At 69.1% G+C, this 113,259-nt stretch carries 114 protein-coding genes and 3 pseudogenes (2 of these 117 only partly in view); 63 read left to right on the plus strand and 54 right to left on the minus strand.

What is annotated here, in order from left to right; genetic code table 11:
• Positions 1 to 278, plus strand: the 3' end of a protein-coding gene (locus tag BLR21_RS18290; RefSeq protein ID WP_218130901.1) for an IucA/IucC family protein. 1,162 nt of this gene lie to the left of the window's left edge; the window shows 278 of its 1,440 coding nt (coding positions 1,163–1,440); the start codon falls outside the window, past its left edge; the stop codon is at positions 276 to 278.
• 241 nt (positions 279 to 519) lie between these two features.
• Positions 520 to 804 carry a hypothetical protein gene (locus tag BLR21_RS18295; protein ID WP_143027758.1) on the plus strand — a complete coding sequence of 95 codons (285 nt, stop codon included), beginning with the start codon at positions 520 to 522 and terminating at the stop codon, positions 802 to 804.
• 53 nt (positions 805 to 857) lie between these two features.
• On the opposite strand, the gene BLR21_RS18300 is transcribed toward BLR21_RS18295, so the two are convergent.
• Both BLR21_RS18300 and BLR21_RS18305 read right to left on the minus strand, forming a co-directional pair.
• Complete coding sequence (locus BLR21_RS18300; RefSeq protein ID WP_090007021.1) at positions 858 to 2,291, minus strand: WGR domain-containing protein; 1,434 nt, start codon at positions 2,289 to 2,291, stop codon at positions 858 to 860.
• 62 nt (positions 2,292 to 2,353) lie between these two features.
• Positions 2,354 to 2,791 (minus strand): hypothetical protein, encoded by a 438-nt coding sequence (locus BLR21_RS18305; RefSeq protein ID WP_090007022.1) that lies wholly within the window; start codon positions 2,789 to 2,791, stop codon positions 2,354 to 2,356.
• Positions 2,792 to 3,078: 287 nt separating this feature from the next.
• Here BLR21_RS18305 and BLR21_RS18310 point away from each other — a divergent pair, with 287 nt between their 5' ends.
• The 3 genes from BLR21_RS18310 (at position 3,079) to ligD (ending at position 5,587) form a co-directional block, all read left to right on the plus strand.
• Positions 3,079 to 3,771 carry a GAF and ANTAR domain-containing protein gene (locus BLR21_RS18310; protein WP_256334760.1) on the plus strand — a complete coding sequence of 231 codons (693 nt, stop codon included), beginning with the start codon at positions 3,079 to 3,081 and terminating at the stop codon, positions 3,769 to 3,771.
• A 21-nt stretch (positions 3,772 to 3,792) separates the two neighbouring features.
• A complete protein-coding gene (locus tag BLR21_RS18315) occupies positions 3,793 to 4,509 on the plus strand; it encodes a GAF domain-containing protein (RefSeq protein ID WP_176929687.1) in 717 nt (238 codons plus the stop codon).
• An 82-nt stretch (positions 4,510 to 4,591) separates the two neighbouring features.
• Positions 4,592 to 5,587: a non-homologous end-joining DNA ligase gene (gene ligD, locus BLR21_RS18320; RefSeq protein WP_256334761.1), complete on the plus strand. Its 996-nt coding sequence runs from the start codon at positions 4,592 to 4,594 to the stop codon at positions 5,585 to 5,587.
• 11 nt (positions 5,588 to 5,598) lie between these two features.
• Here the strand turns inward: ligD and BLR21_RS18325 are convergent, their stop codons facing one another.
• Positions 5,599 to 7,056 carry an aminotransferase class I/II-fold pyridoxal phosphate-dependent enzyme gene (locus BLR21_RS18325; RefSeq protein ID WP_090007025.1) on the minus strand — a complete coding sequence of 486 codons (1,458 nt, stop codon included), beginning with the start codon at positions 7,054 to 7,056 and terminating at the stop codon, positions 5,599 to 5,601.
• A gap of 41 nt (positions 7,057 to 7,097) precedes the next feature.
• A complete protein-coding gene (locus BLR21_RS18330; RefSeq protein ID WP_256334762.1) occupies positions 7,098 to 9,269 on the minus strand; it encodes a transglycosylase domain-containing protein in 2,172 nt (723 codons plus the stop codon).
• 283 nt (positions 9,270 to 9,552) lie between these two features.
• On the opposite strand from BLR21_RS18330, the gene BLR21_RS18335 reads away from it, so the two are divergent.
• On the plus strand, positions 9,553 to 10,293 hold the full coding sequence (locus BLR21_RS18335; RefSeq protein WP_256334763.1) for a lysozyme: 741 nt from the start codon (positions 9,553 to 9,555) through the stop codon (positions 10,291 to 10,293).
• Positions 10,294 to 10,296: 3 nt separating this feature from the next.
• Positions 10,297 to 10,695, plus strand: a complete 399-nt coding sequence (locus BLR21_RS18340; RefSeq protein WP_090007027.1) for a hypothetical protein — start codon at positions 10,297 to 10,299, stop codon at positions 10,693 to 10,695.
• Positions 10,696 to 10,708: 13 nt separating this feature from the next.
• Here BLR21_RS18340 and BLR21_RS18345 read toward each other — a convergent pair whose 3' ends face one another.
• Complete coding sequence (locus BLR21_RS18345; RefSeq protein WP_090007028.1) at positions 10,709 to 11,077, minus strand: hypothetical protein; 369 nt, start codon at positions 11,075 to 11,077, stop codon at positions 10,709 to 10,711.
• A 164-nt stretch (positions 11,078 to 11,241) separates the two neighbouring features.
• Between BLR21_RS18345 and BLR21_RS18350 the strand changes: the two genes are divergently transcribed.
• From BLR21_RS18350 to BLR21_RS18375, 6 genes are all read left to right on the plus strand, one after another.
• Positions 11,242 to 11,841 (plus strand): hypothetical protein, encoded by a 600-nt coding sequence (locus BLR21_RS18350; RefSeq protein ID WP_090007029.1) that lies wholly within the window; start codon positions 11,242 to 11,244, stop codon positions 11,839 to 11,841.
• A complete protein-coding gene (locus BLR21_RS18355) occupies positions 11,838 to 12,548 on the plus strand; it encodes a hypothetical protein (RefSeq protein WP_090007030.1) in 711 nt (236 codons plus the stop codon). The genes BLR21_RS18350 and BLR21_RS18355 overlap by 4 nt, the downstream gene beginning before the upstream one ends.
• A 16-nt stretch (positions 12,549 to 12,564) precedes the next feature.
• Entirely contained in the window at positions 12,565 to 13,446 is an 882-nt protein-coding gene (locus BLR21_RS18360; RefSeq protein WP_256334764.1) for a DUF3152 domain-containing protein, read from the plus strand.
• On the plus strand, positions 13,443 to 14,603 hold the full coding sequence (locus tag BLR21_RS18365; protein ID WP_090007148.1) for a glycosyltransferase: 1,161 nt from the start codon (positions 13,443 to 13,445) through the stop codon (positions 14,601 to 14,603). Before BLR21_RS18360 ends, BLR21_RS18365 begins: the two co-directional genes overlap by 4 nt.
• A 42-nt stretch (positions 14,604 to 14,645) precedes the next feature.
• Positions 14,646 to 15,110, plus strand: coding sequence for an acyltransferase family protein (locus BLR21_RS18370; RefSeq protein ID WP_176929688.1), 465 nt, complete (start codon positions 14,646 to 14,648; stop codon positions 15,108 to 15,110).
• 137 nt (positions 15,111 to 15,247) lie between these two features.
• Positions 15,248 to 17,233 (plus strand): APC family permease, encoded by a 1,986-nt coding sequence (locus BLR21_RS18375; protein WP_090007031.1) that lies wholly within the window; start codon positions 15,248 to 15,250, stop codon positions 17,231 to 17,233.
• On the opposite strand, the gene BLR21_RS18380 is transcribed toward BLR21_RS18375, so the two are convergent.
• Positions 17,128 to 17,712 carry an NAD(P)-binding protein gene (locus tag BLR21_RS18380; RefSeq protein WP_143027759.1) on the minus strand — a complete coding sequence of 195 codons (585 nt, stop codon included), beginning with the start codon at positions 17,710 to 17,712 and terminating at the stop codon, positions 17,128 to 17,130. The two genes, BLR21_RS18375 and BLR21_RS18380, sit on opposite strands and share 106 nt — an antisense overlap.
• 340 nt (positions 17,713 to 18,052) lie before the next feature.
• On the opposite strand from BLR21_RS18380, the gene BLR21_RS42545 reads away from it, so the two are divergent.
• From BLR21_RS42545 to BLR21_RS43805, 9 genes are read left to right on the plus strand one after another with little or no spacing between them, the layout of a single operon-like run.
• Positions 18,053 to 18,202 carry a hypothetical protein gene (locus BLR21_RS42545; protein WP_176929669.1) on the plus strand — a complete coding sequence of 50 codons (150 nt, stop codon included), beginning with the start codon at positions 18,053 to 18,055 and terminating at the stop codon, positions 18,200 to 18,202.
• Positions 18,199 to 18,300 carry a K(+)-transporting ATPase subunit F gene (gene kdpF, locus BLR21_RS18385; RefSeq protein ID WP_090007033.1) on the plus strand — a complete coding sequence of 34 codons (102 nt, stop codon included), beginning with the start codon at positions 18,199 to 18,201 and terminating at the stop codon, positions 18,298 to 18,300. Before BLR21_RS42545 ends, kdpF begins: the two co-directional genes overlap by 4 nt.
• Positions 18,300 to 19,922: a potassium-transporting ATPase subunit KdpA gene (gene kdpA / locus BLR21_RS18390; protein ID WP_090007034.1), complete on the plus strand. Its 1,623-nt coding sequence runs from the start codon at positions 18,300 to 18,302 to the stop codon at positions 19,920 to 19,922. Before kdpF ends, kdpA begins: the two co-directional genes overlap by 1 nt.
• Positions 19,919 to 21,976, plus strand: coding sequence for a potassium-transporting ATPase subunit KdpB (gene kdpB, locus BLR21_RS18395; RefSeq protein ID WP_090007035.1), 2,058 nt, complete (start codon positions 19,919 to 19,921; stop codon positions 21,974 to 21,976). Before kdpA ends, kdpB begins: the two co-directional genes overlap by 4 nt.
• A 5-nt stretch (positions 21,977 to 21,981) precedes the next feature.
• Entirely contained in the window at positions 21,982 to 22,509 is a 528-nt protein-coding gene (locus tag BLR21_RS18400; RefSeq protein ID WP_218130902.1) for a potassium-transporting ATPase subunit C, read from the plus strand.
• Complete coding sequence (locus tag BLR21_RS18405; protein WP_090007037.1) at positions 22,487 to 25,060, plus strand: sensor histidine kinase; 2,574 nt, start codon at positions 22,487 to 22,489, stop codon at positions 25,058 to 25,060. The genes BLR21_RS18400 and BLR21_RS18405 overlap by 23 nt, the downstream gene beginning before the upstream one ends.
• Complete coding sequence (locus BLR21_RS18410; protein WP_090007038.1) at positions 25,057 to 25,734, plus strand: response regulator; 678 nt, start codon at positions 25,057 to 25,059, stop codon at positions 25,732 to 25,734. Before BLR21_RS18405 ends, BLR21_RS18410 begins: the two co-directional genes overlap by 4 nt.
• A 49-nt stretch (positions 25,735 to 25,783) precedes the next feature.
• Entirely contained in the window at positions 25,784 to 26,161 is a 378-nt protein-coding gene (locus BLR21_RS18415) for an ArsR/SmtB family transcription factor (protein WP_090007149.1), read from the plus strand.
• Positions 26,162 to 26,163: 2 nt separating this feature from the next.
• Positions 26,164 to 28,170, plus strand: a complete 2,007-nt coding sequence (locus BLR21_RS43805) for a heavy metal translocating P-type ATPase (RefSeq protein WP_090007039.1) — start codon at positions 26,164 to 26,166, stop codon at positions 28,168 to 28,170.
• 803 nt (positions 28,171 to 28,973) lie between these two features.
• Here BLR21_RS43805 and BLR21_RS43810 read toward each other — a convergent pair.
• The 4 genes and pseudogenes from BLR21_RS43810 to BLR21_RS18440 form a co-directional block, all read right to left on the minus strand.
• Positions 28,974 to 30,413 (minus strand): annotated as a pseudogene (locus BLR21_RS43810) (non-ribosomal peptide synthetase); the annotation flags it as partial.
• Entirely contained in the window at positions 30,410 to 31,411 is a 1,002-nt protein-coding gene (locus tag BLR21_RS18430) for an ABC transporter ATP-binding protein (protein WP_090007040.1), read from the minus strand. The pseudogene BLR21_RS43810 and the gene BLR21_RS18430, both read right to left, overlap by 4 nt.
• A gap of 3 nt (positions 31,412 to 31,414) precedes the next feature.
• Positions 31,415 to 32,863, minus strand: a complete 1,449-nt coding sequence (locus BLR21_RS18435) for an ABC transporter permease (RefSeq protein ID WP_090007041.1) — start codon at positions 32,861 to 32,863, stop codon at positions 31,415 to 31,417.
• Positions 32,864 to 32,925: 62 nt separating this feature from the next.
• Positions 32,926 to 33,903, minus strand: coding sequence for an iron ABC transporter substrate-binding protein (locus BLR21_RS18440; RefSeq protein WP_256334765.1), 978 nt, complete (start codon positions 33,901 to 33,903; stop codon positions 32,926 to 32,928).
• Between the two features lie 450 nt (positions 33,904 to 34,353).
• Here BLR21_RS18440 and BLR21_RS18445 point away from each other — a divergent pair, with 450 nt between their 5' ends.
• From BLR21_RS18445 to BLR21_RS18470, 6 genes are all read left to right on the plus strand, one after another.
• Positions 34,354 to 35,874: a DUF4331 domain-containing protein gene (locus BLR21_RS18445; RefSeq protein ID WP_256334766.1), complete on the plus strand. Its 1,521-nt coding sequence runs from the start codon at positions 34,354 to 34,356 to the stop codon at positions 35,872 to 35,874.
• A gap of 79 nt (positions 35,875 to 35,953) precedes the next feature.
• A complete protein-coding gene (locus BLR21_RS18450) occupies positions 35,954 to 37,249 on the plus strand; it encodes a tetratricopeptide repeat protein (RefSeq protein ID WP_090007044.1) in 1,296 nt (431 codons plus the stop codon).
• A complete protein-coding gene (locus BLR21_RS18455; protein WP_256334767.1) occupies positions 37,246 to 38,598 on the plus strand; it encodes a nickel/cobalt transporter in 1,353 nt (450 codons plus the stop codon). The genes BLR21_RS18450 and BLR21_RS18455 overlap by 4 nt, the downstream gene beginning before the upstream one ends.
• Before the next feature lie 8 nt (positions 38,599 to 38,606).
• Positions 38,607 to 38,930, plus strand: a complete 324-nt coding sequence (locus tag BLR21_RS18460) for a hypothetical protein (RefSeq protein WP_090007045.1) — start codon at positions 38,607 to 38,609, stop codon at positions 38,928 to 38,930.
• Positions 38,931 to 39,018: 88 nt separating this feature from the next.
• Entirely contained in the window at positions 39,019 to 39,624 is a 606-nt protein-coding gene (locus BLR21_RS18465; protein ID WP_090007046.1) for a sigma-70 family RNA polymerase sigma factor, read from the plus strand.
• Positions 39,621 to 40,358, plus strand: coding sequence for an anti-sigma factor (locus BLR21_RS18470; protein ID WP_090007047.1), 738 nt, complete (start codon positions 39,621 to 39,623; stop codon positions 40,356 to 40,358). The genes BLR21_RS18465 and BLR21_RS18470 overlap by 4 nt, the downstream gene beginning before the upstream one ends.
• 276 nt (positions 40,359 to 40,634) lie before the next feature.
• Here BLR21_RS18470 and BLR21_RS18475 read toward each other — a convergent pair whose 3' ends face one another.
• Entirely contained in the window at positions 40,635 to 41,024 is a 390-nt protein-coding gene (locus BLR21_RS18475; protein WP_176929689.1) for an NAD(P)-binding protein, read from the minus strand.
• A 42-nt stretch (positions 41,025 to 41,066) separates the two neighbouring features.
• The gene (locus BLR21_RS18480; RefSeq protein ID WP_090007049.1) at positions 41,067 to 41,786 is read right to left on the minus strand and encodes an anti-sigma factor; all 720 of its coding nucleotides are present in this window, start codon (positions 41,784 to 41,786) and stop codon (positions 41,067 to 41,069) included.
• A 144-nt stretch (positions 41,787 to 41,930) separates the two neighbouring features.
• On the opposite strand from BLR21_RS18480, the gene BLR21_RS18485 reads away from it, so the two are divergent.
• The 6 genes from BLR21_RS18485 (at position 41,931) to BLR21_RS18510 (ending at position 46,044) form a co-directional block, all read left to right on the plus strand.
• Positions 41,931 to 42,287, plus strand: a complete 357-nt coding sequence (locus BLR21_RS18485) for an STAS domain-containing protein (RefSeq protein ID WP_176929690.1) — start codon at positions 41,931 to 41,933, stop codon at positions 42,285 to 42,287.
• Positions 42,288 to 42,376: 89 nt separating this feature from the next.
• Positions 42,377 to 43,105, plus strand: a complete 729-nt coding sequence (locus BLR21_RS18490) for a hypothetical protein (RefSeq protein WP_090007051.1) — start codon at positions 42,377 to 42,379, stop codon at positions 43,103 to 43,105.
• A gap of 42 nt (positions 43,106 to 43,147) precedes the next feature.
• The gene (locus BLR21_RS18495) at positions 43,148 to 43,492 is read left to right on the plus strand and encodes a hypothetical protein (RefSeq protein ID WP_143027761.1); all 345 of its coding nucleotides are present in this window, start codon (positions 43,148 to 43,150) and stop codon (positions 43,490 to 43,492) included.
• Positions 43,493 to 43,547: 55 nt separating this feature from the next.
• Positions 43,548 to 44,045: a DUF1360 domain-containing protein gene (locus BLR21_RS18500; RefSeq protein WP_090007053.1), complete on the plus strand. Its 498-nt coding sequence runs from the start codon at positions 43,548 to 43,550 to the stop codon at positions 44,043 to 44,045.
• Positions 44,046 to 44,083: 38 nt separating this feature from the next.
• Positions 44,084 to 45,220: a GTP-binding protein gene (locus BLR21_RS18505; protein ID WP_090007054.1), complete on the plus strand. Its 1,137-nt coding sequence runs from the start codon at positions 44,084 to 44,086 to the stop codon at positions 45,218 to 45,220.
• Positions 45,220 to 46,044, plus strand: coding sequence for a class I SAM-dependent methyltransferase (locus BLR21_RS18510; RefSeq protein WP_090007055.1), 825 nt, complete (start codon positions 45,220 to 45,222; stop codon positions 46,042 to 46,044). The genes BLR21_RS18505 and BLR21_RS18510 overlap by 1 nt, the downstream gene beginning before the upstream one ends.
• A 27-nt stretch (positions 46,045 to 46,071) precedes the next feature.
• Here BLR21_RS18510 and BLR21_RS18515 read toward each other — a convergent pair whose 3' ends face one another.
• From BLR21_RS18515 to BLR21_RS18540, 6 genes are all read right to left on the minus strand, one after another.
• The gene (locus tag BLR21_RS18515) at positions 46,072 to 46,944 is read right to left on the minus strand and encodes an anchored repeat-type ABC transporter permease subunit (protein WP_090007056.1); all 873 of its coding nucleotides are present in this window, start codon (positions 46,942 to 46,944) and stop codon (positions 46,072 to 46,074) included.
• A complete protein-coding gene (locus tag BLR21_RS18520) occupies positions 46,945 to 47,688 on the minus strand; it encodes an anchored repeat-type ABC transporter ATP-binding subunit (RefSeq protein WP_090007057.1) in 744 nt (247 codons plus the stop codon).
• Complete coding sequence (locus BLR21_RS18525) at positions 47,685 to 48,581, minus strand: choice-of-anchor M domain-containing protein (protein WP_090007151.1); 897 nt, start codon at positions 48,579 to 48,581, stop codon at positions 47,685 to 47,687. Before BLR21_RS18525 ends, BLR21_RS18520 begins: the two co-directional genes overlap by 4 nt.
• Before the next feature lie 14 nt (positions 48,582 to 48,595).
• The gene (locus BLR21_RS18530) at positions 48,596 to 50,140 is read right to left on the minus strand and encodes an anchored repeat ABC transporter, substrate-binding protein (protein ID WP_256334769.1); all 1,545 of its coding nucleotides are present in this window, start codon (positions 50,138 to 50,140) and stop codon (positions 48,596 to 48,598) included.
• A 63-nt stretch (positions 50,141 to 50,203) separates the two neighbouring features.
• Positions 50,204 to 50,839 carry a choice-of-anchor M domain-containing protein gene (locus BLR21_RS18535; protein ID WP_090007058.1) on the minus strand — a complete coding sequence of 212 codons (636 nt, stop codon included), beginning with the start codon at positions 50,837 to 50,839 and terminating at the stop codon, positions 50,204 to 50,206.
• Positions 50,836 to 51,483, minus strand: a complete 648-nt coding sequence (locus tag BLR21_RS18540) for a choice-of-anchor M domain-containing protein (RefSeq protein ID WP_218130903.1) — start codon at positions 51,481 to 51,483, stop codon at positions 50,836 to 50,838. The genes BLR21_RS18535 and BLR21_RS18540 overlap by 4 nt, the downstream gene beginning before the upstream one ends.
• Before the next feature lie 181 nt (positions 51,484 to 51,664).
• On the opposite strand from BLR21_RS18540, the gene BLR21_RS18545 reads away from it, so the two are divergent.
• Together BLR21_RS18545 and BLR21_RS18550 are read left to right on the plus strand one after the other, a co-directional pair.
• Entirely contained in the window at positions 51,665 to 52,960 is a 1,296-nt protein-coding gene (locus BLR21_RS18545) for a choice-of-anchor M domain-containing protein (protein ID WP_176929691.1), read from the plus strand.
• Positions 52,957 to 54,543, plus strand: a complete 1,587-nt coding sequence (locus BLR21_RS18550; protein WP_176929692.1) for a choice-of-anchor M domain-containing protein — start codon at positions 52,957 to 52,959, stop codon at positions 54,541 to 54,543. The genes BLR21_RS18545 and BLR21_RS18550 overlap by 4 nt, the downstream gene beginning before the upstream one ends.
• Here the strand turns inward: BLR21_RS18550 and BLR21_RS18555 are convergent.
• From BLR21_RS18555 to BLR21_RS18565, 3 genes are all read right to left on the minus strand, one after another.
• Complete coding sequence (locus BLR21_RS18555; RefSeq protein WP_090007061.1) at positions 54,521 to 55,999, minus strand: carboxylesterase/lipase family protein; 1,479 nt, start codon at positions 55,997 to 55,999, stop codon at positions 54,521 to 54,523. The two genes, BLR21_RS18550 and BLR21_RS18555, sit on opposite strands and share 23 nt — an antisense overlap.
• A 71-nt stretch (positions 56,000 to 56,070) precedes the next feature.
• Positions 56,071 to 56,967, minus strand: a complete 897-nt coding sequence (locus BLR21_RS18560; protein ID WP_090007062.1) for an MBL fold metallo-hydrolase — start codon at positions 56,965 to 56,967, stop codon at positions 56,071 to 56,073.
• A gap of 35 nt (positions 56,968 to 57,002) precedes the next feature.
• Positions 57,003 to 57,965 carry an SMP-30/gluconolactonase/LRE family protein gene (locus BLR21_RS18565; protein ID WP_090007154.1) on the minus strand — a complete coding sequence of 321 codons (963 nt, stop codon included), beginning with the start codon at positions 57,963 to 57,965 and terminating at the stop codon, positions 57,003 to 57,005.
• Positions 57,966 to 58,332: 367 nt separating this feature from the next.
• Here BLR21_RS18565 and BLR21_RS18570 point away from each other — a divergent pair, with 367 nt between their 5' ends.
• Positions 58,333 to 58,875, plus strand: a complete 543-nt coding sequence (locus tag BLR21_RS18570) for an ABC transporter permease (RefSeq protein WP_338061056.1) — start codon at positions 58,333 to 58,335, stop codon at positions 58,873 to 58,875.
• Here BLR21_RS18570 and BLR21_RS18575 read toward each other — a convergent pair.
• Genes BLR21_RS18575 through BLR21_RS18585 form a run of 3 tightly spaced genes read right to left on the minus strand, consistent with a single transcriptional unit; the run spans position 58,863 to position 61,178 of the window.
• Positions 58,863 to 59,345 carry a DUF6653 family protein gene (locus BLR21_RS18575; protein ID WP_090007064.1) on the minus strand — a complete coding sequence of 161 codons (483 nt, stop codon included), beginning with the start codon at positions 59,343 to 59,345 and terminating at the stop codon, positions 58,863 to 58,865. The genes BLR21_RS18570 and BLR21_RS18575 overlap by 13 nt on opposite strands.
• Entirely contained in the window at positions 59,332 to 60,573 is a 1,242-nt protein-coding gene (locus BLR21_RS18580; RefSeq protein ID WP_090007065.1) for a glycosyltransferase, read from the minus strand. The genes BLR21_RS18575 and BLR21_RS18580 overlap by 14 nt, the downstream gene beginning before the upstream one ends.
• Complete coding sequence (locus BLR21_RS18585) at positions 60,570 to 61,178, minus strand: TetR/AcrR family transcriptional regulator (protein ID WP_090007066.1); 609 nt, start codon at positions 61,176 to 61,178, stop codon at positions 60,570 to 60,572. The genes BLR21_RS18580 and BLR21_RS18585 overlap by 4 nt, the downstream gene beginning before the upstream one ends.
• Positions 61,179 to 61,338: 160 nt before the next feature.
• Between BLR21_RS18585 and BLR21_RS18590 the strand changes: the two genes are divergently transcribed.
• Positions 61,339 to 62,547: a cation:proton antiporter gene (locus BLR21_RS18590; protein WP_030481112.1), complete on the plus strand. Its 1,209-nt coding sequence runs from the start codon at positions 61,339 to 61,341 to the stop codon at positions 62,545 to 62,547.
• Between the two features lie 16 nt (positions 62,548 to 62,563).
• Here BLR21_RS18590 and nhaA read toward each other — a convergent pair whose 3' ends face one another.
• The 9 genes from nhaA to BLR21_RS18635 all read right to left on the minus strand — a co-directional run bounded on the left by nhaA (position 62,564) and on the right by BLR21_RS18635 (position 69,811).
• Positions 62,564 to 63,868 carry a Na+/H+ antiporter NhaA gene (nhaA, locus tag BLR21_RS18595; protein WP_090007067.1) on the minus strand — a complete coding sequence of 435 codons (1,305 nt, stop codon included), beginning with the start codon at positions 63,866 to 63,868 and terminating at the stop codon, positions 62,564 to 62,566.
• A 137-nt stretch (positions 63,869 to 64,005) separates the two neighbouring features.
• A complete protein-coding gene (locus BLR21_RS18600) occupies positions 64,006 to 64,311 on the minus strand; it encodes a DUF3040 domain-containing protein (RefSeq protein ID WP_176929693.1) in 306 nt (101 codons plus the stop codon).
• Between the two features lie 43 nt (positions 64,312 to 64,354).
• A complete protein-coding gene (locus tag BLR21_RS18605) occupies positions 64,355 to 65,389 on the minus strand; it encodes an SPFH domain-containing protein (RefSeq protein WP_030481109.1) in 1,035 nt (344 codons plus the stop codon).
• Positions 65,390 to 65,392: 3 nt separating this feature from the next.
• Positions 65,393 to 65,824 (minus strand): NfeD family protein, encoded by a 432-nt coding sequence (locus BLR21_RS18610; protein ID WP_090007069.1) that lies wholly within the window; start codon positions 65,822 to 65,824, stop codon positions 65,393 to 65,395.
• 132 nt (positions 65,825 to 65,956) lie between these two features.
• Positions 65,957 to 67,063, minus strand: coding sequence for a PucR family transcriptional regulator (locus BLR21_RS18615; protein WP_090007070.1), 1,107 nt, complete (start codon positions 67,061 to 67,063; stop codon positions 65,957 to 65,959).
• A 78-nt stretch (positions 67,064 to 67,141) separates the two neighbouring features.
• Complete coding sequence (locus BLR21_RS18620) at positions 67,142 to 68,044, minus strand: acyl-CoA desaturase (protein WP_090007071.1); 903 nt, start codon at positions 68,042 to 68,044, stop codon at positions 67,142 to 67,144.
• 218 nt (positions 68,045 to 68,262) lie between these two features.
• Complete coding sequence (locus tag BLR21_RS18625) at positions 68,263 to 68,463, minus strand: cold-shock protein (protein ID WP_030481105.1); 201 nt, start codon at positions 68,461 to 68,463, stop codon at positions 68,263 to 68,265.
• A 264-nt stretch (positions 68,464 to 68,727) separates the two neighbouring features.
• Positions 68,728 to 68,958: a hypothetical protein gene (locus BLR21_RS18630; RefSeq protein WP_256334770.1), complete on the minus strand. Its 231-nt coding sequence runs from the start codon at positions 68,956 to 68,958 to the stop codon at positions 68,728 to 68,730.
• 25 nt (positions 68,959 to 68,983) lie between these two features.
• A complete protein-coding gene (locus BLR21_RS18635; RefSeq protein ID WP_090007072.1) occupies positions 68,984 to 69,811 on the minus strand; it encodes a helix-turn-helix domain-containing GNAT family N-acetyltransferase in 828 nt (275 codons plus the stop codon).
• Between the two features lie 98 nt (positions 69,812 to 69,909).
• Between BLR21_RS18635 and BLR21_RS18640 the strand changes: the two genes are divergently transcribed.
• On the plus strand, positions 69,910 to 71,241 hold the full coding sequence (locus BLR21_RS18640) for an FAD-dependent oxidoreductase (RefSeq protein WP_090007073.1): 1,332 nt from the start codon (positions 69,910 to 69,912) through the stop codon (positions 71,239 to 71,241).
• Between the two features lie 95 nt (positions 71,242 to 71,336).
• On the opposite strand, the gene BLR21_RS18645 is transcribed toward BLR21_RS18640, so the two are convergent.
• Positions 71,337 to 71,738: an arsenate-mycothiol transferase ArsC gene (locus tag BLR21_RS18645; protein WP_090007155.1), complete on the minus strand. Its 402-nt coding sequence runs from the start codon at positions 71,736 to 71,738 to the stop codon at positions 71,337 to 71,339.
• 58 nt (positions 71,739 to 71,796) lie between these two features.
• The gene (locus tag BLR21_RS18650) at positions 71,797 to 72,438 is read right to left on the minus strand and encodes an arsenate reductase/protein-tyrosine-phosphatase family protein (RefSeq protein ID WP_090007074.1); all 642 of its coding nucleotides are present in this window, start codon (positions 72,436 to 72,438) and stop codon (positions 71,797 to 71,799) included.
• 85 nt (positions 72,439 to 72,523) lie between these two features.
• Between BLR21_RS18650 and BLR21_RS18655 the strand changes: the two genes are divergently transcribed.
• Genes BLR21_RS18655 through BLR21_RS18665 form a run of 3 tightly spaced genes read left to right on the plus strand, consistent with a single transcriptional unit; the run spans position 72,524 to position 74,904 of the window.
• Positions 72,524 to 72,853, plus strand: coding sequence for an ArsR/SmtB family transcription factor (locus BLR21_RS18655; RefSeq protein ID WP_256334771.1), 330 nt, complete (start codon positions 72,524 to 72,526; stop codon positions 72,851 to 72,853).
• 16 nt (positions 72,854 to 72,869) lie between these two features.
• Entirely contained in the window at positions 72,870 to 73,943 is a 1,074-nt protein-coding gene (gene arsB / locus BLR21_RS18660; protein ID WP_090007076.1) for an ACR3 family arsenite efflux transporter, read from the plus strand.
• On the plus strand, positions 73,930 to 74,904 hold the full coding sequence (locus BLR21_RS18665; protein WP_090007077.1) for an ArsO family NAD(P)H-dependent flavin-containing monooxygenase: 975 nt from the start codon (positions 73,930 to 73,932) through the stop codon (positions 74,902 to 74,904). Before arsB ends, BLR21_RS18665 begins: the two co-directional genes overlap by 14 nt.
• Here BLR21_RS18665 and BLR21_RS18670 read toward each other — a convergent pair.
• Positions 74,894 to 75,241 carry an ArsR/SmtB family transcription factor gene (locus tag BLR21_RS18670; RefSeq protein WP_090007078.1) on the minus strand — a complete coding sequence of 116 codons (348 nt, stop codon included), beginning with the start codon at positions 75,239 to 75,241 and terminating at the stop codon, positions 74,894 to 74,896. The two genes, BLR21_RS18665 and BLR21_RS18670, sit on opposite strands and share 11 nt — an antisense overlap.
• Before the next feature lie 77 nt (positions 75,242 to 75,318).
• Here BLR21_RS18670 and arsM point away from each other — a divergent pair, with 77 nt between their 5' ends.
• Positions 75,319 to 76,215 carry an arsenite methyltransferase gene (gene arsM / locus BLR21_RS18675; RefSeq protein WP_090007079.1) on the plus strand — a complete coding sequence of 299 codons (897 nt, stop codon included), beginning with the start codon at positions 75,319 to 75,321 and terminating at the stop codon, positions 76,213 to 76,215.
• A gap of 20 nt (positions 76,216 to 76,235) precedes the next feature.
• Here the strand turns inward: arsM and BLR21_RS18680 are convergent, their stop codons facing one another.
• Positions 76,236 to 76,580, minus strand: coding sequence for an MmcQ/YjbR family DNA-binding protein (locus BLR21_RS18680; protein WP_090007080.1), 345 nt, complete (start codon positions 76,578 to 76,580; stop codon positions 76,236 to 76,238).
• 119 nt (positions 76,581 to 76,699) lie between these two features.
• On the opposite strand from BLR21_RS18680, the gene BLR21_RS18685 reads away from it, so the two are divergent.
• Together BLR21_RS18685 and BLR21_RS44695 are read left to right on the plus strand one after the other, a co-directional pair.
• Positions 76,700 to 77,035, plus strand: coding sequence for a hypothetical protein (locus BLR21_RS18685; protein ID WP_090007081.1), 336 nt, complete (start codon positions 76,700 to 76,702; stop codon positions 77,033 to 77,035).
• Positions 77,032 to 77,346 (plus strand): annotated as a pseudogene (locus tag BLR21_RS44695) (MerR family transcriptional regulator); the annotation flags it as partial. The gene BLR21_RS18685 and the pseudogene BLR21_RS44695, both read left to right, overlap by 4 nt.
• Positions 77,347 to 77,457: 111 nt before the next feature.
• Here BLR21_RS44695 and BLR21_RS18695 read toward each other — a convergent pair.
• Together BLR21_RS18695 and BLR21_RS18700 are read right to left on the minus strand one after the other, a co-directional pair.
• A complete protein-coding gene (locus BLR21_RS18695; protein WP_090007082.1) occupies positions 77,458 to 79,005 on the minus strand; it encodes an AbgT family transporter in 1,548 nt (515 codons plus the stop codon).
• 126 nt (positions 79,006 to 79,131) lie between these two features.
• Complete coding sequence (locus BLR21_RS18700) at positions 79,132 to 80,484, minus strand: amidohydrolase (protein WP_256334772.1); 1,353 nt, start codon at positions 80,482 to 80,484, stop codon at positions 79,132 to 79,134.
• A gap of 92 nt (positions 80,485 to 80,576) precedes the next feature.
• Here BLR21_RS18700 and BLR21_RS18705 point away from each other — a divergent pair, with 92 nt between their 5' ends.
• Positions 80,577 to 81,617, plus strand: a complete 1,041-nt coding sequence (locus BLR21_RS18705; protein ID WP_256334773.1) for an Lrp/AsnC family transcriptional regulator — start codon at positions 80,577 to 80,579, stop codon at positions 81,615 to 81,617.
• A gap of 369 nt (positions 81,618 to 81,986) precedes the next feature.
• On the opposite strand, the gene BLR21_RS18710 is transcribed toward BLR21_RS18705, so the two are convergent.
• From BLR21_RS18710 to BLR21_RS18730, 5 genes are read right to left on the minus strand one after another with little or no spacing between them, the layout of a single operon-like run.
• Entirely contained in the window at positions 81,987 to 83,906 is a 1,920-nt protein-coding gene (locus BLR21_RS18710; RefSeq protein ID WP_090007084.1) for a DUF2264 domain-containing protein, read from the minus strand.
• Entirely contained in the window at positions 83,903 to 84,886 is a 984-nt protein-coding gene (locus BLR21_RS18715; RefSeq protein ID WP_176929694.1) for a hydroxyacid dehydrogenase, read from the minus strand. The genes BLR21_RS18710 and BLR21_RS18715 overlap by 4 nt, the downstream gene beginning before the upstream one ends.
• A 29-nt stretch (positions 84,887 to 84,915) precedes the next feature.
• The gene (locus BLR21_RS18720) at positions 84,916 to 85,776 is read right to left on the minus strand and encodes a carbohydrate ABC transporter permease (protein ID WP_176929695.1); all 861 of its coding nucleotides are present in this window, start codon (positions 85,774 to 85,776) and stop codon (positions 84,916 to 84,918) included.
• Complete coding sequence (locus BLR21_RS18725; protein WP_090007085.1) at positions 85,773 to 86,702, minus strand: carbohydrate ABC transporter permease; 930 nt, start codon at positions 86,700 to 86,702, stop codon at positions 85,773 to 85,775. Before BLR21_RS18725 ends, BLR21_RS18720 begins: the two co-directional genes overlap by 4 nt.
• The gene (locus BLR21_RS18730; RefSeq protein WP_090007086.1) at positions 86,699 to 88,024 is read right to left on the minus strand and encodes an extracellular solute-binding protein; all 1,326 of its coding nucleotides are present in this window, start codon (positions 88,022 to 88,024) and stop codon (positions 86,699 to 86,701) included. The genes BLR21_RS18725 and BLR21_RS18730 overlap by 4 nt, the downstream gene beginning before the upstream one ends.
• Positions 88,025 to 88,126: 102 nt before the next feature.
• On the opposite strand from BLR21_RS18730, the gene BLR21_RS18735 reads away from it, so the two are divergent.
• Positions 88,127 to 89,230, plus strand: a complete 1,104-nt coding sequence (locus BLR21_RS18735; protein ID WP_090007087.1) for a substrate-binding domain-containing protein — start codon at positions 88,127 to 88,129, stop codon at positions 89,228 to 89,230.
• Here BLR21_RS18735 and BLR21_RS18740 read toward each other — a convergent pair.
• Positions 89,201 to 89,662, minus strand: coding sequence for a hypothetical protein (locus BLR21_RS18740; protein ID WP_090007088.1), 462 nt, complete (start codon positions 89,660 to 89,662; stop codon positions 89,201 to 89,203). The two genes, BLR21_RS18735 and BLR21_RS18740, sit on opposite strands and share 30 nt — an antisense overlap.
• A 167-nt stretch (positions 89,663 to 89,829) precedes the next feature.
• On the opposite strand from BLR21_RS18740, the gene BLR21_RS44410 reads away from it, so the two are divergent.
• A complete protein-coding gene (locus BLR21_RS44410; RefSeq protein WP_090007089.1) occupies positions 89,830 to 91,725 on the plus strand; it encodes a phosphatase PAP2 family protein in 1,896 nt (631 codons plus the stop codon).
• A 119-nt stretch (positions 91,726 to 91,844) separates the two neighbouring features.
• On the plus strand, positions 91,845 to 93,218 hold the full coding sequence (locus BLR21_RS18750) for a DUF4241 domain-containing protein (protein ID WP_090007090.1): 1,374 nt from the start codon (positions 91,845 to 91,847) through the stop codon (positions 93,216 to 93,218).
• 472 nt (positions 93,219 to 93,690) lie between these two features.
• Here BLR21_RS18750 and BLR21_RS18755 read toward each other — a convergent pair whose 3' ends face one another.
• Entirely contained in the window at positions 93,691 to 94,200 is a 510-nt protein-coding gene (locus BLR21_RS18755; RefSeq protein ID WP_143027762.1) for an ArsR/SmtB family transcription factor, read from the minus strand.
• A gap of 234 nt (positions 94,201 to 94,434) precedes the next feature.
• Positions 94,435 to 95,214: an NAD(P)H-dependent oxidoreductase gene (locus BLR21_RS18760; RefSeq protein ID WP_090007092.1), complete on the minus strand. Its 780-nt coding sequence runs from the start codon at positions 95,212 to 95,214 to the stop codon at positions 94,435 to 94,437.
• Positions 95,215 to 95,352: 138 nt separating this feature from the next.
• On the opposite strand from BLR21_RS18760, the gene BLR21_RS18765 reads away from it, so the two are divergent.
• Both BLR21_RS18765 and BLR21_RS18770 read left to right on the plus strand, forming a co-directional pair.
• Positions 95,353 to 96,228 carry a helix-turn-helix transcriptional regulator gene (locus BLR21_RS18765; RefSeq protein WP_090007093.1) on the plus strand — a complete coding sequence of 292 codons (876 nt, stop codon included), beginning with the start codon at positions 95,353 to 95,355 and terminating at the stop codon, positions 96,226 to 96,228.
• An 808-nt stretch (positions 96,229 to 97,036) separates the two neighbouring features.
• A complete protein-coding gene (locus BLR21_RS18770; protein ID WP_143027763.1) occupies positions 97,037 to 98,272 on the plus strand; it encodes a S1 family peptidase in 1,236 nt (411 codons plus the stop codon).
• Positions 98,273 to 98,321: 49 nt separating this feature from the next.
• Here BLR21_RS18770 and BLR21_RS18775 read toward each other — a convergent pair whose 3' ends face one another.
• A complete protein-coding gene (locus BLR21_RS18775) occupies positions 98,322 to 98,618 on the minus strand; it encodes a hypothetical protein (protein WP_143027764.1) in 297 nt (98 codons plus the stop codon).
• 84 nt (positions 98,619 to 98,702) lie between these two features.
• On the opposite strand from BLR21_RS18775, the gene BLR21_RS18780 reads away from it, so the two are divergent.
• The 3 genes from BLR21_RS18780 to BLR21_RS18790 all read left to right on the plus strand — a co-directional run bounded on the left by BLR21_RS18780 (position 98,703) and on the right by BLR21_RS18790 (position 100,103).
• Positions 98,703 to 98,870, plus strand: coding sequence for a universal stress protein (locus tag BLR21_RS18780; RefSeq protein WP_276526496.1), 168 nt, complete (start codon positions 98,703 to 98,705; stop codon positions 98,868 to 98,870).
• A complete protein-coding gene (locus BLR21_RS18785) occupies positions 98,840 to 99,550 on the plus strand; it encodes an exonuclease/endonuclease/phosphatase family protein (RefSeq protein WP_256334774.1) in 711 nt (236 codons plus the stop codon). The genes BLR21_RS18780 and BLR21_RS18785 overlap by 31 nt, the downstream gene beginning before the upstream one ends.
• 64 nt (positions 99,551 to 99,614) lie before the next feature.
• Positions 99,615 to 100,103: an NUDIX hydrolase gene (locus BLR21_RS18790; protein ID WP_090007097.1), complete on the plus strand. Its 489-nt coding sequence runs from the start codon at positions 99,615 to 99,617 to the stop codon at positions 100,101 to 100,103.
• A gap of 20 nt (positions 100,104 to 100,123) precedes the next feature.
• Here the strand turns inward: BLR21_RS18790 and BLR21_RS18795 are convergent, their stop codons facing one another.
• From BLR21_RS18795 to BLR21_RS18800, 3 genes are read right to left on the minus strand one after another with little or no spacing between them, the layout of a single operon-like run.
• Positions 100,124 to 100,768, minus strand: coding sequence for a phosphotransferase family protein (locus BLR21_RS18795; RefSeq protein ID WP_256334775.1), 645 nt, complete (start codon positions 100,766 to 100,768; stop codon positions 100,124 to 100,126).
• Positions 100,769 to 100,790: 22 nt separating this feature from the next.
• Positions 100,791 to 101,027, minus strand: a complete 237-nt coding sequence (locus BLR21_RS43825; protein WP_256334776.1) for a hypothetical protein — start codon at positions 101,025 to 101,027, stop codon at positions 100,791 to 100,793.
• A 5-nt stretch (positions 101,028 to 101,032) separates the two neighbouring features.
• Positions 101,033 to 101,371 (minus strand): hypothetical protein, encoded by a 339-nt coding sequence (locus BLR21_RS18800; RefSeq protein WP_143027765.1) that lies wholly within the window; start codon positions 101,369 to 101,371, stop codon positions 101,033 to 101,035.
• 308 nt (positions 101,372 to 101,679) lie between these two features.
• On the opposite strand from BLR21_RS18800, the gene BLR21_RS18805 reads away from it, so the two are divergent.
• Positions 101,680 to 102,417, plus strand: coding sequence for a hypothetical protein (locus tag BLR21_RS18805; RefSeq protein ID WP_090007100.1), 738 nt, complete (start codon positions 101,680 to 101,682; stop codon positions 102,415 to 102,417).
• Positions 102,418 to 103,855: 1,438 nt separating this feature from the next.
• A complete protein-coding gene (locus BLR21_RS18810; RefSeq protein ID WP_143027766.1) occupies positions 103,856 to 104,326 on the plus strand; it encodes a hypothetical protein in 471 nt (156 codons plus the stop codon).
• Positions 104,327 to 104,383: 57 nt separating this feature from the next.
• Here the strand turns inward: BLR21_RS18810 and BLR21_RS18815 are convergent, their stop codons facing one another.
• On the minus strand, positions 104,384 to 106,963 hold the full coding sequence (locus BLR21_RS18815) for an ATP-binding protein (RefSeq protein ID WP_090007102.1): 2,580 nt from the start codon (positions 106,961 to 106,963) through the stop codon (positions 104,384 to 104,386).
• An 11-nt stretch (positions 106,964 to 106,974) separates the two neighbouring features.
• Positions 106,975 to 107,367, minus strand: a complete 393-nt coding sequence (locus BLR21_RS18820; RefSeq protein ID WP_256334777.1) for a cation:proton antiporter domain-containing protein — start codon at positions 107,365 to 107,367, stop codon at positions 106,975 to 106,977.
• Between the two features lie 392 nt (positions 107,368 to 107,759).
• Here BLR21_RS18820 and BLR21_RS18825 point away from each other — a divergent pair, with 392 nt between their 5' ends.
• The 6 genes from BLR21_RS18825 to BLR21_RS18850 all read left to right on the plus strand — a co-directional run bounded on the left by BLR21_RS18825 (position 107,760) and on the right by BLR21_RS18850 (position 112,286).
• Positions 107,760 to 108,818, plus strand: a complete 1,059-nt coding sequence (locus BLR21_RS18825) for a hypothetical protein (protein WP_143027767.1) — start codon at positions 107,760 to 107,762, stop codon at positions 108,816 to 108,818.
• 28 nt (positions 108,819 to 108,846) lie between these two features.
• Positions 108,847 to 109,125 carry a type VII secretion target gene (locus tag BLR21_RS18830; RefSeq protein ID WP_090007104.1) on the plus strand — a complete coding sequence of 93 codons (279 nt, stop codon included), beginning with the start codon at positions 108,847 to 108,849 and terminating at the stop codon, positions 109,123 to 109,125.
• Positions 109,125 to 110,276 carry a DUF6973 domain-containing protein gene (locus BLR21_RS18835; RefSeq protein ID WP_090007105.1) on the plus strand — a complete coding sequence of 384 codons (1,152 nt, stop codon included), beginning with the start codon at positions 109,125 to 109,127 and terminating at the stop codon, positions 110,274 to 110,276. Before BLR21_RS18830 ends, BLR21_RS18835 begins: the two co-directional genes overlap by 1 nt.
• A 394-nt stretch (positions 110,277 to 110,670) precedes the next feature.
• Complete coding sequence (locus BLR21_RS18840; protein WP_090007106.1) at positions 110,671 to 111,204, plus strand: hypothetical protein; 534 nt, start codon at positions 110,671 to 110,673, stop codon at positions 111,202 to 111,204.
• Between the two features lie 69 nt (positions 111,205 to 111,273).
• Positions 111,274 to 111,969: a hypothetical protein gene (locus BLR21_RS18845; protein WP_090007107.1), complete on the plus strand. Its 696-nt coding sequence runs from the start codon at positions 111,274 to 111,276 to the stop codon at positions 111,967 to 111,969.
• Positions 111,970 to 112,061: 92 nt separating this feature from the next.
• Positions 112,062 to 112,286, plus strand: coding sequence for a hypothetical protein (locus BLR21_RS18850; protein ID WP_090007108.1), 225 nt, complete (start codon positions 112,062 to 112,064; stop codon positions 112,284 to 112,286).
• A 318-nt stretch (positions 112,287 to 112,604) separates the two neighbouring features.
• Here BLR21_RS18850 and BLR21_RS18855 read toward each other — a convergent pair.
• Positions 112,605 to 113,036 (minus strand): annotated as a pseudogene (locus BLR21_RS18855) (C40 family peptidase); the annotation flags it as partial.
• 162 nt (positions 113,037 to 113,198) lie between these two features.
• Between BLR21_RS18855 and BLR21_RS18860 the strand changes: the two are divergent.
• Positions 113,199 to 113,259: the start of a hypothetical protein gene (locus BLR21_RS18860; RefSeq protein ID WP_090007109.1), read on the plus strand. The gene runs 431 nt beyond the window's last position; only the first 61 of its 492 coding nucleotides appear in the window; the start codon lies at positions 113,199 to 113,201; the stop codon falls past the right edge of the window.

Below are 113,259 nucleotides of genomic sequence, written 5' to 3' on the forward strand. Positions count from 1 at the left end.
AGGCGAAGGGATGGGAGCGGCTGCAGTACTGCCTCGTCGTCAACCACCTGGTCGAGATCGCGGGTGCCGTGCTGGACCGGCACCCCGGCCTGGACGTGTGGGCGCAGGCACGGTCCGTGTTCGTCGCCTATGCGCGAGACCACGGATGTGACCAGGTCATGTCGTTGCTGGACAACCGGTTCGTGCCCGCGAAGGCGAACCTGCTGTTGCGCTGGACGCGTGCGGAGGGCGCGGCGAGCCGGTACGTCGACTGCCCGAACCCGCTGTACCGGAATTAGCTCACACGGCAACCTGGACGCCCGCTGCCGCGTGAAGGTTCCGTGCTGTGTCTTCTGGGAGAAGTGAGTGCGGGAGCGGTGGACCTGGGCGCGCCCAGGCAGCGGTGCGCGCTCGCCGTCAACGCCGGCAAGGTCGTGCCGGTCGACCGGGTCCGGGGTGCCGACGCGGCGCCGCGGGCGCGCACGACCCTGCACCGCTACGTGTCCCGGCTGCGCCGGGCGGTGGCGGCGATCGGCGGGCTTGCCATCCGCCCGGCTCGCGATGGGGCGGATCGCCGCCGAAGCCGCCACGCACCTGCGGAACGCGGCCGTCCTCGCGAGCACCGAACACATGACCGGCGCCGCCCACGTCGTCTTGGGGCACCACGAGACCGCCGCCGACCACCGCGCGCTCGCCATGCATCGCGACCAGGGGTACCGCACGGGGGAGGCCGCCGGGCGGGAGGCGCTCGGCATCTACCTCCAGCGTGGCATGGAGGCGGAAACCGAACGCGTACAACGACTTCTCGCCCGAACACGAAGGTGACCCGCGTGGCCCTTACGGGGCGAACCAGGACACGCCGCGAACTTCCCGGCCACTCAGAGGAGGCGCTTGATCTCTCCTCTCGCCCGGTAGAAGCCGCCGCTCGCCGAGGTGTGGATCTCGGTCACCAGGTACCGCGCACCGGGCACCCGGATGTCCTTCGGGAACTGCACGGCGCGGGAGCGGTCGTAGCCGTCGGAGATCACGTGGACGCGCATGCGGCCGCCTTCCTGCACGCACTCCACCACGACGCCGCCGGACGGGATCGCGCTGGCCACAACGGTTTCCACCTCGGCCGTCGCCTCGACGCGCTGCCAGTGGTCGGCCTTGATGTCGCTGCGCTGCGGCAGTTCGCCCTGCTCCGCCGCGTGGATCGCCGCCGGGCTGGCGTCGATGCACGCCAGCGAGCCGTCGGTCGTGACGATGTAGAGGCGCTCGTCGCGGTACTGCATGGAGAACGCGGAACCGCAGCCCGTGCCCAGCTTCCACAGGCGCGTGCCGTCGGCCGCGAAGCAGTACACCGACGAGTGGTTGTCGCCGGCGAACACGTAGTCGCCGCCCGGCGAGGTGGCGCACGAGAAAACCGCCGCGTCGCAACGGTAGCGCGCGGTCTCGGCGCCGGTGGCACGCGACAGCCGGTGCACCCAGCCGCGGCTGGTGCCCGCGAACACCTCGGTGGGCTCCTGCCAGCCGAACAGCACCGCACCCGTCGTCTCGGCGTGCCACAGGGGATCGCCGGTGCGCGCCGCGTAGTGCGTGACGCCTCGCGAGTGCCCGTGGAACGCGCCCTCCGGCGCACACCGCACCATCCACGCGCTGTCGCCCGCGCTGCGGCGCGACCACTGGAACTCGTCCTCGTGGTCGACGATCGTGATGCCGCCCTGACGATCGGACACGCCGAGCACGCCGTCGTCGATGTCGAGCCAGTAGATGTCGACGTCGGCGGCGATCTCGTACGCGACGCGTGGCACCTTGCCGCCCAGGTCGTACACGCGCCCGTCGTCACAGCCCGCGTAGATCCAGAAATCGTCGGCGACGATGCACTTCACGCCGTCCGGTAAGCCATAGCGCCCGGTGACCTGGCCGTCGTGCGTGAGCGTGAAGACGTCGCCGCGCTCGTTGCCGACCCAGGCCTCGTCCTCGCCGATGAAGATGCCGAACGCGGGCGCACCGGAATGGAACCGCCACAGCACAGGGGCCTGCCGCGCACTGGACCGCACGCTGGTGATCTCGCGCCGGGTGATCGCCCGCCGCTGCCGCCCGCCCTTGACCGCGGGCGCGTAGCCCTTGCGGACCTTCTCGCCGATCTTCTTCTCGGCCGCGCTCACCGCCTTGGCCTCGTCGGCGAACGTGGACTCGCGCGTCGAGCCCCGCTCGCCGATGCGGCCGAACGTGATGCTCACCCTTGTGCCGTCGACGACGACCTCGTAGAACTTGTGCGCGCTCCCGCTCGCCTCGGACAACTCCAGGTACGTGGTGGCAGCAGCCACGGTCTCCCCCTCGCGTTGATCAGCTGGAATGACCGTAGCAAGGGGGTCTGACAATTCCGGTGTCAGGCGTTCGCGAGCCCGTTGCGGAACCAGTCCGGCATCTGCTCGTCGTTGCGCGGGAACCACTTCTGCTCGGTGGCGAAGTTCGCCGGGGACGGCGCGGCGTCGAACTTCGGTGCCTCGTCGCGGTTGTAGCGGATGGAGAACGTGCCGGGAGGGTCCAGGATGTACTCGAACTCGATCCACGAACCGAGCCCATTGGCGTACATGCCCTTGCGCAGCTGCTGGAACCTCCGCCACACCTCCGGCGGGAACGACCAGCCGCGCACCGAACCGTCCGTCATCTTCACACCCGTGTCGGCCTCGCTGTGCGGGCCGATCATCTTGGCGCGCAGTACCAGGCGCGACCACCCCTGCGGCAGGGTCGGCAGGATCTCCTGGGTGATCTCCGCGAGCTTCTCCTGCTGCTCGATCGGGCTGAGCGCCGGCCAGTTCGCCATGGTTGTTCGCCTTCTCCTAGATCATGGTCGGGCCCGGCCAGCCTACGAGGTGGTCGAGCGCATCGGTGACTACCTCGGGTTCGGCGTCGTGAACGCACCCGTCCGCATGGCCGCCCACCACGCTGTCCGGAACAGGCCGGATCCGCTGCGACAACGTTGACAGCCGGCCGTCGCGGCGCCGGACCGGCCGCACCTCGCGGCGGACGCTGCCCGCCCGCGAGGTGCGCGCGGGTGGCAGGGGTTCGTATTCTGGTGCTTCACAACAGCGTCGGTGCGAGGGGCCGAGAGTGGACGGGCAGCGTCGGGACCGGCTCGAGCGGATGATCGCGGAACGCGCCGCAGGTTCGGAGTGGCCGCCGGCGCTGTGCACGGTGTGCGTGCAGGTGCTGCCCGGGGTGGACGCCGCGGCGCTGGTGCTGCGCGGCGACGCGCGGGCGCAGGAGATGGTCAGCGCCAGCGACGGGTGGGCGGCGGTGATCGAGGAACTCCAGTACACGCTGGGCGAGGGGCCCGCGGTGGAGGCCTGGCGCGGTGGCGGTCCGGTGCTGGTCGGGGACGTGAGCGCCGAGCAGGGCAGGTGGCCCGGGTTCGCCGACGCGGCCGCGGAGGAGGGCCTCGCCGCGATGTTCGCGTTTCCCCTGCAGGTCGGCGGCATCCGGCTCGGCACCCTGGACCTGTACCGGCGCCGTCCCGGCGGGCTGTCCGCGGAGGCGGTCACGGACGCCGCCCTGCTGGCCGACCTGGCGACGCTCGCGTTGCTGGAGAACGAGCTCGCGGCCGACGAGGACAAGCTGCGGATGGAAGTGTCCTATCAGGACGTCCACATGGCGACCGGTGTGCTGGCGGCGAAGCTGCGCATCAGCCTCGAGGACGCCTTCGCCCGGTTGCGGGCGCACGCGTTCGCCGAGCGGCGGTCGGTGCTGGAGGTCTCGCGCGACGTGCTCGACCAGCGGATTTCCCTTGATCGGCTGGCGGACTGAACGGGGTCGTATGCTGTGAACGTGTCCGATGTCCGAGACGAGGTTGTTCCCGCGCTGAGCGAGCTCACCGCGAGTCTCATCGATCACCACGACCCGGACACCGTGTTGCGCCTGGTCACTGCCGCGTGCACGAGGTTGCTCGGTGCGTCCGCCACGGGCGTGCTGCTGAGCGACCCGCGGGGCGGCATGAGCGTCGTGTCCGCCTCCGACGAGCGGTCGCGGTTCGTGGAGCTCCTGCAGACCCAGGCCGACGAAGGTCCCTGTGTCGACTGCATCAGGGACGGGGTGGCCGTGACCACCACCGATCTTGCCGCCGAGGACCGGTGGCCCACGTTCCGGCCGGCCGCACTCGCCGCCGGTTGCCGTGCGGTGCACGCCGCCCCCATGCGACTGGCCGGCCAGGTGCTCGGTGGCCTGAACCTGCTCTACCTCGAGCCCGTCACCCTGGAATCCTGGCAGCAGCGGCTGGCTCAGGTGCTCGCCGACCTGGCAGTGCTCGGACTGTCCCAGGAAACCGGACCAGCGCGCGTGCACCGGCTGACCGAGCGCACGCTCACCACGCTGAACGACCGCGTGCAACTCGCGCACGCCGTCGGCCTGGTCGCGGGCACGCTCGACGTCGGTGTCGACGTCGCGCGGACCCTGATCCTCGACCACGCCCGCGAGGCCGGCAGGTCGGTGCGCGATGTCGCCAGGGCCCTCACGAACGGCGAGATCGAGCCTGCCGCGGTCCGTTAGCAGCCGGGTGGGTTCCGTGTCGCGACCTCGCCGATTCTCCCTGACCATGACTTGAGAGGGGTGCACGGAGGAGGGCTGCCAGGTGGAAAGCGCGGCACCAGCGGGTCGTCCACTCGACCTCGTCCGGCCCATGCTCGCCACCCCCGGCAGCGCGCCGCAGGACGACGGCTGGGCCGTCGAGTTCAAATGGGACGGTTACCGGGGCGTCGCGCACTGCCAGGGCGGCACCGTGCAGCTGATCAGCCGCAACGACCTCGACTTCATGCAGCGCTTCCCCGAGCTGAACGTCCTGCCCGACCTGCTGCACCACCGGACCGCCGTGCTCGACGGCGAGATCGTGGCCCTGGACCAGGAAGGACGGCCGAACTTCGGACTGCTGCAGCAACGCGACAAGCTCGTCCCCGGCGTGCGGGAGCTGCGGCCGAGCCGGCCGCGCATCGCCTACTTCGTGTTCGACCTGCTGCACCTGGACGGGCGGTCGCTGTTGTCGACGCCCTACGACGCGCGGCGGGCGATGCTCGTCGAGCTGGGCCTGCCCGGTGACCACGCGGTGCAGGTGCCTCCGACGTTCCTGAGCACCGATCCGGCGGACGTCCTGCACGTGGCGAGCCAGTACGGGTTCGAGGGGATCGTCTCGAAGCGCGCCAAGTCCCGCTACGAGCCGGGCCGCCGGTCACCCGCCTGGGTGAAAACGCCGTTCCGGCACACCCAGGAGGTCGTGATCGGGGGATGGCGCGTCGGGCAGGGCAACCGCGCGGGCAGGCTCGGCTCCCTGCTCCTCGGTGCCCACGACGGCCAGGGCGGCCTGGTGTACGTCGGCCACGTCGGCACGGGCTTCAGCCGGACCGTGCTCGCCGACCTCCAGCGGGAGCTGGAAAGGCTGGAGCGGCCCACCAGTCCGTTCGCCGTCGAGGTGCCGCGCGAGCACGCCCGCAACGCCCGCTGGGTCGAGCCGGAACTGGTGGGCGAGGTCGAGTATCGACAGTGGACATCGGACGGCCGGTTGCGGCATCCGGCCTGGCGTGGCATGCGTCCCGACCGCGAGCCGTCCAGCGTGGTACTTCCTCCAGCGCCGTGAAGGACGGCGGTTCAGCGTGCGGCGACCACCCGGACCGTCTCCAGATCGGAGTCCGTCGGGTCGGGCAGGTACATCCCGGCCTTCTTGCCGCTGCGCAGGTAGTCGACCACCGGCTGGGTGATCACCTCACCCGGCAGCGCGGCCGGCACGCCCGGCGGATAGGGGCTGATGGTCTCCGCGCAGATCCGGCCTGCCGCGTCCTTCAGCGGCACGTGTTCGGCGGCGGCGAAGAACGCGTCCCTGGGCGGCATGACCTGGTCCAGTTCGAGCTCACCCGGATCGGGGACCTCGACCGGTTTCGCGGTGGGCAGGTCCGCGCCCAGCATGGCTTTGAGGGCGTCGACGAGTCGTGCGACGGTGCCGGCGTCGTCGGCGACGGTGATCTGCGCGGCGATCCGCCGGTGGTCGGAGAGCCCGACGTCCACGTGGCAGTTTGCGCGCAACCACTCCGCGGCGGAGTAACCCGAGATGCCCAGGTCCCGCAGGTCCATGACGATCTTCAGCGGGTCGTGCTCGAACGCTTTGCCGGTGCCGACGACATCCTCGGCCGACACGATCCGCAGGCCCAGCGCCGCCAGCCGCTCGCGGGTGCTCGCACACAGTTCGAGGGCGCGACCGAGGAGTTGCTCGCCGTGCTGCGCCATCTGCCTGCGCCAGCCGTCCAGACATCCGTAGACCAACGACGACGGACTCGTCGTGTCGAGCAGGTCCGCTCGCATGGCCAGCACGCTCGGGTCGACCCGGTCGCCTCGCAGGTGGTAGACGGAGCTCTGTTCCAGACCGGCGCCCATCTTGTGCACGGACGTCACGCATAGGTCCGCGCCCGCGTTCATCGCCCACGCCGGCAGATCGGGGTGGAACGGCAGGTGCGCGCCCCACGCCTCGTCCACGATCAACGTCTTGTCGTGCGCGTGGCAGACCTCGGCGACACCGCGGATGTCCGCGCAGGTGCCGTAGTCCGTGGGGGTGATCAGCAGCATGCCCTTGGTGTCCGGGGCCTTGCGGCAGGCGTCCTCGACCTCGTCCGGTCCCGGCGGGTAGGCCCACTCCCACACCGGGTCCCAGCGCGGGTGCACCCACACCGGCTGCACACCGCTGATGATCAGGCCGGCCACGACGGACTTGTGCGCGTTGCGCGACACCAGCAAACGCTCGCCTGGCGCGGCCACGGTGATGATGCACGTCTTCACCGACAACGAACTGCCGCACGTGGAGAAGTACGCCCTGTCGGCGCTCACCGCGTCGGCCATCAGGTCCTCGGCGTCGGAGATGACGTTGCCGCTCATCTCCCGGTCGTCGAGCCCGTTGAGCTTGATCAGGTCCGCGCTGAACACGTCGGGCCCGAGCACCTGCAGGACCCTCGGGTCCACGCCCCGTCCCTGCTTGTGCCCTGGCGGTACGAAGCCGATGTGGTTCTCGTGCCGGTAGCGCTCGATCGCGTCGAGCACCGGCGCCCTGCTGTGGTCCATCGCCCTGCCCCCTCCGGTCGGGATGGTCGCTGTGTTCCCGGTCAGCCGGGCGGCAGAACCTTCGCCTGGGCGGGGTCACCGCGCAGGTAGCGTTCCTCGACCTGCGGCAGGGGCTTCTCCGGCAGGTCGGCGTGCACCTTCGTCATCGTGTCGAACCAGGTCGTCGCCGGCACGGTGCCGCCGTAGATGTTGCCCTCGGGGCACAGCCGCGGTGGTCCCGAGCCGACGCAGATGCCCTTCGGTGACGTGCTGTCGTTGAACACCTGGACGGCGGCGGCGTAGTCGGGGGTGGCTCCCATGTACGCCGCGGACTTGTACTCCTCGGTCGTCCCGGTCTTGCCCATCATCGGACGCTTCCAGCCCGCCTTGCGCGCGGTGAACGCGGCGGTGCCCATGCCCTTGCTGTCCTCGCTGAGACCGACGGCGAGCGCGTTGGCGAGAGGTTCGGGCACCGCCTGCTCGCACGGGGGCTTGATCAGCTCGACGTCCTGGCCGTTCCGGTCGACGACCCGCCGGATCGGGGTGGGTTTGCACCACGTGCCGCCGCTCATGATCGTCGCGGCCACGTTCGCGAGTTCGAGGGTGCTCGACGGCGCGGGGCCGAGGGTGAAGGAGGCGTTGCCGTTGCCCGCGTAGAACTCCGCCTGGCTGACGCGCAGGTCCTTGGGGCCCTTCGGATCCGGCGGCACGCCGGCGATGTTCGTGGCCATCGTCCTGCGCATGCCGAGCCGGGACGCCATGTTCACCACGGCCTGCAGGCCCGTCCTCTCCTCCAGGATGACGAACGCCGTGTTGGGAGAGGTCGAGAGCGCCTGTCGCAGCGGCATCTGCGGTGGGTAGCGGTCGTTGTGGTTGGAGAGGCAGTACCAGTAGGTGTTCGGTTCACCCGTGGCAGGACAGGAGGCGGCGCCGCCCTTGAAGACCTTCGAGGTGTAGGAGTTGGGGGAGGGAATCACCGTTTCGATGCCGATTCCCTTCTCCAGCGCGGCGGCCGCGGTGAAGACCTTGTAGACCGAGCCCGTGCCGAACTTGTTCTCCACGCCGCTCGGCAGGTCGAACTGTGTCTCGAACTTCTCCTTGTCCAGGCCGTAGTCGCGGTTGGCCACCAGCGCCACGACCTCGTGTGCGTCCTTTCCCGGTCGCACGACGGCCATGGTGTTCGCCACCCCGGGGGTGTTCTTCGGCGCCTGCGCCTCGACCGACTGCTTCGCGAACCCGGTGATCTTCGGGTCCAGTGTGGTCTCCACGCGGTAGCCGCCGATCTTCAGCTCCTCCAGGTTGAAGCCGGCCTCGGTGAGATACTCGACCAGGAACGAGCAGAAGAACCCGTACGACGGCCCTGCGCCGACGCAGCCCGTCTGCAGCGGGCGGACCGGCTCGCTGAGGCCGAGCGGACCGGCCTTGTGGCGTTCTGCCTCGTCCTTGGCCAGCTTCCGGTCGACCACCATCGCGTCGATCACGAGGTTCCTGCGCTCCAGCGCCGCGTCGGGCCGTGCTTCCGGATCCAGTGCGGTCGGGCTGTTCACCATGCCCGCGAGCGTCGCGGCCTGGGGGATGGTCAGCTTGTCCGGTGTGGTCTCGAAGTAGGCCTGTGCGGCGGCGGCGACACCGAAGATCGTCGAACCGAACGGCACGACGTCGAGGTACCGCGCGAGGATCTCGTCCTTGCTCAGCGCCGTCTCCAGGCCCACCGCGATGCGCGCCTCCCGCAGCTTGCGGGTGACGCTTTGTTCCTGGGCCTCGCGCTGCGCGTTCTTGTCCGTACGCGCCAGCACGTGCACGAGGTAGTTCTTCACGTACTGCTGGGTGATCGTGGACGCGCCCTGCTGCACCGATCCGCTGGCGTTGTTGCGGGCGGCGGCGCGGAGGCTGGCCAGCCAGTCGACACCGTTGTGGTCGTAGAAGCGCTGGTCCTCGATCGCGAGCAACGCGGTCTTCATGTTCGGGGAGATCCGGTCCGGCGGAGTGCGCACCCGGTACTGGTCGTACAGGTACGCGATCGCCGTCCCGTCCTTGTCCGTCACCGTCGTCATCAGCGGCGGGTCGGTGTTCAGCATCTGGGCCAGGGTGGACTTCACCTGGTCGCTGATCCTGTTGGACAACGCTCCCAGCGTCGCGGTGGCGGGGAAGAGCAGCCCGGCGACCAGCGCACCGGCGAGCAGGCAGAGTCCGGCGAGTTTGCCGACACAGAACGCGATCGACTTGCGTTTCACGGTCGAACTCCCCTCGCTGAATGCGGCTTTCGACGGTTACCCGGCGCACCGTTGAACAGGCGCCCACATCGAATGAACCAGGGCCGGGAATTCGTCACGCAGCGTGCCGAAAGGGGGTTTGGCTCACCCTCTCGTGCCAACAAACGCGTGTCCGGTTTTTCCGTTCCTGGCACGGGTAGCTGGCCATCAGGAACATTCACGCACGGGGAGGAATCCAATGCCGTCGCAACAACGTGCAGGCTCTCATGTTGTTCGCACCGCTGCGATCGCGTTGGTCGCGAGCATGCTGAGTCCCGTCAACGTCCATGCGTCCGAAGGCTCGGAAGACCACTCGGCCGGCTCGCAGATCGCCAAGCACGAAGGTACCGCCGAGATGCTCACGACACCGCCCGATCTCGGCGTGGGCCGGGTGGACGGCATCGACGTCAGCAGCCACCAGGGCGACGTCGACTGGGGACACTGGTGGCGTTCGGGCAAGCGCTTCGTCTACGTCAAGGCGACCGAGGGCACCGCCTACCTCAACCCCAAGTTCACCCAGCAGTACAACGGTTCCGCGGCCGTGGGCATGATCAGGGGCTCCTATCACTTCGCGCTGCCGAACCGTTCCGACGGCGCGACGCAGGCCCGGTTCTTCGTCAAGAACGGCGGCGGCTGGTCGCGGGACGGGCGAACGCTGCCCGGAACGCTCGACATCGAGTACAACCCCTACGGCGGCGACACCTGCTACGGCCTGAGCCATGCCGCGATGGTGAACTGGATTCGCAGCTTCAGCGACACCTACCACGCACTGACCAAGCGTTGGCCGGTGATCTACACGTCCACGCAGTGGTGGGACAAGTGCACGGGACGCACCGGCGACTTCAGTTCCACCAACCCGTTGTGGCTCGCCAGGTACGCGGCGTCGGTCGGCCCCATGCCCTTCAAGTGGCCGGTCCACACCATCTGGCAGTACACCTCGTCGCCGATCGACCAGAACGTCTTCAACGGGGGTGCCGACCGGCTCGCCGCCCTGGCGACGGGATGAGTCGTGCGCGCCCCGGTTCGCAGGTCCGAACTCCTCCTGCTGGTCTTCCTCGGCATGGTGTTCGCGGTGTCGTCGACCCTCGTCGTGGCCTCCGTGACGCACATGGAGAAGATCGGCCTGAGCATCGTCGGTCTCGAGGACGGCGCGGTGCTGAGGGCTGCGGCTTTTCGCGACGTCCGCATCAGCACGGGTGATCCGGCCACCTTGGGAAGGGTCGAGGTTCTCGTGGACGACACCGTGATCGCGACGAGCCGTGACGGAGACCGGCTGGCCCTGGAGAGCTTCACGCCGGCCGAGGGGAACCACGCGCTGACAGCTCGCGTCCGCAGCACCACGCCGTTGGTCATGGACGCCGTCGTGGATCACGAGTTCACCGTGGACAACACCGCGCCGTCCCGGTGACCGCGGAGCCGGCCTACACGTCGTTCAGGTCACCGGCGACCGCCCGCGCGAGCTCCGCCGCGCGTTGCATGGCTTCGGCGCACAACGCCATGTGCCCCAACGACTCCACCTCGTCCGACAGGTCGTCCGCGCCGGTCACGGGTGCCAGCCGCGTATCCGCGATCGCGCGCACGATCGACGCCGTCGCCGTGGCCATCCGCCGCGTGAGAGCGGCCATCGCGAGCATGACGTTCTCGGCCTGACCGGAGCTGATCGGTGTGCGCTGCCCGCCGCTCGGAGATCGCCCGGGGCCTGCGTCCCAGGTGGAGGCTGCCGCACACAGCGCGTCGACGAACGGTTGCCAGGCCTCGTCCATCTCGGTAGCGGGTTCGTGTTCGTTCACGGGACACCTCCGGTCAGGTCCCTCACCGGATACCCGCGGCGATGACGGTCCGTGAGGAATTCACTAGACAGGGTGTTTACGAGACCACGGATGTCTGGCAGGCGGGACCACGGGTACCTGCCACTTACCACCAGAACCACCCCCGTTCAGGAAAGGACACGGGCATGGCTATTGACGATCTCCTGAACGAGGGGCCCAAGAACTTCCGCACCCGATGGCTCGGTTACGACCGGATCCAGGTCGACGAGGAGTACGCCCGGCTGGAGGCGCAACTCGATCTGGCGTGCACGGACCGTGACGCTGCCCTCGAGACGGCCGAGGACCTCGCCCGTCATCTGGAGGAAGCACGGTCGGAGCTCGCCGAGTACCGGACGCTCCACGCCGGGCACAACAAGGACAACGCCGTTTCCGGGTGCATCCGCTACCTGCTGCACGTGGCCAGGCGCAAGGCGGACGAGATAGAGGACGAGGCCCGCGCCCGCGCCGAAGACGCCGTGCAGCGCGCCGAGGAATCCGCCGGACGCCATGCCGTCCTGCTGGACGAGGCCGAGCAGGAGAGCCAGCGCAGGCTGGCCGAGGCGAGCAGGCGTGCCCAGGAGATCGTCGGTGAGGCGTTGGAGCGGTCCCGCGCCATGCTCGCCGAGCTCGCCGAGCGGCAGCGGCTGCTGGACCAGTGGTACGCCGAGGTCACCACCGCGCCGAACATGCCGTCGCAGCGAAGCCCCGAGCCGGCATCGGCCGAGACGACGAGCGTGACGCGATGACCACGCTCGCGAACGAGTCCGTGCGCATCACGGCGACCTGCGTGCTGGTGGACGTTCGCGACTCGGGTACCACCGGCGTTCGATGGGCTGCCGCGTGCGCCGAGGCACTGGGCGTCGGCCTGGTCGTGCATGCGGGCCCGAAGAACGACCCCGCGCACGCCGATGTCGCGGCACTGCTCGCCGAGCACCCGGATCTCACCGTCCACGTCGAACACTCCGAGTGCACCCCCGGCCGCTGGGAAGGTGGTCTCGTGGTCATCTCCCGCGCTCGTGCCTGCGCCGCGCCACCACTCGCGGGCCGCGACCTCCGTGATGTCGTCGTCGTGGGAGGCTCTCCCGCCGCGCTCGCCTGCCGCTTCGGCGTGGTGACTGCTGTCCTCGACGCGGTGGGGAGCGAGGGCGTGCTGCGGCGTGCGACGGCTTTCTGCCGTGCGCGAGGAGCGACCCGCCTGCGCGTGCTGATGCGTCCGTACATCGATGCCGCCGACTCGCTGGACGCCGCCGCGGATCGCGTCCACGCCGCCTGCCCCGACGTCATCGTCGAACTGGTGCGCGAAGTCAGGTCGGTCCAGGAGGAGACGCGGCTGTTCCCGAGCGACCTGCTCGTGGTGTCCGGCCGTGAGCGTGGTCCCGCGGAAGGCCTGCAGCCGGCCGCGAGGGCGGCGTTGCACCACGCGCCGTGCCCAGTGCTGTTCAGCTGTTCGTGATGGGGGGAGGGACCTCGTGACCGTCGGAAGAATCGTCATGTACGTCTTCGCCGCGATGCTGGCCGGGGTGACGATCGGCCTGCTGAGGAGCCTGCCGCCGGACGCGCCCGCGCAGCACGGGGCGCAGCCGCGGATCCCGGTCGTGGGCACGAGCATCTCGGTGAGGCCCGCACCTTCGTCCCCCACGTCCTCGCCCGCGGAGCCGTCCTCGTCCACCGCGGCGACGTCGCCACTCGCGCTGGCCGGCCAGGACGTGGTTCGCCCGGGACCTGAGCTTCCGCCGGGGGTTCCGGTGCGACAGCGGGGCGAAGGATGGTGGCGCACCGTCCCCGGCACGACCGCGCAGGTCGGTACCGGAAGGGTGCGCACCTACTCCGTCGAGGTCGAACAGGGCGCTGTGGTGCCGCAGGCCCAGCTCCCGTTCGCCGCCGCCGTGGACCAGGCCCTCGCTGACCCGCGGGGCTGGACCGCGTCGGGCGACGTCGCCTTCCGCCGCGTCGACGTCGCCCAGCCGGACGTGCGAATCCGGCTCACCGCAACGGAAACCGCCCGAGCCATCTGCGGCTTCGACCTTCCCTACGACACTTCCTGCTACGTCAACGGCGTGGTGTACGTGAGTGCGCCGCGCTGGTTCCGGGGCGCCCAGTCGTTCAGGGGCGACCTGGAGGGGTACCGGAAGTACCTCGTCAACCACGAGATCGGGCACTTCCTCGGACACGGGCACGAGGCCTGTCCCGCGGACGGCGCCCCCGCGCCCGTGATGATGCAGCAGACCTTCTCGGTGTCGAACGACAGGCTCGCCGAGATCACCGCCGCCGCACCTCAGGGGCCGGCGGTGGCCAGGGACGGGAAGACCTGCGTGGCGAACCCGTGGCCCAACCCGGGGGTGGCCAGGTGAAGATCGCGATGGTCTCGATGCGGGCGAACCCGCTGGCCGCACTGCGCGACCAGGACGTGACCGGGCAGAGCCTGCACGTCGCCAAGCTCTCCGAAGCGTTGCACCTGCAGGGACACGACCTGACGATCTATACCCGCCGGACCGACGCGCGGCTGCCGGACAGGACGCGGATCGCGGACGGGTTCGAGGTGGTGCACGTGCCCGCCGGGCCCGCTCGGGAGCTCGACGTCACCCGGCACGTCGGCGAGTTCGCGCGGTCACTTCAGGATCTGTGGAGCAACGATGTTCCGGATCTGATCCACGCACACCACTGGACCTCCGGCTTGGCGGCGGTGCTCAGCGCACGCCACCGTGGAATCCCTGTTGTGCAGAGCTACCACACGCTCCAGGGAGGCGACTCCGCCGCGCACGAGCGGTTGGTCGGCCGGGCGGCGACGTGCGTGATCGCCACGTCGGGCCACGAGACGAACGAACTCGCCAGGCTGGGGGTGCGCCGGTCCAAGATCTCGGCCGTGCCATGGGGAGTGGACCTGCGAACGTTCACACCGAACGGCCCGAGCGCACCGCGCAACGGGATGCCGCGCATCCTCACGGTGGGAGGTCTCGCACCGCACGACGGAGTCGACGACCTGATCGGCGCCCTCACCGCGGTGAGCTGGACCGAGCTCGTGATCGCCGGTGGCAAGAGCAGCTCTCGGCCGGACGCGAACCTGGTGCGGCTGCGGGAGTTGGCGGACCGGTGCGGCGTAGCGCACCGCGTCACGTTCCTCGGACGTGTGCCGCACGCGGACATACCCCCTCTCATCCGTTCCGCGGACGTGGTGGCATGCCCGCAGCGGCACGAACCGTTCGGAATCGTGCCGATCGAGGCCATGGCGTGCGGGGTGCCGGTGGTGGCGACGGCGGTGGGCGGCCTCGCCGAGACCGTGGTGCACGGCGTGACCGGCCTGCACGTTCCACCTCGGGAACCCGCCGCGCTGGGGCGGGCGCTGCGATCACTGCTGGCGAACGACGTCCGGCGCCAGGAGATGAGCTGCGCCGCGGAGGACCGCGCGCGCGTCCGGTACGACTGGCAACGGATCGCGCTCGAAATGGGCCTGGCCTACCAGCGCGTGGGTGCACCGGTCGCCTCGGCCGTGATCGCCTCGGTGCGGTGACGCCGTTGCCTCCAGCGCGTCGCGCCGTCGTTGCCGCCCTGGGTGGCCTGCGCTCTTCTGGCCGTCTACCTCATCGCGAACTTCGCTCCGCTCCTGGAGCCGGCCGCGAGGTTCGTGCTGCCCCTGGCCGCCGGTTACGGCGCGGTCACCTGGGCGTACCACTGGCCGCGGCGGCTCGCCGGGTACGACGAGTGGGTTTACGGCAGCTATGGGCTCTACATCTGGGGCATGCCGTTGCAGCAGCTCGTGGTGCTGGCAGGGGTGCGCGACCCGTGGCTGCTGATGGCGCTGGCGGTGCCGTTGTCCTATGTCGCCGGGTTCCTGTCGTGGCAGCTGGTGGAGATGCCGACGCAGTCGCTGCGGCGCTACCTGAGGCCGCCTGCGAAGCCGCGCCCCGTTTCCGGGCATCGGACGATGCGGCCGGTGGCTGTCGAACGCATGCCGGAGCAGCAGATGTGGCAGCGCTGGCGGTTCAGCGGTGATCTGAGGGACACCGAAATCCGATAAGCGGCGGAGTCCACCTGAATGCCCAGATCATTTTTACGGGATCCTTACGCCTAAGGCCCCGTGTCTTTACATCGGCAGGACTTCACGGGCAGTTGACTCGCCCCCAAATGACTGATCACCACCACGGGGGAACCGGCATGACCGACACGTCGCCCTACGCGATACCTGAACGTGTGGACAGCCCGGTCCCGCCGTCGCCGCCCGCGACCAGGACGGGGCGCTGGTTCTTACAGCATCGAGTGCAGCCGGTGGTGGGTCCGGAGAGCAGCGAGGCGCATGCCACGCCGCAGTCCTGGTGGAAGGTGATGTGCCTGACCGGCGTGGACTACTTCTCCACGCTGTCCTACCTCCCGGCCATCGCCGCGCTGGCCGCGGGAGCCGTGTCACCGCTGGCGACGTTGCTGATCGTGGCCCTGACCTTGCTGGGAATGCTGCCGATGTACCGGCGCGTGGCGAGGGAAAGCCCGCACGGGCAGGGCTCGGTGGCCATGTTGGAGAAGCTGCTGCCGTTCTGGCGGGGCAAGCTGTTCGTCCTGATGTTGCTGGGGTTCGTGGCCACGTCGTGGATCATCACCATCACGCTGTCCTCGGCGGATGCCACGGTGCACCTGCTGGAGAACCCGTTGACCCCGGAGTTCCTGCACGGCCACGAGGTGACGGTGACCGTCGTGCTGCTGCTCGTGCTGGGCGGGGTGTTCCTGCTCGGGTTCAGCGAGGCCGTCGGTGTCGCCATTCCGCTGGTGGCGGTGTTCCTGCTGCTGAACGCCGTGGTCGTGGTCGCCGGCGTGGCGCAGGTGCTGGCCGAGCCGGTGGTGCTGGACCGGTGGGTGGAGGCCCTGACCTCCGGCGGTGACGGACTGACCGGTGTGGTCGGCCCGGCGGTGCTGGCGTTCCCGTTGCTGGTGCTGGGCCTGTCCGGCTTCGAGACCGGCGTGAGCATGATGCCCCTGGTGGCGGCCAAGGGGCGCACCGCGGAGGAACGGCTGCGGGACCGCGTGCGCAACACCCGCAAGCTGCTCACGGCCGCGGCGCTGATCATGTCGGTGTACCTGATCGCCACCAGCTTCGTCACGACCGTGCTGATTCCCGCGCGGGAGTTCCAGCCGGGCGGCGAGGCGAACGGCCGTGCGCTGGCCTACCTCGCCCACGAACTGCTCGGAGAGGGCGTCGGCACCGCCTACGACATCAGCAGCATCCTCATCCTGTGGTTCGCGGGCGCCTCGGCGATGGCGGGCCTGATCAACATCGTGCCGCGGTACCTGCCGTCCTACGGCATGGCGCCGGAATGGTCGCGTGCCGTGCGGCCGGTCGTGCTCGTCTACACCGCGATCTGCATCCTGGTCACGATCGTCTTCAAGGCCGACGTCAACGCGCAGGCCGGTGCCTATGCCACCGGCATCCTGGCCATGATGGTCTCCGCGTCAGTCGCCGTGACCATCTCCGCGGCCAGGCGCCGGCAGCGGGGCGCCGCGGTCGCGTTCACCGTGCTGACGCTCATTTTGTTGTACGCCCTGGTCGAGAACGTGATCGAGAAGCCGGACGGCATCACCATCTCGATCTTCTTCATCCTCGGCATCATCGCCATCTCACTGGTCTCCCGCGTCACCCGCACCACGGAACTGCGGGTCGAGCACATCGAGCTCGACGAGGCGGCCCGCCGGTTCGTCACCGAATCGCTCGCCCACGACGGCGCCCTGACGCTCATCGCGAACCGCCGTCAGGCGGGTGACGCCGCCGAGTACGCCGAGAAGGAGGCCGAGCAACGCGGCACCAACCCCGTGCCCGGCACCGCCGACGTGCTCTTCCTGGAGATCGACGTGGTCGACCCCTCCGACTTCAGCGACGTGCTGCAGGTGCGGGGTGTGGAGGTCGGCGGGCACCGGATCCTGCGGGCCGGCAGTCCTGCCGCGCCCAACGCCATCGCCGCCATCCTGCTGGCCCTGCGCGACGCGACCGGGGTCCGGCCGCACTGCCACTTCGCGTGGAGCGAGGGCAACCCGCTGGGGCACCTGTTCCGTTACCTGCTCCTCGGCCGCGGTGACACCGCTCCGGTCGTGCGGGAGATCATCCGCGCCAGTGAGCCCGACCCGGCCTGCCGGCCCGGTATCCACGTCGGCGACTGACCGGGACCGGCAAGGCTTTCGACCAGCTCTCCCGTGAACGGCCGCAGGGTTTCTTCCCACCAGCGCAACGCCTCGTCGGTGTCACGGAAGATGTCCAGCGCGTCGCCGAGCATCTCGGCGGCGACGAGGGCGAGCGACGAGTCGAAGTCAGGGTCGGGTTCGGTGACGAGGTCGAACCACTCGTCGTCGCCGTTCGAGAAGGTCACCGTGGCACCGCAGTCGTCGGGGCGCAGAGTGCCTACCTCGTCGCTGCGGTAGGTCACCGCGTTGCCGAGGCTGCGCCGCAGCACGGCCGCGACGTCCGGGTCGAGCCGCAGCCCAAGGCGGCGTGCGGCGTCGAGGCCGGCGGCGGTGCGGGTGAAGGCGCATCGGGTGGGTTCGCCCACCAGTACGACGTCCCAGTCGCTGCGACGCAGGCGGTACGCGGTGGCCAGACCGGCGAGGCCGGTGCCGATGACGAGTGCTCTCCTGGTGAGCATGACCGGTCTCTTTTCCCACGGCGGATACGTCACGCCGACCAGGCTTCCCGGCACACCAGTCCACGAAGGGTAGGCCCTTCCGGTGCCGCGCGGAAGGCCGTTGAGGCCACCATCGGGTCACGACCGGCCGGAGCGCGACCCGACGCCCGGTGGTGAGCACGCCAGACAGAATGCGCCCGAATCAGGTGAAAACAAACGGTCCGAATGACATCTTGACGTCTCGCGGATCACATTTAGTCACTCCCGGATGGCACGTTGGGGTGAGACGCAGTTCTCACGGCATCAAGGATGCGTAAAGGAACCCGCCAAGGGTGTCAAATTGCCGTCAGACACTCCTGACGTGCGGGTTTTCGCCATGCACGCTTCTCCCGTCAAGACCACCTCGTTGTCGGGAAGGGAGCGCGTCATGGCCGATTTGGCCTACGCGTTGCTGCTGATCGGAAGTTTCCTCGTGCTGGGTCTCACCGTGCGTGGACTGGAGAAGTTGTGAGCGGCACCGGTCTGCTCGCGAACGCCGTCGGCGGCGTGCTCGCGTTGCTGTTGATCGTCTACCTGTTCATCGCTCTCGTCAGGCCGGAGAAGTTCTGATGTCACCCACTGTGGCCGGCCTGCTCCAGGTCGGCATCCTCGTCGTGGCTTTGGCTACGGCCTACCGGCCGCTCGGCGACTACATGGCGCGTGTGTACAGCGCCACCAGGCACTCCAAGGTGGAGCTGGCGATCTACCGGCTCGGCCGGATCAACCCGGACAGCGAGCAGAAGTGGAGCACCTACGCCTACGGCGTGCTCGGCTTCTCGTTCGTCGGCGTCGTGCTTCTCTATGTGCTGCAACGCATCCAGGGCTGGTTACCGTTCGACTTCGACCGCGGCGACGTGCCGTCCGGCATGGCGTTCAACACGGCGGTCAGCTTCGTGACGAACACGAACTGGCAGTCGTACGTGCCGGAGACCGTCATGGGCCACTCGGTCCAGATGGCCGGCCTGACCGTGCAGAACTTCGTGTCCGCCGCGGTCGGCATGGCCGTCGCGATGGCGCTGGTGCGCGGGTTCGTGCGGCACCGGACCGACCGGCTCGGCAACTTCTGGGTCGACCTGGTGCGCGGCACCGTCCGGATCCTGCTGCCGATCGCGTTCGTGTTCGCGATCGTGCTGATCGCGCTCGGTGTCACGATGTCGCTCAAGTCCGGTGTGGACGTTGACGGCCAGGTCGTCGCCAACGCGCCCGTCGCCGCCCAGGAAGCCATCAAGGAACTCGGCACCAACGGCGGCGGCGTTCTCAACGCGAACTCCGCGCACCCGTTCGAGAACCCGAACTCGTGGACGAACCTCATCGAGATCTTCCTGATCCTGGTGATCCCGGTCGCGCTGACCCGGACGTTCGGTCAGCTGGTGGGCAACAGGAAGCAGGGCCACGTCCTGCTCGGCGTGATGGGCCTGATCTGGTCCGCGATGCTCACCGTCATCTGGGTCGCGGAAGCCACCGGCCTGCGTCCGTTGGAGGGCAAGGAACTCCGCTTCGGCGTTCCCGCGAGCGCCCTGTTCGCGAACTCGACCACGAGCACGTCGACCGGCGCGGTGAACTCGATGCACGACAGTTTCACCGGGCTCGGCGGTGGCGGCGCGATGCTGAACATGCTGTTCGGCGAGATGACGCCGGGCGGTGTCGGCACCGGTCTGTACAGCATCCTGGTGATGGCGATCATCGCGATGTTCCTGGCCGGTCTGATGGTCGGCCGCACGCCGGAGTACCTGGGCAAGAAGCTGGGCCGCAAGGAAGTCACGGCCGCGGCGGTGTCGATCCTCGCGATGCCGACGGTGCTGCTGATCGGTGCCGGTATCGCGGCGATCCTGCCGAGCACGCAGGGAGCACTCAACAACCCCGGGGAGCACGGTCTTTCGGAGATCCTCTACGCCTACGCGTCGGCGTCGAACAACAACGGCTCCGCGTTCGCCGGCATCACGGTGACCAACGACTGGTTCCAGGCCTCGCTGGGTGTCTGCATGGCTTTCGGCCGGTTCATCCCGATCATCGCCGTGCTGGCGCTGGCCGGTTCCCTTGCGGCGCAGCGGAAGGTACCGGTCACGGCGGGCACGTTGCCGACGACCGGGCCGCTGTTCGCCACCCTGCTCGGTGGCAGCATCGTGCTGGTCGCCGCGCTCACGTTCGTTCCCGCCCTTGCCCTTGGTCCCATCGCGGAGGCTCTGCTGTGACCAGCACACTTCAGCGGACTCCCGAGGAGATCCGCGACCGGCACGCGGAGAACCTGGGTCGCCAGGTCGGCGCGGGCATCTTCAACCCCAGGCAGCTGCTGACGTCGTTTCCGGACGCGCTGCGCAAGTTCGACCCGCGGTACCAGTTGCGCAACCCGGTCATGTTCGTGGTCTGGGCCGGTTCGCTCCTGGTCACGGTGTTCGCCGTCAGCGACCCGAGCGTGTTCACCGTCGCGGTGGCGGTGTGGCTGTGGTTCACCGTGCTGTTCGCGAACCTCGCCGAGGCCGTCGCGGAAGGGCGCGGCAAGGCGCAGGCCGACTCGTTGCGCAGGACCAAGAAGGACGCGGTAGCGCGCAGGCTGACCGAGGACGGTTCCGAAGAGCGCGTGCCCGGCACCGATCTCCGGATCGGCGACCTGGTCGTCGTCGAGGCGGGCGAGGTCGTCCCCGGCGACGGTGACGTCGTCGAGGGCATTGCCACCGTGGACGAGTCGGCCATCACCGGTGAGTCCGCGCCGGTGATCCGTGAGTCCGGCGGTGACAGGTCCGCGGTGACCGGTGGCACGACGGTGTTGTCCGACCGGATCGTCGTGCAGATCACGACGAAGCCGGGGGAGACGTTCGTCGACCGGATGATCGCGCTCGTCGAGGGTGCGGAACGGCAGAAGACCCCGAACGAGATCGCGCTGACGATCCTGCTGTCCACGCTGACGATCATCTTCCTGCTCGCGGTCATGGCGTTGCAGCCGTTCGCGATCTACTCCGGCGGCGAGCAGTCGGTGGTCGTGCTGACGGCGTTGCTGGTCTGCCTGATCCCGACGACCATCGGCGCGTTGCTGTCCGCGATCGGCATCGCGGGCATGGACCGGCTGGTGCAGCGCAACGTCCTCGCCACCTCCGGCAAGGCCGTCGAGGCCGCTGGTGACATCGACACGTTGCTGCTGGACAAGACCGGCACCATCACGTGGGGCAACCGCCGCGCGACCGAGTTCATCGCCGCCAACGGCAGCGACGAACGCCGGCTCGTCGAGGCTGTCCGGCTGTCGAGCCTGGCGGACGGCACACCTGAGGGTCGGAGCATCATCGAGCTCTGCGCGGAGAAGTACGGGCTGCCGGCCGAGCCGACCGAGCACGAGAAGACCGGTGAGTTCGCGCCGTTCACCGCACAGACGCGCATGAGTGGCATCGACCTGGGCGGCCGCAGCATCCGCAAGGGCGCCGCCGGCGGGTTCCAGACGTCGGACGAGGTCCGCGCGATCGTCGACAGGATCAGCGAGGACGGCGGCACGCCGCTCGTCGTCGCCGAGAACGACGAGGTGCTCGGCGTCATCCGGCTGTCCGACGTGGTGAAGCCCGGCATGAAGGAACGGTTCGCCGAACTGCGGGCGATGGGCATCCGGACGGTCATGGTCACGGGTGACAACCCGTTGACGGCCAAGGCGATCGCGTCCGAGGCCGGAGTGGACGACTTCCTCGCGGAGGCCAAGCCCGAGGACAAGATGGCGCTGATCCGCAAGGAGCAGGAGGGTGGCCGGCTGGTCGCGATGACCGGTGACGGCACGAACGACGCGCCCGCCCTGGCGCAGGCCGACGTGGGCGTCGCGATGAACACCGGTACGTCGGCCGCGAAGGAGGCCGGCAACATGGTCGACCTCGACTCGGACCCGACGAAGCTCATCGAGATCGTGGAGATCGGCAAGCAGTTGCTGATCACGCGCGGTGCGCTGACGACGTTCTCCGTGGCGAACGACCTGGCGAAGTACTTCGCGATCCTGCCCGCCATGTTCGCGGCGATCTACCCGGCGCTGGACCAGCTCAACATCATGCACCTGGCCACGCCCCAGTCCGCGATCCTGTCGGCGGTGATCTTCAACGCGCTGGTCATCGTGGCGCTGATCCCGTTGGCGCTCAAGGGTGTGCGGTACCGGCCGTCCAGCGCGTCGGCGTTGCTGCGGCGCAACCTGCTGATCTACGGCCTGGGTGGCGTCGTGACGCCGTTCGCCGGGATCTGGCTGATCGACCTGCTCGTCCGTTTGATTCCTGGAATCGGGTGACCTCGGTGGAGAACTTCTTCAAGCAGGCGTGGGCAGGGTTGCGAATCCTGCTCGTTCTGACGGTGGTCTGCGGGGTGCTGTACCCGATGGCGGTGTGGGGCGTCTCCCGGATTCCCGGTCTGCACGCCAACGCCGAGGCCACGGACACCACGCTGGTCGCGGTCGCCCGTGAGGGTGACCAGTACTTCGTGCCGCGGCCGTCCGCCGCGACGCTGCCCGCGTCCGGTGGCTCGAACAAGGGAGAGCTGAACGAGGACTACGACAAGGTGATCGCCGAGCGGCGCACGGAGATCGCGCGGCGCGAAGGCGTTGCCGAGGACCAGGTGCCGCAGGACGCCGTCACCGCGTCGGCGTCCGGTCTGGACCCGCACATCAGCCCGGAGTACGCGGCGATCCAGGTACCACGGGTGGCTCGGGCCAGCGGCCTGTCCGAGGAGAAGGTGCGTGAACTCGTGTCGGCGAGCACCGGCGGCACCTTCACCACCACGGTCAACGTGACGGCGCTCAACCGTGCCATCGACGCAGCGAGCTGAGAAGCGCCGCGGCGAGCTGAGGATCTACCTCGGTGCCGCTCCCGGTGTCGGCAAGACCTTCGCCATGCTCGGCGAAGCTCACCGGCGCCGGGAGCGCGGCACCGACGTGGTCGTCGGCCTAGTCGAGACGCACGGGCGGCAGAAGACCCAGCACCTGCTCGACGGCCTGGAGATCCTGCCCCGCAAGGAGATCCACCACCGCGGCGTCGACTTCAGCGAGATGGACGTCGACGCGTTGCTCGCCCGCACGCCCGAGGTCGCGGTGGTCGACGAGCTCGCGCACACCAACGTGCCCGGCTCGCGCAACGAGAAGCGCTGGCAGGACGTCGAGGAACTGCTCGACGCGGGCATCGACGTCCTGTCCACCGTCAACGTCCAGCACCTGGAGTCGCTCAACGACGTGGTCGAGCGGATCACCGGTGTCCAGCAACGGGAAACCGTGCCGGACGAGGTCGTCCGCCGCGCCGAACAGGTCGAGCTCGTCGACATCACGCCGGAGGCGCTGCGACGGCGCCTGGCACACGGCAACGTCTACGCCGCCCACAAGATCGACGCGGCGCTCGGCAACTACTTCCGCGTCGGCAACCTGACCGCACTGCGCGAGCTGGCGCTGCTGTGGGTGGCCGACCAGGTCGACGTCGCGCTGCAGCGTTACCGCCACGACCGGCAGATCACCGACACCTGGGAGACCCGCGAACGCGTGGTCGCCGCGATCACCGGCGGGCCGGAGAGCGAGACGCTCATCCGCCGCGCCCGCCGGATCGCACTGCGCGCGGGCGCGGAACTCCTTGTCGTGCACGTGATGCGCGGCGACGGGCTCACCGGTGCGTCCCCCGCGGTCGTGGCGAAGTGCCGCAAGATCGCCGAGGACCTCGGCGCCACGTTCCACTCGGTGGTCGGCGACGACGTGCCGACCGCGTTGCTGGAGTTCGCCCGCGGCGTCAACGCCACCCAGCTCGTGCTGGGGACGTCACGGCGATCCCGGCTCGCGCGGGCGGTCGACGAGGGCATCGGCGCCGCCGTGATCCACGACTCCGGTCCGATCGACGTGCACATGGTCACGCACGACGCGGCACGCCGTGGCCTGCGCTGGAAGATCGGCCGCAACGCCCTGAGCCGCGGCCGGCAACTCGCGGGCTGGCTGGGGTCCGTCGTGCTGCCGGGCCTGACCACCGTGCTGGGCCTGTTCTGGCGCGACGGCATCGACTACTCCACCGACCTGGTCGGCTTCCTGCTCGCCACCTGCGTGGTGGCCCTGATCGGCGGACTGGGGCCGGCGCTCGTCAGCGCGTTCCTCGGAGCGGGCCTGCTCAACTTCTTCTTCACCGAGCCGTACCACAGCCTCGCCGTGAACTCGCCCGAGAACGTGATCACGTTGGTGGCCATGGTGATCGTGGCGACGATCGTCGCCCTGGTCGTGGACCGCGCCGCACGGCTGGGCGAGCAGGGCGCGCGGGCCCGGACGGAGGCCGCGCTGCTCGCCTCCTACTCCCGCACGGTGCTGACCAACCCGTACCCGTTGTCGCGGTTGCTGGAGAAGATCCGCGAGAACTTCGGCCTCGATTCGGTCGCCCTGCTGGAACGTCACAACGGCGGGTGGGAACGCGTTGCGTGCGTGGGCCCGCGGCCGTGCGACGAGCCGGACGACGCCGACGCCGACATCGCGGTCACCTCCGACATCCACCTCGCGTTGCGGGGCAGGACGTTGCCGGCGAGCGACCAGCGGGTGCTGGAAGCCGCGGCGGGCCAGGCGTTGATGGCACTGCGCCAGCAACGCATGGCGGCGGAGACGGCGGACGCGCAACGTAAGGTGGAGACGACGGGGTTGCGCACCGCTCTGCTGTCCGCGGTCGGGCACGACCTGCGCACGCCGCTGACGTCGATCAAGGCCGCGATCGGCAGCCTCCGCGACCGCGAGCTTCGACTGTCCGATGAGGACACCGGTGAGCTGATGGCCACTGTGGAGGAGTCGGCGGACCGGCTCAACGCTCTGGTGGACAACCTGCTCGACTCCTCCCGGCTCGCCACCGGATCGGTGGCTCCGCTGCTTCGTCCGGTCGGCTACTACGAGGTGGTCGCGAGGGCGTTGTCCGGCATCGACGAACGCAACACGATCTCGGTGAGCGTCGACGAGCACCTGCCACCGGTGCGAGCGGACATCGGACTGCTGGAGCGGGTGGTGGCCAACGTCATCGACAACGCGCTGCGGCACGGCCGGATGTCCCCGCGCCGGCCGGTCGACGTCGACGGTGACGGACAGGTCGACGCCGACGAGCCGGAGATCGCGGTGCGGGCCAGCACCCACGGTGACCATGTCGAGCTGCGGGTCGTGGACCACGGCCCCGGCCTGCACAAGAAGGTCGTGGACCGGATCTTCACGCCGTTCCAGCGGCTCGGCGACCGCGACGCGACACCCGGAGTCGGGCTGGGTCTGAGCGTGGCCAAGGGATTCACCGACGCCATGGACGGTCAGATCAGTGCGGAGGACACACCGGGCGGCGGACTCACGATCGTGATCGCGCTCCCCGTGCACAAGGAGATGCCGGAATGACGTCAGTGCTTGTAGTCGATGACGAGCCGCAGATCGTGAAGGCGCTGCGGATCAACCTCAGTGCTCGCGGGTACCACGTCCTGACGGCGTATGACGGGAAGACCGCGCTCAGCGTCGCGGTGGAAGGCAAACCGGACGTCGTGGTGCTGGACCTCGGACTGCCCGACATCGACGGCGTGGAGGTCATCGCGGGACTGCGGGGCTGGTCGACGATCCCGATCATCGTGCTGTCCGCGCGCACCGACTCGGCGGCCAAGGTCGAGGCGCTGGACGCCGGCGCGGACGACTACGTCACCAAACCGTTCGGAATGGACGAACTGCTGGCGCGCCTGCGAGCCGCCGTCCGCCGGAAGACCGCGCTGGTGGCGGACGAGCCGATCGTGCGGACGTCGACCTTCACCGTCGACCTCATGGTCAAGAAGGTGCACCGCGACGACCGTGAGGTGCACCTGACGCCGACCGAGTGGGGCCTGCTGGAGATCCTCGCCCGCAACCCCGACCGCCTGGTGTCGCAGAAGCAACTGCTGTCCGAGGTGTGGGGGCCTATGTCGGTCGGTGAGTCGCAGTACCTGCGGGTGTACATGGCGCAGCTGCGGCGCAAGCTGGAGCGCGACCCCGCACATCCCCAGCACCTGATCACGGAGCCCGGCATGGGCTACCGGTTCCAGCTTTGAGCCTCCTGCGGGCATGTTCCAACGTATCAACGTACGTTAGGATGTGCAGGTGACTGACGAGCGCCGGGACACCTGTGACCTGTTGTGCCTGGACCTGCCCCACGCCGAGGAGATCCGGACGGGTCTGCCGGAGCTGTCCGCGGTGGAGTCGGCCGCGGCGGCGGCGCGGGCGTTGGGCGATCCGACCCGGTTGCGGATCGCCGCGGCGTTGCTGACCGGCGGAGAGTTGTGCGTGTGCGACGCCTCGTGGGTCGCCGGCGCGGCGCAGAACCTGACGTCGCACCACCTGCGGCAGCTCAAGATCGGCGGGCTGGTGTCCTCGCGGCGTGACGGCCGGTTGGTGATGTACGCGCTGACCGGTCGTGGGCGGGCGTTGGTCGCCGCGGTCCTGGACGAGTCCGCGGTCGCGGGCGCACTGGAGGGGTAGCAGTGGCTGACGAGTGCTGCGGGCCGCAGGAACCGACCCAAACCGATCAGGGGCCGGGTAGCTGGTGGCAGGTTCGCGAGCTGCAGCTGGCGGCCGTCGCGGCCGTCCTGCTGGCGGTGGGCTGGTGGCTTGGTTCCACGGGCGCCGAGGGGGTGGGCAACGGGCTGATGCTGGCCTCGGCGGTGGTGGGCGCGGCCTCGTTCGTGCCGGGCGCGATACGCAGCCTGCTGCGGCGTCGAGTCGGCGTGGCCACCCTGATGACCATCGCGGCCATCGGCGCGGTCGCGTTGGGGCAGATCACCGAGGCCGCCATGCTCGGCGTGCTGTTCTCGATCGCCGAAGGCCTGGAGCACTACGCCATCGCCCGCACCCGCCGTGGCCTGCGCGCACTGCTTGGCCTCGTGCCACCCACCGCCTCCGTGCTGCGCGACGGGACCGAACTGCGGATCGCGCCGGACGAGCTCGTGGTCGGCGACCGGATGGTGCTGCGACCCGGCGAACGCGCCGCGACCGACGGGATCATCCGCACCGGCCACACGAACCTGGACCTGTCCGCGATCACCGGTGAGTCGGTGCCGGTCGAGGCCGGGCCTGGGGACGCGGTGCACGCCGGCGCGATCAACGGCGGTGGCGCGATCGAGGTCGAGGTCACGGCACGAGCCTCGGACTCCTCGCTGGCCCGCATCGTGCACATCGTCGAGGAGGCCCAGGACCGCAAGGGCGTCGGCCAGCGCCTCGCCGACCGCATCGCCCGCCCGCTCGTTCCCGCGATCATGATCCTGGCCGCGCTCGTCGCCGGGCTCGGGGCGTTGCTGGGCGACCCGATGGTGTGGCTGGAACGCGCGCTGGTCGTGCTGGTGGCCGCCTCCCCGTGTGCGCTGGCGATCTCCATCCCGCTCACCGTCGTCGCCGCGGTCGGAGCGGCGAGCAGGCAGGGCGCACTGGTCAAAGGTGGTGCCGCGCTGGAAGAACTCGGCCGCATCGGCATCGTCGCACTGGACAAGACCGGCACGCTGACCCGCAACGCCCCGCGCGTCGTGGAGGTCCTGGCCGCCGGAGATGCCACGCGTGATCAGGTGCTGACCACCGCCGCCGCGCTCGAAGCACGCAGCGAGCACCCGCTGGCCCGCGCGATCCTGGAGGCTGCGGAGAACGCGCCCGTCGCCGACGACGTGACGGCCGTGCCGGGCCACGGGCTGACCGGAAGTCTGGACGGCGCCTGGGTGCGGCTGGGCAAGCCGAGCTGGGTCGATCCTGGCTCCCTGCGTGGCGAGGTCGACCGTCTGCAACGGGCGGGCGCCACCGTCGTGCTCGTCGAACGGGACGGAACGCTGCTCGGCGCCGTCGCGGTCCGCGACGAACTGCGCGACGAGGCACCAGAGGTGATCAGCAGGCTGCGTGGCCTGAACATCGACACCGCGATGCTCACCGGCGACAACACCGCCACCGCAACGGCTTTGGCCGGCCAGGCGGGCATCACGACCGTCCACGCCGAACTCCTGCCCGAGGACAAGGCCGCGCTGGTCGGCAAGCTGCGCAACGGCCGCAGGATCGCGATGGTCGGCGACGGCGTCAACGACGCCCCGGCGCTGGCCACCGCCGACGTCGGCATCGCCATGGGCGCCATGGGCACCGACGTGGCGATCGAGACCGCCGACGTGGCGCTGATGGGGGAGGACCTCCGTCACCTGCCCCAGGTCCTGGCGCACGCCCGGCACGCCCGCCGGGTGATGTTGCAGAACGTCGGCCTGTCGCTGGCGATCATCGGCGTGCTGATCCCGTTGGCGGCCTTCGGTGTCATGGGTCTGGCGACCGTCGTGTTCGTGCACGAGACGGCCGAGGTCCTGGTCATCCTCAACGCCATCCGCGCGGCCAGGAGCACCCCGCGTCAGCGCGCCATTTTGACCGCCCGGTCGACTCCCAGCCACACCACGCACCCCACCACGATGCACACGGCCCACACGATCGGCGACGGCACCTGTGGTTGCAGGTGCGGGAACACGGCGTAGTGCGTGAGGTAGATGGCGAGTGACGCGCTGGCCAGCAGGCTTACCGGGGTGAGCAGTCCGCGTGGTACCGGCACGCGGGCCAGCGACAGCAGCAGGATCACGCCGGCGATCACGATGATCTCGCGCGAGAGGTCCTCCATCCGGCCGGGAACCATCGTGGCCATCACCACCACGACGAGACACTTCTGCCACAGCGCGGGGGAGCGCTGGGCGAGCCAGCCGAGGGCGACGAACCAGGCCGCGCCGAGCGTGGTCATGTTGCGAGCGAAGAAGTCGCCGTCGACGGTGAACCTCAGCGCGAGCGTCAGGCCGAGCAACGCCAGTGCGAACGCGTAGCGGTGCCGTTGTTCCCAGCGGCGGATCACCGGTACGGCGAAGACCAGGGTGCACAGGACAAGGACGTGCACGACGACCTCGACGAACCAGTACCCGGCCGCGCCGACGCGGGTGAAGTTGTTGACCAGCAACACGTTGTCGATCGTGACGTCGTCGGTGGCCGCGGCGCGGTAGACGAGCCAGAGCGAGGTGGGCACGGCGATGAACGCCGCCGCCCGCAGGATCCGCAGTGGATCGGCGGGCAGCAGGAAGCGGGCGAGGTTCCAGCCCGCGACCACGAGCAGCAGGTGCGCGCCGCCGAGCAGTTTGAAGAAGCCGACGTGCGAGCCCACGATGAGCAGGATCGCCAACGCCCGCAGCACGATCGTGGTGTCGATCAGCGGGACCCGGCGGTGCCTGACGCGGAGCTCTTCCAGTGACGACACCGGCATCGTCGGCCAGCAGGACGGCAGATCGCCGAGCAACCGTTGCAGCTGAACGGTCATCTGGACATAGCGCAGCGAGTCGCCGCCGAGCGAGTTGAAGGTCGCGTCGGACGGCACCGACCGCAGACCGAGAACCGACCTGAACACCTCGCGCACGGAGTTCGAGTCGCTCCTGGACGGTGCCGCGACGGCCCGGTAGTCGACTTTGCCGTTGGACAGCAACGGAATGGAGGTCGCGGCGTAGGCGCGAACGGCGGTCGCGGGCAGGCCGGTCTGGGCGCGGATCAGCCTCGCCGCGCGGTCCGCGTCGCCGAGTACCGCGACAACCAGGCCGCTGTCGTCACCCGTACAGGCCGTGCGGAGGCCGTCGGCGGCGAGCGAGCGTTCGACCTGGTCCAGATCGACGCGCAGCCCGAACGGCTTCACGAACCGGTTCTTGCGGCCGGTCACCGAGAACAGGCCGTGGGACTCGACTCCCAGATCACCGGTTCGCAGCTCGAAGGTCGTACGCCCCAGTGCCAGGTCTTCAGGCGCGTGGGCGTAGCCGAGCATGACGTTGGGGCCGCTGTAGACGAGTTCACCGTCGTCGACGCGCAGCTTTCCGCCCGGGATCGCGACACCGATGGCGGACGGGTGAGAGGCGGCGAGTTCAGGCGGCAGGTAGGCCATGCGCGCGGTTGCCTCGGTCTGGCCGTACATCACGAAGAACCGCCAGCCGCGCGCGGCGCCGAGTTCGGCGTACCGGACCACGTCCGCGGGGGCCAGCCGGCCGCCGGCCTGCGTCACGTAGCGCAGACTCGGAAGGTCCATGGACTCGAAGCCGATGCCGTCCAGCAGCCCGAACGTGTGCGGCACTCCGTGCAGGCTCGTCACGCCCTGGGAACGCACGAGATCCCAGAACTCCGGCTCGATCACCGATCGTCCGGTGAGCACCAGCCCGGCGCCGCGCGCGAGGTTGCTGTTCACGACCGACAGGCCGTAGCAGTAGTGCAACGGCAAGGACGTGACGGCGCGGTCCGTCTCCCGGATGTCGAGGTACGAGCCGATCGAGGCGGCGTTCGCGGCGAGGTTGTCCGCGCTCAGCCGCACCAGCTTCGGTGACCCGGTCGTGCCGGACGTCGACAGCAGCAGCGCCAGCTCGGGGTGCAGCGCGTGCACGGTGCCCACATGCCGTTCCGTCCACGAGCCCGAGATCACCACATCCGGGTCGTAGGCGGAGGTCAGAGCGGGAATCTGCGCGGTGGACGCGAGCACGACCGGGTGCCTGCCGCGCAACGCGGCCAGGTAGGCCACGACCGAGTCGATGTCGTTCTCCGCGGCGAGCAGCACCAGCCGCCGCGTCGTGCCGAGCCGCTCCGCCGCCGAGGTCACCCGCTGGTCCAGCTCGTGATAGGTCAGCGCGCCGTCGGGTGTCACCAGGGCGAGCCGGTCACCGTGCTCCGCGAGACGATCAGCGAACCCGAGGTCCGCCGTGGCCGTCACGGCGTGCCCTCGAAGAACAGGGCGGACCCGTCGACCGACACGGAGACCGCGTCTCCGGCCCGCACCGAGATCCGGCCCTGCACGCGTGACCGAACCCGCGTCCCGTCGGCGAGCCGCAACAGAACCGTCGCGTCGTGCCCGTGGAACAGCACGTCGTCCACAATGGACGGAACACCGGTGCTGCCGAGGATCAGCTGCTCGGGCCGCAACAACACCGTGCCGGGACCGTCGCCGGACGTCGGCAAGGTCCCGAGCGGTGTCTCCACCAGGCCGGCGCGGGCGTCGCCGGCGAACGTCACCGCCTCGCCCACGAACAACGCCACCCCGAGATCGGCGGGCGAGGTGTAGATCGTCTGCGGTCGGGCGAACTGCGCCACGACGCCGTCTCGCAGCACCACCACGTGGTCCGCGATACCCAGTGCTTCTTCCTGGTCGTGCGTCACGAGCAACGCCGTAGCGCCAGCCGCCTTCAACGTCGCGCGCACGTCAGCCCTCAGCTCCTCGCGCAGACCGGCGTCCAACGCCGAGAACGGCTCGTCGAGCAGCACGACCTCAGGACGCGGTGCCAAAGCGCGGGCCAGCGCCACCCGCTGTGCCTGTCCACCGGAGAGCTGTGCGGGCATCCGCGAGCCGAATCCGCCCAGGCCCACCAGGTCGAGCAGCTCCTCGACCCGGTCACCGCGCTCACCCCGGCCGATCCCGAACCCGACGTTCCCCGCCACGCTCAGGTGCGGGAACAACGCGCCCTCCTGCGGCACGATCCCGATCCCGCGCCGCTCCGGCGGCACGTCGGAGGTCAGCTGCCGCTCGCCCAGCCACACCTCGCCCGAGGCGATCGGGTGGAAGCCGGCGAGGACCCGCAGCAGCGTCGTCTTGCCGCACCCGGAAGGCCCGAGCACGGCGAGCAACCCGCCTTCCGGCACCTCGAAGTCGACCTCGCGCAGCACGGGTTCTCCGCCGTAGCCCGCGACCAGTCGCTTCACCGTCAAGCCGCTCATCGCTCACCTCACCGAATCGTCTTGGCGCAGAAACCGGTCCAGCACCACCGCGGGAATCGCCGCCACCACGAGCAGCACCGCCGCATAGGGCGCTGCCGCGGCATAAGCGGCGACCTCGGTGCGGGTCCACAGCTCGGTCGCCAGGGTGTCGACGCCGGTCGGCCGCAGCAGCAACGTCGCCGGCAACTCCTTGGCACACGTCAGGAACACCAGCGCGGTGCCGGCCAGGATGCCCGGCGCGGACAGCGGCACGGTGACCCGCGACGCTGTCCGCCACCGCCCGTGACCGAGCGATCGCGAGACGTCCTCCAGCACCGGTGGTGCGTGCGCGACGCCGGTGCGCACGGCTCCCACGGCCAAGGGCAGGAACAGCACCGCGTACGCGAACGCCAGCATGGGGATGGTCTGGTACAGCGCCGGAGCGAACCTGATGCCGAAGAACACCAGCGCCAGCCCGACGGTGATGCCGGGCAGCGCGTGCCCCGCGAAGCTGGCGAGCTCGACCCCTCTGGCGAGCCGGCCCTGGTGCCGCGCCGCGAGGACTCCCACCGGCAGCGCCAGCAGCAGTGTCAGCACCGCGCCGAACGCCGACACCGCGACGGTGTTCCCGGTGGTCACCAGCAGGTCGGTCACCTCGAACGTCGAGGTGCCCGCCACCAGCCACCACACCAGGCTGACGACCGGCACCCCGAGCGTCAGCACGAGCAACGCCACGGTTCCGGCCAGCGCGGGCACCCGAGCCCGCCCCAGCGGCACGGTCAGCGGCTGACGACGCCCGCGCAGCGCGACCACCCCGCGCGCCCGGCGTTCGCCGATGGTCAACGCGACCGCCAGCACCACCAGGACCAGCCCGAGGATCGCGGCCGGCGTGCGGTCGAACGTCGCCCGGTAGCTCGTGTAGATGCCGAGCGTGAACGCCTCGTACCGCATCAGCGACACCGCGCCGAAGTCGCTCAGCACGTACAACGCCACCAGCAACCCGCCGGCGAGCGCGGCGGGCCGGACCTGCCTCAGCGTCACGGAGAGGAACACCTGACGACCGGTCCTGCCGAGCGACCTCGCGACCTCCTCCACCGCCGGATCGGCCGTGCGCAACGCGGCCGCGACCGGCAGCAGCACGTACGGGTACGACACCAGCGTCAGCACCACGAACGCACCCGCGAACCCGGTGAGCTGGGGCGCCACGGAGATCCAGGTGAACCCGGCGACGTACGACGGCACCGCGAGTGGCAGCACGAGCAGCACACCGAAAGCCCGTCGCCCGAACAGATCCGAGCGTGTCACGAGCCACGCGCTGAGCACGCCCAGCACGATGCACGCGGCCGTCACCGCCACCGCGAGCGAGAGGCTGCGCAGTGCCAGTTCCGCGGTCCGGGTCCGGGCCAGCACGTCCCACACGACACCACCGCCGCGTTCGAACGAACGCACGGCCAGGTACGCCAGTGGCAGCACGGCCGCCGCGGCGACGAGGAGCGAAAGCGTGGTGAGAGCTGGAGCGGCCCGGTGTCCGGGCCTCAGGACAACCCCGCTTCCTGCAACAGCTTCACCGTCTCCTGCAGCGACGACAGCTGGGAGAGGTCGATGTCGGGCGCCTGCAGGTCCGTGATCGGCGGCAACCGGTGCCTGCCCGGCTGCACGCCCGGATTGGCCGGGTACTCGGCGGTCACGTCGGCGAAGTGCCGCTGTGCCTGCTCGGACAGCAGGAACCGCACGGCCTTCTGCGCGGCCTCGCTCTGGTTGGACCCCTGGATCACCGCGACACCGGCCACGTTGACCAGTGAGAGCGGATCACCACCGCCGGACCGGTGCAGCCTGGCCTTGACGCCTGCCTCGCTCTTCTCCGCGACCATGGCGTACCAGTAGTAGTGGTTGATCAGTCCGAAGGGGAGCCGGCCGTCGTCGACCGCCTTGAGGATGCTGATGTTGTTGTCGAAGCGCTTCGGTTCGTTGGCGGCGAACTTCCTCAGCCAGTCCCTGGCGAAGTCCTCACCCTTGAGCACGCGCACCGACGTCACGAACGCCTGCCAGGACGCGTTGGTGGGCGCGTAGCCGACCTTGCCCTTCCACTTCGGGTCGACGACCTCCTCGATCGACCCGGGCAGCTCGTCCTCGTCGACCACCCGGGGGTCGAAGGCGATCACGCGGGCTCGTGCGCTCGTCGCCACCCAACGCCTGTCCCGCGCCCGGTAGTTCTCCGGCACCATGCCGAGCACGTCCGCTGGCAACTCGGCCAGCCTGCCCTGCGCCCCGACCGCGCCGAGCGCGCCGGCGTCCTGCGAGAAGAACAGGTCCGCCTCGGTGCCCTGGCCTTCTTCCAGCAGCTGCGCGGCCATTTCCCCGCTGCCGCCGTAGCGGACCTCGACGTCGATTCCGACGGCGTCCTCGAGCTGGTCCAGGAGGGCTCCGACCAATTGTTCGTTGCGGCCGGAGTAAATGATCAGGTCGTTTGCTGAACTGCAGGCGGTCAACGTCGACGCCAACAGTGCTGCCACCAGCGTCACGGTGCGTGCACGACACCTCACCAGCGGTCCTCCTCAGCTCACCCCCAGGTCAGAACGGGCGTCGACAAGGTAAAGCTAACCTAAGGCGCCAATCAAGACGTGGATGCCATTACGTGATGCGACGACGGACACATCACCTGTTCGGCCCGATATCTCGGAGAGTTCTTCCACGGCGCCGAATTGTGGTTGCGCATTCGACCACCTGTCCGCCAGGCGCTCGCTCACATCCCGCTGCCGCCCGCTTGATGCCTGCAATGTGCAAGAGGGCAATCGGGTGATACCGGCAAGCCTCCGCAGCCTTCGCGCCGAATAAACGCGGTCCTGTCCGTGTGGCGGCTGTCGCTCCGGACGGACGTTGAACCGAAGGGATGGAGCATGTCAGCACCCCCTCCCGCGCGTCGTCGACGACGCGCGGCGGTAAGTCTGATAGCAGTCGGGAGCATGGTGCTCGCGGCCGGTCTGATCGGCGGGTCCGGTCCGGCCGGGGCGTCGAGCCACCGTGAAGCGCCGTTGATCGCGGGTGATCCGGCGGTGGACAACACCGACGTCTACGCGTTCGTCAGTCCTGACCAGCCGGACACGGTGACGCTCGTGGCGAGCTGGTCGCCGTTCCAGGAACCGCACGGCGGGCCGAACTTCTACCCGTGGGCCACCGATGCCCGCTACGACATCAACATCGACAACGACGGTGATGCCAAGGCGGACCTGACCTACCGGTGGACCTTCCGCACCGAGGACCGCCGTGGCAAGTCGACGTTCCTGTACAACAACGGGCCGGTCACGTCGCTGGACGACGAGAACCTGCTGTTCCGGCAGACCTACAGGCTGGAACTGATCGACCGCGACGGCCGTGATCGCAAGCTGATCCGCTCGGGCAAGGTCGCGCCGTCCAACACCGGCCCGGCGTCGATGCCGGACTACGGCGCGCTGGTCGCCCAGGCGATCACCGACGTGCCCGGTGGCGGCAAGAGCTACGTCGGGCAGTCCGACGACCCGTTCTTCCTCGACCTGCGGGTGTTCGACCTGCTCTACGGCGGCAACCTGTCCGAGGTCGGCCAGGACACGCTGGGCGGCTACAACGTCAACACCATCGCGTTGCAGGTGCCCAAGTCGCAGCTGGCGCTCAAGGGTGACGCGACCCGCAACCCGGTCATCGGGGTGTGGAGCGACACCGAGCGGCAGTCGATGATCCTCACTCCGGGTGAGTCGCGGGCCGTCGGCCCGTTCGTGCAGGTCTCCCGTCTGGGCAACCCGCTGGTCAACGAGGTCGTCGTGCCGGCGGGCCTGAAGGACAAGTTCAACGCCCTGACGCCCGACCGCGACGGCAGGACGCCCGAGCTGGTCAACCGGGTCACCGACCCCGAGGTGCCCAAGCTGATCGAGGCGATCTACGGCCTGCCCGCCCCGGCGACGCCGCGCGACGACCTGGTGGAGATCTTCCTGACCGGCATCACCACCAAGCTGGGCGGGCCGATCAAGGCCGACCTGAACTCGCAGCTCAACAACGCCGACGTGAACCCGAAGCGGTTCACGCCGTCGGAACAGTTGCGGCTCAACACTTCCGTGCCGCCGGCGGCGTCGCCGAACCGGCTGGGTGTGCTCGGCGGTGACCTGCAGGGCTTCCCGAACGGGCGCCGGCTCACCGATGACGTGCTCGACATCGGTGTGCAGGCACTGCAAGGCGCCGCGGTGAGCGGCATCGTGCCCGCGCTCGCGGCCGGGGACAAGGTCAACGCCAACGACAGGGCGTTCGGCACCTCGTTCCCGTACGTGGCGCTGCCCAACAACACGGCGGTCAACTCCGGCGCCGCCGGTGCGGTGGCACCTGCCGCCGGTGGCGGTGGCGGTGGTCTGCCGGACGGGCTGATCCTCAACGGCGTCCTCGCGGCGTTGCTGATCGGCTCGGGCGTGTGGCTGCTGAATCGCCGTCCACTGCGGACCGCGGTCCCCGCGGTCGCATGACAGCGTGCCGGGGGACGGATGCATCCGTCCCCCGGCACGGTCCCGTGATCTGACACCGCAGCAACCCACGGAGCGCGCCATGAACCGCCGCAAGATCATCGCAACGCTGGCGATCACCGCCGGCGTCGCGTTGCTCGCCACGACCGCGACCGCGCTGAGCCGCGGTGACGACCCGCCGCCTGCCGGCCAGGGTGCCGCTGTCGTGCGCAGCGACGTGCAGCGCACCATCACCGCCGCCCAGGACCGGCTGCGGCGTGTCCCCGGCGACGCCGGCACGTGGGCACTGCTCGGCTCCGCCTACGTCGAGCAGGCTCGGATCACCGGCGACCCGGCCTACTACGGCAAGGCCCAGGGAGCGCTGGAGACGTCCCTGCGTCACCAGCCGGACGGAAACGGCCCTGCCCACCTGGGCCTCGGCGCCCTGGCCAACGCCCGGCACGACTTCGCCGCCGCCCGCGCACAGGCCGACCTCGCCCGGACCGCGTTGCCCGACACCGCCGAGGTCTACGGCGTGCTCGCCGACGCCCTCACCCAGCTCGGTGCGGCCGACGAGGCGCGAGCCGCCGTGCAGCGGATGCTCGACCTCGAACCCGGCGTGCCCGCGTTCACCCGCGCCGCCTACGACTTCGAACAACGCGGTGACGTCGACTCCGCCCGCCAGGCCCTCACCCGCGCACTCGACGCCTCCTCCTCGCCGGCCGGCACGGTGTTCTGCCGCTACCACCTCGGCGAACTGGCCTTCGACAACGGCGACCTCGACGAAGCCTCCGCCCAGTACGAGCGGGGCCTGCTGGTCGACCCACTCGACCCCGCCCTGCTGCAAGGACGCGCCAAGATCGCCGCCGCGCGAGGCAACCTGGACGACGCTCTCACCGGCTACGCCGATCTGGTGGCACGCGTGCCCTCACCGCAGTACCTGCACGAGCACGCCGTTCTCCTGCGGGCAGCGGGCCGCACCGAGGACGCCGCCCGCCAGTTCGACCTCCTCGCCCAGCAGGAGCGGCTGCTCGCCGCCGCGGGCAGCACCGACGACCTGGCCGCCTCCGTCGCCGCCGCCGACCGCGGCGATCCCGCGACCGCACTGGCCGCGGCCGAACGCGAATGGAACCGCCGGCAGCACCCGCTCGTGGCGGACGCACTGGCGTGGGCGCTGCACCTCGCCGGACGTGACGCCGAGGCTCTCCCTTACGCCGACCGCGCCGCCGCCACCGGCTGGCGCAACGCGACGTTCGCCTACCACCGAGGCATGATCCTGCGCGCACTCGGCCGCACCGCGGACGCAGCCGACGCGCTCGGCACGGCGCTGCGGACCAACCCGCACTTCTCACCCGTGGACGCCCCTGCCGCCCGAGCCGCGCTGGACGGCCTGAGGTGAAAGCACTGGCCGTGTTCGTCCTCGCCGCGCTGGCCATGCTGGCGCTCCCCGCGAGTGCGGGAGCCCACCCGCTGGGCAACTTCACCATCAACCACCACCACGCGATCACCGTCCACCCCGACCGCGTCGACCTCGTCTCGGTCATCGACCTCGCCGAGATCCCGACCCTGCAGGAACAGCCCGCTCGCCAGAACGACTACGCCGGCCGTGAGTGCGACAGCGTGCTCGACGCCGTTGATGTGACCGTCAACGGCACGCGCACGGCCGTGGCCCTCCGGTCGGCGTCGATCGAGTTCCCGCCCGGTGAAGCCGGACTGGCCACCACCCGCCTCACCTGCCGCCTCACCGCGCCCGCGGACCTCAGCTCCGCCGCCACCATCGACGTGCGCGACACCTACCGGCCAGGCCGCGTGGGCTGGCACGAGATGACCGCCACCGGCGACGGCATCGCGCTGCTCGACCCGCCCGTGCCGGCGACGAGCGCCAGTGACGAGCTCCGCGCCTATCCCGACGACCTGCTGTCCGATCCCCTCGACATCCGCGCGGTCAGCCTGCGCGTCGAACCCGGCGCCACTACAGCCTCGGACACCGCCGCGGCCCAGGGCGGCAGCACGTTGCTCGGTACGGCCACCCGCGCCTTCACCGACTTCGCCGGCAAGCAGGACCTCACTCCGTTGATCGGCGTGCTCGCGGTGCTGCTGTCGCTGCTGCTCGGTGCGTCCCACGCCGCGTTGCCCGGACACGGCAAGACCGTCATCGCCGCCTACCTCGCGGGCCGTGACGGCACTGCACGTGACGCTGTCGTCGTCGGCGCCACCGTCACCCTCACCCACACCCTCGGCGTGCTGCTCATAGGCCTGGCGATCAGCGTCTCCAGCGCCTTTGCCGGCGAGTCCCTGCTGCAGGTCCTCGGCGTCGCCAGCGGCGTACTCGTCACCGCCATCGGGGCGTTCCTGCTGCGCTCCGCGCTGCAGCGGCAACCCGTCGCCGTAGGGCATGGGCACGGCCACGGACATGGACATGGCCACGGGCATGGGCACCGTGTGGGTCGTGGCGGTCTGATCGGTATGGGCGTGGCGGGCGGCCTGGTGCCCAGCCCGTCGGCACTGGTCGTGTTGCTCGGTGCGATCGCCCTGGGCCGCACCTGGTTCGGTGTCCTGCTCGTCGTCGGCTATGGCCTCGGCATGGCCGCCACGCTCACCGCCGTCGGCCTGCTCCTGGTCCGCCTGCGCGACCGGCTGGCCGCCGTCGAACGCTTCCGAGACCGCTTCACCGCCCTGCCCGCGATCACCGCTGGGCTCGTCCTCGTCGTCGGCCTCGGACTCACCGCCCGAGCCCTGTTCGAATAGGAGGCGCGATGCGCGTCCCGATCCTGCTCCTGTGCGCCGCCACCGTTCTGGTCGCCTGCACCGGCACTCCCGACCCCGGACCGGTCTTCGACAACGAGAACGGCTCCGACCTCACCTGCCTGCGCCACCAAACCCAGCCGCCGGGCCCTCGCTACACCGACGAAGCGATGCGCAGCACCGGCGAAACCCTGTCGCTGTTGCGCTACTACACCGCGCACGGCCGCAAGCCCTTCTGCGACGGCCAGGCGTCCACCGACGTCGACAAACAGTGGGCCCAGCTCTACGTGACACTCGGCGCCGACCGCGCCAACGTGACCGCGTTGCTCGGCTGAGTACCTCGTCGATGTGACGCGCGCCTCACCCATCCGAGTGGGCCTCGGCTCCGAATAACCGTTCGGTCAGGTGACGAAGAGGAGCGCGATGCGGGAACGAGATCAGGCGCAGTCGACCCTCCCGCGTGGTTCGGCGGACCACGGGGAGCCGGTGGGCGTGGAGGACCTGTTGCTGCGGGTGGCACGTGGTGACGAGACGGCGTTCGAGCAGCTGTACGACCAGGTGTCGGGCATGGTCTTCGGGCTCGCGCGCCGGGTGCTGCGTGATCAGGCGCAGTCCGAGGAGGTGTTCCAGGAGGTCATGCTCGAGGTGTGGCGGACCGCCAGCCGGTTCGATCCGGACCGCGGCAAGGCCACGACCTGGATCCTCACCATGACGCACCGGCGTGCGGTCGACCGGGTGCGGTCCGCGCAGGCGGCGGCCAACCGGGACGAACGGGTCGCTCAGATGGGCGTGACGACTCCGTTCGACGAGGTCGTCGAACAGGTCACGGAACGCCTGGAACAGCGCAAGGTCCGGCGGTGCCTGTCGTCGCTGACCGATCTGCAGCGCGAGTCCGTGCTGCTGGCCTACTACCAGGGCTACAGCTATCCGGAGGTGTCCAGCCTGCTCGGCGTTCCGCTGGGCACGGTGAAGACCCGGATGCGCGACGGCCTGATCAGACTCAGGGACTGCTTGGGGGTGACGGTATGAGCTCGTCGTCAGATCTGCACACGCTGACTGGCGTTTATGCGATGAACGCCTTGTCCGACTCCGAACGCGCGGAGTTCGAAGCACACCTGCCGCGCTGTCCGTCGTGCGCCCAGGAAGTCGCCGAGCTGCAGGCCACCGCGGCCTCCCTCGGCACGGCGGCGGAGGTCGCCCCGCCGGCGCGACTGCGGGCACAGGTGCTGACGGGCGTCCAGGCCACGCGTCAGTTGCCGCCGGAGGCCACTGCTCCGGAAGCGGCTGTGTTCGTGCTCCCCACGCGGAACCGGTGGCTGGTCCGCACAAGCGTGCTCGCCGCTGCCGCCAGTGTGCTCGTCGCCGTCGTGGTCGGCGTTCAGGCCGTGCAGGCCCGCAGTGAGCTCGACGCGTTGGGTCAGTCGGCGGCCGGGAACAGCCAGGTTCTGGATCTGCTGAGAGCTCCCGACGCGAAGCTGCTGAGCGACTCGGGAACCGACGGCGGCCACGGAACCGTCGTGATGTCGCCGAGCCGCGGCAAGGCGGCGTTCCTCGCCGACGGGTTGCCGTCGCTGCCCGCGGACCGCGCGTACCAGCTGTGGGTCGTCGGACCGGATGGGCCGCGCTCGGCCGGGCTGCTGCAGGACAAGCCCGTGCTGGCCGACGACTTGGCTGATGCGCGGGCGTTCGCGTTGACCGTAGAACCGGACGGTGGCTCACGCGCCCCTACGACGACCCCGGTCGTCGCGATCTCCATGGCCTGACCCGCACACGACGCGACCCTGGCGGCCTGGTGGCTGCCGGGGTCGCGTCGTCTCCGCCGGTGTTCCTGATCATCCGAAGGTGAAGGAGAAGGCCTGGACGCCGGGCCGAGGGTTGCGGTGAGCGAGCCGCCCTGGATCGTCGGTGTGGCGAGGAGCCGGTAGGAGTTCGGGGTGCCGCCGACCTCGACGGTCCTGGTCTGCCCGTTGTCCTGGATCGTGACGGTTCCCTTGCCGGACAACACCATCCGGACTTCCCTGGCGCGGTTTCCGGAGTTCTCACGTCTGCCGGTCGTCCAGTTGCCGCAGGTGGATGCTCACGATCCCGTCAGAGGTGAAGATCGTGTGGTTCTCCGGCTCGCGGATGATGGCCACGATCACGGTGTCGGGGTTCAGCGGCCGTACCGCTCTCGTGATCAGGAAGGCGTTGAGGTCGTCCGGGACCGCGATGATGACGCGGTCGGCGATGTCTGCGGCGGCTTCGTCCAGCGCGCATCGGTCCCGCCCGTCCCCCAGGACCGCGGTGGCGCCGTTGGCCGAGGCCTCGGCGACGGCGAGGTAGTCGGTGTCGAGGACGGTCAGCCTTGCGTCCGGCTGCGATGCCAGCACCGAGTTCAGCGCGCGGCGTCCGGCATCGCCATATCCGATGACGAGGATGTGATCGGTCACGACCGGGATTCGGTGTGCCGCTCGAGCTGGATTGCGTCCGATTCAGCGAAGAACGATGGTGAGGACCGGAGACCCGGTCGGGCTCGGTGATCCACCAATAGGCTCCACCGTGAGAACGGCCTCGCCGATTCCGTTGATCCCGCTCACGAGCAGCGACGTCACGTCGCCCGCCGGACGCATGGTGCCCGCGGATCGTGGACCTTGGCCGTCCACCAGCCACAGCTGGTAGACCCGGTCACGCGGCAACGTGCGCAGGCCGTCTGCCAGGAAGAGCATCTCGTTGCGGCTAGGCGAGATCGCGGCGGTACCCGCCTGACCTTCCGCGCTGACGAGTCGCAGATCCGGCGCCGCCAGCAGATCACCGACGTGAGTACGCGCGGACACGGCCATCGGGGTCAGCGTCGAGGTGGTCAGTGCGCCGTGCACACCGGCCACCGCCGCGGCGGCCACACAGGCAGCGGAGATGAGGGCCGCCGCGCGCCGGAAACCTTGACGCCGTGAGAAAACCGCGACGTTCTCCGAGGCCGGCGGCACCTGCCGCACGTGCCGGATCGCGGCCAGTACCTGTGGCCGCAGGGAGTTCGGCTGCACGTGGTCGACGGCGTTGCCGAGGCGGGCCGCGGTCTCCCTCAGTTCGGCCGCTTCGTCCGCACAACCCCGGCACCTGTCCAGGTGTGCTTCGAACTCGGCTCGCTCGGCGTCGAGCAGCGCGCCGAGTGCGTGGGCACCGGTCAGCAGGTGCGGGTTGATCGCACGCGTCATTCCCGGTTTCACACCTGTACTTCGAAGCCGGTCGATGGACGGATTGCTGCATGCCGCGAGTGCCCGCACACGAGGTTTGACGCCTGGACCGGACGGGTATCAGCCATGACGCGGTTACACCCCACTGCAGGAAAGAGCGACGGCATGTCGAAGCTCGATCCGAACCTGATCGCCACCGTGACGACCGTCGACACCGGCCATGCGACGGTGGTGTCGATCGCGGGCGAGGTCGACATGACCACCGAGCTGTTGGTCTGGACTGAGATCCAGGCTCAGCTCGCCACCCCTCGCCGGTTGCTCATCCTCGACCTCACCGGTGTCGCCTTCATGGCATCGGCAGGGCTGCGCATGCTCCTCCAGTCACAGAACGCCGCCGCCCGACTGGGGACGCGGCTGGCGATCGTCCCGAGTGCGCCCGTACGCCGGCCGCTCGCGGTCGCGGGGATCGACCGCGTGCTCGACCTGTACCCGGATGTGCCGAGCGTGCCGCGGACCGCGTGAGTAGGCCTTGTCGCCCGGAACGGCGAACTTGCGCACTCGCTTGGGTGTCGTTCGTTCGTGCCGGCGGGGACATTCGTATCGTGCGGTGAGTGGGCAGTGAACGGGCGGCCGGCCAGGAGCCGACAGGGCTGGGCATCGAGATGCTCCCTGTCGCGATGGCGGGCTTGCGCGCCGAGCTCAGCGAGGCTCGCGGGCTGGCCCGCGAGCTGGCCGGGATGACACCGGCACAGGCAGACAGCGCATGGTGCGATCAGCTCGAGGACGAGTACCAGGACGTCGGTGCCGCGCACGCGGAGATGGTGCGTCAGCTGGCGCGGTGGCGCCTCGATCACCCGCATGCTCCGGGCCTGGACGAGCTGGCCGAACTCGTCGCCGACGTGGAGCCCGTCCGTCATGCTTTGCTGCGACAGCTCGCGCTGCTGCGTTGCGCGCGGGGCACGAGCGGAACCCGTGTCCTGCCGGGCAGGCCGCCGGCGACACTGATCCGGGACGAGCCGCAGTGGACGTACTCTCCTGACTGCGCGCCACGTGCGCTGCACGTCTGGCGTGAGGGCGACACACACCTCGTGGCCATCGTTGCCACCGAATCACCCGAGGGCGGCGTACCCGTCGACGCTGTCGCCGCACGGCTGCGGGCCGAGTATCCGGACAGCGAGATCGAGCTGTTCGCGTGGACGCCGAGTGCTGTTCCCGGCGGCGGCGACCGCTTCGACCGCTTCGACCGGGAGAACCCGCCCACCGCCGAGCAGGTGTGCACCCATGACGTGATCGACCGGCTCGGTGCCGGTCACCGGTATCGCTGTCGCTGCCAGAGCTGACCCACGATGTTTGGTCGTGCTGCCGACGGGTACGGCTGTGGCATGACCAGAACTCGCTGCCACGCCGAGGGTGCCGAAGTGACGCTGCGCTCCAAGAAGATGGTGCTCGACTTCACCGGCGACTGCGACGGCGCGGGATCCGCCGGGATCCGCTTGGCCGCCGAGCTTCCGGACGCGGGTGGTGCCGAGGACGGCGGAACGGTTGTGCTGGAACAGAATGCCGCGACGATCACCCAGCCAGGTGGTGAGATCCGCTTGACCGCACGGGAACCGCTGCGCTGGGACGACGGGCCGGTCGACGTCGAGTTCGTTCTGCCGGAGAGTCCTGAGTCCACGGTGCTCACCGTCCGCGGGCTCGTGGTCCGGCTGGAGCCTGCCGGCAGTTGAGCGCCGGAGGTGGGCACTCCGGTTTGGCCACCCGCGCAGCGGCAACACCTTTGCCATGTCGATCGCGGAGTCCTTCGAACGTACCCAGCTCGCCTACGCGGACGGCGAACGACGCCCGCTGTTCGGTTACCTGGCATCGTTGTGCTCGTACGGCGCTCTGGTGGGTGTCGCCACGGCGGTCGGCCGGCACCGGGGGACACGGCTGCCGCAGCGGTTCACTCCCGACGACATCATCCTGCTGGCTTTGGCCACCCACAAGTCGAGCATGCTGCTCACCAAGTCATCGATCACCAGTGTGCTGCGAGCGCCGTTCACCCGCTTTGAGGAGCCCGCCGGTGCGTCCGAGGTCAAGGAGACCGTGCGCGGCCACGGCGTCCGCCACGCCGTCGGCGAGCTGGTGACCTGTCCGTTCTGCTCCGGCGTCTGGATCGCGGGCGCTCTCACCGCGGGTCTGGTGCTCGCGCCGAGGGCCACCCGCCTGGTCACGACCGCCCTGTCCGCCGTCGCCGTCTCGGACTGGTTGCACCTCGCCTACGACGCCGCCAGGAAGTAGCCGTCACGTTCGACCCTGAATATGATTATCATGTCCATATGTTCAGGCGCACCCCGGTCACCGTGCTGTCCGGCTTCCTCGGCTCGGGCAAGACGACGTTGCTCAACCACGTGCTCGCCAACCGGGAAGGGCGGCGCGTGGCGGTGATCGTCAACGACATGAGCGAGATCAACATCGACGCCGCGCTGGTGGCGGGTCAGGGCACCCTGGACCGCACCACCGAGCGGCTGGTCGAGCTGACCAACGGCTGCATCTGCTGCACGTTGCGGGAGGACCTGCTCGACAGCGTCGGCGAGCTGGCGCGCTCGGGCCGGTTCGACACGATCCTCATCGAGTCCACCGGCATCTCGGAGCCGATGCCGGTGGCCGCGACCTTCGACTGGACCTTCGAGGACGGCACGAGCCTGTCCGACCACGCACAGCTGGACACGATGGTGACGCTGGTGGACGCGGCGGGCTTCCTGCGCGAGCTGACCACCGGTGACCACCTGGCCGAGCGTGACCTGGCCGCCGCGGAGGAGGACGAGCGCACGATCTCGGACCTGCTGGTCGACCAGGTCGAGTTCGCGGACCTGCTGGTGGTCAACAAGACCGACCTCGTGACCGGCGAACAGCTCGCGACGCTCGACGCCGTGCTGCGCAGGATGAACCCTGCCGCCCGCCTGCTGCACACGCGGCACGGCGTCGTCGAACTGGCCGAGGTGCTCGACACCGGTCGCTACGACCCGATCACCGCCGCGCAGGCGCCCGGCTGGGCCCAGGAGCTGGCGGGCACCGGCCACGTCCCGGAGACCGAGGAGTACGGCATCCGCTCGGTCGCGTTCCGCGCGTCGCGGCCCTTCCACCCCGCCCGGCTGATGGCGGCGCTGGCCGACTGGGACGGCGTGTTGCGCAGCAAGGGCTTCTGCCACATCGCCAGCCGCCCCGAGGTGCTCGCGGTGTGGTCACAGGCGGGCCCGAACCTCACCCTGGAACCGGGGCAGCTGCTGGACACCCCGCAGGGCCGCCAGGAGCTGGTCTTCATCGGGGTCGGCCTCGACCTCGACGAACCGCGCCGCCGCCTGGAACCGGCGTTGCTGACCGACGAGGAGTTCGCGGCCGGTCCGGTGCACTGGCGCGCGCTGGAGGACCCGCTGCCGGAGTGGGACCTCGCCGACCTGCACGAGCACGCCTGATGACCGGCCCGTCGACCGCGGACCCCGCCGCGGCGGAAGCGGTGTTCGCACAAACCGAGCTGGCACTCCTGGAGGCTCTGCCGGTCGCCGGCGTGGTGGCCGACGTCGGACCCGGATCCGGCACCGGCACGCTGCGGCTGGCCGAACGTGCCGGACTTGTCTACGCCGTGGACAACGACGAGGCGATGCTCGCTCTGGTGCGCGAGCGTGCTGAGCAGGCAGGGCTGGGCGACCGTGTGCGCACGGTCCTGCACGACCTCGACGACGGTCCCATCCCGCTGCCGGAACCTGTGTCGCTGATCTGGTCCGGGGCCTGCGTGCACCACGCGTTGTCCTGGCAGGGCGCGGTGTCCGGGCTGGCCGGCCTGCTCGCTCCCGGCGGCCTGCTCGCACTCGGAGAGGGCGGCCTGCCCGCGCGCTGCCTGCCCTGGGACGTCGGTGTGGGCAGACCTGGACTGGAGGCCCGGCTCGACGCCGCGCACAACGAGTGGTTCACGGCGTGGTTCGAGAGCAGACCCACGGCCGTGCGCGAGGCCCGCGGCTGGCCGGGCCTGTTGCGGTCCGCCGGACTCGAGCAGGTCACCAGCCGCAGCGTGCTGCTGGACCTGCCCGCCCCGCTCACCGAGGCGGTGCGAGAGGTGGTGCTCGCGGAGCTCGCCGCACGAGTCGGACGAGCCCAGGCGTACCTGGCCCAGGACGATCGCGTCGCGTGGAACGGTTTGCTCGACCGCGCCTCGCCGGTGTGGCTGGGCAACCGTGACGACGTGGCGCTGCTCACGGCCAGGACCATCCACATGGGACAGAGGCGGGGAGAGCATGGCTGACCGGGTGCGCTCTTGTAGTGGACGGGGCTAACTCGCGATGCTCTCGGCCCGGCGTCGTGGGGCGCGGGCGAGCAGACCGTGCTTGGGCGCCAGAACCCAGGCCGTGAGGAACACCGCGGTGAGGACGAGGACGATCGTTCCCCCGGTCGGGAAGTCCCACGACCACGACACGTACAGACCGGCCAGCGCACACAAGCCGCCGATCACCGGCGCCAGCAGCATCATCACGGCGAGCCGGTCGGTCAGCAGGCGCGCGGTCGCCGCGGGCGTCACCAGGAGCGCGAGCACCAGGATGTTGCCGATGGTCTGCACCGAGATCACCACCGCGAGGGTGACGAGCACGTAGAGCACGATGTCGAGCCAGAACACCCGCAGCCCCGTCGCCCGCGCCATCTCCCGGTCGAGGGTGACCGCGACGAACTCCTTGTGCAGCAGGAACACCGCGCCCAGCACGAGGATGCCGGTCACCGCGACCGTGTACAGGTCCTCGTCCGGGATGCCGGTGATGGAGCCGAAAAGGAACTGCTGCAACGATCCCGCGTAGCCCGGTGCCCGGGAGATCACCACGATGCCCAGCGCGAACGCGGCCACGAAGAAGATCCCGATGACGGAGTCCTCGCGCAGCCGCCGGTTCTGCGAGAACACGGCGACCAGCACGGCGGTCGCCACACCGGCGATGGTGCCGCCGAGGATCAGGTTGCCCGACACCGCGAACGCGATGGCCAGTCCGGGGAACACGGCATGTGCGACCGCGTCGCCGATGAACGCCATTCCCCGCAGGACGACGTAACAGCCCACGACGCCGCAGACGATCGAGGACATCACCGCGACCAGCAACGCCTTGGGCAGGAACGCGAGGTCGGGGTTGACCAGGTCGCGGAGGAAGTCGATGGGGGACATTCAGACCGCCTTGAGGATCTTGAGCAACGGGCTGCCCTCGCTGACGCCGAAGGTGTCCATCCACGGTTTCTCGTCGCGCAGCTGATCCGGCGGCCCCGCGGCGACGACCGTGCGGTTGAGCAGGATGAGCCTGTCGCAGGTGTAGAGCGCGCCCGGCAGGTCGTGGGTGGTGGTCAGCACGGCGTTGGAGTCCCTGGCCAGTGACAGCAGCAGGTCGGAGAGCAGTTCCTGAGTGGGCATGTCCAGGCCCGTGAAGGGCTCGTCGAGCAACAGCGCCGACGGCTGGAGCGCCAACGCCCTCGCCAGCAGCACGCGCTGACGCTGCCCTCCGGACAGTTCGCCGACCGGCCGGGTCCGCAGATCGGCCATGCGCACCCGGTCGAGCGCCTCGACCACCGCGCGCCAGTCCGCCGCCCGCGGCCTGCGGAACAGGCCGAGCCGTCCGGTGCGGCCGGTCATCACCACGCCCTCCACCGAGAGCGGGAAGTCCCAGGCGAACTCGTGCCGCTGAGGCACGTAACCCAGGCCGGTGCCCGCGCGGCGCACCGGCTCCCCGTCCACCTCGACCTGACCCGCCTTGGGTTTCAGCAGGCCCATCAGGCTGCGCAGCAACGTGGTCTTGCCCGCCCCGTTCGGCCCGACCAGCCCGACCAGTTCGCCTCGGTCGACGGTGAGGCCGACGTCGGTGAGTACCCGGCGTCCGCCCAGATCCACGGCCAGCCCGCTCACCCGCAGCGCGTTCACCCGGATGTCCCCTGCCGCTTCGCCGCGCGGCCGCGCACGATCACAACGACGACGAGCACAGCCAGCACGGCGACGGCGGCGATCAGTGCGATGACACCCCAGGGCGGTCCCGAACCGCCGGCAGTGTCCTTTTCGGACACGGCGGAAGGTGTTGCGCTCGCTGACGTTCGCGACGCAGCCGACAAGGCCGATCTGGCATCGGTCGCGTCACCGACGGCGAAGCGCAGCGTCGCGGTGTCGCGAGCCTCCTTGCCGTCTATCAGTTTCGCGTGCGCCTCCACCTGGACGAGGTAGACGCCGGGAGTGGTGAAGACCCAGTTGGCGTGCGTGTGCGTGTTGGTGTCGACCCAGATGTCCTGGCGTCCGGCCTTGGTGGAGTTCCAGAGCACGTCGGCGGCGCCGAAGTTGCCGGCCTGCAGGTAGACGAACAACTCGCCGGGACCGTCGACGCCGGTGAGGGTCAGGGTGACGCCGCGGTCGACGACCTCCATCACCTCGGGGTCCTGGGTGTTCCAGCCGACCCAGGTCACCTCGGGGTTCTGCACCTGCGGCAGCACGTGCACCCGCGCACCCGGTTTGCCGATGAAGGCGTACGCGGGGTTGTCCGGCACCGTGAGCAGAGCCTTGTCCGAGACCTGGAACGCCGTGCGATCCAGGTTCCGCCACACGGACTGTTCGCCGGTGTCGTCATGCACCATCAGCTTCCACGCGCCGTCGACGTAACGAGGGCCGATGTCCACGTGGCCGCGCGCCAGCACGGCCTCCTCCAACGCGATCCGCTGGTCGGGCGCGATCGTCTGGTCCGGCCCGTCGCCGGGTGGCTGCGCCAGGGCCGCGGCGGGCGCCAGCAGCGCCGCCACGACCAGCAGGGCGCTCGGCAGGGACCGTCTCATGTACTCCTCTTTCATCAGCGCAGGCAGTCGCGCAGCGAGTCGGCGTTGAACCGCATCATCCGGACGTAGGTCGTGACCTCGCCGTCGAAGGTGTCGCCGTAGATCGGGCAGACCCGGATTCCCTGCTCGCCGGCGACCTGGGTGAGCGTCGACGAACGGGCGGCCAGGTTGGGTTCGAGGAACACCGCGGGCACCGCGAGGTTGCGGATCGTCTCGGTGAGCTTGCGGCGGTCGGCCAGGGAGGGCTCGGTGGCGGGGTTGGGCGTGACGAACCCGGCCACGCTCATGCCGTACGCCTGGGCGAGATAGCCGAACGCGTCGTGCGTCGTGATCAGATGACGGCGCGCCGCCGGGATCTCGCCGATCTGCGCGCGCACGTACCGGTCGAGTGTGTCGAGCTCAGCGAGGTAGGTCTCCGTGTTGCGCCGGTACTCCCGCGCGCCCCCAGGATCCTTCTCGATCAGCGTGTCCCGGATGACCTTTGTGTAGGCCATGGCGTTGCGCACGTTCTGCCACAGGTGCGGATCGATCTCGCCGTGCACGTGCTTGCCGAGCACGGCCTGGGCGAGCTGGTAGACCCGCTCACCGGGCCGGCCCAGGAACCCGAACCCGGCGGGGATCTCGCTGAGCGCCTTGCTCGGCACCACGACGACGGCATCGGCCGCCGGCACGACCTGCTGCGCCTTCTCCCCGCCTCCCTGCGGATCGAAGAGGGCGTAGACCTGCTCGCGGTCCAGATCGACGGTGAGGTCGGCGTGCCCGCGGTCGACCTGCACAGGCCGGTTCGGGGGCTGTACACCGACCGCGAAGGTGAACCTCGACTCGCCGAGCGGGACCGGTCGGGACCGCTGGTCCACCCGCAGTTGTGCGGACAGGGTCACCTCGTAGACACCAGGCCGGGTGAACGCCCAGGACATGTGGGTGTGGGCGTCGGCGGGCAGGATCGCGGTGTCGTCGCCGTACCCGTCGCCGGGGTCGAAACCGTTGCTGGAGTCGAAGTAGATGTCGGCGTCGCCGAACGACCCGGTGAGGTAGCCGTAGACGTTCCCGGGACCGCTGGCGGCGGTCATGCTCAGCAGGACCTCCGACGCGCGGTTCGCGCCGTGAGCTTTCCCGTCGCCCCTGGCCCGCAGTCCGAGCCACACGGTGTCCAGCGTGACGTCCTCGACCAGCGGGATGATCTCGGCGGCGTACTTGACGGCGTCCTCGGCCAGCGAGACGTTCGCCGCCTCCGGGCGGAGGTTGGCATCCAGGGCTCTGATGACGGAGTGCTCCTCCAGCATCACGTAGTTGCTGAACGCCACGTCCGCGTACACCACGTTCCGCACGTCACGCAGGCTCGGTTCGTAGGAGTGCGGGTCTGCTCCGTCGGGCACCAGCGAGGTGACGTTGACCCTCGGCCCGCCGACGTTGCGCACGAGGTCCTGCAGCAGTCCGGTCGTGGTGACCACCTGCAACCGGCCGTCGCGATCGCTCAGCGAGGCGGGAGCGGCGCAGCCCGAAGCCCCCACCATGACGATCAACCCGGCCAGCAGGGGCCGGCGCAAGCCAAGGAGCACGTCGTCACGCCAATCTGTCGCGCGAGATGCGGAGGCCGGGGCGAACGCCGGCCTCCGCACGGATCACGGTTGAACGGTGAAGGTGTAGGCCTTCTGGCCCGTGGTGACCGCGCCGCCGGCGGCCTGGGTCGCCGTGACCTCGAAGACCGCGGTGTAGGTACCGGCCGCTTCGAACGCCCAGTTGGCGTGGGCGTGGGTGTTCACGGCGAACGAGCGGCTGTCGGGCAGGCCGTTGCCGCTGTCGAACCACACGGTCGGCGTGCCGAAGGAGCCCGTGGTGAAGACGCTGAAGCCCGCGGGTCCGGTGACGGACACCAGCTTCACGGTGAGCGCGTTGCCCTGCAGTACGCCCGTCGGCACGCCCTCGGTGCTGAAGCCCGCCCACAGCACGCCGTTCGCCTGGCTCTGCGGCAGGATCCACACCGGCGAGCCGGGGGAGCCGAGGAACGCGTAGGAGGGGTTCGACGGCACCGTGGTGCGGCTCGCCGGCACGGCGTTCAGCGTCACGGTGGACGGGTCGCGGTCCGCGCCGGGAACGACGGTGTCGTCGCGGACGTCGAGCGTGAGGGCACTGCCGGTCCAGTCGACGTCGATGGCGTCGGCGTGGCCGGACGAGAGGGTCACCGCGGCGTGTGCGGTACCCGAAGTCACCAGGGCGAGCCCGGCGGCCAGTGCGACGGCGGTGAGGCGGCGGATCATCGGTTCACCTTGAGACGGTAGGTGGCGGACTCGGAAACGACCTTCTGCCCGGTCGCGGCGAGGACGCCCGCGGCGCGCACGGTCACCGTGTAGGTGCCGGCGGCCTCGAACGCCCAGTTGGCGTGCTGGTGCCCTCCGGCGGTGAGTTCGATCCGGTCGGGCAGGCCGTCGCCGCTGTCCACCAGGACGGTCGGCGCACCCACGGCGTCGGTGGTGAAGATGCTGAAGTCGCCGGGACCGCGGACGCACTCGACCTTCAGCTTCAGCGTGCCCTCCGTGAAGATCCCCGGCTCGATCTCCTCGGCGGCGATCCCGGGCCACAGCAGGTCCGGGTCCTGCACCTGGGGCAGGACCCAGACCGGCGCGCCGGGCGTGCCGAGGAATCCGTACGCGGGGTCGGCGGGCACGGATGTCCTGGCGGCGGACTTCGCGACCAGCAGCACCTCCGAGGGCTCGTACTCGGCCGCGGCGGCTTCGTCGTGGACGTGCAGGTGGAAGGCGCCGTCCTCGAAGGCGACACCGAAGACGTCGACGTGACCGCTGTCGATCGTGGTGATCGTTTCGGCGGTGGCGGGCGCGGCGGTGAGGGTGGTCAACCCGGTCGCTGCCGCGAAGAGCAGGGCGATGTGTGCAGTGGTGCGCACGGACGTGGACTCCAATCGTGCGGTGGTGCGGCCCGAGCGGGCCGCGGCACACATCGCAGTCTTGTCAATGAAAATCGTTGTCAACAGGGCTGAATGGCCTATTGGAAATGATTTTCGTTTGTATTACGGTCGGGTCGCGCCGCCGATCGGGCGGTGCTGGTGCCTGGAGGTTCGAAAACACATGCGCGTGCGTGCGTCCACACGCGTCACGGCGGGGCTGTTCGCCGTTGTCGCCGCACTGCTGCTGAGTGCGCCCGCCGTGCTCGCCGAACCTGTTGACCCCGTTGCGGACGCCGTCCTGGACGTCGCCGGAGATCGTCTCGAAATCGAGGTCGCACGACAGCGGGTCGAGGCGGCCGATCCGGCCAGGCCCGTCGAGCTGACCTGGGACACCGGTTCCATCAAGCCCGGCACCGTCTTCGGCGACAGGGTCACCCTGCGAGCGTCCGTTGTGGACAGCGGGCAACCGGCGGCGGAGCCCGTCGCGGTACCCGTCGCGTCCACCGGAACGCTCCAGGTCGATCCGCCGGGACCGGGCGGGCACGAGCTCCGCCTCGAAGCCACCGCGCACGCTCTCGACGGCCGGCCGCTGGCCGTCGAGAGCGTCTACGCCCTGTCGGTCGCCGAGGCGGCTCGCCCCGCAGTGGCGCCTCAGGTCGTCCCGCCGGCTCCTCGGCCCGAGGTGGCCACGCCGAGCCCGCAGGTTCGTGTCGCCGCGCAACAACCACCGACGGCCACCGGTCGCGTCGTCATCGACAGGGGACACGTCGACGCCGTCGCGCCCCGGTTGCTGCCGGACGGACTGCACATCCAGGTCAAGGACGGCACAGTCGCCGGCACCACGACGTGGCGCGAGCCGGCCGACGTGGAACTGAAGGCCACTACCGCTTCGCGGACCGCATTGCCCGCGAGCCCGGAACTCGCGTTCCTCGGCGCGGCGGGCAAGCAGGTCTTCCTGCTGCCGCAGACCCAGCGGGCCGACCTCCTCTGGGCGGGCTGGTCCACCGAGGAACTGCGTCCGGCCGACGTGTCCGGACCGGTGACGTGGTCGCTGACCGCCGTCGAGGGTCCCGGTGCGTTCGGCCTGTTCACCACCGGCTCGTTCGGCGAGCCGTCGGTCCTCTTCAACAGCACCGACGGTCTCCCGGACGTGCAGTCCGTGCCACTGGGCACGCACGCCCACGCCAACTGGGTGTTCGCCGAACCTGGCCGCTACCGCCTCACGTTCACCGCCACCGCACCCGGTGCCGGCGGACCGCTGACCGACACCGAGACCTACACCTTCACGATCGGCGACGGCACCTCGTCACCGACGCAGCAGCAGCCCGGCACCGCCAACCGCAATCCCACCACCGCTCTCGCGTCGACCGGCCCCGCCGGCCTGCCCGCCGTCACCGGCCTGGGCCTGGCTCTGCTCGCCTCGGGTGTGGCCGTGCTCGTCATCACCCGCCGCCGCGTCCAGGAGAAGACCTCGTGAGCACCTTGAACCGCGGCTTGGCCGCGCTCGCCACCGTGACGGTGGCCGCGCTCACCTCGCTGTCCCTCGCCACGGCCTTCGCCCAGGACACCACGACCGTCATCGACCAGGGCCACGTCGACCTGCTCGCACCGGTCGTGACCGAGGGCGTCCTGGACGTGCGTTACAAGGACGGCAACACCACACCGCCGACGTGGCACGACCCCGAGCAGGTCGTCACGCACGTGCGGCCGGAGTCCCGCCTCCAGGTGCCCGACCTGCCCGAGTACGCGTTCCTCGGCCCGGCCGGCAGCGATCTCTGGCTCATCCCCGAGGTGCAGGACCCCAACGTCGTCTGGGCGGGCTGGAACACCGAGTCCCTCACCGCGGCCCAGGTGGATCCGAACTCCGTGCGCTGGACGCTCGACTCCGTCTCCGGTGACCAGCGGGACGCCCCCGCACCGGGCAGGCTGACGGTCTTCCAGTCCGGTCCGTTCGGCGAGCCGCTGCCCCGCATCTTCGACACCGCTCAACCCCTGCCACAACACCACCCACTGACGCTGGGCACACACGCCCACGCGAACTGGACGTTCTCCGCGCAGGGCGTCTACCGGCTCGCGTTCACCGTCGAAGCCACGACGCCCGCGGGCGCACCGCTGCGCGACACCACGACCTACACGATCGCCGTCGGCGACATCGATCCCGGCACTGTCCGACCAGGCGTACCCACCACCACCACCACAACGACGACCACCACAACGACGACCACGACGACCACCACCGCCGCCACCACGACGACCGCCTCGACGACAACCACCGTGCCCCCGGCATCGTGCGTCGTGCTGAACGATGGCCATGTCGACCTCATCGCCCCACGTCTCCGCGAGGGCGCGTTGCGCACCGAGGTCAAGGACGGCACCACTGGGCCGGACGCGGCGGTGTGGCGCGATCCTTCCGACGTGGTGCTGCACCTCGTTCCCGCGGCCCGCAACACCGTGCCGGACGACCCGGCCTACGGCTTCCTCGGCTCACCCGGCGCACCTGTGTGGCTCATCCCGCAAACCCAGATCCCCGGCATCGTCTGGGCGGGCTGGAACACCGAGTCCCTGCACCCGCAGGACATCTCCGGCGACGTCAGCGTTCGAATGTCCGCTGTGGACGGTCCAGGTCGCATGGCCGTGTTCCTCACCGGCCTCACCCCGACCGTCCTGGTCGACTCGGCCGACGGCCTCCCGGACGTGATCACCGTTCCGCTGGGCACGCACGCCCACGCCAACTGGGCCTTCAGCGCCGAGGGGACCTACCGCGTCACCGTGGACGTCACCGCGACCCTCGCCGATGGCCGCACTGCCACTGACAGCGACGTCTTCACGATCGCCGTGGGCGACGTGGATCCGACGGCCGGCCGCTCGTGCGCACCTCCGGCCACGACGACCACCAAGGCGCCCAGCACCCCACCGACCACCACATCCGCACCCGCGCCCGTCCGCGGCGGTCTGGCCTCGACCGGCGTCGGCGGCCTTGGCACAGCGGTTCTCCTGGCTTCCCTGCTCACCATCGGTGGAATCGCCGTCCTGCTGCTCAGCCGCCGACGTCGTCACTGAGTGCCGAGGCGGTCGTGGTCGCTCCGATCGAATGGACGTAGCCGTCGACCGGATCGTGGCTGCGCCAGCCGGGGTTGCCCGTCTCCGCGAACCTGACCCACGTCTGGTGCATCGAGGACGCGAGTCCGGCGGGTGCCTCGGCCTTGCCCAGTAGCGCGTTCGGTCCGTGCAACGTGGTCAGGGAGAGCCTGTCGAATACGAACGGGAGTTCCATGACGTGACTCGCGCCCAGCTGACCGCCGATCGCGTCGGAGCGCCAGCCGAACTCGTAGTGGTAGGTGCGGCCTGGCGTGGCGGTGGCATGTGCGGTGGCCAGGGCGCGGGTGCCGGAGCGGAACAGCCCGTCGCCGAGGATGACGACACGGAGTTCTGCGGGGCCGGCCGAAGGGTGTTGTTGCCGGTACGCGCGCACCGCGGCATCAGGGTCGGGGTGGAAGCGTGCTGCCGCGGCGTGGACGTCGGCGTCGGTGGTGGCCTCGAGCAGGCCTAGTGGTGCCAGGTAGAGGCTGCCCTCGTCGAGGTTCGACCCGATCAGCAGGTCGACGTCCGCACCGTGCCCGGCGGCCACCGCGGCGGCGGGTTGGTCCTGGGTGACGAGGCCGAAGCGGGTGATGCCGCCGAGTGGGTCGTGGTGGGAGGAGGTCCGTAGATCCAGATCGTTGAGGCGCGGCAGGAGCGCGACGAGGCGTTCGTCGGGAACGTCGGCCAGGCTCGCCGCCGTGGGAGCGAATCCCAGCTCGTGTCCGACTGCCGCGGTGACGATGCTCGCCTGCTCGGGGGTGAAGGTGGCGGTACCGCTTCCACTTTGGACGATTGCGCGCTGGAACAGGCCTGATGACAGCGGATCGGCGAGGAGGCCGCCGACGATGATGGCTCCGGCGGACTGGCCGAACAGGGTGACGTTGCCCGTGTCACCGCCGAAGTTGTGGATGTTGTCCCGCACCCAGCCCAGTGCGGCCCGCACGTCGAGCAGGCCGCGGTTGTCCGGAGCGTCGGGCAGGTGCAGGAAGCCGGAAGCGCCCAGGCGATAGTTGACGGAGACCAGGACGACCCCGTCGCGTGCGAAGGCCGACCCGTCGTAGAGCGGTGCGTGGCTGGAGCCCGCGATGAAGCCGCCGCCGTGGACGAAGACCATGACGGGATGCGGCCCGTCCTGTCTCGGGGCCCAGACGTTGACGGTCAGGTAGTCGTCGCCACGCAGCCAGCCGGGGCCGAAGAAGGGGGACATGTCGAGGACTCCGAAGCGGTCCCGGACAGGCTGCGGCGCGGTGGCTCCTCGCTGTGTCGCCTCCCGGACCTCGGTCCACCCGGGATGAGGACCCGGCTCGGTGAACCGGGCGCCGGCGACCGGAGGAGCGGCGTAGGGCACCGAGAGGTAGACGGTGCCGTGCTCGTGGGCGCGGCCGCGGATCGGGCCGGAGGTGGTGGTGACGATGGCGGCATCGGTTGATGGCATGGGACTTCCTCGACGATGTGCGGAAGCCGGAGGCCGTCACCACAGCTGGGTGACGGCCTCCGACCGTGCTGTCAGTACCGGGTGAACGGGGCCCAGTTCTTGATCTCGAACGCGTCGCCCCGGCTCGCCACCTCCAGTGCTCCGTGGCCGCTGAAGTGCGCGGGCAGTACGAGAGCGTTGGTGTCCGCGGCCCAGCCGAGCAGCCTGCGCCGGGTGGAGCGAGCGCGGACAGGGTCTTCGCAGAAGCAGCTGTTGTGGTCGGGGTGCATGATCTGCAACGGGGTGTGCAGGAGATCACCCGCGAAGAGGGCCCGGTCGCCTGCGGAGTCCAGCAGGACGACACTCGAACCGGGGGTGTGGCCGGAGGCCTCTTCCAGCCGCAGGTTCGCGTCGATCGTGTGGCCACCTTCCCACAGCTGGACCTGGCCGGCCTCGTGGACGGGAGCGACGCTGTCGGTGAAGACGTTCTCGTTGACGCCGCCCGCGATGCCGGAGTTGTTGGCGGGGTTCCAGAACTCGAAGTCCGCCTTGGGCATCAGGTAGGCGGCGTTGGGGAACGTGGGCACCCAGGCGCCGCCGACCAGCCGGGTGTTCCAGCCGACGTGGTCGACGTGCAGGTGGGTGTTGATCACGAGGTCGACTTCCTCCGGCGACACACCGGCCGAGGCGAGGTTGTCGAGGTAGTTCGACTGCAGGTGGTCCCACGCGTCGACCGCGGGCCGTGACTTGTCGTTGCCGACACCGGTGTCGATCAGAACGACCTTGCCTTCGCTGCGCAGCAGCCAGGTCTGCATGGCGACGTGGACCATGTCGTCCTGCTCGCCGAGGTGATCGGGCACCAGCACCGCGCGGTTGTCCTGCCAGGCCAACGTGGGCAGGTCGGGGAAGAACTGGCCGGCCGGCATGATCGGGCCGTGCATCTCCTCGACCCTGGTGACCGTGACATCACCGAGTTTGAGCTCGTTCATCGTGTTACCTCACTGGTTTCCGGTGATGCGGACTGTCAGCGCGCCAGGTGGGCCCGCAGCAGGTTGGGGTCCTTCGCGGTGAGGTAGGCGGCGCTGGGCACGTAGACGGCGCGGCCGCGCAGTGCGATCGCGGTCGGGCCCTGGAGTCCGTCGGCGGCGGTCAGCACCACGTGGTGGGTGCCGTCGGGCTTGACGAGCGCGACCTGGTTGGTGGTGTTCAGGGCGGCGATGATCTCGTTGCCCTTGCCGGTGAAGGCGAAGTCGTCGATTCCGGTCAGGCCGGTGGCGGTGACCTGTGCGAAACCCGCTTTTCCGTTGGTGTGCAACGGAATGCGCACGATGGTGCCCTGGTCGAGGTTCGTCACCCATGCGGCTCCGGCGCGGAGCTTGATCCCGTTCGCGCCGAGGAAGCCGGCCGGTGCGAGCTCCCTGTCAGACGACCAGACCGTCGCGGCACCATCCTTAGTGGACACCCGCCAGACGGCACCGGTGGAGTCCGCGACGTAGAGGCTACGAGTCCTCTGGTCGAGTGCGAGGCCGTTCGGCAGGCTGGTGGCGGGCAACGCCGCGATGCGCTGCGGCGTGCCGCCGGGACGCAGGCGCCACACGCCGGTGAGGTCGGCGGTTCCGGTGGCGTACAGGAAGTACAGGGTGCCGTCGGAAGCGCGGTCGATACCGACCGTCAGGGGGAAACCCATGGCGGGGGTGTTGACTCCGCCGTCCGCGGGCGCGGGCAGCGTGGCCAGGATCCGGACTGCGCCCCTGGGCGAGATCTCGGCGATCTGCCGGGCCTTGGCGAAGGCCACGTAGGCCGTGCCGTTCGGGGAGAGCACGATGCTTTCGGGAGTCTGCCCCTTGTCCAGGTCGAAGTGCTGGACGACGCGCGCCGCGCACAGCGGGAAGGAGGCGGCCGACGCCGGAGCGGCGCCGAGCGCGAACAGCGAACTCGCGGCCAGGACAGCGGCTACGAGTGACTGCTTGGCAAGTTTCGCGGACATGCTTTCCTCACTGTTTTCAGGCATGCGGCAGCGCCGCGCCTTTCAGGGGGTGATCACCGCCAGGGCGTGCTTCGCCCAGGTGGAGGACTGCAGCGGCCGTCAGCGGCCGTGAGGTGGCGGTGACGCCGCGCTGACCCGGTTCACGAGAACATCCGGACGAAGCTGCGAGCGCCGCGCCTTGAGGAAGTCACCGAGCCGTGTAGTTCCGCTCATGGATCCGAGTATGTGCCGGCTTTGAGCGTGTTGCCTGTCCCAGCCAGGGATACGCAGCGATGGGCTGATCGGCACCAAGGCCGCACTGGTCGGCGGCGACGCGGACTGGCCGTCGTACCTGGGTTTCCTCGCGCAGACGACGGCAGTCGGCGGGATGCTGGTGTTCGGCATGGTGTCGGTGTGGTTGTTCGGCCGCGAGTTCAGCCAGAACACCGTGAAGGATCTGCTGGCGTTGCCGAGTGCGCGGACCACGATCGTGCTGGCGAAGTTCGTCGTGGCGGGCGCGTGGTGCCTTGCCCTGACTGTGCAACTGGTCGTGCTCGGACTGGCGATCGGCACGATGCTCGGGCTACCGGGATGGTCCGCCGACCTGGCGGTGTCCGGCGTGGCGACGATGGCTGTGACCGCGGTGATGGCGGTCCTGCTCACGACGCCGATCGCTCTCGCGGCCAGTGCCGGCCGCGGCTACCTGCCCGGTGTCGGTGTGCTGATGGCCGCGATCTTCAGTGCACAGGTCGTTGCCGCGCTGGGATATGGCCAGTACTTCCCGTGGTCGATACCGGCACTGTTCAGCGGACTGGCTGGACCGGACGCTGGGTCGCCCGGCTTGCTCGGCGTGGCCCTGGTGGTTCTCGTCGGAGTGGTGGGAGTGGCGGCGACGGCGCTGTGGTGGCGCAACGCAGATCAGGACCGGTGAGCCCGATGGCGCTCCCACAGCCAGCCGAAGCGGTCGATCCGCCACAGCTGCGCCACCACGACCAGCGTCGTGCCGAAGACCGTCGGCCACACCGAGAGCATGACCAGACCCCACACCATCAGGCCGAAGCCGATGATGCCCAGCGCGACCAGCAGACGCAGGACCCGCCGATGATCCGGTGGCACGAGGTCGCGATCCTCCAGCCAGGCGCGTTCGCCGTAGATGCCGCGCGCGGCCCAGCTACGTGGTTCACGCACCGGCGGAAACGCTCTCGGGTTGACGAACAGCCAGACGATCACAGCCGCGACCGGCACGAGGCTCCACCACGCGATCCACGTGCGGCTCCAGATCGCCAGCAGCATCAGGGGAATCGCGGCGAACCGCGTCCACACACTCCACGGGTTGGCGTGCCGCTGCCACGCCTCGTCGGACATGCGGAACGTCTTGGCGACGCGGTCAGCCACGTCCATTGTGGATCCTCTCCAGCTCGCGCACCGTGGCATTGACGCCGTTCTCGGCCCGTATCTGCTCGCCGACCTCTCCTGCACGCTTCCGCAGTGCCAGGGCCTGGGTGATCGCGCCGGACAGTGTGTCGACAGCGAGCTTCCTGTACGGCACGGGTTGTGGTGCGACACCGACTGCATGCATCCGCTGAGCCCAGTGCGGCTGGTCCGCGACGAACGGGCACACGACCTGCGGCACGCCCGCGGCGAGTGCTGCCGCTGTCGTCCCTCCGCCACCGTGGTGCACCACCGCGCGCACCTGGCCGAAAAGCCAGTCGTGGGGCACCTGGTCGATCACCAGAAGATCGTCCGACGAGCGCGCGGCGAGCCCACCCCACCCTGTCGCGACGATCGCGCGCACTCCGGCCGCCCGCGCCGCCTCGGCGACGATGTCACCGGTGCGCTGCGCGTCACGTCCCGCCATGCTGCCGAACCCGATGTAGACCGGTGCCGGGCCGGCATCCAGGAACTCCTGCAGGGTCGCGTCCGGCTCCCAGTTCGCTTCCCGCGGCAGGTACCAGAACCCGATGGTGCGCACCGAATCCGGCCACGCGGGATCAACGGGCGTGACGAGGGCGCTGAACGCTTGCAGAACGTGGGCCTGACGTGGGCCCTGGCCGCGTGGCAGGCCGAGGTCGTTGGTGCGCCACGTGTTGACGATGCCGGAGTAGGCGCGCAGGGTCGCCCACACCGTGAGGTAGGTCGCCCGGTTGAGGAACCGGGGCAGCCGGGGCAGCGGCACCATCGGGCACGGGAACTCCGACGTCGGCACCCAGCCGGGTTGCAGCGCGGCGAGCACCGCGGGCACGCCGAGCATCTCCGCCGCGTGTTGTGCGGGCACGCTCGGCGTGTGCACCACGAGATCCGCGCCGCTGGACCGCGCGACCGCACCGGCATCGCGCAGCACGTCGGCCATCAACGGCTTGATGCGCCTGATGGCCGACAGGGCGGTGATCTTGCCGCGAAGGCCGCGATACCCGCCCTCGATCGCCTCGGCCATCAGCGGATCTTCGAGCAACCTGTTGGGGCCGTTGTCCAACGGCGCGAACTCGACGTCCTGCGTCAGTGCGCTGGAAGCGAACGATTCCGGTGCGGCCAGCAGCGCCTCGTGACCCGCCTTCCTGAGCGCCACCGCCAACGCCAGCAACGGTTGCACGTCTCCGCGTGTGCCGTGGGTGACCAGCAGGACCTTCACGGCCTCGTCCTCTTCTCGATGTCGGTGAACGCCGTCAGCCAGCGGTCGTCGGCGAACAGGCCGTGGGTCAGCATCTCCAGACCGGCACGGGCTCCGCGTACTGCCGTCGCGGTCTCGGCCGGATCACCGCCCAGTAGGCGACCCACCTGATTGCCGAGCACCAGTGGTGCGAGCAACCACGACACGTAGGTGACCGCCCGCGCCTTGGCGTCCGCTGAAGCACGCACCCAACCCTCGTCCTCGCCGGCCGCGAGCCACGCCTCGGTGCGTTCGACGATCTCGGCGAACAAAGCACCGGCCGCGGGCGTGTCATCGAGCAACGCTCTCGCCAGGTAACGCCGGACCGGCGTCGCTGCTCGCAGGATCTCGCCCAACGCCTCGGTCGCGGCCTCGCCGCCGTTGCGGATCGAGTCGAGGACGTAGTCGTCGCAAGCCTGCCGCAGTTCGTCCTTGGAACCGAAGTGGTGCATGACCAGAGCCGGCGAGACCCCGGCATCCGCGGCCACCGCGCGGACCGACGTTCCGGCGATGCCGTCGGTGCCGAACCGGGCCAGCGCCGCGTCGCGGATACGAGCCCGCGCCGTCAGATCAGAGGCTGAACGCATGTTCAGAACACTAAACGTTTGTTCAGCTCGTGTCGAGACCTACCGGTTTGCTTCGAGCAGACCTTTACGGCATGTTTGCGCGCGGTGCGCCGGGAAGTCTGGTCGGCAACGCCCGTCGCGAAACCGCGGTGGGCTTGGTTGACGTGGACGGGGTTCGTCGATGGCGCTGGTGCTCGCATTCGGTCTGGTCCTGCTGATCAGCGTCTCGCTGTCCGGTCTCGCCGCTCGCACGATCCTGTCGACCGCGTTGATGTTCCTGGTCGCCGGAGCGTTGATCGGGCAGGGCGGTCTCGGGCTCGTCGACATTCCGTCCAACAGCGCGTTCGTCACCGTTCTGGCTGATCTCGCGCTGTTCACGGTCCTGTTCACCGATGGCCAGCGCGCGGGACTGCCCGACCTGAAGCAGGGGTGGCGGCTCTCGGGCAGGGCGCTGGGCCTGGCCATGCCGCTGACCATGGTCGGCATCGCCGTGCCGACGCACTTCCTCACCGGCCTGGACTGGACGACCTCGTTCCTGATCGGCGCGATCCTCTCGCCGACCGACCCGGTGTTCGCGTCCGCCATCGTCGGCCGCACCGACGTGCCGATGCGGTTGCGGCGGCTGCTCAACGTCGAGTCCGGGCTCAACGACGGTCTCGCGCTGCCGTTCGTGCTGATCTTCCTGGCGACCGCGGCGAACAGGGACACCGACTTCCTCACCATCGGCATCGAACTGGCTGCCGGGCTAGCGCTGGGCGTCGTGATTCCCGCGGTCGTGGTGCTGGCGTGGCGGTTGCGGATCTTCACCGCCGAACCGCGGCTGCAGGCGCTCGGCCCGTTGGCGATCGCGGTGATGCTGTACGCGACCTGCCACCTCACCCACGCCAACCCCTATCTCGCCGCGTTCGCCGCGGGGTCGACGATCGCGACGCTGGATCGCGTTGCGGCAGAACACTTCGAGCACTTCGGTGACCTGCTGTCCGAGATCACCAAGTTCGCGGCACTGCTCGTCTTCGGCGCGCTGATCACGCCCGAGCGCATCTCGCACCTGAGCGTGGGGGACTGGGCGGTCGCGGTCATCGCGATCCTGCTCGTGCGGCCGGCGGCGATGATGCTGTCGCTGCTGCGCACGCCGCTGCCCGCACGCGAGCGGTCCGTCGCCGCGTGGTTCGGCCCCAAGGGTTTCGCGTCCGTGGTCTACGGGCTGCTCGTGCTGCAAGCGGGGATACCCGCCGGCGAGCACGTGTTCGACCTGGTCGCGATCACCATCGCGTTGTCGATCGTCCTGCACTCGTCGACGGACGTGCCCGTGGCGAAGGCGTTGAGTGTCGAGCCCCCGGACGGCCTGCCCACCGGGCAGCCTGAGCGGCCTGCTCGGGAGCAGCAGTGATGGAGTCGCTGAACGATCAGCCCGACCGGTCCCCACGCCCCTGATCGACCTGGTGCACGTCCGGGATGCCGTCGTTGTCCGCGTCGCGGTTCTCTTCCTCGAAGATGCGCCGATACACCCTGTTGCGCACACGCAGGACCACCGTCGCGATCAACGCCGACAGCACGGAACCCAGCAGCACGGCCACCTTCGCGTTGCTGTAGTCCGCGCTGCCCTCACCGAACGACAGCTCGCTGACCAGCAGCGAGACGGTGAACCCGATACCGGCGAGGATCGACAGGCCGACCACGTCGATCCACGCGAGGTCGTCGTCCAGATCAGCCTTGGTGAACCGCGCGACCAGCCAGGTGGCCGCGGTGATGCCGATCGGTTTGCCCACCAGCAGACCGAGCACGATGCCAAGCGTGACGCTGTCGGTGAGCGAGGTGACGAAACCGCTCAGGCCTCCGATCGAGACGCCGGCGGCGAAGAAGGCGAAGATCGGCACAGCGACACCGGCGGACAGAGGTTGCCACCGGTGCTGGAACGTTTCGGCCAGGCCAGGGCCTTCGCCGGACCGGCGGATCACCGGCACCGCGAACCCGAGCAACACGCCTGCCACGGTCGCGTGCACACCGGAGGCGTGCATGAGTGCCCACGTCGCCACCGCCAAGGGGATCAGCAGCCACCATGACCGGATACGTCGCTGGACGAGCACCGTGAACAAGGCCAGCGGGACGAACATCAGCAGCAACGGCAGCACCGACAGGTCATCGGTGTAGAACAGGGCGATGATGACGATCGCGATCAGGTCGTCCACGACCGCGAGGGTCAGCAGGAACGTCCGCAGCGCCGACGGGAGGCACCGGCCGATCACCGCGAGCACCGCGAGTGCGAACGCGATGTCGGTGGCGGTGGGGATGGCCCAGCCGGACAGCGCGGGCCCACCGCCCAGGTTGACCGCGGTGTAGATCAACGCCGGCACGAGGACGCCGCCGAACGCCGCCGCGATCGGAACGGCGGCACGACGAGGATCGCGCAGGTCGCCCGCGACAAACTCGCGTTTGAGCTCCAGGCCCGCGACGAAGAAGAAGATCACCAGCAGGCCGTCGGACGCCCATTCGGCGAGACTGAGCCGCAGGTGCAGTGACTCGGGGCTGATCTCGATGGAGCGCAGGGTCTCGTAGATCGACGCCCATGGCGAGTTCGCCCAGACCAGGCCGACCACCGCCGCGATCAGCATGATGACGCCGCCGACGGTCTCGAGGCGGAGCAGGTCGGCGATGCGCTTGGCCTCGGGCCAGGACGCGCGGCTGAACAGCCGGGTCTTCACGGGTTCCAAAACTCACTCCGGGTGTCGTCGGCCGCATCGCCGACCAGACTTCCCGGCACACCATGCCGCTCAACACGGCAACAGCCCGACCGTACCCCACGATCACGTCTTGAGCCGTGTTCATGTGATCTTGGCAGGAACGCGGATCAGCCCGATGGCTCGTCGTTTCGGCGGGTGCGCCAGGTCTGGACGACGATGATCACCGGGCTGACCGCGGTCACAGCCGCACCGAGCGCGATCAGCACGATCGACGACAGCGACACGCCCGTGATGACCACCACCAGCCCGACCACGTAGATCAGCAGCAGGCTGATCAACTTCAGCGCGCGCGGCGGCAACCGGTGATGCGGTGGCGGCGTCCTGACGAGTTTGGAGGCGAACTTGGGATCGTCCTCGGCGAGACGTCGCTCGATGGCGTCCAGTTCGCGCTGCTCGTCCTCTGGTAACCCCACCGCCACGCACCTCCCGAGCTCGCCACCGACTATCCCTGTCCTCTCAGCGACCTGCCAGTTCCGGGCGCAGCGCGTTCACCGGCGTGGCGGCGTCCGCGGCGTCCGAGACCGCTTCGGCGGCTGCCTCGCTCGCCTGCGCGACGTCCTTCTCCGCCTGCGCGGTGGCGGCTTCGACGGCGTCGTCGGTCCTGGCGGCGGCCGATCGCGGCAGCGTCTCGGAGAACGCCTTCGAGACGTCGCGCAGCGCGGTGGTGACCTCGCTCGGAATCACCCAGAACGTGTTGCCCTCTCCCTGCGCGAGCTTCGGCAGGACCTGGAGGTACTGGTAGGCGAGCAGCTTGGGGTCCGGGTCGTTGCGGTGGATCGCCTGGAAGACCTGGTCGATCGCGCGGGACTGGCCCTCCGCCTCGAGGATGGTGGCGGCTCGATGCCCTTCGGCGCGCAACACGGCGGCCTGCTTGTCACCCTCGGCCGTGAGGATCTGCGACTGCCGCTGTCCCTCGGCGGTCAGGATCGCGGCCCGCTTGTCGCGTTCGGCGCGCATCTGCTTCTCCATCGCCTCCTTGATGCTCTGCGGCGGATCGATGGCCTTGATCTCCACGCGGTTGACCCGCAGACCCCACTTGCCCGTCGCGTCGTCGAGCACGCCGCGCAACTGGTTGTTGATCGTGTCGCGTGAGGTGAGGGTCTTCTCGAGATCCATGGATCCCACGACGTTGCGCAGGGTGGTGACGGTGAGCTGTTCGACCGCCTGCAGGAAGCTCGCGATCTCGTAGGCGGCGGAACGAGGATCGGTGACCTGGAAGTACAGCACCGTGTCGATCTGCACGACCAGGTTGTCCTCGGTGATCACCGGTTGTGGCTGGAACGAGACCACCTGCTCACGCAGGTCGATCGGCGGGTAGACGCGGTCGATGTAGGGGATGACGAAGTTGAGACCGGGCGTGAGGGTGCGCTGGTACCGGCCCAGGCGTTCGACGTTGCGCGCGCGGGCCTGTGGCACGATGCGCACGGCGCGCAGGACGGTGAACGCCGCGAAAATCGCGAGCACGAGTCCGGCGACGAGCAGTGTGGACATGGCTCACTCCCGTGGGTAGACGACGGCGGTGCTGCCGTCGATGTGCAGTACGTCGACCGTGCGCCCGGCGGGGATGACGAGGGACTCGTCGTAGGGACGAGCCGTCCAGTCCTCACCGCGGAGACGCACCAGACCTTCGTGGTTGTTCACCTCGCGCAGCACGTAGCCGGACGCACCGACCAACGCGTCGACACCGAACTGTTCGAGCCGGGGCTGCAGCATCATTCGCCGCGCCCACGGCCTGACCAGCAGCACGCCCGCGGCAGACACGACGCTGAACACCATCAACTGGCCGGGAACCGGCAGGCCGATCGCCGCCGTCCCCGCCGTGACGACCCCCGCGACCGCGAGCATGCCGAGTGCCGCGGTGAGCGTGAAGATCTCGGCGATGGCCAGCCCCAGCGCGATGATCAGCCAGATGAGCCAGGGATCCATGGTGCGACCCTCCCTAGATGGAGGTACGCCTCAAACGTACGACGTCTCCCCACCATCGTCGGCCCGATACGGCCCGGCGGACAGGCGTCCGCCCGGCCAGTTGGACCGCCGTTGTCTGCCGGTGCCCGGCAATCAGGGCCAGCCGAGCAGGCGCGCCCCGAGCACCGCCACCTGAAGCGTGAACGCCTGGGCGGGATCGTCGGCGCGGTAGCCGGTCAGCTCGCGGACGCGGTCGAGGCGATAGGTGACCGTGCGTACGCCGATGCCGAGCGTGAGCGCGGTGGCGGTCGTGACTCGTCCGGAAGCGAAATACGCATCCAGCGTGTTCATCAGACGCTCAGCTCCTCCACGCGCCCCGTGCAACGGCTCGAGGACAGCGGTGACGAGCTCGCCGAGTGCCGCGCTGTCACGCAGAAGCACTTGGTAGACCAGGAGATCCGCGGCTTTGACGAACCGTTCGCCCAGATCGAGGCGGTCGGCGATGTCGAGGGCGTTGCGGGCCTGCTCGAAGGAACGGACCGCTCCGCCAGGACCGGACTGCGGCTGGCCGAGACCGACCCGCCACCGGGAGCTCCGTCCCACGACCTCGCTGACCTGACGCGCGAACTCCTCGGGTGCGCCGGCGAGGTCGTGCGGGACCACGCACACCAGGAGGCCCTCGCGCGCGGCCACGAGCACGTGGCGGGAGCTGAACCGCAGGCTCATCGCGGCCTGGACGCTAGACGTCGCCGCGCCCGAGTCGAGGAACGGCTGTGACGCGGACGCCGCCGCGACGACGTTCGTGCCGGCGAGCTGCAGCCCGTACCGCTCGGCACGTTCCGCGAGCTGGCCGAGATCGCGTCCGGTGAGCAGGTCGTCGATGAACTCGCGACGCAGCGACTCGTCCCTGCGCACGGTCCAGCGCTGGGTCTCCTCGTATCCCTTCGTCAGTTCGCCGACGGCGTCCTCCGCTGCCCGGAACACGGCTTCACCGATTCGTTTCAGGGCATCGGTGTTCTGGGCGGCGGCCACGCCCGGCAGGGTCGCCCATGATCGCCACATCTCCGCGAGATGCCCCTTGATCAGCTCGCGCAGCGGCACACCACGTTCCGCCGCGTCGGCACCCGCGCCGTGCAGGTCGTGGCGTTCCTTGGCCGAAAGAGTCCTCCCCGCCAGGCTGATCTCCCGGAGTGCCTGGACGAACGCCGCCACATCCGCGGGCACGTCGCCCGGTGCGGGTCCGGTCGATCGCCTGGCCATGTGTCCTCCGCGGAGTCAGGCGCGAGTGAGGGGCAGCGAACCTTTGCGTCCGCTGACAGCCCAACTGTTCCACTGATGTCAGGACGGGGTGGTCTTGAGCTTGCGGGCGAGACGTTCCGGCCTCGGCCAGCGGACGTGGGTGGCCCAGCCGAGCTTCTCGAAGACCCAGATCAGGCGTGCGGAGATGTCGAGCTGACCTCGGCGGACGCCGTGGCGGGCGCAGGTGGGGTCGGCGTGGTGGGAGTTGTGCCAGGACTCGCCCATCGACAGGATCGCCAGTGGCCAGAAGTTGGCGGACTTGTCACGCGCCTCGAACGGCCGGTCGCCGATCATGTGGCAGATCGAGTTGACCGACCAGGTGACGTGGTGCAGCACGGCGACGCGGACGAGACTCGCCCAGAAGAACGCGGTGAGCGCACCCCACCAGCTCCAGGTGATCAGACCTCCGGCGAGTGCGGGTGCGAGCAGTGTCGCGGCGGTCAGCGCGGGGAACCAGCGGTTGACGCGCTGGATGTCGGCGTCGGCCAGCAGGTCGGGCGCGAAGCGCGCGGCGTTGGTCAGTTGCCGCCGGAACATCCAGCCCATGTGGGCGTGCAGGAAGCCCTTTGCCAGCGCGAGGGCCGAGGTGCCGAAGAGCCATGGCGAGTGCGGGTCGCCTTCGCGGTCGGCGTAGGCGTGGTGGCGGCGGTGGTCGGCGACCCAGCCGATGATCGGGCCCTGCATGGCCATGCTGCCGGTGATCGCGAGCGCGATCCGCAGCGCGCGGTTGGCTTTGAAGGCTCCATGGGTGAAATAGCGGTGGAATCCGATCGTCACGCCGAGAGAGGTGAGGGTGTAGAAGAACACGGCGAGGCCGACGTCGACCCAGCCGAGGCCCCAGCCCCAGGCCAGTGGAATCGCTGCGGCGAGTGCCAGCGCCGGTATCACGACGAACATTTTGACCAGGAACATTTCGGTCGGGGACTTCTCGCCGGCCAGCATGGGCTGCGGCGCGGCATCTGTTCGGGGGACGATCGATTCGACTTTCGCACTCACGTTGTTACCTCCGGAAACAGCGACGTTCTCCGTCGTGCGGATACCCGTCGGCAACGGTGGTAATCGGTGTGAAAGGCCGGTGCCCCTCGGTCGGGGGATCGTCGAGGGGCACCGGGTCGGTGTCTCCGCCGGCATGCGTCAGCAGGCAGGAGCACGGTATGAGGTCAGATGGCGCGGACGGCGGTGGCCTGCGGGCCCTTGGGGCCCTGGGTGACCTCGAACTCGACGCGCTGGGCGTCCTCGAGGCTGCGGTAGCCGTCGCCGTCGATCTCCGAGTAGTGCACGAAGACGTCCGGTCCGCTCTCACGGGAGAGGAAGCCGAAGCCCTTCTCCGCGTTGAACCACTTCACGGTTCCCTGAGTCATTGTCTTTCTCCTTGCTGGTGCTGGGTGTGGGCGCCGCAGGATGCGGTTCCCAGGCCGGGTTCAGACGGCGACTTCTCCAGCTTGTCCTGCAAGAAAAAGAAAGAAGCGCCCGCAACATCGTTTCCGCGAGCGTGATGAACCACGAACACAAAACTCTACGACCACTCCGTACAACACCGCCGAGGCCGAATTAGTTCCCGTGGTGACACCGGGTGCCGTACGTCACCGGCAGCGGAGCGGTCGGCCAGTACGGCGGCGTGCAGCTCAGCCGCGGGCATGCGGGTACTCCAATGATCGATGCTGGAACGAGAGGATGCGCGGGTTCACGATGGTTCCCTCGCGGATCTCGACGGCACGCTGGATGATCTCGCTGGAGTCCCAGTCGCCGGTGAGCACCGAACGCAGGTGCGGCAGCAGCGCTTCGCTGATCTCCCAGGTCGCCGAGTTCCACAGGTAGGACGGGCTGTGGTCCACGCCGTAGTCGTCGCCGAGCACGGCGCCGGACAGGTGGTCAGATGTGTCAGTTGGCGGTTCGGCGTTCGAGGAAGACGGTGTCGCGCCACACGCCGTGGTGTTGCGCGATGCGTTCGCGGACGCCGAGGGTGCGGAAGCCCGCGGAGTGGTGCAGGGCAAGGCTTGCGCGGTTCTCGGGGAAGATCGAGGTCTGCAACGTCCAGAGGCCCGCGTCGTCGGCGGCATTGACCTGCTTGTGCACCAGGGCTTTGCCGACACGGCGGCCGCGGAAGTCCGTGCCTACGTAGACGGATGTCTCGGCGACGCCGGCGTAACAGTCCCGTGTGGACACGGCCGTGAGGGCGGCCCAGCCCGCGACCTTGCCGTCGATCTCGGCGATCCAGCGGTGCTCCGGTAGCCACTTGGCGTCGAGCGTCCTGCGCAGGGGTACTTCGGTTTCGAAGGTGGCGTCGCCGGTGGCGATGCCTTCGCCGTAGATGCGGCGCACGGCATTCCAGTCGGAGATCTCCAGCGGGCGCACCAGGACGTCTGCCGGAAGATTGTCGGGGCAGCACGGGCGCGGTGCGAGCACGCCCATGACGACGTCGGCGGCGTGAGGTAGACCGGTGCAGCACGACGGGTTCACGCTGACGTGGGTGGCGGTACCTTCCTTGTGCTGGCGCAGGAAGCCGACCTCGACCAGCTTGCGCACGTGGTGGGAGCAGGTGGACTGGCTGATGCCGAGCAGTTCGGTCAGCTCGCCGACGGTCATCGAGCGTGCCGCCGTGGCGACGGCGTGCAGGAGTCGTACGCGGGTCGGTTCGGCGAGGCACGCGAACCAGTCCGCGTAGGTCGCGGCGTCGTCGGTCGGCAGCACGGCCGCTGTGGTCGTCATGGCTGAAGTATCGACGCAAATCGATGGTTGCGTCAATCGATCCCGGTCGATAGAGTCCCTGGTGTTGATTCGAGATATGTCGATACAAGGGGTATGTCGTGAGCGAGTTGCCAGTCGTCGTGGTGGGTGCCGGGCCTGCGGGTTTGTCCGCGGCGGCGAACTTGGTCGAACGGGGCGAGCAGGTGCTCGTGCTGGAGGCGGGCGATCGCGCCGGTGCAGCCGTGTCGCAGTGGAACTACGTCCGGCTGTTCTCGCAGTGGAGCGAACTCGTCGACCCGGCGGCCGAGCGACTGCTGAAGGAGGCCGGCTGGGTGCGTCCGGACGGGGACGCGTACCCGAGCGGCGGGGAGTGGGTGGAAAGCTACCTCCGGCCGTTGGCCGAAGTACTGGGTGACAGGGTGCGGTTCGGTGCCCGAGTGGTGGGTGTGGCACGGCGCGGACGCGACCGGATCGTGGACTCCGGGCGCGAGGACGAGCCTTTGACCGTGCATGTGCAGACCGCCGAGGGGGAAGAGCGGATCACTGCGCGTGCGGTGATCGACGCTTCGGGCACCTGGGGCTCGCCGAACCCGCTGGGCGGAGACGGGCTTCCCGCGGTGGGGGAGAAGGCTGCGGCCGAGAAGATCACCTACCGGGTGCCGGACCTCGTGGCCGAACGCTCTCGTTACGCGGGCAAGCGGATCGCGGTCGCGGGCAGCGGGCACTCCGCGCTCACCGCGTTGGTCGTGCTGGCGGAACTCGCGGAGCAGGAGCCCGGCACGAAGATCGTGTGGCTGCTGCGCCGCGGTGCGGTCGGCAACGCGTTCGGTGGTGGGGAGGCCGACCAGTTGCCGGCGCGCGGTGCGTTGGGTCTGCGGGCGAGGAAGGCGGCTGAGGCCGGGTACGTCGAGACCGCCACGGGGTTCCGCACCGCTGCGATCGAACGTGCGGCGGACGGCAGTCTCACCCTGGAGTCGTTCGACGGCCACCAGGTCGAAGGCATCGACGAGATCGTTGTGCTGACCGGGTTCCGGCCTGATCTGTCGTGGCTGTCGGAAGTCCGGCTCGACCTGGACCCGGTGCTGCAGGCGCCGTCGAAGCTCGCGCCGCTCATCGACCCCAACGTGCACTCGTGCGGCACCGTCTACCCACACGGCGAGGCTGAGCTGCGCCACCCCGAGCCGAACGTCTACCTGGTCGGCATCAAGAGCTACGGCCGCGCGCCGACGTTCCTGTCGCTGACCGGCTACGAGCAGTCGAGGTCCGTGGTGGCCGCGATCGCCGGCGATCACGAGGCCGCCGGACGTGTTGAGCTCGTGCTGCCGGAGACCGGGGTGTGCGGTGGCGCGGGCGTGTTCGACGCACCGGAGGAGCCGAAGAACGAGGGTGGTTGCTGTGGCTCGCCGGAGCAGGGGGAACTGACGGTCGGCCTCGCGTCCAGTGCACGCTGACACGACGGCGCGGCCGGCTCGGTACCGGCGGTGTTCGTCGTGCTGGGTGTGACCGGGGTGCCGGCGGCCGTGTTGCCGACCGCCGGCGTTCCGCGTCAGTCGAGCAGCTCGGCGACCAGGCCGCGCACGCGGCGGTCGATGTCGTCGCGGATCGGACGGACCGAGTCGATGCCCTGGCCCGCCGGGTCGTCGAGCTGCCAGTCGAGGTAGCGCTTGCCGGGGAACACCGGGCAGGTGTCGCCGCAGCCCATGGTGATCACGACGTCGGAGGCTTCGACGTCCTCGGTCGTGAGCTTCGAGGGGACCTCGGCGGTGATGTCGAGCCCCCACTCGGCCACGGCGGCCGCGGCCGCCGGGTTGACCTTCTCCGCGGGCTCGGATCCGGCCGAACGCACGCTGATCCGCCCCATGCCGTAGTGCTGCAGCAGTGCCGCGGCCATCTGGGAGCGGCCCGCGTTGTGCACGCAGACGAACAGCACCTCGGGGGTCTTGGACACGGTCATCTCCTCGTTGCGGTGGTTCTCATGATGCGTGATCCAGGTGAACAGCGGTGTCTCAGTCCTGGAGAAGTTCGGACAGCAGGCCGCGGATGCGGCGGTCGATGTCGTCGCGGATCTCCCGCACGGTGTTCAGCGGCGCGCCCGCCGGGTCGGCGACGTCCCAGTCGAGGTAGCGCTTGCCGGTGTGGACCGGGCAGGTGTCGCCACATCCCATGGTGACCACGACGTCGGCGGCGCGCACGACCTCGTCGGTCAGCGGCTTGGGGAAAGCCTCGGTCAGCTCGATGCCGAGCTCGGCCAGCGCGTCGGTGACGGTCTGCGGGATGGCGCCGGTCGGTTTGCTGCCCGCCGAGCGCACGGAGACCTTGCCGAACGCGTGGTGCTCCAGCAGTGCGGCGGCGATCTGGGACCGGCCGGCGTTGTGGACGCAGACGAACAGGACCTGCGGCACGGTGATGGTGGTCAGGCCGTCGGCGCGGCCCTGGTCGGTCAGCCGCTGCCTGGTGAAGCGCGCGGTCAGGACCGGCAGGTAGGTGGTGACGGTGGCGTTCTCGGCGAGCAGGTTGTAGGTCTCGTCCACGACCTTGGCGACGGTCTCGCGGCTGAACACGCCGTGGAACTTGTCGGAGAGTTCGTCGGTGATCCGGAGCAGCTGGGCGGTGAGCTCGTGCTGAGGGAGTCCGCTTGTGCGGGACATCAGATCTCCTTGGACCGAAGTATGTCGATGCAGATCACACCCCGTGTATCGACTTTTGTCAATTCAACCGGTTATGGTCATCGTCATGACGAGCCCGGACCGGACGCTGCTCGACTCGACGACCGCCGCACGCCTGTTCAAGGCACTCGGCGATCCGATCCGGGTCGAACTGGTCGGGCTGGTGCGGCGGACCGAGGAGCAGGAGGCGTGCTTCTGCGACCTCGCCGACCAGTTCGACATGCCGCAGTCCTCGCTGAGTCACCACCTCAAGATCCTCGTCAACGCCGGTGTGCTCAGCCGGGAGCGGCGCGGCACCTGGAGCTGGTACCGCATCGACAACGCCGCCATCGACACCCTGGCCGCCGTGCTGGCGCCAGGGGGACCGCTGCGCGACAGCAGCGCCTGCTGCGACTGACCTGACGGAGAACCTGTTGAGCACCAAGCAAACCGCGGCACCGGACGTGTTGCACCGACTGTCCTTTCTGGACAGGTTCCTGCCGGTATGGATCGGCGTCGCCATGCTCGCCGGCCTGCTGCTCGGCCGCGGCGTTCCGGGCCTGCAGGGCGTGCTGGACGCCGTGAAGGTCGACGGCGTCTCGTTGCCGATCGCCCTGGGCCTGCTGCTGATGATGTACCCGGTGCTCGCGAAGGTCCGCTACGACAAGCTCGACACCGTCACCCGTGATCGCCGCACGATGGTGCTGTCGCTGGTGCTGAACTGGGTGCTGGGTCCGGCGCTGATGTTCGCGCTGGCCTGGATCTTCCTCGCTGATCTGCCGGAGTACCGGACAGGGCTGATCATCGTCGGCCTCGCCCGCTGCATCGCCATGGTCATCATCTGGAACGACCTCGCCTGCGGCGACCGCGAGGCCGCCGCCGTGCTGGTGGCGTTGAACTCCGTGTTCCAGGTGGTCATGTTCGGTGTGCTCGGCTGGTTCTACCTCGACCTGGTGCCCGGCTGGCTCGGTCTGGACACCGCGTCGGTGGACTTCTCCGCGTGGGAGATCGCCAAGTCCGTGCTCATCTTCCTCGGCATCCCTCTGCTGGCCGGCTACCTGAGCCGCAAGCTGGGGGAGCGGACCCGTGGCCGGGAGTGGTACGAGTCCAAGTTCCTGCCGCGGGTCGGTCCGATCGCGTTGTACGGCTTGCTGTTCACGATCGTCATCCTGTTCGCGCTGCAGGGCGAGACCATCACGAACAAGCCGCTCGACGTCGTGCGGATCGCGCTGCCGCTGCTGGTCTACTTCGCGATCATGTGGGCCGGTTCCTACGCGCTGGGCAAGGCGTCCGGACTCTCCTACGAGCGGACCACGACACTGGCGTTCACCGCCGCGGGCAACAACTTCGAGCTCGCCATCGCCGTCGCGATCGGGGTGTTCGGCGTGACCTCCGGGCAGGCCCTGGCGGGTGTGGTCGGCCCGCTGATCGAGGTGCCCGTCCTCGTCGCGCTCGTCTACGTCAGCCTCTGGTTGCGTCGTCGCTGGGCGGCTCGTGCTCAGGTCTGACGTCGTGGTGGCCGGCGGCGGCCAGGCAGGGCTGGCCGCCGCCTTCTACCTGCGCCGAGCGGGCATCGACCACGTGGTGCTCGACGCGCGACCTGTGCCAGGTGGGGCATGGCCGCTCACGTGGGACTCGCTGCGCCTGTTCTCCGTCGCCCGTCACAGCTCGCTGCCCGGCTGGCCCATGCCGTCCTTTCCGGACGGATACCCGACCGCACAGCACGTCGTCGACTACCTCGCGGCCTACGAGAAGCGCTACGACATCCCCGTCCAGCGGCCCGTCCAGGTCACCTCGGTGACGCACGACGGCGACCGCCTGCTGGTGCACACCGACTCCGGCACTTGGTCGGCACGGCACGTCATCAGCGCGACGGGCACCTGGTGGCGACCCTTCCGGCCTCTGATGGACCTGCCCGGCCGCCAGTTGCACACCGTCGACTACCGCGACCCGCACGAGTTCGCCGGCCAGAAGGTGGTCGTGGTCGGCGGCGGCAACTCCGGCGCGCAGATCGCCGCCGACCTCATCCCGCACACCGAGCTGACCTGGATGACGCGCCGGCCGCCGCGGTACATGCCGGACGAGATCGACGGCAAAGCGCTGTTCGACATCGCCACCCGGCGCGGCGGCGTCAGCGAACTCGGCGACATCGTGGCCGTACCTTCCGTTCGCGAAGCCCGCGACAACGGACTGCTCGTGGCCGTGCCGACGGACGTCGAAGCCTTGTCCGGAGCCGACGTCGTCGTGTGGTGCACCGGCTTCCGCCCTGCCCTGAGCCACCTGGCTCCGCTGCGTGTGCGCGCCGCCGACGGTCGCGTCGCGGTGGACGGTACGACCGCCACCGGGGAGCCGCGCCTGCACCTGCTCGGCTACGGCGGCTGGACCGGACCCGCGTCGGCGACGCTCATCGGGGTCGGGCCGACCGCGAAGGCAACGGTCGCGAAGATCGCGCTGACGCTCAGGCCGTGACCGGCTGCCGCACGCTGCTCAGCATCGCGGCCATCCGGTCGGTCGTCTCCGGGCGCACCCAGTAGTAGACCCACGTGCCCCGGCGCTCGCAGTCGACCAGACCGGCCTGCCGCAGCAGCTTGAGGTGATGCGAGATCGTCGGCTGGGACAGCTCGAACGCCGGCGTCAGCTCGCAGACGCAGACCCCGCCTTCGGACCGGGAAGCGATCATCGACAGCAGCCGCAGGCGCACCGGGTCGCCCAGCGCCTTGAACATCCCCGCCAGCTCGGCCGCCTGAACCGCTGCCAGTCGGTCTTCCGGCAGCGGCTCGCAGCAACCGGCCTCTTGCTTCGACATATTTCAATATTGACGGCACTTCGGGTTTCGCGCAACAATACATAGACAAACTTCGATACAGCTTGGAGGAACCTCTCATGAGTGAGCAGACTGAGCTGCGCGAGACCGTCCGTGCCCGCTACGCCGCAGCCGCGACCGCCGTCGTCCAGGGCGGGGGCGGCTGCTGTGGACCGCAGGCCGTGGAGGTCGACGAGACCTTCGGCGCCACGCTCTACCCGGCGGCCCAGCGCGACGAACTCCCAGCCGAGGCCGTGGCCGCCTCACTCGGCTGCGGCAACCCCATCGCCGTCGCCGAACTCCGCGAGGGTGAGCGAGTTCTGGACCTGGGCTCTGGTGGTGGCATCGACGTCCTGCTCTCGGCCCGCCGCGTCGGTCCGACCGGCAAGGCCTACGGCCTGGACATGACCGACGAGATGCTCGCGCTCGCCCTGTCCAACGCGGACAAGGCCGGCGCCACCAACGTCGAGTTCCTCAAGGGCAACATCGAAGACATCCCGTTGCCCGGCAACACCATCGACGTCGTCATCTCCAACTGCGTCATCAACCTCTCCGTCGACAAGCCCGCCGTGTTCGCCGAGACCTTCCGCGTCCTGCGTCCCGGTGGCCGTCTCGGTATCTCCGACGTCGTCGCCGACGACCACCTCACCCCTGCCGAGCGAGCCGACCGCGGCTCCTACGTCGGGTGCATCGCCGGAGCACTCACCTTCACCGAGTACCGCGAAGGCTTGCAGGCCGCCGGCTTCACCGGCATCGAGATCACTCCGACGTTCGAGGCCGCCGATGGCATGCACGGAGCCATTGTTCGTGCGGTGAAGCCACTCGGCATCGAGTCTGCCGGTGCACCAGCGCCGGCGCAGAGTGAAGCGTCTTGCTGTGGCGTCAGCGCCTGCTGCACGTCCGGTGAGCAGTCGGTCGACCCGGCCGTCACCGTCACGGAGGCCAAAACGGCGTCGGGATGTGGCTGTCAGAGCTAGCGGCTGCGACTTACAGCCGATCAAGAGTCACCGTCGAGCACCTTGCGGAGCTTGGCGGACGCCTTGAGCCGCCACGCCTGCTCGACCAGTTCTGCCAGCTGGCCGGGGTCGACCTTCGCCAGGTCGACGAGGATCGCTCCGTACCCGTCGTAGTGCGGTGTCGTGTAGAAGGCTGCGTCACCGGTCGCGAGCAGCGCTGCTTTCTCGTCCAGCTCGCACATCAGCACGAGCCCGCCTTCGGCCTCGGTCCGCAGGCGCGCGAAGCCCTTCCCGGCCACCTTCAGCGATGGTGTCCGGTGCCAGGTCGCTTCCTCGACCTCGGGCAGGCGCGACGCCATCGTCACTACGTCATCCCAGCTAGGCATGCGTGCATCGTCGCAGCAGCCGGGTGCATCCGCCTTGGACGAATGGAAACAGGCAGCGTGAATCTTGCGGCTGTGAGTGACTTGCATCCGGTACCCAGGTACAGGCTTACCGTCGATGCATGAGCGCAGAACCTGAGCTTTGGGCCCCGCAAGCCTGCACGTTGCCCACCGCGGCACGTCCGCTGCGTGTCGCCGAGTTCGACGAGTTGTTCACGGAGGCAGTGCGTGGGGTCCGGCGCATGGGCGCGACTTCCGTGTCGATGGACCTCACCCCGAGCCCTGAGGTGGCTGCGCGCGCGGCCGAACTCGCTGTCCGGGAGGTTGGCTGCTGTTCGTTCTTCACCTTTGGCTTGATCGTGACCGGCGGCAGCCTGTGCTTGGAAATCACCGTTCCAGAGCAGCACGCCGATGTGCTCGAGGCGCTTGCGGCACGGGCTGAAGGGGCGTCGGCATGACCGGGCTGCGTGCGGGGGAGATTGCCGACGCGGCGGGCGTGAACCGGCAGACCCTGCGGTACTACGAGCGCGTCGGGCTGCTGACCGAGCCGGACCGGACGTTGGGCGGGCACCGGATGTATCCGCCGGAGACGGTGACCGTCATCCGGGTCATCAAGGCCGCCCAACGACTCGGGTTCACTCTCGACGAGGTCGCCGAACTGCTCGATCTTGGCGCGCATCGGCATGGCAGGACCGGGTTGCAGGTGAGAGCGAGCGCGAAACTCGCCGAGGTCGAGGCCAGGATCGAGGACCTGGGACTCATCCGGGACACGCTGCGAGCGGCGGTGGCGGCGGGTTGTGACGACCTCATCGCCTGCTCGCACGTCCCGTCCTGTCCGTTGCCGTTCGCCGGTCCTGCGGAAGGGAAGGCCAGGCGGCTCTCACTGAGGGAGATGGATCGGGGTGCCGGGGCCGACGGGGATATCGGCGAAGTAGAAGACGGCGAGCAGCGCGGCCCAGAACACCCAGAACGGGATGACATAGATCGACAGACGCGCCATCAGCGTGCCGAGCCCGGTGCCCGGTTGGTACTTGCGGACGAAGGTGAGCAGGACCAGGAGGTAGGGATTCATCGGGGTGATGATCTGGGTGGCGGAGTCTCCGATTCGGAACGCGGCCTGAACGAGGCCAGGCTCGAATCCCAGCAGCAGGAAGGCTGGAATGAACACCGGCGCCATGAGGGACCACATGGCGGAGCCGGAGATGATGAACAGGTTGAGCAGTGAGGCCAGCGCGACGAACAGCAGGATGCCACCGAATCCGGTCAGGCCGAGTGCGGTGAGGGCTTCGGCGCTCTTGACCGCGAGCAGGGATCCCACGTTCGTCCAGGAGAACAGGGCGATGAACTGGGAGACCGCGAAGATCAGCACGATGTAGCCCGCGACCTCCTTGACCGAGTCGGCCATGAGCCTGGGTACGTCACGATTGGACGTCACGGCGCGGATGCTGATGCCGTAGACGATGCCCGTGGCCATGAAAGCGACGAACAGGATGGGCACGAGGCCGCTCAAGAACGGGGAGGGGACGAACGCGCCGTTGTCGCCGCGAAGCGGGCTTCCCGGCACGAGCCATCCTCCGAAGACCACGAGAAGGTAGACCGCGAGGGTGATCAGGGCATTGCGCAGGCCCCGGCGTTCGACCGGGTCGAGCCCGCTTGCCACCTCGTCGTCGCCGGCTTCGAGGTCCTGGTAGGTACCCAGGCGGGGTTCGACGATGTGGGCGGTGATCCAGCCGCCCACGAACGGCAGCACCAGCCCGGAGGCTGCGGTGAAGAACCAGTTCATCGCGATGTGGGTGTCGATGCCCGCGCCCATCGGCAGGATGTCGACCGCTTTGCTGGTGATCCCGGCCAGCAGCGCGTCGGAGCTGCCCAGCAGCAGGCCGGCCCCGTAACCACCGCTGACGCAGGCGAAGCCGCCGATGAGCCCGGCGACGGGGTGTCTGCCGGCCTCACGGAACAACAGCGCGGCCAGCGGCGGGATGACGATCATCGACACGTCGGACATCACGTGTGCCTGGAAACCGACGAATGCCACGGCGTAGGGCAGGACCCGGCCGGGGACCCAGGTCAGAGCTGCCCGGACGACGGCCTTGAGCAGGCCGGTTCGTTCGGCGACGCCCACGGCCATGAGCATGAGCAAGACGTTGCCCAGTGGCGGGAACTCGATGAAGTTCTCGATCATCTTGGTGATCAGGAACTCGGCTCCGTCGCCGGTGAACAGTCCTCGGATGGCGATCGGTTTGCTCGTGCCGGGGATGGTCACCGTGGTGCCGAAGGCAGCGAAGACAGTGGATACGACCGCGAGGACGGCGAAGAGATAGACGAAGAGCATGAAGGGATCCGGCAGGCGGTTGCCGACCCGTTCGATACCTTCGAGAGTGGAGGAGAAGACCCGTTTCGCCGGTCGGGTCCAAGGTGGCTTGGCCATTGCTGTCTCCGTTGACGTCAAGGTAGCTGGGCTGAGGTGTGCGGGACATGCCCAACCCGAGGACGGCGCCGTTCTCGCGCGCTCAGTGTGCGCACCGAACCGCCGTTTCCCGGGCACCAGGGCCGGTCAACCCGGTTCGGTTGACAGGTCTGCTCGGGATCCCCGCGGCGGGGAGCCAAGGCGGTGTGAGTCGCCGGGATGTGGGATGCGGATGAGCTCGTCGAGGACCTCCAGAGCCACGGCCATGGCGGATTCATCGATGTCGAACGACGGGTGGTGGTGGGGCGCACGGTGGTCGGCGCCGACCACCGCGTAGGTGGCCATGCCACCGTTCTGCTGCACCGCGCGCGCGAACAGGCTGGCGTCGTCGCTGCCGTTCATCCGCCACAGCGCAGGTGCGGCGGAGTCGCCGAGGAGTTCGGCCGCGACCCGTCCGACGGCGTCGACGAGCGGACGGTCGCAGCGCATGGTGGTGGACCCACCGGTGCGGTGCAGTTCCAGCCTCAGATCGTGCATCGCCGCGGCGCCGTGCAGCCGGGTCTCGATGCGTTCGGTGAGGTCCTCGCAGACGGCACTGTCGGTCGACCGGGCTTCCAGGGTCATCTCCGCCCAGGACGGCACGATGTTGACGTTGTCGCCCGCGCGCAGCGTGCCGACGTTGATTCGGGTGTCCGCGGTCGAGTACCGCGGCAGCGCCATCACGGCCAGCGCCGCGCTTGCGGCCCCGAGCAGTGCGTTGCGTCCCTCCTGGGGAGACAGCGCCGCATGGGCGGCGGCGCCGGTGAAGGTCGCCCGCAGTTTGGTCGTGGCCAGCATGCCCTCGACTCCACCGGCGACCACTCCGGTGGGCAGGTCCAGACCCAGGTGCAGCGCAACGAACCTGTCCACCCCGTCGACCGCCCCGGCGGCGAGCATCGAAGCCGCACCCCGGCCACCTTCCTCGGCGGGCTGGAACAGCAACCTCACTCGCCCGGCGAAGCCGCGATCGGCGACGAGCCGCTCGGCCAGAGCCAGCCCGATCGCCGTATGCCCGTCGTGGCCGCATGCGTGCATGAATCCATCCGCGCAGCGAAATCCCGCGGCCGCTGGAACGTGGGCGGGCTCATCCGACTCGGTCAGCGGCAGCGCGTCCATGTCGAACCTCAGCGCCCAGGTGGGGCCCGGAAGATCACCCTCGATCTCGCACACCACCGCCGTCCCGTGCGCGGCGGCGAACTCCGCGAGCGCGGCATCCGCTCCAGCGGCGACGGCACGAGCGGCGAATCGGTCCCGCTGATCAACGCTCGGATAGTCGCTCACGGCTCCGGTACGCATCGCATCGCGGCCGGTGCGGGGCTCGATCCCCAGCGCACGCAGCCACGTGACCACGATCGTCGAGGTGCGGATCTCCAGGAAGGCGGGCTCGGCATGTCGATGGAGGTCGCGACGCACAGCCACGAGTTCGTCGTAGGTCATCTGTCCGTGCTCCCGAATCTGCATGGTCTTAGAGCGTGATGGCGGATGACGAGAGTGTGGACATCGTTGAATCACGGGTGCAAAGATGCTCGGAACTGTTCAACCGGGGTGATCATTTGCAGGATTCGTCCACACTTGACGAGCTGGATCTCGCGTTGATCAACGCCATCCAGATCGCACCCCGCGCCGCCTGGTCGACGATCGGCCGGGCGCTGGAGCTGAGCCCCACCACAGCCACCCGGCGATGGCAGCGCATCACCGACAACGGGCTGGCGTGGGTCACCACCTATCCCCGCCTGAAGGTATGGGCGCGAAACCACTGCATGGCCTGCGTCGAAGTCGACTGCGCTCCCGCCGAACGTGACCACGTCGTCGCAGCCCTGGCGCAGCAGCCGCAGGTCATCTCGCTGCACCAGGCCAGCAGCGGACGTGACCTCTTCGCCCTGGTGATGACGGCCGACCTGCACGCGCTGTCCCGCTTCGTGCTGGAGCAACTGAACAAGCTCAGCGGCGTCCATCGCGTCCGCACACATCCGGTGACCCAGGTCTACGGCGAAGGCAGCACCTGGCGGCTCAACGCCCTCACACCCGCACAGCGGACCTACCTGACCAGACACGCACCGCCTGGGAACGCGGACAGCGAGATCCTGCCCGAGCGCTACCGCGAGCTACTGCTCGCACTGGGAGGCGACGGCCGCCGATCGATAGCCCAACTCGCGAGCCTGTCGTCGACCAGCCTCTCCACCACGCGCCGGCGCCTGCAGCGCGTCCTCCATGAGGGCATGATCACCCTGCGCTGCGAAGTAGCCCAGAACATCGCGGGATGGCCCGCCTCCGCCATCCTCTGGGCCCGAGTCCCACCCGACCACCTCGACGCCGCCGCCAGGACCCTGGCCACCCTGCCCGAGCTCCGGTTCTGCGCCGCCATCACCGGCTCGAACAATCTCGTCATGATCGTCTGGCTGAACTCGGCCAGTGATCTGCTACGGCTGGAAACCAGCCTCGCCGAACGCCTCCCGACAATGACGCTCACCGAGCGCGCCATCACTTTGCGTCAGTCCAAACGCCAGGGGTGGCTGCTCGACGACGTCGGCCGCGCCACCGCCGTGATCCCCATCGACCCCTGGCACGAGATCGAAGCACCAACGCCTGCCTGACGAAGGCCCAGTTCGGTGGAGACTCGTCACGTTCACTCGGTGGGCGTAACGGTCAGCACCCCGCAGGTCGATCACCGCCAGGTTCCATCAGTCCACAAAGGATGGTTGAGAGGAACCGGCAATGAAGGCCCGTCTGGCGGCTTGCTCCACGTGCTCGGCACCGTCGAGGTGCCGGTACCGGCCATCATCGAGGGCCATTCGTGGGCGAGCACCGCGCGGGTTCTGCGTGGGCGTTGCTCACGTCCAGATTGCTCATACCCTCGACGCGGAACGTGACGCAGGAGCGGCGCAGGTACTGCAGCACGGTCCGCTGCAGCGACGGATCGAAATGGCAGCCCTCCTGCCTCCTGCGGGTGACCATGGCTCCTCCTAAGGATTTGGCAGGGTGATCCTCGTGTCCAGTCCGTCGCTCCACCGCAGCACGACGTCGTCGCCGCGCACGGTGATCACGGGGTTGCTGATGGCGACGCGGCTCCGGTCCAGGCGCACGGCCGCGGCGACCACGTCACCACACGCGACGGGGTCGCCGGTGCCGAGCCACGGAACGGCGGCGAACTTGCCCAGAGGTGACACGCCGCCTTCGGTGTGCACGCCTGCCTGGTCCAGGCCGCGCAGGCCGCACAGCGAAGAACGCACGTGCGCGTCGGTCACCACAATCTGGCAGCGCGCCGGGGTTTCGGCGCGTGGCCGGGTGTCGGCGGCGACGGGCCAGCCGGACAACCGCAGCCGGGCGTCGGTCTCGCCGTCGACGCGCACGATGCGGATCTCCACGCCGTCGCGCACGACCGAGACCACCAGCAGCGGAGGTCCTTCCACTGTCTCGCCATCGCGGCCGGAGCCGTGGTCGGGTGAGTTGTCCGCGCCGGTGTCGACCCAGCGCACCGGGCCATGGGAACCGCCGGCGAGGACGCTACCGGGCAGCTCGTGGAGGAACAACGTCCGGAAGCCCGCGCGGTGGCTGGCCGCACCCGCGGCGTTGAGCAGCACCACCGAGTTGTCCACCAGCCGCTCCAGTGGCGGCATCGTCGCGGTGGAATAGCCCAGCCTGGCGTACAACGGGGAGTCCGTGCGCCGGTCGCCGGGCAGCGCGTGGTCCGTGCCGTGGTTGACCACGGTGACGATGCCGTCGGCGCGGTTGCCCGACACCAGCCAGCCCGGCGCGGCGATCACGCGGGTGAAGTCCTTCGACTCCACCGGCAGCGGACGTTCCACGTCCGTCCACACGGGATGGTCGGCGGGCAGGGCCAGCCCGAGCATGCCCTTGGCGGCCCAGTAGGGCGACCCCGGCCCGGAGTACGCCTGGCGGATCGCGGGCCAGCCGCCGTGCCAGCCGAGGCGCAGCAGGCCGTCCGGTTCGAGCGAGCCGTTGTCGACGAAGTGTTTCAGCACACCGGACGCGGCCCGGCGCAGCAGTCCCGGCGGTGGCCCGGGCACGCCAGTCATCGCGGCGACCCAGAACGGCGCCGCGGCCGCGAACCGGTAGGTGAGGCTGCGGCCCTGCATGAGCGGCGAACCGTCGGCGCCGGTCAGCGCCACCGCGTCCCGCAGGTACCGCGAGAGATCATCGGACCAGGTGCGGCGTACTTCCTGCGGGCACAGCGAATCGGGCACGTCGAACAGGTGCGTCCACAGCAGCGGGTACAGGTGCAGCGCCCAGCCCGTGTAGTGGTCGTACGCGCGTTCCTCGCCGTCGCTGAGCCATCCGCCCGGCCGCCGGAACGACGCGTGCAGGGCGAGATCGTGCTCGATGTCCTCTGTGGACCAGGGGCCGCCGGCCTCCCGCAGGAACGACTCCACGACGATGCGGAACCACACCCAGTTGATCGGCGGGTACGGCTGGCCGACCACGGTGCCCAGCCACTCGACCACCCGTTCGCGTACGTCGTCGCCGAGGTGGTCCCACAGCCACGGTTTGGTCAGCTGCAGCACCAGCGCGATCGACGCCGCCTCGACCTTGGCCTGGCCCAGCTCGTCCGGTCGTGGCCAGGCCTCTGGCGAATGCGGGTCGGTACCCGCGGCCAGACCCCAGGCGTAGCGCTCCAGCAGCGCGGGATCGCCGCCGCCCGCGACCCGGAAGCCGGCGAGCAGGAACGTGCGCGCGAAGCCTTCCAGCCCGTCGGAGACCGGGCCGTAACGGCTCGGTGCGCCGGGCAGGTCGATCCGCGCACACCTCGGGGACCAGTACTGGTTGACGGCGTCGAGCATCTGGTCGGCGACGGCTTCCCAATGCGCGCGGGTCCAGCCCGTGCGCGGGGAGAGGAAGCGGTTCGCCGGTGGCAGCGTTGTCATGCCTGCACTGCCAGCCCGTGCCGGGTGACCGGTTCGACCGGGGCCAGACCCACGACGTAGCGCTCCAGCTCGTCCAGTGCCGCCGCGGCCATGAGCCGCGTCTCCGAGCCCAACGACCCTGCGACGTGCGGTGTGATCACCACGTTGGGCAGGTCGTACAGCGGTGACGACGCGGGCAGCGGCTCCGGCTCGGTCACGTCCAGCACCGCGTGCAGGCGTCCCTTCGCGCACGCCTCCTCCAGCGCGGCGGTGTTCACAAGGGACCCACGGGCGGTGTTGAGCAACGTGGCGTGGTCCGGGAGCACGGCCAGTTCGGCCGCGCCGATCAGGTGACGGGTCTCCGGCAACGCGGGTGCGTGCAGGCTCAGCACATCGGCCTGGGGGAGCGCCTCGGCGAGCGGGACGAGCTCCGCGCCCGCGGCCCGCACCAGCTCGGGATCCACGACGGGGTCGACCACCAGCACCCGGCCGAGGTCGAGCCGCCGCACCAGATCCACCACCCGGCGGCCGACCCTGGAGAACCCGACCAGCACGATCGTCCGGTCCAGCCCGGACAGCTCCCCGCGCAGCTCGCGGTAGGACCAGTCCTCGCGGAACCGGCGTGCGTCCGCAGCCAGGAACGGCACCTTCTTGAACGCCCACAGGATCGCCGCGACGGCGTACTGGGCGACGGGCTCCGCGTTCACGTGTGCCGCCGTGGTGACGAGGACACCGCGATCGAACACGGCGTCACCGACATGCCCGCGCACGCTGCCCGCCGCGTGCAGGGCGGCGCGCAGGTTCGGCGCCGCCGCCAGCACGCCGGAGTCGATCGGCGGGCAGCCCCACGAGGTGATCAGCACCTCGACGTCGGCGAGGCGGCGGCGCACGGCCGGTGCGGAGAAGTCGTGCACCACCAGGGGATCGCCGAGCGTTGCCAGCGCGCGCAGCCGGTCCAGCTCCCGTGGCCCGAACTGCAGGCCGAACACGTCGGGGCTCATCGCGAGCAGAACCTCTGGCCGATGACCGATCACTTGACGCTCCCCGCCGCGAGGCCCGTGCGCCACTGCCGGTTGAGCACCAGGAACGCCACCACCAGCGGCAGCACCGCCAGCAGCGAACCGGTGATCACCAGCGGGGTGTACTGGGGGAACTGGTTCTGCCGTGTGCTCCACTGGAAGAGCCCGAGGCTGAGCGGGAAGAGCTTCGGGTTGGTCAGCAGGACCAGCGGCAGGAAGAAGTTGTTCCAGATCCCGATGAACTGGAACAGCAGCACGGTCACCACACCGGGCCGCATCATCGGCAGCGCCACGGTGAAGAACGTGCGCAGCTGGCCAGCGCCGTCGACCCTGGCCGCCTCCAGCACCTCGTCCGGCACCGCCGCGTCGGCGTAGACCTTCGCGAGGTAGACGCCGAACGGGTTGGTGAGCAACGGGATGAACACCGCCCAGAACGTGTCCACCACCCGCAGTTCGGAGGCGAGCAGGTACATCGGCAGCGCCAGCACCGTCGTGGGCACGAGCACGCCGGTCAGCGTCAGCGCGAACAGCAGCCGCCTGCCGGGAAAGCTCGTCTTGGCGATGGCGTAGCCGCAGGCGGCGCAGATCAGCGCACCGAGCACCGCTCCGCCGCCCGCGTACAGCACGGAGTTGAGCAGCCAGTGCCAGAAGATCCCGTTCTCCTGCGCGAACAACGCCTTGATGTTGGCCCACAGGTTCCACTGGCCGAACTCGAACGCACCGGTCGTGGAGAAGTCGCCGAGCGACTTGGTCGCCGAGGTGGCGAGCCACACCAGCGGCAGCAGGCTGTACAGCGCCGCGATGACCAGGACCAGGTGCACGGCCGGTGTGGAAACCCAGCGCGACTGCCTGTCCACAATGGACGTGCTCATCGCGACCTCCTCGTAGAGAAGCGCATGACGACGGCGGACAGCACCGCGCAGATCACCGCGAGCAGCACCGACGCCGCGGCGGCGCGCCCGTTGTCACCGGCGACGAACGCGGCCTCGTACACGTACATGCTCGGCGACCAGGTGCTGGTCACCGTGCCGGTGAAACCCCTGAGCACCATGGGTTCGGTGAAGACCTGCAGCGAGCCGATGACGGTGAACACCACCGCCACGAAGATCGTCGGGCGGATCACCGGGATCTTGATCGACCACGCCGTACGGATCCCTCCGGCACCGTCGGCCCGTGCCGCCTCGACGATCTCCCTGGGGACGGCCTGCAGCGCGGTGTAGAAGATGATCATGTTGTAGCCCACCCACTGCCACGTCGCGATGTTCGCGATCGCCGGCAGCACGGCGTTGTCGCTCAACGGGTCGATGCCCAGCAGGTTCTTGATCGGGCCGATCGTGGGGCTGTAGAGGTAGGCCCAGATCAGACCGCCGATGACCACCGGCACCGCATAGGGCACGAAGACCGCGAGCGACCACAACCGCCGCAACCGCACCACGGCGGAGTCCAGCAGCAGCGCCAGGACCAGCGCGCCGATCAGCATGCTCGGAATGTGCACCAGTGCGAACAGCGCGACGTTGCCCAGACCTGCGTGGAACGCCTCGTCCACGATCACCGAGGCGTAGTTGCCGAGCCAGGCGAACACGTGCTCGGGACCGGAGAAACCCAGGCCCTGCAGGCGTTCGGTGAACAGGCTGAGGTACAGCGCGTACAGCACGGGAACCAGCACGGTGCCCACCAGCAGCACCAGGAACGGTACCGCCAGCACCAGCCCCGCGAAGTCCTTCCCGCGGGTCCTGACGGCCGGTGCCATGGACGGCTCGTCCAGCACGGGTGCGCGCTCCGGCGCGAGGACGCTCATGCCGTTCTCCCTTCCCGCACCGAAAGTCCCTTGGCGCGCATGTCGGCCACGGCGTGCTGCTGGATCTTCCGCAACGCGTCGGGCAACGTCGTTCCGCCGCTGCGAACCGGTCCGAACGCATCGGAGATCGTCGAGAACAACCGCAGGGCGTTCGGTCCCCACGTCCAGTCCGGCACGCGCTTCGCGGCCTCGTCGAGCACGTCGTAGACGGCGTCACCGAGGAAGTAGCCGCCCTTGTAGGTCTGCCGCGCGATGGCCCGGTTGGGCAGGTGCGCGGGGAACGGCGTGGTGAAGGTGCTGCCGATCCTCGGCACCTCGGGGTTCGTGCTGAGCCAGCGCAGGAACGTCATCGCCGCCTCGGGCGCCTTGCTCTCCGCGGAGACACCGAACGCCGTGCCGCCCTGCACTCCGTTGGCCGGCGTGCCGTTCCACGTCGGCATGGTCGCCATCGCCCAGCGGCCGGTGTCCTTGGGAATGGACCTGCCCAGCGTGCCGACGCTCCAGGAGGCACCGAGCAGGCCCCACAGCTTGCCGTCGTGCATCCCGGCGATCCAGTCCTGCGTGCCGTGCACGACCCCGGCGACGAGGTTCTCGGAGATCATCGACTGCCAGAACGAGCCGGTGCGCAGCGTGCCCTCACCGGCGATGTCGACCGCCCACGTGTCACCCTCCGCGGTCCACCACGGATCGCCTGCCTGCCAGGACATTCCGGCGAAGAACGAGCCGTCGTTGAGCGGGAACGAGCAGATCCGCGCCTGCGGGTCCACCTGCTTCACCGCGGCGGCCGCGGCGCGGAACTCGTCCCACGTGCGCGGCAGCGCTATGCCGTGCTGGTCGAACAAGTCCTTGCGGTAGTAGAGAACCATGGGCGCGATGTCCATCGGCACGCCCCACGTCCGGCCGTCCGGACGCACGCCGCGCCATGCCGCGGGCGAGTACTGGCTCTCGAGATCGGCCATGTCCGCGGTGAGGTCGCGCAGTCCGCCGGTGAGCAGGATCTGCGGCAGACCCTGGTACTCGACGTGCAGCACGTCCGGTGCGTTGTGCGCCCTGATCGCGTTGGTCTGCTGGGCGTAGCCGCCGGACAGGCCCGCCGCGATCACCCGCAGGTCGACGAACACGTCCTTCTGCGCGGCGTTGAACGCGGCGACGTACTTGTCCATGCCGGTCAACCAGGACCAGATGGTGACCGTGGTGGCGCCGGCCGGCGCGGCGCCCGCCGTGCAGCCGCCGGCGAGACCAGCCGCGCCCAATGCGGCGGTGGTGCGCAGAAAGCCGCGGCGCGAGAGGCCAGGGCTCCGCAGCGCTGGGGAAAGCTCCATTGCTGACCCTCCTGCTGGAGTGATGTGGCACACCTCAACGCGTGGCACACTCACCGGTCAACGAAACGATCAGAAACGATCGGGAGCGATCAGTAGGGAACGATGACCGAGAAGTTGGCTGTTCAGCGCCATGAGCTGATCCTGCGGGCCGTACGGGCGCACGGCACCGTCCGCTTGCCGGAACTGGTGGAGCTGCTCGGCGTGTCGGCGGTGACCGTGCGCCGGGACGTGACCGCGCTCGCCGACCGCGGTCTGGTGGTGCGCGTGCACGGCGGGATCACCATGCCCCGGCACGCCGAGCCCTTCCCGCGCGGACCGCAGTCCGTTGTCGGCCCGGCACCGACGCACCCGCTGGTCGGCATGGTGGCGCCCTCGGTCGAGTACTACTGGCCCGCGGTGATCCAGGGCGCGCAGACCGCCGTGGCCGCGGCGGGTGGACGGCTGGTGCTGCGCGCGTCCAGCTACGACGCGGGCGAGGACCGCCGCCGGGTGCACGAGCTGCTCGACCGCGGCGTGCAGACCCTGCTGGTGGCACCGAGCACGAGCGGCCGCGCGGGGGTCGAGCTGATGCGCTGGCTCGGCGCGCAGACGGTGCCGGTCGTGCTGGTCGAACGGCTGCCGCCACCGGAGCTGCCCACGATCGCGCTGGACGCGGCGGTGACCGACCACGCGATCGGCGCCGGTCTCGCCGTACGGCACCTCGCCACGCTCGGCCACCGCCGCATCGGACTCGTCACCTCCCGGCAGAGTCCGCACAGCGACGCCATCCGTGCGGGCTGGACCACCGCCGTGTCCTCGCTGGAGTTGCCCTTCAACGGTGTTCCCGCGCTCGACGTGCCGACCTACGGCTCTCCACAGTGGACACGCGCGGTGGACCAGGTGATCGACGAGTGCCTGTCCGCCGACGTGCACGCCGTGCTGGTGCACGCCGACCGTGAGGCGATCGGGGTGCTCGAACGCGCGCGCGACCGGGGCCTCAGCGTGCCGGCCGACCTCGCCGTGGTGTCGTACGACGACGAGGTGGCTGCGGCGTCCGACCCGCCGCTGACGGCCGTGCGGCCGCAGAAGCACCGGCTCGGCGCGCTCGCCGCGCAACTCGCGCTCGCCAGGCTCGCCGACCCGCTGGACCGGCCGGTGCACCGGGTCGTGCTGTGGCCGACGTTGACGGTGCGGGAGTCATGCGGGACCGAGGCGGGGCCGGCCTGACGCGGCAGGAGTCATCGCACCGTCACGGGGATCGTGGGGGAGTAGTGCAGTCTGCCGTGGGCAGCCACCTGCAGGAGCGCCCACCAGTGCGCGCCGCGCCGTGCGGTGGCTGCCGCGGCGGCCGTGACCGGCACCGTGATCTCGCCTGCCGGGCCGGGCGGTCACCTCGCCGGTGAACTCGGTGAACGCGCCGGGGGCGAGGACGTAGTCCCACGACTGGTACTCGGTGAACTCGACGCGTCCCCTGGCGGGAGCGCCGCTGCAGGTGACGGTGATCCGCACCTGGCCGGTGGCACCGGGTGCCAGCCGGAGGTGGGACGGCGTGACGTGCACGGTCACCGGCAGGTTGCTGATGGGAGCGGGACCCGTGTTGTGGCGCCAGTAGCGGGCGTGCTCGTGCGCGCGCCGTTCTTCACCGCGCTGGTCGGTCATCCGGCCGGCGACGTTGCCGGTGAGCCGGTGCTGCGGCTCACTGCACCGTGCACTGTTAACGCTAACATCTCCGCGACTTAAGCCTCCGTTACGTTCTGTTGCGTATTGTGCACACAAATCCCCGTGCCGCCACATGCTGTCCTTGAAGGATTGTTGGGAGCGCTAACATGAAGACAGCCGACGGGTTCGACCGCAGGACCCTGTTGCGCGGTTCGGTGCTGCTGTCCGCGGGCGCGCTGCTCGGCCCGGCCGCGCTCGACCGGGCCCTCGAAGCGAGCGCCGCCGAACTGCCGACAGGCGCGGCACCCTTCGTCGACTCCTACCGCACCAACGTGCTCGCGAACCTCACCCCGGAGACCAACGCGGCGGTGCGCGTCCTGGCCGGGATGCGGGATCTCTGGCGAACAGGCAGCGCCTGGGACAACGGGGTCGTGCTCAACCGCGACGTGCTCACCGCGAACATCCGGCACGTCGCGCGCATCACCGGCGCCCGGACGCCGGACGAGGCCAAGCGAGCGTTCATCGTGGACCGTCAGCACCAGAGCTACGCGGCCATCGGCGGCCTCGGCCCACTGGCCGAGATGTACCGGGCCGCCGCCTTGGCCGTCACCGGCATCACCTCCGCACCCGACGGCACCCCGCCGTCCACTGTGGACGAGAAGCTGCCGCCGGACGCACCGGCGGGTTCGGCGCTCGGCGCCGGGTCACCGGACTCCGCACTGGGCCAGGTCGTGCTCCTGGTCAACACGCTGCGCGGGCCGTTCGCCTCCGGCAACCCGTCGAAGTACGCGCATCAGTACCCCAGGCCGTGGCGGCTGACCCCGGAGAGCACGGTCGCCCCGGCCGGGACAACCGACGAGTTCGGTTACCCGGTCTACCGTTCGGACGTCGTGGCCGCCCCGCAGTTGCTGCGCCAGCGCAGCTTCAGCCCGACCGACGACGGCGGCTATCCGAGCGGGCACACCAACGCGCTGCACCTGGCGTGCCTGGCGCTGGCCTACGCGATCCCCGAACGGTTCCAGGAACTCGTGACCAGGGCGTTCGACCTGGCCGACACGCGCATCGTGGCGGGCATGCACTCGCCGGCCGACGTCATCGGCGGAAGGATCCTGGCCACCGCGCTGGCCGCCGCGGCCCTCGCGGACCCGCAGAACGCCACCCTCAAGGCGGCCGCCAGGACGCAGGCGAGCGAGTACTTCCGGCAGCGCACCGGCGTAGGCCTGGCCGAGTACGCGCACTCGGCCGACATCACCACGGACCCGTACGCCGACCGCGAGGCCAACGCCGCGCTCGTGGCGTCGCGCCTGACCTACAACCTGCCCAGGACCGGCCGCCGGGTCCCGCCCACCGTGCCCAAGGGCGCGGAGGTACTGCTGGAGACCAGGCAGCCGTACCTCAGCGCGAGCCAGCGGCGGGAAGTCCTGCGTACCACCGCACTCCCGTCCGGGCACGCGTTGCTGGACGGCCCAGAGCAGTGGGGGCGGCTCAACCTCTTCGCCGCGGCCGACGGCTACGGGGCGTTCAACGCGGACGTGCGCGTGGACATGGACGCGAACCGCGGCGGCTTCCACGCCGCCGACACCTGGCACAACGCGATCGGCGGCCGCGGCGGCCTGGCCAAGCGAGGGACCGGCACGCTGACCCTGGCAGGCGCCAACACCTACACCGGCGAGACGCGCGTCGAAGGCGGCACACTAGTGGCCGCCACCGCGACGGCACTCGGGGCAGGCGACATCAAGCTCCGGGCAGGCACGCTACGTCTAGCGACCGACGAGGTCCGGGTGCGGGGCAGCTACCGGCAGAACGCCGGAACGACGCTGGCCGTCACGCTGCGACCGGGCGGCTGCCCCGTGCTGACGGCCGCGCGCCCGATCACCCTGGCGCCCGGCAGCACGCTGGAGATCTCGCTGGAGGACGCCCGCGTAGGCGACGTCCTGCCGGTGCTCGCCGCGCCGGTCGTGCTCGGCCGGTTCTCACGGATCGACGTGGTGGGTGGAGAACATCGGGTGACCGCCCGGTACGGACCGGGCGGTCTCTCGGTGCGGGTTCAGCGGTCGTCGTGAGGTGGTGTGCCGGTTGTGCGGGCGGGATGTTCGACGCGCTGAGGTCGATGCTCTGGAGGTCTTCAGCGTATGCAAAACCCGTACTGCCGGACCCCCGGACGTAGGTAGCATTGCGAGCCGTGACTGCGGCGGACGAGGACAGGACGTCGTCGCGTCTTTCGCGAAGATCGCTGCTCATCGCCGGCACCGTTGCCGCGTCGGTGGTGGCCCTGGGGGCGCAGGCGTTGCGGACCTCCAGCGGTCCGCGGCCGCATGATCCGTTCAACTGGGAGTCGGTGCCCGCGCCTGCCGAGACGAACGAGCCGGTCGAGGTCGTGTACTGCGCGGGGTGGGACCCCGCCACGCGCTCTTCGGTCTCGCCGATGTCCGAGTCGGTCGCACGCGCGCGGAACGTGGCAGGCGACCAGTACGCCGCGGTCCTGTTCGCCGGCGGGGTGGCGCGGGCAGTCGTCGAGGTGTGCTGGTCGGCCCACCACGCCGAGGTGTGGCACATCGACGCGTCTGGCCGCCGCTACCGCGGCGTCGCCTACCGCCGTTGGCCGGACGGGCGGTTGCGGCTGTTCGAGGTCCGTGGCTGGCGCTACGGCGAGCAGGACACACCTGAGTTCGCCGGCGAGAACCCGACGTTCCGGGCCCGCGTTCACCGCACCGCGACCGCGACGGCCGAGAAGGTCGCGGTCTCGGCAGAGCTGTCCAGCGGCGGCAAGCTCGACACCTGGCGCGACTGGCAGAACTGGCCGGAACCGACGCGTCCACCGGACGACGTCGCCGTGCCCGCAGCAGACGGCTGGCCCGCGCTCGCGGGGATGACCGGCCCTGTGACCGTCCGCCCCGGTCCCGACACGGCCCCCGCCACGTTCCCGTGGCGCCCGCCGCACCCGCTGCGCCCCAGGCACATCGAGAAAGTCGTCACCGACGGCTCGCGCTTCCGCACGCAGAACGGTCGCGTCCAGATCATCAAGCGGATCCCGGCGGGCACGATCAGGCTGCCCAGCGGCAAGTTGCTCGTCGCGGACCCCGGCTGGCTCCACACCGACCCCAAACCGCTGACCGCGCCTGCCCCGCCTGGTGAGTACCCGGTGGACGTGTTCGAGCTGATGGAGGACGGTAAGTCAGCCTGGACGGTCGCCTGCCGAGTGACCGTGAAGGACGCGCCTGTCACCTCGTGGGACCTCGCGTTGCTCGACGGTGAGCACGAACTGGACCTGGGCGACGGCGAGTTCTTCGGCAACCCGGTGGACACCGCCACGCTCGCCTTGGTCGATCAGGCCGGCGTCAAGGCGTACCACCAGGCCGACATCGACGCCGCCACGGCCGGAGAGGCCGTCTTTCACCGGCTTTCCGACCCGAAGACCGGCACCGACCTGCTCATCGTGCCGGGGTGGAGCGACGGCGCGTACCCCGTGTGGATCGGACGCACCGAGGACAGTGCCATCGGCTGTTTCGTCCTCGACTTCCGCGTGCCGGAGCTGGCCAACGCTGAGCCCGCCTGATTCACCCACGCCTTCGGCATGAACGCAATCCAGCAGCTCGATCGCGGCATGAGCGGACGTCGTGGCTGTGCGTCGTCTTGGCGTTGCAGGAAACGGCGCCACGTATAGGTGGTGGCGCCGCCGTACTGGTATTCCTCGGCCAGCCCGTTGTGCACGCCCATGCGGGAGTCGTTCTCCCACAGACCTTCGCACATCGTCGCGGCGGCAAGCCAGTTGTCCGCAGCGTCGAGTACACCGGGTCCAGCGCGGTGGGCATGCTCGCCACCACCAGCTCGCCACTGCGGCGAGGAGTGGACGTGTCCACTGTGGCTTTGGCGCCACATCCGGCCACAGTGGACACCGCGAGCACGGCTGCCACGAGGCTGCGAGTGGGCTTCATCGGCACTCCAGTGTGCGTAGGGCGGTGAGTGGCGCTCAGTATGCGACCGCCCCAGCACGGACGTACCCGGAGTTACCGCGAGTGCGGTAATCGTCAGCCGACGATCCTGGCAACCAGGTCGTAGCCGATCCCATAGAGCCTGCTGATCTGGTTGCGGTGCTGAACGCTGCGCCCGTGGCGGACGGACACGACCAATCCGGCATCGCGCAGCCGCCGCAGGTGCCGGGAGACCTGCGGCGGCGTCATCCCTGTCCGCCACGCCAGCTCGGTCGTCGTGCACTGTTCGTTGATCAGGTGGGGGCAGATCTCCAGTCGGCCGGAGTCGGTCAGCACGAGCAACCGCTCCCTGATCTTGTCCAGGGTGTCCGCACCGCGCGGCCCGTGCTGCTCGGCCGGGTACTGGACCACCACCGGCGGCTGGCGCTGCGGCGACCAGCCCTTTACCTTCTCGTCCTTGACCAGCAGATGGGGTTGGCCGAAATGAGAGGGCACGAGCATCAGACCGCGCCCGCGCACCGGCACCGACGCCTGCTGGAGCTTGCTGAACTCGACCGTCTGCTCTGCCAGGTCGATCACGGCGTTCGGCGCGAGTGACCCCACCACCACCCGAACGTAGAGCCCGGCTGTAGGTCCGTACGTCGTCGGCGAGTACTCGGCGGCTTGATCAACGAGTACGAACCTGCTGCGGCTTGATGCGCAAGTCAGGCCTATCGGCCGTGTTTGGCACCCCACAAGCCAGCCAGACGGCGACGTCGACGAGGTCGGCTAGATTCCGTTCGACCAAGACGCAGCGAACCTGTTCTTCCAGCTCGTCGCTCCTCGCTACGTTGCCGGCGGTTAGCCGCGCACGTGTAGCCCGAACCCCGTGCGGCCCGCGGGCTCCAGTCCCTCCTTCAGGTGCAGCGAGGGGATCTCGTAGTCACCGAAGTTCTGCCGCCGGAATGCGATCGGCTCGGTCGACTCCAGGGTGAGCAGACGTTGCTCCCAGGCCTTGGCGACGTCCGCGTAGTCCTCGCTGGTCATCCGGTCGACGCCGTACAGCACGAACGGCGGCAGCGCCTCGATGCCGGGGTAGTAGAGGATGCCGTGATGGATCGGGAACAGCAGATCGTCGATGGGGCCGTTGATCCCGCGAGCGGCGTAATGCGACTCCGGACCACCGGCGGTCACCGACAGCAGAGCCTTCCTGCCCGCGAGGGTGCCCTCGCCGAAGCGCTCGCCGTACTTGGTGTCGCTGTGCACGCCGACGCCGTACGCGAAGTGGTAGGTGAACACCCGGTCGACCCAGCCCTTCAGGATCGCGGGCATCGTGTACCACCACAGCGGGAACTGGAAGATGATCGTGTCGGCCCACAGCAGCTTCTGCTGCTCGGCGAGGACGTCCGGGGTGAGCATCCCTGCGTCGAACGCCCGGCCAGAGTCCAGAGCGACCTTCAGCGGACTTGAGGCATCGGGGCCGTAGTCCGCGGCGTCCACGGCCGCCTTCCAGTTCATCGCGTACAGATCGCTCACCCGTACCTCGTGCCCGACGGCCTCCAATGTGGACACCGCGAGATCCTTCAGCGAGCCGTTGAGCGACTTCGGCTCCGGGTGGGCGTAGACGATCAGCGTCTTCATGGGAACTCCTTCGGATCGGGTGCCTTCGATCCTGGGCGCCGCGGCGCCCGGCGTTCAGGGGTGCTTCTTCCATCGGACGGGACTTCCTGGTACCGGCAGGACCACCTTCACGGGTACCACCGAGGCCATACTGGGGGTATGGACGATCTTGCGGGCTTCCTGCGGACCCGGCGTTCCCGGGTCGACCCGGCGGCCGTCGGCATTCCCACCGACAGGCACCGCCGCGTCGAAGGGCTGCGCCGCGAAGAGGTCGCACATCTGTCCGGAGTCAGCGTTGACTACTACGTACGCTTGGAGCAGGGCCGCGCGACCCAGCCCTCCGAACAGGTCCTCGACGCGCTCGCCCGCGTCCTCGGCCTCGACGAGACCGAACGCGGGCACCTCTACCGGCTCGCCCGGCAGCGGCGCCGCAGAGCGAAGGCGCCGGGCGGGCGGGTCCGGCCGGAGCTGCTGCGCGTCCTCGACCTGGTCACCGACGCACCCGCGCTGATCATGGATCACCGCTTGGACGTGCTCGCCGGGAACCGCCTCGCCGGACTCCTCTACGGCCGGCCGATACCTGGCCTGAACACCGCCAGGCACATCTTCCTCGAGGAGGCCGAGCGCGGCCTCTACGCGGACTGGGAGAACTGCACCCTCGACGTGGTCGGACACCTGCGCCTGGCCGCGGGCAAGTATCCAGAGGACCCCCGCCTGGCCTCGCTCATCGGCGAGCTGGCGATGGGCAGCGAGCGCTTCCGCCGCCTCTGGGCCCGCGCGGACGTGCGCGCCAGGGCACATGGACGCAAGGCGTATCGGCACCCGCTGGTCGGACTGCTGGAACTACACCAGGAGAACTTCGCGCTACCGGACGAGTCAGGTATGGAGCTGCTGGTGCTGTCCGCGGCCCCCGGCAGCCCCGCCGAGGACGGGCTGCACCTGCTCGCGAGCCTGGGCGCGCACAGCGGTGACGCTCACCCCACAATGACCGAAGTATCAGATAGCTGTCATGTCAACGCGGACTCTGCGCAGTGACGCGTCGCGCGCATCAGCGGGCCAGCCGGGTCCAGACGTCGATGAGGAAGAGTATGACATCTGGCCTGGCCGTGGCCGGGCACGGCGAAGGATGCCAATGTCCTAAGTGGACTAAGTTGATGTCCGAAATCCTGTGCACGCTTGGTGATTCGGCTCTAGGCTCTCGTATCGAGGGCGCGTTGTTGTTCAATTGACATGCCATCCGCTGTTCTAGCCGGGGAACTTTCCGGTGAACATCGCCAGTTCCGAGTTCGGGTGTGCGCGGCGTGGCGAGCATCGTGGTGGAGTCGGGGCTTGAGGAACATCAGAACGATGTACGAGGAGAACTCGGGAGGCAAGGGCGCGGCCGCCCTGCCTTGAAGGTGGGCAGGGCGGCCGCTGCTGTCAGTTGCTTGGCGGGTTGTCCCAGGTGAGCAAGATGTAGCCGTCGCCGCCGGGTCACAGGATTGGTTGCTCGAACCGGCGCCACCGTCCGTTCCGATCGAACCATCGACGCCCTGCTCGCCCTTGCGACCGCCGTTTGGAGGTACGCCTCGCCTCGACGCCCATGAAGCCGGTGCTGCCCTGGGAAGCCTCGCCGCCATGGCCGCCGGTCTCAGGCTGGCCAGCCTCACCGCCGTTGAGGACGTTGATTTCGGCGTTGTCGCAGTTCGACCCGCCGGTGTCGCCGTCGCACCCGCCCTTTGACCAAGTCCTAACCGATTAGTCCTCCTTTGAACACGTGGGGGTAGCGCGGCGATCCGGGATCCGAGAAGGTGAGGTCGATCGATCGGAAGCCGCCGGTCGATCGATCTTGGGGGAGACATTCTTGAAGCGATTGTTGCTGCACACGATCAGCTCGATCGGTCTGACCGCGGCCGCGGTCCTGGTGGTTCCGGGTACGGCCTCGGCCGCGCCTGAAGCCGTCGCCGAGCGCGCCGGCCAGATCGAGGCGTATCTGCACACCTATCCTGGGTTGACCCCGGCCGAGGCGGCCGACCGGGTCGACGGCCAGGCGGCCCGGGCCGCCCTGCTGAAGCGCCTGTCGACCGAGCACGCCGCCTCCTTCGGCGGCTCCTGGTTCGACGCCCGCACCGGTGTGCAGCACCTGAACGTCGTGGGCTCCGGCACGGCCGGCTTCACCGGTCTGGCCGCCAACGCCGGTCTGCGGGTCAAGGTGCACCCGGCCGAGTACACGATGGACGAACTCACCGCGCGCACCGACGCGATCCGCGCCGACCGTACGGCGGCCGGGGCCGGACGGCTGGGCGTGGGCATCGACCCGCAGAGCAACCGCGTGGTCGTGGCGGTGACCTCGGCCGCCGCAGCCCGGTCGGCGCTGGGCGCGGCGGCCACCGACCCGGCCGTCGTCACCACAGTCACCACGGCGGTTCCCGCCGTCCCGGAAGCCTGCCACAGCCGGTACAACTGCTCGGCGCCGCTCCGCAGCGGTGTCGCACTCCGGCAGGCCGGCACGAACCTTTGCTCGGTCGGCTTCACGGTCCGAGACGGCAACGGCACGCGGTGGACGGTGACCGCCGGGCACTGCATGCGCCGGGACGGCGAGATCTGGTCGCACAACACGGTCGACATCGGCCCGATCGGCAACGCGTGGATAGGCGACAACATCGACGTGGCCCGGATCCGGATGAACCGGGCGCCGTGGGCCGACGCCTCCGGCGGCTGGCTGTACAACGAGGGCAACCCGAACAGCCCGGTCGCGCTGAACTCTGCCGTCACCCGGTACGCCCAAATCCAGCAGGGCGACTCCGTCTGCCTGCAGGGCTACAACTCCAACGCCCGGCACTCCTGCGGTGTCATCACTCACGCGGCCCACCCGGATTACAACGGCATGACTCGCGTCGACTTCGACGGCTGCCAGGGCGACAGCGGCGGCGGCTGGTACGCCCCCAACAGCGGTAACCGGACCGCCTACGGCACCCACGTCGGCGGTCCGCTGACTTGTCACTCCCAGTACGGCTGGTCTGTGTTCTCGCCGCTGCCGGCGCTGAACGCGTTCTGGGACCGGCACTCGGCCACCACGATCCGGGTCGAGACCCGCTAATCAGACGCAGCGGGTGCGGCCGTCCCCTCGGCGGCCGCACCCATCCGGTTCAGTCGGCGGCCATCCCGCGTTCCCCGCCGAGGGCGATGAACGTCCGCGCCCGCAGCATCAGCCGGTTGCCCTGTCCGGTCGCGTCGAGCAGATCCGCGTCGATCGCGTCCAGGAGCGCCTGCGCCTGCGCCGGAGCGCCCGAGGTGAACGCGGCATCGGCGGCGGCGAGCAACCGCCCGGCCCGGTCCCGGTCCCGGTCGTCGGGTGTCAGCCCGGCCGCGCTTGCGTTCGCCTTCGAGACCGCGTCGATGCGCGACGCGCAGCTCACCGTCGTGATGTGCTGGCAGGACTTCATGGCGGAGAGCGCCTACTCGGCGTCGAGGTTCACGGTGGGCTGGGGCCAGCTTGAGGCCGACGAGCGCAGGCGCACCACGTGGTTGTGCGTGACTGGCCCGTACGCGCGTTGATGCGGTACGGAGCTGAGGCCCAGCTCGTGGTGGTGGGCAGCCACGGGCACGGCGGTTTCGCCGGCATGTTGCTCGGCTCGACAAGTCAGTCACTCGTCTACAACGCGCCGTGCCCGTTAGCGATCGTGCGGCCCGACTAGGCCGCGTTGCCGGCCGACTTCCTCTTTGTCTTGGCGATGAAGGGGATGTCGGCGAACTGCAGCTCGATGCCGAGGCCGCGCAGCTCGTGGCTCAGCCGCAGCAAGCTCACCTGGGACAGCGCGAACAGCGTGTCGACACCGATCAGGGACCGCTGCGCATCGTCGGTGCCTACGTGCCCTCCCGCGACGCCACCCAGGAGAAGACCGAGCGCAAGAAGACGTGGATCGACCGGTTCCACAAGGCCCTCGACAGCACCGCGTCGGATGCTCCGTTACTGCTGCTCGGCGATCTCAACGTGCTGGAGCCCAGCCACCGGCCGGTCCACCGCGGCCAGTTTGCGCCATTCGAGTACGCCTTCTACACCGGCTCGACCGAGCGGCACGGCCTCGTCGATCTGTTCCGGCACCTCCACCCGGACCAGGTCGAACACAGCTGGGCACGCCGCCCGGAACTCGGCTACCGCGACGACCACGCTCACGGCTCGCCGGCGCTCGTTCAGCGGCTCATTGCCTGCGAATACGTTCACGAGACCAGGGAACTCTCACCGGACGGCCCCCGGCTGACCGATCATTCGGGACTCGCCGTCCGGGTGTCGCTGACCGCTGACAGGACGCTGCTAACGTCGGACCCCGCCACGGCGGTCGACGCGCACAACGAGCCGGAGCCGACTCTGTTCTGAACTCCGGCACCACCCGCGCAGGGCACTGCCACCCAGTCAGCCGACCGCGAGGAACGCCCGCCGGATGTCCACCACCCTCACTCCACGCATCGGCGCTCGAGTGCTGCTGCTCGACGCCCACGACCGCGTGCTGCTCATCCACGCCTGCGACCCACACGACCGCGGCCACGACTGGTGGGAGCTGCCCGGCGGCGGCTTGGACGAGGGCGAGGAGCCGGTCGACGCCGCCCGCCGCGAAGTAGCGGAGGAGACCGGAATCGTTCTTCCAGCGCTGGGACGCAAGCTGTGGATCCGGGAATCCCGGTTCCACTACAAGGGGCGCAACCATCACCGCATCGATCACGTCTTCCTGGCTCGTGCCACGGATATGGCACCGAAGGTTGCACTCAAGCCCACAGAGAACGAGAAGGCTGGGCTGATCGAACGGCGTTGGTGGTCAGCCGCTGAACTCCGCGAGTGCACGGACAAACTGCTGCCTGCACAGCTCCCCACTCTGCTTGACGACCTTCTCACGGGCGTCCTGAGCACCACACCGCTGAGGCTGGTCGACTGATTGTCGGTTCGACCTGGCGCTCAGAGGATGAACCACCTGGAGTTCGCGTCCCTTCCCAGCTGAGCGATCCGCCGATGTACCTCGGCGGCTTGCGGTGTTCTTGGCGCTGACTTCCGCGCGTTCGTAGTGATCATCCTCAGCTCACGCAGGTCCCTGAAGACCTCGTAGCCCGACCACTCGCGGACATCCCGCCCGTAACGCTCACAGAACTCGTCGTACTCCTCGGGGGCGAACCCAAACCGCCGGCAGTGGACCTCGATGGTCACGAGGTCCCACTCCACAGGGCCGAAGACCGCACTTTCCCAGTCACACAGGACTGCTCCATGAACATCGTTGTTCCACAACGTGTTCCGGTGCCGGGGATCGCCGTGGATGAGGCCAGGTTCGCTCATCTCCACAAACCGCAGGCGAGCAGCCACATCGTTGAGGAACTCTTCCAGCGCGGCCCGTTCGACTTCGGAGACGAAGGTGCTGGCTTCGATCGAGTGTCGGATCATTCCGAGCGCGTCCAGCTGGGGCAGCTCAAGCGGCATCGTTTTGAGGCTGTGCAATGACAAGAGTGGTTCTGCGATGTCTCCCGCGGAGACCGCTTGATCCTGTGGGAGATAGCGCCACAGGGTGACCGCACAGCCGGCCAGATGCATCGGCTGCTCGATGTCGAGCACAGGAACGGTGGGCACGTGTTGCTCAGCCAGCCATCGCACCAGCTTGACGACGACTTCTGTGTGTTTGATGCCGGGACTGCACGACCTTGACGACCACCGGTGCCGTGGTGAGCTGGTACACCGCGTTCGTCTGGTGTCTGAGCAGCACCATGCCCTCAGGGTCAAGACCTGCTCGAAGGCATGCCTCGATCGCGACGAGTTTGGTGCGGTCCGGCCTGAACGTGAACTCGGTGAGGTGCGTCAGCTCGCGGCCGGCCACCGCCATCAGGTTCCGCTCTTCGGTGCGACGAGCTCGCGCAGTTCGCTTACCGCAGGACGTTCCCATCGCTGCGTGGGAATCGCCTGTACGACATCAGTCGCCCGCTTGAGGACGATGCGAGTGCGGTGTTCTGCAGGCAGATCGAGCAGAGTGCCGACTGCGAGGGCACAAGCGTCGTCGATATCGCCATCGATGGCCTCGCCGACCGCTTGATCCAGCCTGATGAGTGCAGGGTCGATGACGAGTGTCGGATCGCTGCGGTAGCGCTCCAGCGCCTCTTGCTGGACGTGACGAGCACGGTCGAACTCACCGAGGTAGGTGAGCGTGCCGGACAGGTACAACAACAGCAGCCAGGGTCCCGAAGGCACAGGTTGCGCGTGAGTTGAACATGGATCGAACCAACCTGTACAAGTTGCTGGACGGGAAAGACGAGCCCGCCGACGGCTGAGTGGCTCCTTCGCGGGCCGCTCGGAGTCGACCGGGGAGGACCTCTTGGGGGCCTGGTCGCGCACATCCGATCTGGTTACGACAAACTCATGGCGCCGCAGCTGTGGGTTGATCAAGGTGGACTCGCCGACGTGCAGCCAGCCAGCGGGTCGCTGTTGCGGCCAGTCGTGGCACTCAAACCTGAAGTCTGCGGCAGACTGGTTCTGTGGTCGAAATTGCGTACATGGTTCGTGAGGATTGGGCACAGCAGGGCGCCGCGATGCAACAACAAAGCGCCGTGATTCGCGACTGGCTCGGAAGCCCGCCATACGTTTTCGTGATTGTCAACCGGAAGGCTTACGAGTCGGACCGGAGTGCCGACCGTGAGTTCGCGACGTACGTTGCTCGCGACGCTGGAGAACGACGCGTCATTGACCTATCTGATCTCAATGAACTTCGACGCGCTGACAAGGTGGTCGCTCATCCGCTCATTGTTGTGCATCCCTTTGAGGAACGGGATTGTGACTTGCTGCGCGAGATCGTCGCGAGCGAGTCTGTCGCGAGACTGTTCGTCAGCGTTTGGTCACCGGGTGATGTGATCCGTACCTGGCTCGACGGACTATGTGCTGTCAACCTGAACATCGGGTCCGCACATGAGGCGCCAGACGCGGTGCAGCTTGAGGCGGCGAAATGTTGGGTTGATGAGCAGTACAACGGTCTGTCGGGAGGTAACGGCAAGGATGCCGTCGTGCAGCTACTGCGCGTTTTTTCTGCTGCTGGCTATTCGCTCGACGCTGACATTTGGTTGCGCGCCTTCTTTGCGGCGGGTGGTGAGTTCAAAGAGGCTGTCAAGATCGAGAAGATCATCAAGGAGATGAAGCGCGGCACGCGGCATCGAAGCAAAGCACGTTACGGGTCCAATATTCTGAGTGTGCTGCGCGAGCGCGCTGCTGAGACTGAGTGATTCCTGCGGTCCGGTATCTGTGGAATTCTCCAATGTCTCGCGCCGGCCTGCGCGGCGCCGCAGGTGCGCGTCTGGCTCGGCGTAGAGTCTGCCTCGTGGGCAAGGGGGCGAGGAACCGCGCCAAGCAGACGATCGTCGAGACGCCGACGGCCGTCGGTTTACTGCGACGCAAAGGAGAACCCGGACCCTGCGGCCTGTGTGGTGCACGTCGGGCCTTTGGGTCGAGCTCACGTGCCACCCCAGACGGCGGGGAATGACCATGGTGTCCAGCGACACTACCTCCGAGTGAAGACTGTAAATGGCCTGCGGACACAGGCTGTGGTTAGGAAGTCTGACGGCGGAATGTACGTTTATGGGCTATGTCAAGCTTGCAACAATTCCGCTGGAAAGTGGGATCTTGCGTACGCAGAATTGGCTGCCGGGCTCAAGCGTTGTCGGGCGTCGGGCTCCGTCCTTGTTTCGGGTGACCGGATGCGTCTGCCTGCTGTGGAATGTGCCCCTGGCGATGTAGCCCGGTCGATCCTCATGGGCCTTTTTGGAGCGAACCATCGCCCGCGTGACCGGTACTCGGACCTTGCAGCCGGTTTGTTGGCGGCTAGTGAGCCTCTCGCGCTTCCATGAGGGCTTCACCTCCGATTGGCTCGTCCGGTTATTTCCCGCCGTTAGCCTGGAACTTGGCTGATGGATGCTCGGCCTACCTCGACGAGCTAGGTTGGGGCGACGCAAGTTCCTGGTTGTCCATTCCTGCCGGAGAGCGACGAGACGTTAGCATGCTGAGTCCTTCGCTTCCTCTTGTGCAAGATCCGAGTCAAGATCCCCGCGCGTGGGACAGTTTTGTTCACCTGCTTTCTGATGAGATTACGCCAATCGTCGAATGTACTGGCCCTCCTCAAAGTGTAAATAGCTGTAGGTTCCGCGTGAACATGAGCAATGTTGGCGGCGTCAAGTGGTGTTTCCACGCGACGTGATCGCTCGGTGAGCAGTTGGTGTCCGTGGTAGTTGATCACTTGTTGTAGGTGGTGCAGCCGCTCGGCGGCATGAGAGCGCGTTGCAGATCAGCCCATTGACGTGGATTTTGGCGCGGTCGGCGGCGTGTGGTGTTGCGTGGTTACAGGCGCGACGCGAGGCGCCGGGTAGTCAGGTTGTGCTGCGGTACGGATCACGGCTCGACCTCGTCTGAAGGCTCATTGAGCCAACGCCGGTGAGATGGGGTGTTGCGAGCCCTGGGCGACTCGGATGTCCAACTCCTTCTCCAACTCCGACACCCTTCAGGTGTCTACGAAGCACAGGCCATGCGTGGCGACTTAGTTGGTATGCGCGAACGGTGAAACCTGCCGGTCCATTTTCTGGTTTTCTTCCGTTTTTGTTCCTGGTTCGTGCGTGGTTTCGATGATTGGGTTCCTCGGTGCACGAGTACCCACACGACAAGGAGACCGCCTTGCGGAAGAGAGTTCTTGGGGTGTTGGCCGGCCTGCTCGCGACTGTGGGGTCCGCGTTCGGTGTGGCTGCCTCACCTGCGGCTGCCGACACCGTTGACCCCTGGTCCCAGTGCGGCAGCGACTACGTCGTCAAGTACAAGATCGAAATCAAGGAGAGGCAGCCGGTCGGCGATCCCGACAACATCAGCGCGGTCGGCACCCTGTGGGTCATGCGGAATCGCAGCAGCGACACGCATTGCGTGCTGACCACGAAGAAGTACCGCACTGAGCGGTGGACGGCGGCGGGGATCGGCTACGTCTCCGAGTCCGGTTATCGTGTCCTGGACGCCGACAACTACGTCGACTTCGCCGGACCGGCCTACCTGGAACGCAACGACCGGACGCTGAAGGCCTACGGTCGGGTCGGCGACGGCAAGGTCTGGGTGCGCTGCACCACGTCCTGCTGGCTGCATGACTTCGCCTACAGCTGACCGGCGCTCGAGCGTCTCGGTGTCCGGCACTGTGGGTGGGCACCGAGGCGCTCGCGTTCACGGGGTCGCCGTCGGGTCCGGCGGTGTCGGTACGCCGAGGTCGGCCCAGAGCGTGGCGGCGTGCCGGTTGCCGGCCGTCGCGGCCTCGGTGTCGCCCGTCTTCGCCCAGCACCAGGCCAGTCCTTGACGGGCACGGGACTGTTCGTACCGGAGACCGATCTCATCCGCCTGGGCGAGGGCTCGGCGGTAGTGGGCCGCGCTCTCCGTCACCTCGCCGACCATCAACAAGATGTCGGCGATGTTGTTGAGGATCTCCGCGACGAGATCCTTGACGCCGAGTTCGCGCGCCACGGCGAGTGCGTCGTTGTGCCGCTCGGTCGCTTCTTCGTACCTGGCCAGGCGACCCAGAGCCGCCCCCAGGTTCGTCAGCGCCACGCACTGGCCGCGTCTGTCGTTCGCGGAGAGAACCTTCGTCAGAGCGGCGCCCAGGACGTCGACGGCCTGGTCCGGTCGGCCGCTCTGCGTGTACAGCCGGCCGAGCGCGATCAGCGCCGCGCCCTCCGCCCTGCCGTTCCCCATCTCGGAGGCCAGCATGAGCGATGTCGCGAGGTGGGCTTCCGCCGTCGTGTACTCGCCCTGTCTGGTGTTGATCTGACCAATCTGCCGGAGCAGCCCGGCGCACTCGATGCGGTCGTCCAGCGCCGTCGCCAGCTCGAGCGCCTGGGCGTTGTAGTGCAGGGCATCCCGGTAACGCCCGCTTCGTTCACAGGTCATCGCCAAACCGCTGAGGTTGTGCGCGTTCTCCTGCCGTTCGGCGGCCGACGCGTCATCGGACAACGGCATCAGCGCACCGATGAAGTAGTGCTCCGCCTGGTGGTACCGGCCCGCTTGCCAATGGACGTGGCCGAGCAGGCACCGAGCCACGGCGGCACCGAACACATCGCTGGATCGGACCGCGACGTCGAGGGCGGCTTCCGCCAGCTCGTGCGCCTCGTGGAGCCGATCGGTCTGCTGCAGGGCCCAGCTGAGGCCGCCGAGCATGTCGGCCTCCCCGATGAGGTCCGCGGCGCTTCGGGCCGCGGCGAGCGCGAGCCGGTGGCTGGAGATCCAATCCTCGAGGTGCCGACCGTGCTGGTAGAAGGGTCGCAGCCGGTTGGCGATCCGCCAGGCGTGCGGCTCCCACCCGTCGGCCGCGGCGAGCGCGATCGCGGACAGGAGGTTGGCGCGTTCGGTCTCCAGCCAGGTGAGCGCCGCGGCGGTGCCGCTCTCGAACGACGGCGCGGCACGCGCGGCGCGGGTGATCGGCTGGTGCAGCTCCCGGTGGCTGGGAGCGATCGTGCGGCAGGCGTCGACAGCGACCTGGAGCAGGTAGTCCAGCAGCCGTTGCAGTGCCGCGCGATGCTCCTCCGGGTCCTGCTCGGACTCGGCGAGGGTCCGCGCATGTTGCCTGAGCAGGTCGTGGAGGTGGTAGCGGCCAGCGACAGACTGAGCGAGCAGGTGCATGTCGAGGAGATCTTCGAGCACGCGGTCCGTGGCAGCGGGTTGGAGGTCCAGCAGTGCCGATGCGGAGTACGTGTCGAAGGTCGTCATCGGCTGCGCGCCGAGGAGCCGGAAGGAGCGCCGGAGGTTCGGTGGTAGCTGGCGGTAGGACACCGCGAACGCCGCGGCGACGCTGTGGTCACCGACGGTCAGCTCGGCGAGGGAATCGCCTTGTTCGCCGAGCCGAGTGAGCAGATCACGGGGCGTCCAGGCCGGTCGGTGCCGGAGCCGAGCCGCGGCGATCTTGATGGCCAGTGGCAGGTGTGCACACCGGTCGACGATGTCGTCCAGCAGCGGTTCGGCCGGATCGACCCCGCTGACCTGGGCGAACAGTGTTCTGCTGGCTACCGGGGACAGACTGGTGAGCGAGATCGGCACCGCGCCTTCCACGGAGAGCAGCCTGCGGCGGCTGGTGATCAAGATGAGGCACGCGCCAGCATGCGGCAACAACGAGCGGACCTGGTCGTCGTCGGCCGCGTTGTCCAGCACGACCAGCGCGCGCAGATCGGCGGTCTCGTGGCGCCACAACGCGGCCCGGTGCAGCGGGTCCGCCGGGATGTGTTCACCGGGTATGCCGATCTGGCGCAGGAGGAGGACCAACGCTGCCTCCGGTTCGAGCGGCCGCTCACCCGGAGTCGACCCACGAAGATCGACGAAGAGCTGCCCGTCCGGAAAGCGCGAGGTGATGGCGTGGGCGAGATGGACCGCGAAGGCGGTCTTGCCCGCGCCCGCCATGCCGTCGATGCCGCACACCACGCCGTCGACGCCGTCGATCAGCTCGAGGACCGTCGCGATCTCGCCGGCCCGCCCGATGAAGCCCGCAGTGGCGCGGGGCAGGAAGTTCCGGTTGACCAGTGGAACGAACGCCGTAGGCCGTCCACCGCGGTAGTGCTCGATCAGCGCCGTACGCTCCGGCGGCTGCAGCGACAAGGCGTCGGCCAACGCATCGAGCGATCCGCGCCGAGGACGCGCCACCCGCCCGCGTTCGATGTTGCTTATGTTGCGCACGCTCAGTCCCGAGCGCTCGGCCAGCTCCTCCTGACTCAGCCCGGCCGACAGCCGAGCGGCCAGCAACGGTGAGCCGGACGGTGTCCCCATGACGGCGAATTCTACGAGTTTGTGTCGTATCCCGTGCCCGCAATCGCCGCGACAGCCGTGCGCAGCAGCACAAGCGCCGTCGCGTCGTTGACCAGCTCCTCACCCTCCACGATCGTGACGAGCCTCGGCGGCAACCCCAGCCGCTTGCCGATCGACGTCGTCGCCACCGCGTCCGGAGGGCTGATCACCGCGCCGAGCGCCACCGCCGCCGCGAACCCGATCCCCGGAAGCAGCCACCAGATCAGCAGGACCGTACCGAACGCCGACCCGACGACCAGCAGCACCGACAGCGAGCTGATCACCTTGAAGTTCCTGCGGAAGTCCATCACGGGAACGTTCACCGCCGCCGAGTAGAGGATCGGCGGCAGCACGATCACCAGGACCCACTCGGGTTCGACGAACACCTGCGGCGCGCCCGGCAGCTGACTGCACGCCCATGCCGACGATCACCAGCAACACCGGCGCCGCGACAGCCAGCTGCGGTGCGACTTACGAGACAGCCACGATGATCAGCACCGCCACCACGGCGAGCAAGACCATCTCCTGCAGGCGTGCAGTCTGGCCGATCATGCTCGGCCTGGCCGGACGAGCGGCATCGGGTGGCGGTGGTCACCGTCGTGGGCCGGCGCCGACAGGGCGGGCTCCGCTGCCGGCCACCCGCCCAGATTCTGCTTCTCGTGCCAAGATCTTGGCGAAGTGCCGGGCGGATTGCCGGTTGGCTTTCCTGGTGTCCTCGGCGTGCCGGTGGTTTCCTCCGGGGACCACTGACGCGTGACTGCGGGGAGTTTGATCCACCATGAGGCGAACGATCGTGGCGCTGGCCGCAGGCGCCCTGGCGACAGCACTGGTCGCTGGAGCGCCGGTGCGCGCCGAGGAGCCATCGCGGCCCTGGTACAAGGCCGACGTGGCGATGAACTGCCACGACCAACCGGCCGGTTCGGCGCCGTTCTACCACGGCCCGTCGGCCTCGGTGCAGTACGACAACCGGTTCGATGCCGGTCACGTCGTGCCGGACGGCCTGCTCGACCGGTACGTGCCGCAAGGCCTGGCGACCTGGCCGGACTGGGGTCCTGACGGTCAGGACCTGGTGGTGTTGTCCGCGTACCGGGCCGGCGAGCCCGCCGCGCTGGTCGGGCTGAAACCGGGTAGCGGCCAGACTCGGCTGGTCACCATGCCGGAGAACAAGTCGCACGCCGGTGGGGTCGCCGTCGTCAACGGCTGGCTGTTCGTGTCCGGGCCGACGTCCGCCCACGGGCACCCCACCGTGCAGCGCTACCCGCTCGGCGCGGTGCGTACGGCGCTGGCGACCGGCAACCCGCTCTGGCGGGCGGACGGCCACTTCCACGAGTTCACCATGGGCGAGGACGAGCTGAAGCCGTCGTTCCTCAGCTCCTACGGCGACACGCTCTACGTCGGTACCTTCGACTCCGACCACCGCAACCGCATGCATCGGTTCACCGTCAAGAACGACGGCACGCTCGATCGCGTCGGCGGCCCGGACGACTGGATCCAGGTTCCGCTGAAGACCCAGGGGCTCACCGTGACCGGTGAGCACTACATCTACAGCACCTCGCACGGTTCGGACGCCCGAAGCAACATCTACGTGGTACGCAAGGGGTACAAGCTCCTCGACAACGCCAAGACGGCGGGCGACGCCACCTGCTTCCGGGCGCCGAGCATGTCCGAGGGGATCACCGACAGCGACGGGCGGATCTACCTCGTCTATGAGTCGGGCTCGTACAAGTACCGCACCGACGAGTGCGACAAGCCGCAGCCGTTCGAGGGGGACTGCACCCTGAACATCATCGACCACCTGCACCGGACGACCGTTTCGCAGCTGACCTCGATGACCTGATCCACAGCAGCGACGGCAAGGGACCAACGTGAGTTTCGAGGTGGAGCCGCAGGCGCTGCGGCGTTCGGCCGGCGCCGCGCGGGAGGTGGCCGCGGTCGCGCGCAGGCTGCGGTTCGACGCGGTAGGCGACATCGCGGCAGGCCTGCCGGGCTCGATGTCGAGCGAGGCGGCCCCGCGGGCGGAGGAGCACCTGCGCGCCGACGCCGACGCATCGGCGGACAACATGATTGCCTACGCGGGGAACCTGGACGCGTCCGCCGAGGCGTACGAGGCGACCGACCACGACGCTGGGGAGAGGCTCAGCTGATGATCATCTGGGAGCAGATCAGCCGCTGGGATCCCAAGCCGGTGGGTGCCGCGGCCGACCAGGTCGTCACCGCCCGGAACAACCTGGTCGGCTGTCAGAGCGCGGTCGACGCCGCCGAGGTCAAGGACTGGCACGGAGACGCCGCGGACCGGTCGCGGCGGGCCCTGGCCCGGCACCGCGAGGACCTGGAACTGCTGGCCGCCCGGCTCGGCGCGCTCGCTGAGCGCTTGGACGTCACCGAATCCGATCTACGGGCGCTCAGAGACGGCATTGCCGAGACCGACGCGATGGCCGCGCGCCATGGCTTTCGGATAGAGGGCCGGGAGGTGCTCGACGCGCAGGGCCGCGCCCAGGGCGACGGGGTCCTGCGAGAGCTGACCAAGGAGATGATCACCTCCCAGGTGACAGCACTGCTGGTCGCGGCCGAGGACGTCGACCAGGACCTGTACGCCGTGCTGCACGGGATCCGCGCCATCACCGGCCAGGACGCCGGAACCCTCTCCGACGCCGCCGACAGCGGGCGGAAACAGGTCGAGCTGGCCGAGATCCTGGAGGACTATCAGACCGCTGAGGAAGGCCAGGTGTGGTTCCGGGTGCCGGACCTCAGCCTGACCGACCTGCCGGGATTCCACGAGCAGCTCGTCACCGACACCGAGGCGCGAATGCTCGACGACCTGAAGCCGTGGGAACTCAAGGCGATGGCGGGCATCCGTGAGAGCAGTGGCGCCGTGGCGCACGAGCGGTACCCGGACCTGGCAGCGGGGGAGAACGAGGTCCGGGACCGCAGCCACGCCAACGCCTTCAAACACGCCTACTGGAACGCCCTCATGGTGCGGCAGTTCGGTCCAGAGTGGACCGAGGAATACGCGACCGCGCACGAGGCGATCCCTGGCAACCAGGCGAACAACGAGGCGATGGACCTGTACAACAACGAGGTCGGCAGGCGGATCGCCACGGAGAACCCGGACGCGTCACCTGCCGAGCTCGCCGACCTCATCCAGCAGGCCGAACGCGACGGCGAACTGGTCGTCCTCGACGAGGGCGGGCGGCTGCGCCACACCGACGGTGTCGAGCACGGCCAGACCGACGAGCCCAAGGGGCCGACCCGCGTCGATCCCTATCCGGGCCGGGAAACCTACGACCCGTGGTGACCGAGGGCCGCCCGGCCAGGCTCACGATCCGCCGGTGCCGTTCCGTGCCGCGGCGCAGCGGCTGAGCCCGCGCTGGGCCCTGGCACCGCTCGCTGCCGGTCACATCTCCGGTCGCGAGACAGGTCTCCCCCGGCGTTGTTGAGGATCTCCGAGACGAGATCGACGGCCTCGAACTCCTCGGCCACGATGACGCGTCCCCAGGTGTTGTGCGCGGTGATCGCGACCGCGGTGCGCAAGGCGCTCGGTGGCGCCGTCTGAGCTTCGCGCCGTCCCGCGATCGGTTCGAATGCTCCAGATGGGTGTTGCGGGTGTCTGAAGGTGGGGTTCGCTCCGCGGCCCATCGTGAGGGGAAGCCGCGTACGGTAACGATGTATCCGTGATGGAAATTCTTCAGGTGGCAGAACGTAATCGCCGGCGCGCGCTCACGTCGATCGCCGTGGTCGTGCTCACGATAGGCTGGTTATCGCCGCAGGTGGCGCACGCCGAGACCGGTGACCTGACGTGCACCGGCAACTTCCAGTTCGACTTCAGCCCGCCATTGACGGCCACGAGCACGACGGCCGACGCCGTGGTCGGCGGTGGCCTGGTGAACTGCCAGTCACCGAACGGCAGGTACACGCGGCTGAAGTCCGGCGTCAGGACCGGCGAAGGGACCGCGACGCGCCACTTCGGCGACCAGTGCGCCCCGGTGATGACGATCGTCGAGAAGGCGGTCCTGACCTGGAACACCGGCGAGAAGAGCAAGTTCGACATCACCGTCAACACCGACCCGTCAGCGGGCCGGGTGACGATCAGCGCGATCTTCACCAGCGGTCCGCTCGCCGGTGACACGGCCAACGCCTATCCACTCGTCCATCCCAACCCGGACTGCGCCACGATCGGTCTGGCGCAGCTGACATCCGAGGCCCTTCAGGTTTTCTGGGAGTGAGCTGAGCGGAGACGTCGCGCGGGATACCGTTCCGCATCGTTGCGGGCAGGCGGTTCGGCGGAGGCGCGAGTGGGGACGAACGTGGTACCGGTGCTGGCTGCGGCGGTGTCCGTGACGGGTGCGGTCGTCACCGTGCTGCTCGGCGCGATCCTCGAGCGGCGGCGCAGCCGGACGCAGCGGCGGGTGCGGTTGCGGCATGTGGCGAGCCGGTACAGCGTGCCGTTGCTGCAGGCGGCGCACTCGTTGCGTGCCAGGCTGGGAAACACCGTCGCCGAGCAGATCAGCGAGTTCCGTGAGGGCCCGGACCGGTTCGGCGACTACGCCCGTTACGAGAGCCTGTACCGCCTGGCCAGGTACCTGTGCATCGTGCAGATCATGTGGCGTGAGGTGGACTTCCTGGACTTCGGGCGCCGCAGGCACAACCGGGAGCTGATCAAGCGGCTGGTCGCCGTCGGCGGCGCGCTGTCGGACCGCACGACGGGCCGGCTGCTGGTGCTGGGCGGCGAGCAGCGCGCACTCGGGGATCTGATGATCGACCCGGACGGCCCGCCGCGGTGCCTGACCTATCCGCAGTTCCGCGACAGGATGCGGGACGAGCGGTTCGCGGCCTGGTTTCAGCCGCTGCTCGACGACATCGACGCGGTGGTCGGCGGCGAGCCTGTTCCCGCCCGGCACGCCCACGTGGTCAAGGCGCTGGGCGAGCTGACCGAGTTCCTGGATCGGCGCAGGATCGGCATGCCGTGGGGTGACGAAGCAGCCGGGTAGTACGAACCTCGTCCCGGATTCGCCGGTATCGGTTCTCGCGGTCATTTACCGTCGCGGCTGTCCGGACGGCCCTGGTGAAGCGAGGTGGCTCGATGACCGCCTTCGACCTGCGGATAGGTCTGCTGGGCCCGTTCCGGGTGATGCTCGCCGGTCGTGAGATCGAGGTATCCAGCGAGTACCGGCGCGCCCAGCTGGCCGCCTTGGCACTGTGGCTTGGGTTACCGGCGGGCGCGTTGGGCGGTGCTGGCGTGTCGCGCCGTGGTGGGGTTGGTGGTGGCCGCACGGTCGTGATCACCAACCGCCAGAGCGTGCGGTGACACTCGGTGGCCGAGTCGTCTTGCAGACGCCTGCCGGTCGGTGGGTGATCTGAGCCGCGCGATCCCGTTGTGCGAGGCCACCTTCGCCGACTGCGAACGGGTGTTTGGTCATGAGCATCTAACAACGAAGTCGTCCGCTCGAGTTTGGCGTCCTGCGCGACTAGCTTGTCGCTCGCGCGCCAGTGAGCACCGTCAACGTCCCGCCTTGGGCATGAGAGCGCGCTTCGGTGAGAGAACTGTGCGCGCTAGATGATCAGGTGATCTTTAGCGTTCAGATGCGCGGAAGTGGTCAAGTGTGCGCGGAAGCTACATTGGTGACTACCTCGCTGGACGGGTCGCACCGGCGTAATCATCGCCGTTGTAGCGGTAGCCGTCGACCTGCACCGGTTGTCCGAACGTCGGCGCATTGATCATCCTGTCTTGGCCGAGGTAGAGGCCGACGTGGTGGATGTTGCCCGGAGTACCGTAGAAGACGAGGTCGCCAGGCAGCAAAGGTTGACCTGCAGCGACACGTGGCCCTTTGTCGAACTGTTCCTGAGCGGTGCGGGGCAGCGTCACCCCGGCGGCTGCGTACGCGGCTTTGGTCAGCCCGGAGCAGTCGAAGCCCGCGTGGCCTGCGGCAGGGCCGTTTCCGCCCCACACATAAGGCAGTCCCAGCTGTCTGCAGGCGTAGGTGATCGCGGCCAGAGAGACGGCGTTGGGCGCTTGAACGGTATTGCACTGACCGGTTCCGAGGCTGGCCGCTGCCGCTTCCGCGTACTTGGCCGCTTGTTCGAGGACCATGTCGACGTACCAGTTGGCGTGGTTGTAGGAGAAGATTGCCGCGCGCAGGTCGCCTCGGTGATAGGACGTTCCTATGTGGACAGACAACTTGGGGGTCGTCTTGTCCGAGGTGGGGTTCACAATGTAGTCATGGGTAGTGGTGTCACGCCTCAGAAGTTGAGGGAGGCCATCGCGGAAACGATGGCGGACT

Origin of the sequence: Lentzea albidocapillata subsp. violacea, assembly GCF_900100275.1 — a bacterium.
Classification (GTDB): Bacteria; Actinomycetota; Actinomycetes; order Mycobacteriales; family Pseudonocardiaceae; genus Lentzea; species Lentzea violacea.

Bases quoted from the DNA above. Each gene is read 5' to 3' on its own strand.
- BLR21_RS18740 (WP_090007088.1), bottom strand. From the start codon at position 89,662: ATGACCGACCAGCGCGGTGAAGAACGGCGCGCGCACGAGCACGCCCGC.
- BLR21_RS18535 (WP_090007058.1), bottom strand. From the start codon at position 50,839: ATGATCCGCCGCCTCACCGCCGTCGCACTGGCCGCCGGGCTCGCCCTG.
- BLR21_RS18850 (WP_090007108.1), top strand. From the start codon at position 112,062: ATGACCGCCTTCGACCTGCGGATAGGTCTGCTGGGCCCGTTCCGGGTG.
- BLR21_RS18625 (WP_030481105.1), bottom strand. From the start codon at position 68,463: ATGACTCAGGGAACCGTGAAGTGGTTCAACGCGGAGAAGGGCTTCGGC.
- BLR21_RS18430 (WP_090007040.1), bottom strand. From the start codon at position 31,411: ATGAGCGGCTTGACGGTGAAGCGACTGGTCGCGGGCTACGGCGGAGAA.
- BLR21_RS44410 (WP_090007089.1), top strand. From the start codon at position 89,830: ATGAAGACAGCCGACGGGTTCGACCGCAGGACCCTGTTGCGCGGTTCG.
- BLR21_RS18670 (WP_090007078.1), bottom strand. From the start codon at position 75,241: ATGTCGAAGCAAGAGGCCGGTTGCTGCGAGCCGCTGCCGGAAGACCGA.
- BLR21_RS18515 (WP_090007056.1), bottom strand. From the start codon at position 46,944: ATGTCCCCCATCGACTTCCTCCGCGACCTGGTCAACCCCGACCTCGCG.
- BLR21_RS18335 (WP_256334763.1), top strand. From the start codon at position 9,553: ATGCTGAGTCCCGTCAACGTCCATGCGTCCGAAGGCTCGGAAGACCAC.
- BLR21_RS18790 (WP_090007097.1), top strand. From the start codon at position 99,615: ATGTCCACCACCCTCACTCCACGCATCGGCGCTCGAGTGCTGCTGCTC.
- BLR21_RS18635 (WP_090007072.1), bottom strand. From the start codon at position 69,811: ATGACGACCACAGCGGCCGTGCTGCCGACCGACGACGCCGCGACCTAC.
- BLR21_RS18585 (WP_090007066.1), bottom strand. From the start codon at position 61,178: ATGCGTTCAGCCTCTGATCTGACGGCGCGGGCTCGTATCCGCGACGCG.
- BLR21_RS18510 (WP_090007055.1), top strand. From the start codon at position 45,220: ATGACCGGCCCGTCGACCGCGGACCCCGCCGCGGCGGAAGCGGTGTTC.
- kdpA (WP_090007034.1), top strand. From the start codon at position 18,300: ATGTCACCCACTGTGGCCGGCCTGCTCCAGGTCGGCATCCTCGTCGTG.
- BLR21_RS18375 (WP_090007031.1), top strand. From the start codon at position 15,248: ATGACCGACACGTCGCCCTACGCGATACCTGAACGTGTGGACAGCCCG.
- BLR21_RS18485 (WP_176929690.1), top strand. From the start codon at position 41,931: ATGTCGAAGCTCGATCCGAACCTGATCGCCACCGTGACGACCGTCGAC.
- BLR21_RS18615 (WP_090007070.1), bottom strand. From the start codon at position 67,063: ATGGCCAGGCGATCGACCGGACCCGCACCGGGCGACGTGCCCGCGGAT.
- BLR21_RS18775 (WP_143027764.1), bottom strand. From the start codon at position 98,618: ATGAAGTCCTGCCAGCACATCACGACGGTGAGCTGCGCGTCGCGCATC.
- BLR21_RS18470 (WP_090007047.1), top strand. From the start codon at position 39,621: ATGAGCTCGTCGTCAGATCTGCACACGCTGACTGGCGTTTATGCGATG.
- BLR21_RS18305 (WP_090007022.1), bottom strand. From the start codon at position 2,791: ATGGCGAACTGGCCGGCGCTCAGCCCGATCGAGCAGCAGGAGAAGCTC.
- BLR21_RS18680 (WP_090007080.1), bottom strand. From the start codon at position 76,580: ATGCCTAGCTGGGATGACGTAGTGACGATGGCGTCGCGCCTGCCCGAG.
- BLR21_RS18505 (WP_090007054.1), top strand. From the start codon at position 44,084: ATGTTCAGGCGCACCCCGGTCACCGTGCTGTCCGGCTTCCTCGGCTCG.
- BLR21_RS18700 (WP_256334772.1), bottom strand. From the start codon at position 80,484: ATGCAGATTCGGGAGCACGGACAGATGACCTACGACGAACTCGTGGCT.
- BLR21_RS18730 (WP_090007086.1), bottom strand. From the start codon at position 88,024: ATGGAGCTTTCCCCAGCGCTGCGGAGCCCTGGCCTCTCGCGCCGCGGC.
- BLR21_RS18500 (WP_090007053.1), top strand. From the start codon at position 43,548: ATGTCGATCGCGGAGTCCTTCGAACGTACCCAGCTCGCCTACGCGGAC.
- BLR21_RS18710 (WP_090007084.1), bottom strand. From the start codon at position 83,906: ATGACAACGCTGCCACCGGCGAACCGCTTCCTCTCCCCGCGCACGGGC.
- BLR21_RS18380 (WP_143027759.1), bottom strand. From the start codon at position 17,712: ATGCTCACCAGGAGAGCACTCGTCATCGGCACCGGCCTCGCCGGTCTG.
- BLR21_RS18605 (WP_030481109.1), bottom strand. From the start codon at position 65,389: ATGTCCACACTGCTCGTCGCCGGACTCGTGCTCGCGATTTTCGCGGCG.
- BLR21_RS18620 (WP_090007071.1), bottom strand. From the start codon at position 68,044: ATGCTGGCCGGCGAGAAGTCCCCGACCGAAATGTTCCTGGTCAAAATG.
- BLR21_RS18695 (WP_090007082.1), bottom strand. From the start codon at position 79,005: ATGGCCAAGCCACCTTGGACCCGACCGGCGAAACGGGTCTTCTCCTCC.
- BLR21_RS18565 (WP_090007154.1), bottom strand. From the start codon at position 57,965: ATGTCCGCGAAACTTGCCAAGCAGTCACTCGTAGCCGCTGTCCTGGCC.
- BLR21_RS18765 (WP_090007093.1), top strand. From the start codon at position 95,353: ATGGACGATCTTGCGGGCTTCCTGCGGACCCGGCGTTCCCGGGTCGAC.
- BLR21_RS18725 (WP_090007085.1), bottom strand. From the start codon at position 86,702: ATGAGCGTCCTCGCGCCGGAGCGCGCACCCGTGCTGGACGAGCCGTCC.
- BLR21_RS18350 (WP_090007029.1), top strand. From the start codon at position 11,242: ATGGCTATTGACGATCTCCTGAACGAGGGGCCCAAGAACTTCCGCACC.
- BLR21_RS18655 (WP_256334771.1), top strand. From the start codon at position 72,524: ATGACGAGCCCGGACCGGACGCTGCTCGACTCGACGACCGCCGCACGC.
- BLR21_RS18735 (WP_090007087.1), top strand. From the start codon at position 88,127: ATGACCGAGAAGTTGGCTGTTCAGCGCCATGAGCTGATCCTGCGGGCC.
- BLR21_RS18325 (WP_090007025.1), bottom strand. From the start codon at position 7,056: ATGGACCACAGCAGGGCGCCGGTGCTCGACGCGATCGAGCGCTACCGG.
- arsM (WP_090007079.1), top strand. From the start codon at position 75,319: ATGAGTGAGCAGACTGAGCTGCGCGAGACCGTCCGTGCCCGCTACGCC.
- BLR21_RS18525 (WP_090007151.1), bottom strand. From the start codon at position 48,581: ATGAGACGGTCCCTGCCGAGCGCCCTGCTGGTCGTGGCGGCGCTGCTG.
- BLR21_RS18685 (WP_090007081.1), top strand. From the start codon at position 76,700: ATGAGCGCAGAACCTGAGCTTTGGGCCCCGCAAGCCTGCACGTTGCCC.
- BLR21_RS18825 (WP_143027767.1), top strand. From the start codon at position 107,760: ATGAGGCGAACGATCGTGGCGCTGGCCGCAGGCGCCCTGGCGACAGCA.
- BLR21_RS18835 (WP_090007105.1), top strand. From the start codon at position 109,125: ATGATCATCTGGGAGCAGATCAGCCGCTGGGATCCCAAGCCGGTGGGT.
- BLR21_RS18590 (WP_030481112.1), top strand. From the start codon at position 61,339: ATGGCGCTGGTGCTCGCATTCGGTCTGGTCCTGCTGATCAGCGTCTCG.
- BLR21_RS18720 (WP_176929695.1), bottom strand. From the start codon at position 85,776: ATGAGCACGTCCATTGTGGACAGGCAGTCGCGCTGGGTTTCCACACCG.
- BLR21_RS18715 (WP_176929694.1), bottom strand. From the start codon at position 84,886: ATGAGCCCCGACGTGTTCGGCCTGCAGTTCGGGCCACGGGAGCTGGAC.
- BLR21_RS18650 (WP_090007074.1), bottom strand. From the start codon at position 72,438: ATGTCCCGCACAAGCGGACTCCCTCAGCACGAGCTCACCGCCCAGCTG.
- BLR21_RS18570 (WP_338061056.1), top strand. From the start codon at position 58,333: ATGCTGGTGTTCGGCATGGTGTCGGTGTGGTTGTTCGGCCGCGAGTTC.
- BLR21_RS18450 (WP_090007044.1), top strand. From the start codon at position 35,954: ATGAACCGCCGCAAGATCATCGCAACGCTGGCGATCACCGCCGGCGTC.
- BLR21_RS18465 (WP_090007046.1), top strand. From the start codon at position 39,019: ATGCGGGAACGAGATCAGGCGCAGTCGACCCTCCCGCGTGGTTCGGCG.
- BLR21_RS18495 (WP_143027761.1), top strand. From the start codon at position 43,148: ATGACCAGAACTCGCTGCCACGCCGAGGGTGCCGAAGTGACGCTGCGC.
- BLR21_RS18575 (WP_090007064.1), bottom strand. From the start codon at position 59,345: ATGGACGTGGCTGACCGCGTCGCCAAGACGTTCCGCATGTCCGACGAG.
- BLR21_RS18815 (WP_090007102.1), bottom strand. From the start codon at position 106,963: ATGGGGACACCGTCCGGCTCACCGTTGCTGGCCGCTCGGCTGTCGGCC.
- BLR21_RS18545 (WP_176929691.1), top strand. From the start codon at position 51,665: ATGCGCGTGCGTGCGTCCACACGCGTCACGGCGGGGCTGTTCGCCGTT.
- BLR21_RS18355 (WP_090007030.1), top strand. From the start codon at position 11,838: ATGACCACGCTCGCGAACGAGTCCGTGCGCATCACGGCGACCTGCGTG.
- BLR21_RS18410 (WP_090007038.1), top strand. From the start codon at position 25,057: ATGACGTCAGTGCTTGTAGTCGATGACGAGCCGCAGATCGTGAAGGCG.
- BLR21_RS18610 (WP_090007069.1), bottom strand. From the start codon at position 65,824: ATGGATCCCTGGCTCATCTGGCTGATCATCGCGCTGGGGCTGGCCATC.
- BLR21_RS18480 (WP_090007049.1), bottom strand. From the start codon at position 41,786: ATGACGCGTGCGATCAACCCGCACCTGCTGACCGGTGCCCACGCACTC.
- BLR21_RS18445 (WP_256334766.1), top strand. From the start codon at position 34,354: ATGGTGCTCGCGGCCGGTCTGATCGGCGGGTCCGGTCCGGCCGGGGCG.
- BLR21_RS18460 (WP_090007045.1), top strand. From the start codon at position 38,607: ATGCGCGTCCCGATCCTGCTCCTGTGCGCCGCCACCGTTCTGGTCGCC.
- BLR21_RS18760 (WP_090007092.1), bottom strand. From the start codon at position 95,214: ATGAAGACGCTGATCGTCTACGCCCACCCGGAGCCGAAGTCGCTCAAC.
- BLR21_RS18555 (WP_090007061.1), bottom strand. From the start codon at position 55,999: ATGCCATCAACCGATGCCGCCATCGTCACCACCACCTCCGGCCCGATC.
- BLR21_RS18560 (WP_090007062.1), bottom strand. From the start codon at position 56,967: ATGAACGAGCTCAAACTCGGTGATGTCACGGTCACCAGGGTCGAGGAG.